This is a genomic window from Thiothrix sp. UBA5583, assembly GCA_002425225.1.
Classification (GTDB): Bacteria; Pseudomonadota; Gammaproteobacteria; order Thiotrichales; family Thiotrichaceae; genus Thiothrix; species Thiothrix moscowensis.
The window spans coordinates 57,672-143,540 of sequence record DILV01000030.1 but is presented as its reverse complement, the minus strand read 5'-3'; the positions used below and the strand labels follow the sequence as shown (position 1 = coordinate 143,540).

Below are 85,869 nucleotides of genomic sequence, written 5' to 3'. Positions count from 1 at the left end.
GAGCATCACTTCCGGTCACACCCCGAATCAAACAATCAATTGAACCAATTTATAGTGGTGATATACTATAAGGAGTAATAATTATAAAAATCATACTGGGCTAAAAAAGAAATGCCGAATAATCATAATGATAACGGAACAATAGTGATGAATACGCTTAAAACAGGGATTCTGCCCATTCTTTACATCCTGTCATTTATTTTAATCGTCATTTCTGCTCGTCTAAAAAAATGGACAAATTCCGTATTCATTCTACTTGCGCTCGTGTTTGGCCTGAGTATGAGCTTTGCCGCACAAGCCGATCCTGTCTGGCAAACCGGTACAGGCAACCAGACCAGCAACTCAGGAACCAGCGGTAATACCCAAACGGTCAGCAAACCCGCCAACATACAGGCAGGCGACCTGATCATTGTCACGCTCCATTACGAACGAACCAACCTTACCATCAACAGCAGCAATGGTTTTACCCTGATCAGACGCGAGGCTTTAGCCACCACTGACGGAACCGCCAGCCGCGCCACTGTTGCCGCTTTCTACAAAATTGCCACGGCATCCGAACCAGCCACGTACACCTTTACATCATCAGGCAACGCCACCTCCCCAGCCAACTGGCGGATCATGGCTAACCGTGTTACAGGGCACAACCCGATCCAGCCCATTGGCAACCAAAGTGGCAATAACGCCGGGACGGCAACGACAGGCACATCCAGAGCCATAACCGGCATCAATACCACTTCGCATAACGCTTTGCTGGTTTCAGCCATGTCGATGGCGTCGGGTGACATTTCCACACTCAACGTGCCTACCGGCATGACCCAGGCTTTCTCCAGCATCACCCGCACAGCAGCAGGTGTAGCTTATCAAACCATTGCCACACCGGGCGCGACCGGTAATAAAACCTGGAGCTGGACAACCGGGCGTAACAATGCTGGCCTGCTGTTTGCCATCAACAATAACCTGGACTATGGTGATGCCCCTGATACCGCAACGGGCACTGCCAGCGGCAACTATCAGACTCTTGCCACTGACAACGGCCCCCGCCACGCCATCATCCCCAATCTGATGATCGGCTCTCAGGTGGATGCCGACAATGGTACGTTGCAAAACAGTACTGCCACGAGTGATGACACGACCAATAGCCCGGATGATGAAGATGGCTTAGTCAATCCACCCATCATGCCAACAACCGCAGGCCAGACTTATTCCCTGCCGGTTTACGTCAAAAATGAAACCAATATAAAGTCTTACCTAACAGCCTATATCGACTTTAACCGTGATGGCGACTTTGTGGATGCGGGGGAGAAAGCTGATACCCAGTACGTTTACTGGAATGGCTATTTTTACCCGACCTTTACCCTGCCATCCGGCCTGACGGCAGGGACACTTTATACACGTTTGCGTCTGAGCCAAACCCTTAGCGAAGCTGATGTTCCTACGGGTGCAGCCACCAGTGGTGAAGTGGAAGACCACACACTGACAGTTTCCAGCGGAACCCTGTATGACTTTGGTGATGCACCTGCCTCGTATGGCAACGCCCGCCATACCATCAACAACAGTATCCATTTGGGTATCAACCGCCCGGATGCCGAAGCAGCCAGCCAGTATAGCTACAACGCCAGATTCGGTGATGGCGCAGACGAGGACGGTGTGCCCAGTCAGAGTGGAAACACCTCCATTCCGCTGTTCCCGATCCTGAAAATGACCGCCAGCAGCTACAGTGTCGACCTCAATGTGACCAATACCACAGCTTCGCCAGCCAACCTGCGTGGTTGGATCGACTTCGACCAGAATGGTCTGTTCGATACCGATGAAGCAGCCACCGTCAGTGTTCCCACCAGTACCAGCAACGGCACTGCCACCCTGACCTGGAACAGCATTCCCACCGACATCAAGCTGGGTACAACCTTCATCCGTCTGCGCCTGACGACCGATGCAACTGTCACTGCCAGCACCCCCAGCAACAATGCCAGCAACGGTGAAGTGGAAGACTACCCGATTGCGGTTGCCATCGACGTTCCCCCTGACAGTGCAGATGTCACCCTTGTCAAGGGCGAAACACCTGCGTGCAGCAGCACCGTGTTTACCGATAACTTCAATGATGTACCGGCAGACCAGTATTTCGGAGCCAACACCTCCGCCACCCCGTATGTCATTCGTGACTGGACGGCAACTGGCGGCGGCAGTGACAGCTATGCTCGTACCCTGACCACGGCTCTGTTTCCCACCCAAGGCACATCCATCTATTTTGGCAATGGTTTCATCCGGCGTTTTTACCCGGATGTTGGTATCGCCCCGCAATTTGACGGCAATGGCAGAATGCTGTCCCCCCCCGATGCAATTGAATTGCGTGACAATGTTGATGACACCACTCCCGGCATTAATACTAATCAAGCTGACTGGGGGCCAGAACCGGTCAAGCTGTCGCGCACCTTTGCCACAACTGCTGGGCAAAGATACCGGCTGTATTTCTCTGCCATCCCGGAAGATGCCGGTAACGATTATTATGCTTCCGGGCTAATGCGGGTCGATACGCCGAGTGGCTCGGTACACTTCAAGGCGCCGGGCGGCATGGAGGGTATCCAGAAATACCGGATCGAATTTACGGCAACAGGTACCAGTTCGACCATCAGTTTCATCAACTATGGGCATCTGGGTACGGATGGCGGCTATTGCGACCCTAACTCCGTCATTTCTGGCCCTTGGTGCAGTGTCGGTGGCATTCCGATCGACAAGAAGGGCAATGAACTGATTATTGATGATGTAACGGTGGCGCTGGCTTCCGCCTGCCCGACCAGTGCCATTGCCGGTACGGTTTATACGGACAAAAACGGCAACAATACCTTTGACAGTGCCACGGAAAACGGCCTCGGCAATATCAGCGTCAGCCTGTATGACAACAACGGCACAACCACGACCACTACCGATGACCTCAAGGTAGCCACGGTCGCCACGGCTGCCAATGGTTCCTACAGTTTCGCCAATATCAGCGCTGTACCCCGTTACCGCATCGAGGTGGATACCCGCGATACCGACCTGCCTACCAGTGCAGTTATTGGCACGACCAACCCGCTGGCAGACGTTGCGGTGACAGCAGGAAATACCCTTGCCAACCAAAACTTTGGATTTGATCTGGGCTGTGATGCCAGTGCTGGGGAGTTTGGCGGGATTGTTTTCCGCGATTACAACCAAAACGGTATCCGTGAAAGTCAGGAAGAAGGTATTGCAGGCGTGACTGTCACCGCCTATGACACTGCCAATACTGCTGTTGCCACCACCACGACCGATGCACGCGGCTGGTACAGGTTCAGCGGTCAAACCAACGGTGCGCAATACCGGCTGGAATTCACGGGCTTGCCAGCCAGTTTGTCTTCCGGTGCGCAAGGTACTGACAGTGCCACCAATGTGCGCTTTGTGACAGCCAGCAGCAGTTGTTCCACTCATTACGGAGTCAGCGACCCGGTGGAATACTGTCAGGCAACCCCTTATGTGTCTGCCAACGTGTTTGTAGGCGGCGACCCGACCGCTGCGGATGTGGGTGTTTATACCAGCGTCCACACCTTCCCGTATAACGCCACTGGCCCGGCCTATGCGGAAACACCACCCGCTTCCAGCAAGGCCAGCATCGCCCAGACCGGGGCAATCTGGGGTATGGCTTACCAGAAAAGCAGTAAAACCCTGTATGCCTCGGCGGTGATGCGCCGTTTCTCCGGGCTTGGCTCTCTGGGCACTGGCGGCATTTACAAAATCAACATGAATGACCCAACCACCAATACCGGCGCATCAGCCTATCTGGATGTCAAAACCATCGGGATCGACACCGGGGCGGATGTACGCCTGACTGACTCATGTTCCCCCAAACTGTCCACCAACCCATGGGTTGCCGCCCATGACGTGGCAGCCTGGGATGCGGTTGGCAAGGTAGGGATTGGTGACATCGACCATGATGATGCCAACAACCGTTTGTGGCTGGTCAACCTCAATGACCGTAAGCTGTATGGCATCAACAATATCAGCCCGACCACTACGCCAACCGCCGCCAATGTGCTGGGCGGTTACAGCATCAACCTGCCTTCACCGCATAGTTGCACCTCCGGCACATTCCGCCCCTGGGCTGTCAAATACCATCGTGGTTATGTATATGTCGGTGGTGTGTGTGATGCCAGCAGTGCCCCTTACACCCTGAGCAATGTCAGGGGATATGTCCTGCGCTTTGATCCTGCCAATACAGCGGCTGGTTTCAGCTACGTGAAAGATTTCCCGATTGACCAGCAACGGAACTTGTACAGCCATGATTATCCGGCGCAGTGGAACGGCTGGATTCCGCAAGCAGATGCAGTTGGCTGGCCTTACTTCCACTCCCCGATTGTCAGCAACCTCGAATTTGATACGGATGGTTCCATCATCATCGGTATCGCTGACCGTGCCGGGATGCAAAACGGCAACAACTCCTATGATGAGCCTTCCTGTGCGGATTTGGGTGTTGATTACACCAGCTCCACCGGCGATGTGCTGCGCCTGTGCAAGACTAACAGCGGCTATGCGACTGACTCAGAACCTGGCTGTACCACCGACATCCCCAGCAACAGCAAGACAATCAATGAATATTATTGGGGAGACATGGGGCCTACCGACAACTCCTGGCAAGGCATGAATGAAATCGCCTCCGGCGGCCTTGCAATGGCTCCCGGTAGCGCCACGGTACTGATGTCATCTTATGACGTCAACACATGGGGAACCAACGGGGTTGCCTGGCTCAATAACCGGACGGGGAGCGCAGACAACCGCTATTACGTCTCTGCCACAACCATGGGCAAGGCAACCGGCATGGGTGAACTGGAAATCCTGTGTGACCAAGCACCCAATGAAATCGGCAACAGGGTATGGCTGGATACTGACAAAGATGGTATTCAGGATGCAGGCGAAGCCGGTATCAACAATGTCAATGTCACCCTGACCTGCGGCACGGATTCCGCCAGCACTACCACCAATACCAGTGGCGAATACTATTTCAGCAATGTTTCCGGCGGAAATGCTACCTTCATGGGCAGCGGGGAAAGTTGCAGCCTGAGCATCAGCAGTTCCCAAGCCAGCCTGAGCGGGCATACCCTGACCACCCAGAATGCCGACAGCAAGACCGACAACAACTACCAGACTGACATCCGCGATTCGGATGCCGCCGTCAGTGGCGCAAATGCCGTGATCAGTTTCACGGTCGGCAGCGCAGGGCAAAACAACCACTCGCTCGACTTTGGCTATCAGACCAATATCAGCATGGGCAGCATTAGTGGCACGGTCTACCGTGACAGCAACCAGAACAACAGTTTTGATTCCGGCAGCGAAAGCGGTATTGCCAGCATTAGTGTCAGCCTCTATGACGAAAACTTTACCGCCAGCAACACGGCTGATGACACCCTGCTGAGCACGGTCAGTAGCGGAGCGGATGGCTCTTACAGCTTCAGCAACCTGAATCCGGCACGTTCCTACAGGATTCAGACCGATTCCACCGACAGCGATTTGCCAGCCGGAGCCAGCATCGGCACTGCCAACCCGCTGACGGGCGTTTCGGTCGCAGCGGGTGCGACCACCGGCAACCAGAACTTCGGTTTTGACCTGCTCTCCGCTGGCAGTTGCGCTGCGCCTGCCCCATCCGGCACAAATGCCTACATCAATACCGCTGTCGGCTGGACTCATGATGAAAACGACCCAGCAGGTCAGGCCGCCAACCATGCCTTGCCCGCCATCAACAAGCCGGACGAAATTGCTGCCGCCAGCAACCAGACGGCTACCGGGCTGACCACGGGTCGAATCGACTGGGGTCTGTATGCCACTACCGCCTCCGTACCAGCTACTCTTGCCGATGCCATCAGCAACAACAAATACCTGCAATACAGCTTCACCACCCAGTCCAGCCTGAGCAATACCCACATCCTGTACGGCCTTGGTCTGGTCACGCAAGGCACAACCATTGGCAGCAACCATTCGGGCAAATACAAGATCCAGGTGCAGGTTGATGACAATGCCGCCTTCAGCTCGCCACAAGTAGTCAAAACCCTGATCCAGATTGATGAAGCCAACCCGACTACCGGAGCCTCCATCAGCGAAGGGCCCTACGATTACGGGGTAGCCTATTACTACAACCACTACGACTTTGACAGCCCGCTGGAACTGGCAAGCAACACCACCTATTACGTGCGCTTTTATCTGTATGATGACACTGTATCAGGTTTCTTCGGTGGTTCTGCCAACCGGGTGGTTTTCGATAACCTGAAACTGAAAACCCACGAATGTGCTACCAGCACCAGTAACGATTTTGGCGACGCACCGGCTACCTATGGTGATGCCAGCCACACCATCGTTGCTGGTATCCATCTGGGTGACAATGCCCCCGACGGTGAAACCGCCAGCAAATACAGTTTCAATGCCCGCACTGACAATCATGATGACGGCGCACCCAGCCAGAATGCACCGGGGGCTTACATCCCACTGTTCCCGGTACTGCAACTGACTGATACCAGCTACAGCAGCAGTTTCAAAGTGACCAACAACACCGGCACAGCAGGCAAGCTGTACGGCTGGATCGACTTTGACAAGAGCGGCACGTTTGAAGAAGACGAAGCGGCTTCGGTGGATGTGCCCACTGGCTCCAGCAATGCCAGCGTCACCCTCAACTGGGCGAGCATCCCGTTTGATGTGCAACTGGGCACAACTGCCATCCGTCTGCGTCTGACCACCGATAGCAGCATTACCACCAGTACCCCGACAGGTGCTGCCAGCAATGGTGAGGTGGAAGACTATCCGATTGCCATTGCGATGGATATTCCGCCCAACAGCCCCAGCCTTGCCATTATCAGCGGTGCGACTCCGGCTGCCTGTGAAACCGTGGTGTTCCAGGACAATTTCGATGACCTGACCCCAACCGTATTCTGGGGAACCAACCGCCCCGGCAGTCAGGCCATCCGCGACTGGACGCGCTCCGGTGGCGGCAATGATACCTATGCCCATATCACCACCCCGGTCGGGCAAGGCAGCAGCGTGTACTTTGGTAACGGCGGAATCCGCCAGATCAGCCCTGCCACCCCTAGCGGTTACACCTTTGATGCCAATGGCAAACTGCTGACTACCATTGATGCCATTGCCCTGCGTGATGACATGGATGATTTCATTACCCCCGGAACCACTGCCAACGAATACGGCAGCAAGGCTGACTGGGGGCCGGAACCCGTCAGGCTGGCCAGAACATTTGCCACCACACCGGGCAAAACTTACCGGCTGTATTTCAAGGCTATCCCGGAAAATCCAGCAGGTACTTATGCTTCAGGCATCATGCGGCTGGACATGCCGGGTGGCTCCATTCACTTCAAGGCGCCTGGCAGTGCAGAAGGCACGCAAACCTACGCGGTCGAATTCACTGCATTTGATTACAACTCGACCATCACTTTTGTGAACTATGGGCATACCGAAGGTAGCAACAATGGCTACTGCGACCCGAATAGCGTTTTCAATGCCAACCCCTGGTGTACCGTCGGTGGGCGTGATGACGTCAAGGTAGGTAACGAGCTGATCATTGATGATGTGGTGCTGACTCAAGCTGCCTGTGCCACTGGCACTATCCACGGCACGGTGTATCACGATGCCAACCTGAATAACAGCCATGATGCAGGTATTGAAACGGGCATCACTGCCATCAGCGTTAAGCTGTATGACGAAAACGGTACGACCGGCAATACTGCCGACGACCGTCTGGTTTATACTGCCAGCACCTATGTACAGGGCGGTTATTACTTTACAGATGTGGATACCTCCAACACCTACCGGATTGAAGTGAATACGGCAGACCCTGACCTGCCTGCCCACATGCTATTGGGTACTGCCAACCCACTGACCGGTGTTACCGTCACTGCCAACACCATACTGTACAATCAGGATTTCGGTTTCGACCTGCTCACCCCCAGCAATATCGCTGGTACGGTTTACCTCGACAACAACACCAACGATGTATTCGACACCGGAGTTGACTACGGCCTCGGCAGTATCAAGGTATCCCTCTACAACGATAACGGTACTGCCGGAAATACCGCCGATGACACCTTGTTGGGCAATACCAGTACTGCCATCAACGGTGCATACCGTTTTGACAGCCTCGACCACACCCTCACTTACCGGGTTGCCGTCGACACCACCGATACGGATATTCCAGCGGGCGCAACCATTGGCACAACCAACCCAGTTACCGGGGTTGCCGTGCCTGCCAATACCACCGTCACCAAAAACTTTGGTTTTGACCAGGCCAGTAACGGTATTACCGGCAAGGTGTTCCTTGACTACAACCTCAACGGGCAACTAGACAGCAATAGTGCCATGAGCAACTTTGCCAACAATACCAGCATCAAACTGGCGTTTGACAAAGGCATTGCCGGAGCACAGATCAAGGCGGAATGCGTGGGAGCCAGTGGCAAGCTCAGCTTCGGCCCTGTCACCAGCGACGTAAACGGGCAATATTATCTGGCAACACCGGGAGCAGTGGCTGGCAATTACAACTGCGTGCTGCAAATGAGCAGTATTCCGGCAGGCTATAGCGTGGCTACCCAGTCCGGCTCCGGCAATCAGGTACTGACACAGGTTGTCAGCCCAACCGCCGTCAATACTTATTTCGCCTTGCAGGAAGAAACCAGCTATTGCCAAAACAACCCGGACATGGCAACCAACCGCTTTGCCTACGGGCAACAGACACCCAATCCGCCGTTTGCGGGCAACAATGATGTACCCAACATTTTTGCATTCCCCTATAACAGCGGTACAACGGGCTTGCCCAACACTAACCCACCGGGATACAACCAGCCACTGGAAACTGATGCTGCTTTCAGGGATTTAGCACTCGCCAATCAGGTAGGCAGCGTGTTCGGCCTTGGCTGGCATCCGGCTTCCGACAGTCTGTTTGCATCCGCTTACATGAAGGCATGGACAGGCTTCGGCTCCGGCGGAACGGGTGGCATTTACCGGGTCGACATGAGCAATCCAGCCAGCCCGACCACCAGTCTGTACGCCAACCTGAACCAGATCTTCCCGGCTACACCACCTACAGCAGGCTCTGACCCTTACCTGACAGGCGTATTCTCGGCTGGCAACCCCGGTTATGTACAGATTGCTGATGGTAGCGGCAGTGACCCGGACGGTTCCTATGTCGCTTCCGGCAACGCCACCCGCGACAATCAGGATGGGCAAATAAACGATGCCGTTGGCAAGACAGCGTTCGGCGACCTGGATGTATCGGCTGACGGCAAATCCCTGTTCGCGGTCAACATGGCGAACAACAAACTGTATATCCTGCCCATCAGGACTGCCCCGCTAAGCGCTGCGGATGCCGGTCTGATCAGCAGCTACAACATTCCGTTTGCCAGCAATTGCAAAACAGGCGGAACCAAACGTACCTTTGGTTTGGGTGAATACCAGGGCGGTTTGTATGTTGCCACCCAGTGTGGTGCTGAATATGGCTTGCCGTGGGAAGTGCCGGAACATTCTGTTTTCCGCTTTGATCTGGGCAGCAAGACGTTCTCAACAACGCCTAGCCTGGTGTATTCACGCCCCAGTGAAGACACTTACAGCATCAACTTTTCAACGATTACTGACCTTGTATTTGATCCGGCCGGAAACATGACACTGACTTTCCGTGAAACCCTGCCGTCACCTTATGGGCCGTCGGTTGATGGTGGCAAGGGAACTGGCTATAGCGTCATTCGTCGTGCTTGTGTGCTGAATAAGGCAACATTTACCTGGGAACGGGAAAACAATGGTTCCTGCGGCGGTGTCACCACGGCAGGCAAAGACAACGGCTATGGTACTGGACCCAGCTACGGCACATTCTTCCATCAGGAATACCCGGCAGACCACGGGCCATCCCTGCGTTCTGCCAGCTACGGTGGTGCGGCACAAATTCCGGGTTTCATGGAAGCGGCTTATACCATTGCCGAGCCATTCGAGTTCTACAGCGTAGGGATTTCCTGGGTAGATACCGGTCTTGGCAACCCGGCAACGGCTGGGCAGCGTAACCGTGCCTACAGTTTCTACAAGGGAACTGGCGCGTTTGAATACCCGGACAACCGCCCGGTCAATGGCAAGAATGCCGCAATTGGTGATCTTGAAATCCTGTGTGACACACCGTCCCTCGAAATCGGCAACCGCGTTTGGCAGGACAGCGATAGTGATGGAGTACAGGATGCAGGTGAGCCTCCTGTAGCAGGTGTCAAGGTGGAACTGTTTGCGAACGGGGCAAATCTGGCTTCTGCCACCCCACTGGCAACTGCCCTTACCGATGCCAACGGTTATTATGCCTTCTCCAGCGACATGCGCGGTTATCCAGCCACGGGCAACAATGCGCCTAACGATACGGCTGGGGCAAACGGTGGATTTAATGCTGCTGATATTCAGGGCGGTCGAGCTAGCACTGCCAGCCACAAATATGGCTTGCTGTCACTGACACCGAATACCCAGTATCAGGTTGTGATCCGCAATGTAGGCGGTGCAAGCAAGCAGGCGGCACTTGGCAGCATGACCCTGACTACCGCAGCACAAGGAACCGACCCAGAACTCGACTCGGATGCAGGTGTTGTGGGTGATCATGCGGTTGCCAATGTTTCCATGCTGGGCTACGGCAACCATTACCATGCAGTGGATTTTGGGTTTAAAGCGGGAGCTATCCTTCCTGATTACGGTGATGCGCCAGCAACCTATGGCACACCTTCCCATACCATAGTCTCCGGCATCCGCCTGGGAGCAACTGCGCCTGATGGCGAAGCGGCGGCACAACCCAGTACTGGTGCAAATCTCGACGACACCACCGGCACGGATGACGAAGACGGCATTACCCTACCCACACTGACCGCAGGGCAAACAGCTACCATCACCGCTACCGTAGCGGGTGCAGGCGGCTACCTGCAAGGCTGGATGGACTGGAACGGTGACGGCGACTTTGCCGATACCGGGGAACAGGTTGCTACCAACATCCAAGACAATGCGGGTAGCGACACCAACACCACGGCTGGAACAATCGCCTTCAATGTGGCAGTTCCAGCAGGTGCAGTAACGACCCAAACCTATGCCCGCTTCCGCTGGTCAAGCACTAGCGGGTTGAACAGTACTGCTGCTGCCAGTGATGGTGAGGTAGAAGACTATGCGCTAAGCATTGCAGCAGCAACCTGTCTGGCATTGCCCGTGACGACGGTCGGCCATGCCACTGTGTTGGCAAACAATGAATTCCAGCTAACCCCTGCTGTCAATTCACAAATCGGTGCCATCTGGGGAACAAAACGGGTCAATCTTGCCCAGCCTTTTGATTACACTGCGAGAGCCTTTTTAGGATCAAAAGACGGTGCAGATGGCATGACATTCACCCTGCAAAATACCAGTGCCACTGCCCTAGGTTCATCAGGCCGTGGTTTGGCATCTGGAGATGGCTCGGGTGGCGGTGGCATATCTCCTTCACTGGTGGTTGAACTGGATACCCACTACAACTATGACGACGGCTGGAATGATCCCCTCGATGATCACATGGCGATTTACCTGCATGGGAATGGGCGGCACAACGGCGCAGCTACCAGCTTGATCAGCCCTGTTGTTCTGGGTGAGCTGGAAGACAATGCTTATCATCTGTTCCGTGTCGTTTGGAATCCGGCTACCACAACCCTTCAGGTTTACGTTGACGGAATACTGCGAGCTACCAAAGTCGTGAATCTGGTCAGTGAATTAGGTACATCAACACCTTACTGGGGTTATACAGCTTCAACCGGTGGCCTGAACAACCGCCATGCCATCTGTAACCTGAGTGATCCAAGCATATCTTCGGCTTCGTATGATCAGTCGGACGCCCCGGCAACCTATGGCACACCATCCCACCAGATTTTAACGGGCTTTCGTCTGGGGGCCGCAGTCGATGCCGATACGGCAGCCATGCCGAATGTTAGCGCAACAGGTGATGACACCACCGGCGTGGACGATGAGGACGGTGTGACATTGCCTACTCTGACTCAGGGGCAAACCGCTAGCATCACGGCTACCGTAGCGGGTGCAGGCGGCTACCTGCAAGGCTGGATCGACTGGAATGGAGATGGCGACTTTGCCGATGCAGGGGAACAGGTTGCGACCAATATCCAAGACAATCTGGTGGGTGACACCAACAATACGGCTGGAACAATCGCCTTCAATGTGGCAGTTCCAGCAGGTGCAGTAACGACCCAAACCTATGCCCGCTTCCGCTGGTCAAGCACTAGCGGGTTGAACAGTACGGCTGCTGCCAATGATGGAGAGGTGGAAGATTACGCATTGACCATTGCTTCTTCGATGGCTTATGGCCTGTCAGGCAAGGTATTTGAAGACGTTAACTACGGCGGCGGTGCAGGTCGACCACTCAGCACTGCGGGTGCTGCCGGTGTTCTGGGCGTGCGGGTCGAACTCTACAACTCGACCGGCAGTTTTGTCAGCAGCACCACAACGGCTGATGGCGGCCCTTACAGCTTTGCCAACCTTGCCAATGGCACTTACTACGTGCGGGTGGTCAACGACACCATCCGTTCGACCCGTGCCGGTTCCGATGCAAGCGAGCGCAGCATCCAGACCTTCCGCAGTGACGGCACAAGCGCTGTCACCAATGAAGTCGGTGGACGCAAACCTGCATTGGTCGATGCAGCCGCCAATACCACTAACCAGACCCTCAACACCAGCACTTTCGTTCTGTCTGGCGGTGGTCAGGCACAGTCGGTACAGCCGGTTACGGTGTCCGGCAGCAATATCACGGGCGCTGATTTCGGCTTCAACTTCAGCACCGTCATCAACATCAATGACAGTGGGCAAGGCTCCTTGCGTCAGGCCATCCTCAACGCCAACCTGCTGGCTAACAGCATGACGCAGCCAGGCAGCAATTACGGCGTGAATACAGCACTGAACAAGGAAGTGCTGGTCTTCAATATCCCTGCCAGCGGCGACCCACAAGGGCGAGCGGATATTTGCAGCGGTACAACCTGTAACATTACCGTCAACAGTAAACTGCCGGACATTACTGCCCCGCTGATCATCGACGGTGCAACCCAGCCCGGCTACACCGCAGGCACGCCGGGTATGCCCCGTATCCGCATTGCCCCGACAACGGGTCTGGATGCCATCGGCATTTCCATCGCCTACACCGCCACTGACAGCACGGTACGCGGCTTGTCCATCACCGGTTTCCGTACCAGCAACATGAACCGTGCCATCAACGTGGCGGCTGCCCGCACCGTAGTGGAATCCAACTACCTTGGGGTGAAACCGGATGGTACTGCCGATGCCAACAGTCAGGGCATCATGCTGGAGTATGCTGATACCGCCACTACCGTTATCGGTGGCAGCACCGCCGCAAAACGCAACATCATTTCCGGCAATCTGCGCTGGGGTATTGCCTACGACACAGGGGCAACGGCGGGCACAATCCAGAACAACTTCATCGGTACGAATGTTGCCGGTACGGCGGCACTAGGCAACCAGTTTGGCGGTATCGACCTGGAGGGAGCCAACGACACCCTCGTACTGGATAACGTCATTGCAGGCAACGCAGGCGATGGCCTCCAGATTGGCTACACCAATGGCACAATACTTACCAGCGGCTACACCATCCGGGGCAACCGTATTGGGGTCGGCATCAACGGCGAAGCTATTGGCAATACCGGCCCCGGCATCATGAACTATGGCGGCTCCAGCAACCACCAGATGGGTGGCACTGCCGCCGGTCAGGCCAACATCATTGCCAACAACATCGGCGGAGGCATCAAACTGGCGGCCAACAGTGCTGGCGTAAACAACGTCATCAGTGGCAACAGTTTCTACGCCAACGGCAATCTGGGGATTGACCTCGGCAACAATGGCGTTACCGTCAACGATGCCAATGATGCTGATGCGGGTGCAAACAACCTGCTCAACTTCCCGCTGATTGCCGACCTCAGTATTGCCAGCGGCAACCTGACCGTGAAAGGTTGCGCCCCCAGCGGTGCGACGGTGGAACTGTTCGAGGCGGATGTCAGCGCAGGTGGCAAAGCCGCACCGGGTGACAACAAGGTTGGCAAGAGCAAGGATTACGGCGAAGGTCAAACTTACCTTGCCAGCTTCGTGGAAGGCGGGGCATCCGACACTGATACCGCCAACTGCACACTGGCAACCGATGCTGACGGCAACAACCAGACCGGCATGAAAGCCTTCAGTGTAACCATCCCTGCCCCTGTTGCCTTCGTTGCCGGTGATACCATGACCGCAACCGCAACGTTGGCAGGCACTGGTACATCGGAATTCTCACCCGTATTCCTCTACGATGCGACCTGCAAACTGATTGTCACCACCACGGCTGACACAGACAGTGCCGCCAATAATTCCGGCTCGCTGCGTGACGCCATCGAATGTGCCAACAGCACACCGGGAGTGGATAGCATCACCTTCAACATGCCCAATACCGAAACCGGTTTCATCAACCCTGACGGCGTGGCAAACAATGGTAACGAATACTGGCGCATTAGCCTCAACAGCCAGTTGCCCAGTATCACCGAAGGTGTGAGCATCGACGGACGTACCCAGACCAGCAACAAGGGCAACACCAACAGCGGCAACGTTGCGGCGGCGGCTACAGTTGGGACAGACAATATTGCCCTGGCGGTGGTGACAGCTCCCGAAATTGAAATTGTCGGGCAATGGTTCGGGGCTGGTTTCGACATCAAGGCCAGCAACGTCAGTATCTATGGGCTGGGAATGCGCCTGTTTGATACCGACATCCGCATGGATCAGGCCAATACCACCGGCATCCTGCTGAACGAGCTGGCACTTGGGGTCAACCCCGTCAACGGTGGCGATCCTGGTGCAGGCCAGCGCTCCAACCAGCACATTGCGGTAAATGCTTCCGGGGTCGGTTTTGTGCTGACCAACAGTCTGCTTGGTTTCAATGACAACAAGCGGGGTATTGTCACGGGTCAGTACAACAATGTATCCGATGTCAGTGCCACCATCAGCGGCAACCACTTCATCGGCGTGGGCATGACCGGCAACACCGAAAATGCTGCGATTGAAATCCTGCGCACCCAGAACCCCAGTGTGACCATTTCCGGCAACCGGTTTGTCGGGCGCGGTAGTGCGACTGCTACTGACCTTGCGGTGGAATTCAATGATTATGGTGGCGGCAACACCACCTGCGTCACCTGTCGGGTGGAAAACAATACCATCAGTGGCTTCCATGATGGGGTTGGCTACTTCACCGATGCCAGCCTGACCGGACTGGTGGTTAGCAAAAACCGTATTTACAGCAATACCGAATTCGCCGTATTCCTCGGTAATGTCCAGAATGCCAGCGTAACGCAGAACTACCTGCACGATAACGGCAAGAGCGGCGTGCTGATCAACAAAGACCCTGCGAAAGGCAACGTCATTAGCCAGAACAGCATCTACCATAACGGTGAAGTGGGTATCAATCTGGCAGGAGGCAATCAGGTCGATCCAGGCGGTGTGACCCTGAACGATGCCAATGACGCGGACAGCGGGCCAAATGGCTTGCTCAACATGCCAGTCATCAACCAGGTGATTGTCGGTGCAAGCAACCTGACTGTGCGTGGCTGTGCCCCAGCCGCAGCGGTGGTGGAACTGTTTGAAGCCGATGTCAGCCCCGGTGGTGCAGCAACAGCCGGTGACAACACCTTTGCCCTCAGTCGTGATTACGGTGAGGGCCAGCGCTATCTGACCAGTGTGGCGGAAAACAGTGCCGCCGACATTGATGCAGGCAACTGTGCCCTGCCAGCATTCGACGGCATGAACAACACTGGCATGAAAGCCTTCCAGTTCACCCTACCACTGCCTTCCGGCATTGTGGTGGGTGACAAGCTGACTGCCACTGCCACCGTGGCAGCCAGTGGTACATCGGAATTTGGCCCGGTGATGACCAGCGAAGGCCCTCCGCCCAATATTGGCGGTGGTAGCTGTACTGCCTCGGGTGGTACTGACATCCTGTTCATCGTCGACAACTCCGGCTCAATCACACCTGCGGAATACGCCGACTTTGCCAGCACCATCCAGACAGTTGGGACACAATTGCTGACTGACAACCCGCAGAACCGGATTGGTATTGCCCATTTCGGTGGACCAACCGACTCACTGGTGAGTGGCGGGCAGTACGTTTACTTTGAGCGCGATTTCTCCAGTGTCGCCATGACCGCACCGGTACGCCAGTTTGGTACAGGTGGCGCTTACAATGTCGACTGGTGGGCGGATCATCTGGCTGGCGCAGTGCAGCAAATCCGTTATGCGCTTGATAGCAATGCCAGCACCAGTTCCACCTATATCGTCAGCCCTGTCAGGGAAATGAGCCGCAATGCTTCCACACCGTTGCAAATCGTGTTGATGACTGACGCTGTTCGCTACGGCGACTGGGTTCCCAGCGACATTTCCATGCTGATTGACCCGGCTGGATCAGGTGCAGAACCGGATGATGGCTCGGATTTCACCATTTACAACCAGTTGAAGTCTGCGGGCATCTCTTTCTCCGTAGTCAGCTTCAACCCAACCCCGGCAGATATTGCGGCATCGGCTGCGATTGCCTCCACCGGAGGCACGTACAACGGCAGTATTGATGCCAACCCGCAAGATCCGCAGGGTTCTCAAACCACACCACGCCGTTTCATCTCGGTCACTTCCGGCTTCCAGTTGACAGCCGCCCAGGTCAATGAACTGGTGGAAGGAACTGCCATTTGTACCAGCAGCATTTCCGGGCTGGTGTTTGAAGACCCGAACTATGGCGGCTTGCGTGATGCGGGTGGCGTATTGATACCGCGCCCTGCCAGCAGTGCCGGAACCAAAGGTATTGCCAATGCCACCGTCGAGATTTACGCCAGCAATGGCAGCTTCGTCGACAGTACCAGTACGGATACCAACGGCATCTACAAACTGCCTAGCCTCACCGATGGCAAATATTATGTGCGGGTCGTGAGTGATTCCGTCAGCTCCAGCCGTGCAGGTGGTAATGGCAGTGAACTGCCGGTACAGACCTACCCAACCGTGGGTGGCGTCAAACCATCGGTCGCGGATGCGGGCATCAATGCTGGTGGTGCATCCAGCCTGACCGTTTCACCCAGCAAGACGTTTGTGTTCACTGGCGGCACGCTGACTGGTCAACAAGCACAGTCCGTACAGGAAATTACCCTGAGCGGCAGCAGCATCAACAATGTCGACTTTGGCTTCAATTTCAGTAGTGTGGTCAACACCAACGACAACGGGCAAGGCTCCTTGCGCCAGTTCCTGCTCAATGCCAACCTGCTGGGGGATGATAATGCCCTGACACAGGAAGGCCGCAGCCTAGGCAAGGAACACGCTATCCTGATACTGCCAACCAGTGACCCGCGTTATGCCAGTGGTGTGTGGACAATCCTGCTGAATACTTCCTTGCCCAACATCGACAAACCAATGATTCTGGACGGCAGCACCCAATCCGGCTTCAACCCCGCAACCGGTGTGCCCGTGGTCAAGCTGGATGGCAACAACCTTGCCGGTAATGGCCTGAGCCTGGTAGCTGGCAGCACGGGCAGCAGCATCCGCAGCCTTGCCATTACCCGTTTTGGCGGCGATGGCATCAACCTGCAAGGCAATACCACTGGCAATGCCATCCTTGGCAATAGCATCCATACCAACGGTGGTCTGGGGATTGATCTGGTGGGTGGCACAGAAAATGTCCACGGTGTCACTGCCAACGCCAGTAATGACACAGGCCCCAACAACCTGCTGAACTACCCTGAGTTCAAGACCATGGGTATCACTGACGGCACCAAAATCATTACGTATGACTTTGATCTGGATGTACCTGTAGGCACTTACCGGCTGGAATTCTTCAAGAATGACAGTGCAGATGCCAGTGGTCACGGCGAGGGCCAGATTTATCTGGGTGGGCGCGATATTGAAGTCAGTGCTACCGGCAAACAGAACTACAAGGGTTCTTTCAATGCCAACCAGTTACTGGCGGGCAATGACAAGGTTTCAGCAACCCTGACCCGCAAAGTGGGCGCTGACTTCACCGATACCTCCGAATTTGCAGGTACGGCAACCGGCACAACCACCACAGTATGTAAGGACTGGATCACCAATCCGAGTCTGGCTCCGGCTGATTTCAACATTGCTGAAAACAGCAGTATTGTGGCGTTCATTACCGCCAAGGATGCCAGTGGCAATACCATCAACTATGCCCTCAAGGGAGCTGATGGCAAATACTTCGCCATTACTGCCAGCAGCCCAACCACACCGGAATGCAAAACCGTCAAGATGATTGATCCGAATGTCATTATCACCAAGTCTGCCAGTGCCGATGGGGAAGCAGGAGTGCGGGCTGTACCGCCGGGCTACTTGCCGCCGCCGGGCAACTTTGAATCACCCGCAGATGCGAATAAAGATAATGTCTACGAAGTACAGGTGGTGGCAACCTATGCAGACGGCACGCAAGTAACCCGTGACCTGACAGTCCGGGTACTGAATGAAAATGAAGCGCCCGTCATTATTTCTGCCCCGGCGGTTTCCTTCGTGGAAGATAGTGTTGCCAATGTGCTGGATATTACATCACAGGATCAGGATGCCGGGACAAGTGAAGGCAATGGCTTGAGTTACCGTATCAGTGGCGGTACAGATGCCTCTTTCTTTGCGGTGACATCCACAGCGGGCATCCTGACTTTCCGTGCTATCCCTGACTACGATGCACCGATGGACAGTAATCGTGACAATATCTATGAAGTAGAAGTCACCGTGACAGACACGGGCGGCCTCAGCAACAGCAAACTGTTTACAGTTACTGTCACCAATAACACAGCAGATGACGGCATCCTGCTGCAAACCCGTGCCTTCCTGCAAGGTGCGTATGATGGCGGCAGCCAGATGATGGCGGCTGACCTGAATGCCCTAGGCTTATTACCTGCCAAACAGCCCTATGGTCTTGCGCCGTTCAAATATACAGGTACGGAAACGTTCAGTGACATGCTCAAGGAAACCACGGGTAACAATGCCCCGGTTGACTGGATGCTGGTCGAGTTACGTAGCAGCCTGAGCCAGGTTGTTGCCAGCCGCGCCGTCATTGTCCAGCGTGACGGTGATCTGGTGGATGCTCAAACTGGCTCGCCAGACCTGCATTTTGCCAAGGTCGCCGCAGGTAATTATTATGTGGTTATCCGTCACCGCAACCATCTGGATGTGATCACCGCCAGCCCGGTCAGTCTGGTAAACACTGCCAGAATGGTGGACTTCACCCTGTCTGCAACAGCAGTCAAGGCGGAACATGCACGGGTGACGGCAGGCAAGCTGGCACTGATGTGGGCAGGCGACATCAATGGTAGCCAGACCCTGACAGCCAGCGGCCCTGGCAATGATGCCAATACATTGTTGAGTACCATCCTCTCGGCAGCAGAAAATCCGCAAGCCCATACCAACTATGTGCTGCACGGTTATCTACCTACTGACATCAACATGGATGGCAAGACCCTGTTTAGTGGCCCAAACAACGATGCAAGCCTGCTGGTTGGCAATATCCTGCTACATCCCCTGAATACCGGGTATGCATCCAACTATATTGTCAAAGGTGGTTTGTCCCCCTGAGGGGCACTCCACTTCAGGCGGATTGCAGGAAAAACGCCGCCAGCGCCAGATCAGCCGGGCGGGTAATCTTGATGTTGCGAGCATCCCCTTCCACCAGCAGGGGATGCAGCCCTGCCAGTTCCAGTGCGGACGCTTCGTCGGTAACGCTGGCTCCCGTCAGCAAGGCACGCGACAACGCATCCCGCAAGATACCCAGTGGCGCCATTTGTGGGGTCAGGGCGTGCCAAAGACCATTGCGGTCTTCGGTATGGGCAACACGGCATGAACCCGGCAGAGTGCGTTTCATGGTGTCACGTACTGGTATTGCCAGCAAAGCACCGTTGGCAGCCCTATCTGCACGCACTGCCAGCAAACGCTCCAGATCAGTACGGCTCAGGCACGGGCGGGCAGCGTCATGAACCAGCACCCAACTTTCCGGGGGGACATGTAGGGTATCTGCAAGATAATCCAGCGCATTGAGCACGGAATCTGCCCTTTCTTTGCCACCCGGCGCGGTAAATACCCATGACTCATCCCGGACAATGGCAGGCCAGAACGGGTCGCCCGTGCTAATAGCAACGACAATACCCGCCACTGCCGGATGTCCGGTAAAACAGGTCAGGGTGTGTTCAATAACGGTTTTACCAGCCAGGGACAGATACTGTTTAGGACGGTCTGCCTGCATACGCGCCCCCACCCCGGCGGCGGGGATGACAATCCAGACCTTATTCGACATGAGCAGGTGCTTTGGCAGGCACATCCTGTACGGTTGGCGGCGCTTTGGGATCAGATTGCAGGATCACCTGATAAAAGGTTTCATCTTTTTTTACCATCCCCAGTTCACTGCGGGCATTGGCTTCAACGGCATTTACATCTTTTGACAGATTGCCAACATCGACATCCAACCTGCGCTTTTGCTCAGCCTGCTCATCGTTACGCACTTGCTGGGCGGCAATCCGTTCCTGCAACTGCCAAATGTCAGGGTAACTGCCGGAGCCAACCCACAGTCGGACAAACAAACCAACTGCCAGCAAACCCAGCAATACAAATAATATGCGTGTCATGTTCATGTCTGTTTCAATTCATTAATGGCGGTGAAAAACACCCGTGCTGCAAGGATAGCAAATAATGACGATCCCCTGACAGGCAACCTTACCTGAATTCATGCTGGGCATTAAGCCATCATCACCACCGCTCATCAGGCATTTGCCAACGCTGGGACTACATCTACCCAGTAGGCAGCCCCACACCATTACTATCAGGGACACAGGTGGAAAGGTTGTTCTTGCCACCTGTCATTCAATGACAAGGAGATTTAGTCATGACATTTATCAGTAGTGGATTCGGTCTTAACAATTCCAGCCTGCTTGGCAGTCTGGGTTCCAGCGGCGCAGACAAAACCAACGCTTGCCGTTCCTGTGGCAGCAATTCGCAGTTTGGCAATAATATCAGCTCAGACAAGCAGAACCTTATCGAACAACTGGTTCAACGCTTACTGTCCGCTTTTGAAAACCTCAAAAACAGCGGTGCAAGTGGTAATCAAGCCGATCAGGATCAAGGGAGTTGTGGTAACGCAGAAGGTGCTGGTGGCAGCAAATGTGGTCGTGGCAAGGGTGGTGAAACCGGTGGTCAGGAAGAAACTGGTGACTCCGGCAGAAGCCACGGTAGCAACGGTAGCAACGGTAGCCAGGAAAGCAACCGTACTGGTCGACATGGCAACACGGAGGGCAGCCAAAAAGGCGACAACCGTGACAACAAACAGAATAACGGCTGCGGCTGTTCCTGATTGTTGATCCATTCCGTGGATAAAAAAATGGCGAGCCTTGCTCGCCATTTTCATTTTCAGCCGATGGCTTGTAGTCAGGCAAACTGCTTGAATGCTGACTTGCCTGCGTAAATGCCCTTGTCACCCAGGATTTCGGCAATGCGCAGCAACTGGTTGTATTTGGCAATCCGGTCAGAACGTGACAGTGAGCCAGTCTTGATCTGACCCGCACTGGTGGCAACCGCCAGATCCGCAATGGTGGAATCTTCGGTTTCGCCGGAACGGTGGGAAACCACTGCGGTGTAACCGGCGGCGTGCGCCATGCTGATGGCTTCCAGCGTCTCGGTCAGCGTACCAATCTGGTTGACCTTGATCAGGATAGAGTTGGCAATGTTCTTGTCGATGCCCTCTTTGAGGATTTTGGTATTGGTCACGAACAGGTCGTCACCCACCAGTTGCACACGCTTGCCCAGCACATTGGTCAGATGCGCCCAACCCGCCCAGTCGCCTTCAGCCATTGCGTCTTCGATGGTCAGGATCGGGTACTGGTTGACCCAGTTTTCGAGGTAGGACGTGAAACCTTCCGCGCTGAAGCTCTTGCCTTCGGATTCCAGCACGTATTTGCCGTCATGGTAGAATTCGGAGCTGGCTACGTCCAGACCCAGCCAGATGTCCTGACCGACCTTGAAACCGGCCTTGTCGATGGCCTCCAGAATCACTTCGATCGCTTGTTCGTTGGAAGACAGGTCAGGAGCAAAACCACCTTCGTCACCAACTGCCGTGTTCAGACCACGCTTTTTCAGCACGGATTTGAGGCTGTGGAACACTTCTGCGCCGTAACGGATCGCATCCGCCATATTCGGGGCAGTGACCGGCAGGATCATGAATTCCTGCATGTCTACGCTGTTGTCGGCGTGTGCGCCACCGTTGATGATGTTCATCATCGGCACGGGCAGCTTGTAAGAATCAGCCTTGCCTAGGTATTGGTACAACGGCAGACCCTGTTCCTTGGCAGCGGCGTGGGCAGTTGCCATGGATACCGCCAGCAGTGCATTTGCACCCAGGCGGGCTTTATTGTCCGTGCTATCCAGTTCAATCATGGTGCGGTCGATGCCCGCCTGGTCGGTGACATCCTTGCCGATGATGGCTTTGGCGATTTCGCCATTGACGTTGGCAACTGCATTCAGTACGCCTTTGCCCAGATAACGTGCACCACCATCACGCAGTTCGATGGCTTCGCGGGAACCAGTGGAAGCACCGGAAGGTACGGCAGCACGACCCATCACACCACTGGCGAGGATGACATCGGCTTCGACGGTTGGGTTGCCGCGTGAATCAACGATTTCACGGGCTTTGACAGCTTTGATTTCAGACATGTGATTACTTCCCAATAATTCAAAAACTTTTACCCCTCACCCCCCAGCCCCCTCTCCCTCAAGGGGCGAGGGGGAGCAAGAAAGACTGCCTCTTAGCCCCTCGCCCCTTGAGGGAGAGGGGTTGGGGTGAGGGGATTCTATAAACTATTCTCTAACAACGGTTGTGACTTGACGACCTGATCCAGAGCCAGCAGGGTTTTGAGTAATTCTTCCATGCGATCCAGCGGCCAGGAATTTGGCCCATCGCTCAAGGCGTTGGCAGGATCGGGGTGTGACTCCATAAACAGACCAGCAATGCCAACAGCAACGGCAGCGCGTGCCAGTACTGGCACATGTTCACGCTGTCCGCCGGAACAGCTACCCTGTCCACCCGGCAACTGCACGGAATGGGTAGCGTCAAACACCACCGGACAGCCGGTTTCCCGCATAATGGCAAGGCCACGCATATCGGAAACCAGATTGTTGTAACCAAAGGTATAACCGCGCTCGCACACCATGATCTGGTCGTTGCCGGTAGCACGGGCTTTTTCCACCACGTTCCCCATATCCCACGGAGCGAGGAATTGGCCTTTCTTGATATTGACCGGCTTGCCGGTACGCGCCACGTTCTGGATGAAATTGGTCTGGCGGCACAGGAACGCTGGTGTTTGCAATACATCCACCACGCTGGCAACTTCATCCAGCGGGGTATCTTCGTGTACATCAGTCAGTATTGGCACACCCAGCTCGGTCTTGACCTTTTCCAGAATACGCAAACCGGTTTCCAGCCCCACACCACGGGCGCTGGTGTGCGAAGAGCGGTTGGCCTTGTCGAACGAGGATTTGTAGATGAACGGAATACCCAGACGGGCGGTCATGTCTTGCAGTTTTGCCGCCGTTTCCAGCGCCAGTTTTTCCGTTTCAATCGCGCACGGCCCAGAAATCAGGAAAAATGGCTGCTCCAGCCCAACCTCAAATCCACACAGTTTCATGCGCGACCTCCTGCTTTGGCTTCATGGTGGCGACGCGCGGCACGGATGAAGCCACTGAACAGCGGATGCCCCTGACGTGGACGTGAGGTGAATTCCGGGTGGAACTGGCAAGCCAGGAACCACGGGTGATCCTTCAGTTCGACCATTTCGACCAGATTGCCGTCAATGGATTTGCCGGACAGCACCAAACCACTCTTTTCCAGCGTTTCACGGTACTGGTTGTTGAATTCGTAGCGGTGGCGGTGACGCTCGATGATTTGTTCCGTACCATAGGTTTCCCGCGCCAGTGAACCGGTCTGCAAGACACACGGTTGCCCACCCAGGCGCATGGTTCCGCCCAGATCAGAATCTTGGGAACGTTTTTCAATCGTGCCGTGTTCGGTTTGCCATTCTGTGATCAGACCAATGACCGGGTGCGGGGAATCGGGGACGAATTCGGTGCTGTGCGCCCCTTCCAGGCTCGCGCAATGGCGGGCAAACTCGATGACCGCGACCTGCATCCCCAAACAAATGCCGAGGTAAGGAACCTTGTTTTCACGGGCATACTGTACTGCGCGGATTTTGCCTTCCACCCCACGCTTGCCGAAACCACCCGGTACGAGAATAGCGTCAGCTTTCTTCAATACTTCCAGCACCTGCTCATCATCAGATTCCAGTTTTTCCGAGTCAATGTAATGGATTTTGACCTTGGTGTGAGTCTGGATGCCAGCGTGGGTCAGGGCTTCATTCAACGACTTGTAGGATTCAGTCAGATCAACGTATTTGCCAACCATTACCACGGTAATTTCCGCTTCGGGGAATTCCATCGAGCTGACCACGTTTTTCCAATCGCTGAGGTCAGCTTCCGGCGCATCATTCAGGCCAAGCTTTTCTGCTACGATGCGGTCAAGTTTCTGCGCGTGCAGCCACAACGGCACTTTGTAGATGTTGTCCACGTCAATCACGGAAATGACAGCGCGTTCTTCCACGTTGGTGAACAGGGAAATTTTCTTGCGCTCATTTTCCGGTAGCGGGCGCTCGCTGCGGCACAACAGCACATCCGGTTGGATACCGATGGAACGCAGTTCCTTGACGGAATGCTGGGTTGGTTTGGTTTTCAGCTCGCCCGCAACTGCCACATACGGCAACAGGGTGAGGTGAATGAACAGGGCATTCTGCCTGCCCTCTTCCACCCCCATCTGACGGATGGCTTCCAGAAATGGCATGGCTTCAATGTCGCCGACCGTACCGCCGATTTCGACCATGGCAACATCGGCATCTGCCGCACCAGCCCGCACGCAACGCTTGATTTCGTCGGTAATGTGCGGAATCACCTGTACGGTTGCCCCCAGATACTCGCCACGCCGTTCCTTGCGGATGACGTTTTCGTAAATGCGCCCAGTGGTAAAGTTGTTGAGTCTGGTAGCCTTGAAGCCAACAAAGCGTTCGTAATGACCCAGGTCAAGGTCGGTTTCAGCACCATCTTCCGTGACAAATACTTCGCCATGCTGGAAAGGGCTCATCGTGCCTGGATCAACGTTGATATAGGGGTCAAGTTTCATCATCGTGACCTTGAGGCCACGTGCTTCTAAAATTGCACCCAGTGAAGCGGAAGCAATGCCCTTCCCCAAGGAAGAAACCACACCGCCTGTGATAAAAATGTATCGTGCCATAATGGAAAATACGCACCCGTGTGTCACCAATATGCGGGCGCATCCTACCACAGACGGGTGGCTGCTTAAAGCAAATGAATACCTGCGGTCGTGAGATTAACGGACGCTACAGCATCCTGACACAACCTTCCGTTTGTTCAGCACCGCTGTCACCGCATAGGGATAACGGGTATCCGACATGCCGTCGCTACAAGCCGACACTTTTTGCAGGAAGGTTTGGGTTTCATTCGGGCCATCTGTCCCGGCAATCACCGCGATGGTGGCATTGTTGGCTGAAGTCTGGCGGAACGTGACAGGCACGTTGTATTTGGGGCCATCCATCATGTCAACGCTCATTTGTGTTTCGGTAATGGTGACGCCCCAGAAAGGCTCCGTGCCGCTGCATTTCATGGTGATGCCACCACCGGAGGCTGGGGGAGTACCGCCAGCAGGCGGTTTCAGATTGGCTAGCGTCAGGTAGGACTTGTTGACCCAGCCGCCCTTGCCTGCCCAATAGACTTTTGCCCAGGTTGAAGTACCCACCTTGCGCTCTTCACCTGTTGCCACCACCCCAGTACTGTTGGGGGGGATTTTGGTAACAATACTGTTGTTGGTTCCGGGGCCGGAACGCATGTTCAGGTTAATTCCATCAGTTCCGGTTACAGAATACACTTTAAGCTCAGCAGCCTGGGCTGACTGGATACCGACAGGAGATACTGTCAATGCCAGAAACAACGCAGAAACAGCCATCAATACAGGTTTTTTCATACTACCTCCGCAATCTAAACCTGATTTTTACACAATAGATATAACGTTTTTCCTAGTGTAGACCTATTTTCCCAAAACTGACTACCCAGCAGCACACGAACTGCGAATAACCTTAACATTTGTCAGTTGTGTGCCTGCTACAGAGCAAGGATAATAGCGCGTTTCAACGCTGATCACGACGGACACGATGCCAGGCAAAATCTTTATCGAAACCCACGGATGCCAGATGAACGAGTACGATTCCGCCAAAATGCTGGACGTACTCCACCACGCACAAGGTCTGGAACTGACTGACGACCCGGAACAAGCGGATGTACTGCTGATGAACACCTGCTCAATCCGCGAAAAAGCCCAGGAAAAGGTTTTCTCGCAACTGGGACGCTGGAAACAGATCAAGGAACGCCGCCCCCATATCGTGATTGGGGTTGGCGGCTGCGTAGCCAGTCAAGAAGGTGAAGCCCTGCGTGAACGCGCTCCGGTAGTGGATGTGGTGTTCGGCCCACAAACCCTGCACCGCCTGCCTGACATGATCCGCAAAGTCAGCAGCGAACACACGCCTGTCGTGGATGTTTCCTTCCCTGAAATCGAAAAGTTCGACAACCTGCCGGAACCGCGTGCCGAAGGTCCAACCGCGTTCGTGTCGGTGATGGAAGGATGCAGCAAATATTGTACCTTCTGTGTGGTTCCTTACACCCGTGGCGAAGAAATATCCCGCCCCTTTGATGATGTGATTACCGAAGTGGTACAACTGGCAGTCCAAGGTGTGCGTGAAGTCAACTTGTTGGGGCAAAACGTGAATGCTTACCGGGGCAAAATGCATGACGGCTCGATTGCCGACCTTGCCCTGCTAATCACTTACATTGCCGCCATTGATGGCATCGACCGCATCCGCTACACCACCTCGCACCCCAACGAATTCAGCGATAGTCTGATTCAGGCTTACGCCGACGTGCCGGAACTGGTCAACCACCTGCATCTGCCGGTACAAAGCGGTTCCGACCGCATCCTTGCTGCCATGAAGCGCAATCACATGGCACTGGAATACAAAGCAAAAATCCGCAGACTGCGTGCCATCCGCCCCGGCATCAGCCTGTCATCCGACTTCATTATTGGCTTCCCAGGTGAAACCGAACAGGATTTCGCCGACACCATGAAACTGATTGATGATATAGGTTTCGATCACAGTTTCAGCTTTGTTTACAGCGCCCGCCCCGGCACTCCGGCTGCCAGCCTGCCAGATGATGTATCACTGGACGTAAAAAAAGCCCGCCTGCAACACCTGCAAGCCCGTATTCTCGCCCAAGCTAATGCCATCAGCCGCGCCATGATCGGCACGGTACAACGGGTACTGGTGGAACGCCTCTCCAAAAAAGACCCAAAACAACTGGCGGGTCGCACAGAAAACAACCGGGTGGTGAATTTTGACGGGCATCCGCGCCTGATCGGCAAGTTTGTAGATATTCGGATCAGCGAAGCCTTGCCTAACTCACTACGTGGCACAGTGGTGGCAGTGGAAAGTGATGATGAACGAATGAAAATGCTGCCAGTGTAACAACCGGCAAATGAACTGGTGGTGGGGACACGGGCACTGCGCCCCACCGTCAGCAAACAGAATCAGACCGAAGCAATCCGCCCCAGCGCGTTCTCCAGATTTGCCATGCTGGTGGCAAATGAAATACGGAAATGCCCATCCAGCCCGAATGCTGAACCCGGCACAACCGCCACCCCTACCTTGTCCAGCAAGTAGCTTGCCAGCTCCGTATCATTCGCCAACCCCAACCGTTTGATCATGCCTTCCACATTCGGGAAGCTGTAGAACGTACCGTCAGCAGGCAGGCATTCCACCCCATCCATCGCATTAAACGCCTTCAGCACAAAGGCATGACGCTGTTCAAAGGCATCCACCATTGTCTGAATGAAACTCTGGTCGCCATCCAATGCCACGGCGGCGGCATACTGCGAAATCGAGGTCGGGTTGGAGGTACTTTGTGACTGCACCATGCTCATGGCCTGGATCAGTTTTTCCGGGCCACCTGCATAACCGATACGCCAGCCGGTCATGGAATAGGCCTTGGAAACCCCGTTCAGCACGATGGTACGCTCATACAAATCCGGGCAGGCGTTCAAAATATTGACGAATTTGCGTCCTTCAAACAGCACATGTTCATACATGTCGTCGGTCGCAATCAGTACCTGCGGATGGCGGCGCAACACTTCGCCCAAAGCTGCCAGTTCCTCCAGCGTGTACGCCACGCCAGTAGGGTTGGATGGGCTGTTGATCACAAACAGTCTGGTCTTCGGGGTAATCGCTGCTTCCAGCTTTTCTGGTGACAGTTTGAAATGTTCCGCTTGACCCGCTGCTACAATTACCGGCACACCATCTGCCAGCAGCACCATGTCAGGGTAAGACACCCAATAAGGCGCAGGAATAATGACTTCATCGCCCGCACTCAGCAAAGCCTGGCACAAATTGTAAAAACTTTGCTTGCCACCGCACGATACCAGAATCTGTTTTGCACCAAACTCAAAACCGTTTTCGCGCTTGAACTTGTTGATAATGGCTTGCTTCAGTTTAGGCGTACCATCAACGGCGGTATAACGGGTTTCGCCTTTCTGAATGGCTTCGATACCTGCCTGCTTGATGTGTTCTGGTGTATCGAAATCGGGTTCACCCGCGCCTAGGCCAATAATGTCACGACCCGACGCCTTGAGTTGGGCTGCCAAAGCCGTAATAGCCAGTGTCGGAGAGGGTTTGACGCGCCCGATGCGCTGCGCAAGTTGTATATCCACTGAAGAACCAACCGTGTCCAATTTTTCAAGGGCTGTCATGTTACTGCATTACAAACGTGCCAGCAATTCACTATCGGGGTAGCCATCGGCTGGCAAACCAAGTTTTTGCTGTACCTGGCGTACCGCGTGACGGGTTTCCTCACCAATAAAACCGTCGACCTTGGTAATCGGGTAGCCTTGCGCCTGCAATTTGGCTTGCAACTGTCTGGTTTCACTCATGCTAAGCCCGCGCACGGGTGCATTACCGGAACGCAAGGCGGGCGCACCTGCCAAACGGCTGGCAAAATACGCGGCTGTCAGGGAATAAACCGTCGACTCATTCCACGCCAAAAACGCATCGAAATTGGGATATGCCAGAAATGCCGGGCCATTTCTGCCCATTGGCAATAACAGAGCCGCCGAACCACTGCCGCTGAGCGGGCTACCATCAGCATCAGTCACACCTTGTGCAGCCCAGTCTTCCAATGGAAGCTTGTTGTCCAGCCGTGCCTGCATCCAGTCCATTTTTGCCGGAACCTTGACCTCTTTTAGCCAGGGTTCACCGGCTTGCCAGCCTGCATCACGCAACATCCGTGCACCGGAAGCCAGCGCATCCGCACTGGAATGGATCAGGTCGCGGTGTCCGTCACCGTCAAAATCCACGGCGAATTGATCGTAGCGCGACACCAGAAACTGCAATTGCCCGATTTCCCCAGCCCATGCACCCCGCATTTTTGCCGGGGTCAAATCACCTTTCTGCACCAGACTCAAGGCTGCCAACAGTTCCTTGCGGAACATGTCGGGGCGGCGGCAATCGTGTGCCAATGTCAGCAGTGAGCGGATCGTGGAAAAATCACCCGTTACCACACCGAAATCACTTTCCAGCCCCCACAAAGCGGTCAACGCTTCGGCAGGCACACCGTATTCGCGCTCAATCTTGCCCAGCAAGGCGGCTTGTTTTTTGATTTGCGCCTTGCCCTGCCCCAAGCGCCCGGCATTGACCTTTTTAGCGGCGAACGTGAGGAAATCCAGCGCGAAGGTCTGTTGGGAACGATCACGATTGACCACAGTAGAATCGGGGGTTAGACCTGCCAGTGCCTTGTCCAGCACCGCAGGCTTGATGCCGCCAGCCACGGCTTCCGCCTTGAAATCTGCCAGCCAGCCTGCAAAAGCAGGCGAGGCGCAACCAGCCTGTACCGTGGTAGTGAACATTGCCCCGCCAAGGCATAGCAGGATCAGCGCTTTGTGCATAACATTCCTTCTTGAATAGCCATTTCCGACCTGCTGAGTATAGGTCTACAATCTGCGGCATGACGACAGAAAACCACTTCCAGCTTCATGCCAGCTATCAGCCTGCCGGTGATCAACCAGAAGCCATCCACTCACTGGTGGGCGGCTTGCATGACGGGCTGTTACATCAGACTTTGCTCGGCGTAACCGGTTCGGGCAAGACCTTCACGATGGCAAACATCATCCAGCAGACCCAACGCCCGGCGATTATCCTTGCCCACAACAAGACGTTAGCAGCGCAACTGTATGGCGAAATGAAAGAGTTCTTCCCGCAGAACGCGGTGGAATACTTCGTTTCCTATTACGACTATTACCAGCCGGAAGCCTATGTACCATCCAAGGATGTGTACATCGAAAAGGATGCTTCCATCAACGACCACATCGAGCAAATGCGCCTGTCAGCCACCCGCAACCTGTTCGAGCGCAAGGATGTCATCATCATCGCCACGGTGTCGTCCATCTACGGCTTGGGCGACCCTGAATCCTATTTGAAAATGTTGCTGATCCTAGGGCGCGGCGACCGCATTGACCAGCGTACCGTGCTGCGGCGGCTGGCGGAAATGCAGTACGAACGCAACGACCTTGATCTCAAGCGCGGCACATTCCGGGTACGTGGTGAAATCATCGACATCCACCCGGCGGAATCCGACAAGGAAGCCATCCGCATTGAATTGTTTGACGACGAAATCGAAAATCTCAGCTATTTCGACCCACTAACTGGCGAAGTACTGCGGCGCGTGCCACGCTTGACGGTTTACCCCAAAACCCACTACGTTACCCCGCGCGAAGTGCTGCTGGAAGCGGTCGAGCATATCAAGGCTGAACTCAAGGAACGCCTCCAGACCTTGCGTGACAACGACCGACTGGTAGAAGCCCAACGTCTTGAACAGCGTACCCAGTACGACATCGAAATGATTGTCGAAACCGGCTACTGCTCCGGCATTGAAAACTACTCGCGCTACCTGTCGAAACGCCCGGCAGGAGCGCCACCACCATGCCTGTTCGATTATCTGCCGCGCAATGCCATTGTGTTTGTGGATGAAGCCCACGTCACCATCCCACAATTCGGCGGCATGTACAAAGGCGACCGTTCGCGCAAGACCACGCTGGTCGATTATGGCTTCCGCCTGCCCTCTGCCCTCGACAACCGCCCGCTGCGCTTTGACGAATTCGAGCGCCTGATTCCGCAAGCCATTCACGTTTCTGCCACACCCGGCACTTACGAACTGGAACATTCCGACAATATCGCCGAACAGGTGGTACGCCCCACCGGGCTGGTTGACCCAGAAGTCGAAGTGCGCCCGGTGCTTTCCCAAGTCGATAATGTCATGTCGGAAATCACCGAGCGTGCCAAACGCAACGAGCGTGTGCTGGTCACAACCCTAACCAAACGCATGGCGGAAGACCTGACCGATTACCTGATGGAACACGACATCAAGGTACGTTACCTGCATTCCGACATCGACACGGTAGAACGGGTGGAAATTATCCGCGACCTGCGCAAGGGCGAATTCGATGTGCTGGTTGGCATCAATCTGTTGCGTGAAGGTCTGGATATACCGGAAGTGTCATTGGTAGCAATCCTGGATGCTGACAAAGAAGGATTTCTGCGTTCCGAACGTTCGCTGATTCAAACCATTGGGCGGGCAGCACGTAACGCCGAGGGCAAAGCGATCCTCTACGCCGACAAGATCACCGATTCCATGCGCAAGGCAATGGATGAAACACACCGTCGCCGCGAAAAGCAGACAACCTATAACGAGACCCATGGAATTACGCCACAAACCATCCGCAAGCGTATTGCCGACGTAATGGAAGGCGCGTATGCCAATGTTGCCAAAGGCAAGGGCAAAACCCGTGGCGAAAAGAAAGTGGCGGAAGAGGCCGCTGAATACCGCACACTGACACCGGATCAGGCGCTCAAACAGATCAAGAAGCTGGAAGAAAAAATGTTCCAGCACGCCAGAAATCTGGAGTTTGAGCAGGCAGCAGCAACACGGGATCAGATTGCCCACATCCGGGCGCGGGTGTTTGGGCTGGAGTAGCTTCTTGTTCCTCCCTGACAATGGGGAAGCTAGAAGGGGTTTCTTTCCTCGAAATTGGCTTTCAACTCCAGGTAGTGACGCTCGAACATGGCTTCCAGCTCGTCGATGACAGCAGATGCGGTCTTGCCGTGGATAACATGCGCGGTCATCAGGCTGGAAGTTTCGTTGAGCAGGCGGTCACGCTCAATCATGGGATAAGTGGCTGTCAGGCGCTTGATAGCCTTGACCACACTTTCCTGTTGCGGACGCTCAATCGCTTCCGGCTCAGGAAATACCGTCATGGGTTCAACAGGGTTGCTGGACGAAGCTGCAAGGAACTCGGCAAACCGTAGCAGGCTTGCCTGATCCTGCGGGTTTAGTTCCCGGTAGAGTTTTCGCAGACGTTTTTCTTCGGCAGAGCCTGATTGTGGTGGCAGACCGGGTAACATACTGGCTCCCTGATAACGTGTAAAAGGGGAATGATGCAGTCAGGGAACCAGCTTGGCAAACAAAATCAGTCGTTGGCGTGTCTTTCGCAATAACTGCGGGCAAACTCCAGCAGTTCTTCCATCGCCCGCACCTTGAATTTCTGACGCTGGCGGACAAACGAGAAGTCACGCGACAGTGGCGGGTCTAGCGGAATCGCAACCAGCGACCCCAGCTTGAGTTCCTTGGTGATACTGGCTCGTGAGACAATAGTGACCCCCATGCCTGCTTCTACTGCACCCTTGACCGCTTCAGGGCTACCCAGCTCCAGACAGGCATTCATGGCGTGCTTGTCCATACCCAGGGCATACATGTAGTCGAGAATGACTTCACGGGTTCCTGAACCCTCTTCACGGCAGATGAAGGGGTAGCTCATCACATCCTTGAGTTTGACATTGGTATTGCCAACTAGCGCATGATGGGGAGGAACAATCAATACCAGCTCATCCTTGCGACATACCTCGACCAACAGGTTTTTATTGTTGACGAGTCCCTCTACCACGCCAAGGTCAATGACGTTGTTTTCCACCATCGACACGATGCCTTCGGTGTTGGAAACACGCAAACGCAAACGTACATCGGGGTTTCTGGAATTGAACTCGCCCAGCAAGGCAGGCAGCATGTATTCGGAGATGGTGGTACTGGCACCAATGGTCAGAGAACCGCTGATGTCATTGGTCATCTCGCGGATGGCATTTTCCATTTCACCGTACAGCTCAAATATCTTTTCTGCATATTCAAACACAACCCTGCCTGCTTCCGTCAGGGAAACACGGTTGTGGGTACGGTCAAACAGACGGGTATCAAACTGATCCTCCAACTGACGAATCTGAAAGGTTACGGCAGGTTGCGTCATGTGCAACACTTCCGCAGCTTTAGTAAAACTTAACAATCTGGCGACTGCGTGAAAGACCTGTAATCTTCTGTCTGACATATAACTACCTATTCTCCTTGATCAATCGTCATACAGCCGAAGGATCCCGCATAGAAACATAATTTTAATATACGTCCAGCTTCCCCACCGGTCATCCGTTACCGGATACTCCCGCCTGATTTACCGATAAAAAAGACAAATCAGTTGGCTATTTATCTATTTAAGCATTGCGTTTGCAATTTAGAATAGAACACTTTCAGCATTGTGCAGCAAAAATATTCATAATTTTGTTGCACTCTGGATGAACGGTATAAATAGGCTTGCAAGCGTTATTTAATCATTACTTAATCAATCACAATCAATCACTACCTGATATTTTCTTATCCTGCTTTTCCTTATGGCCTGGAATACGGGGGTCGTCATCGTCCATCAGAATGCGGTGTGCAGGGCCTTCCAGGTCATCGTACTGCCCACTTTTGACCGTATAGATAAACGCGACGACGACGACGATCATGACCACAACCGCAATCGGAATCAGCAGATAAAGAGCATCCATAAATTAAAATCCCCAATGAAAGGAACACCCTGATTATAGGAGGAAAAACTCAGTGTTTAAGGCGTAATGAATTCAAGACCACCACCAGTGAGCTGGCTGACATGCCAATAGCCGCCATCCACGGTGCAATCATGCCGGTTGCTGCCAGCGGAACAGCTAGCAGGTTATAAGCGATAGTCCAGACAAAGTTTTGCTTGATGATCGCCTGCATTCGCCGTGCAGTATGGATAGCGAACGGTAACTGGTGCAGGTTTTCTGATAGCAACACCATATCGGCACTGGCCTGCGCCAGTTGCGAACCGCTACCCATCGCAATCGAAACCGGCGCACCAGCCAGAACCGGCGCATCATTGACCCCATCACCGACCATCGCCGCTGTCATGCCGCGTTGCTGTAACCCGCGCAGATAAGCCAGTTTGTCGTCAGGCAACTGCCCCCCCAAGGCATGGGGAATCTTCAGTTGCGCAGCCACGGCATTGGCAACAGTCGGGGTATCGCCGCTCAGCAAGGTGACATCTACACCGAGGGCTTGCAGTTCCGCAATAGCTTGCCCTGCTTCCGCACGTAGCTGGTCAGCCAGTGCCATGACCGCCAGCCAGCCATCGCTGCTGCCCAAAAAGACTTGGGAGCGTCCATCTGCCTGCATCAGCGTCGTCGGCAGTTCTGCACCGACCAGTTCCTGCACGAATGCAGCCGTGCCAATACGGTATTGCTTGTCCTGATAGGCGCCTTTCACCCCACGCCCGGATTCTGCCGTCAGTGCCGACAGACTGAGCGGGGCATCGCTCAGACGCAGGATGGCATGGGCAACCGGGTGTTCCGATGCCATTTCCAACCCTGCTGCCAGTTGCTGGCAGAAAGCCTTGTCAGCCGCCCCCAATACCTGGAACTCAACTACTTCCAGATGACCGTGGGAAAGTGTGCCGGTTTTGTCCAGCACCACATGATTGACCCGCGCCAGGGTTTCCAGCGCATGACCACGTGTGGTCAGCACCCCTTTGGAGGTGAGCAAGCCGGTGGCTGCTGTCAATGCAGTAGGTGTTGCCAGCGAGAAGGCACACGGGCAAGTAATGACCAATACGGAGAGTGCAATCCAGAAGGCTTCGGAGGGTTGATGCTGATGCCACCAGAGAAACACGGCAGCGGCAGTCAACAGGATCAGCGGCACAAAACGTGAGGCAACTTTTTCAGCCAGACGAGCCAGTTCGGGTTTTTCAGCCTGGGCACGTTCCAGCAAACGGATAATCGCCGCCAGCACCGTGTTATCACCCACTTTTGCCACTTGCATGGTCAGCGGGCTTTCGATATTGACCGTGCCGCCTACCAGATTGTCACCTAAGTGTTTGTGGCAGGGCAGGCTTTCGCCCGTCAGTAAGGATTCGTTGGTGCTACTCGCCCCTTCGATCACCACACCATCTGCCGGTACAACTTCACCGGGTTTGATCAACACGACATCACCGGGTTCAAGCTGGCTAACAGGGATAACTTCCTGTTCACCATTGCGTAAGCGGGTAGCGGTAGCAGGCATTAGCCGTACCAGTTCTTCGGCAACCTGCCCGGCTTTGTGCCGCGCGGTCATTTCCAGATAGCGTCCGGTCAACAGAAAGAAAGTGAACATGGTGACGGAATCGAAGTAGACTTCACCACCACCCATCAGGGTTGCCCAAACGCTTGCACAGAAAGCAATCGCAATCCCAATTGACACTGGCACATCCATGCCGAAACGCCCGCGCCGCACATCACGCCACGCAGAGGTAAAAAATACCCGTGCCGAATAGAACACCACTGGGGTGGTCATCACCAGACTGATCCAACGCAGGAAGTCGCGCATCCCGGTCTCCATATCGGAAACAGCGCCGATATACATGGCAACCGCAATCATCATCACCTGCATCATCCCCAAACCGGCAACAGCAATACGGCGGAGGGCAGCGGATTTTTCCTTTTTTTGCAGGGATTCAAGACGACCGGGGTCAAACGGATGGGCGTGATAACCAATCTCGGAAATGGATTTCAGCACATCGCTGAGGCGGATACGGCTGTTATCCCATTTCAGGGTAGCGCGATGAGTGGAATAGTTGATGCGAAAATCCAGCACCCCATCAAGTTGCTTGACGTGATGCTCGTTCAGCCACACACAGGCGGCGCAGACAATGCCTTCAAGAATCAGCGAGGCTTCGCGGCTATTGCCATCAGCATCGCGCACAAAGGATTTCTGCAATTCCGGCGCGTCGTAGACCTGCAACTTGCGCAAGGCTTCCGGTACCAAATCTTCCGGCTTGTCACCAATGGTGGTACGGAAGCGGTAATAATCGGTAAGGTTGTTGTCAACAATCGCAGTGGCAACAGCATGACAGCCGGTGCAACACATCTCACGAGGCTGACCGTCCACCACCAGCGGATAATGAGCACCCGCCGGAATCGGCTGACCACAATGGAAACAATCTGTTGGGGCTGGCTGTACGGGCGCTGCTGTACTCATGCTGGTTACTGCTTACCTTCCACCCAGGTTTCGCCTTTCACCTCATGCACTTCATCACCACGGGCAACGGTAATCACCATATCCCACTGACCGGGAGCTGGCAATTGCAGTGGCATACCGTAGAAACCGGGGGCGACTTCCGGCAACACTACCCGCTGATCCAACTGCTTGTTGGAGGGGCGCATAAACTCAACCTCTGCCTGAGCACCTGCCACCACCTGCCCGGCTTTATCCGTCACATGGATGCGAAACTGGCTGGGCTTGCCCAACTGTGGTTTCTCCAGCCAGCCGTCTGCCAGCTTCCAGCCGCGCTCACGCTGGGTTTGCAGTTGCGTCATGTAATTGTTGTAAAGGTCGTATTTCTTCTGGTAGTCGTAAGCCACCGTGCCAGGAAACGCGGAGGTGATATTGGTCGCACTTTCACGTTGTGGTTCAGGCAAAAAACGCCGCACGAAATCAGCACTAGCCCCGCTATTCGCAAGGGTAATAATTGTCGCATCCACCATCGCCAGAATCAGGAAAAAGCCGATGATAATTCCCAACCCCCAGTGAAAGCGTCCACCACGTTCGTCGCGGTGGGTGATCAGTATCCCGAGGATGACGGCGGTCATGGTGTAAAAACCGAAATGGATGGCAAATACATCCAGACCTGCCCAGTTCATCGCTGCCAAGGGGATGTAAATCGCTTGAACCACCAGAATGGTCAGCAAGGCAGACAACTTGCCGGGGCGTTTCAAACCTTTATAGAACAAAAAGAACAGGGCGGCTGAAACCAGCACACCCACGGTCAGCGTCAACGCAATATTCTGGTTTTCCATGTCACCTTCGTGGCATTACCTTACGGCATAATAAAATGGGATGGAATGATGACCGGCTCTGTCACCTTGCCTTCCAGCGGCGTGAGCTTGAACTGGAATTCACGGTTTTTCAGGGTATCACCGGGTTGCACAGTATAACGGATTTTTGCCAAAACGCGCATACTGGAATCCGGCTTCAGGCTTAACTCATTGATTTGCCCAAGATCCAACTCGGCATTAGGCAAGTTTTCTAGGGTTAACGTATAACGCGCAGCCTCCATGCTTTTATTATTGATTTTGAACTCATAGCTATTCTGGATGCGCCCATCAGACAGGGTGACATACAAAGGGCTGCGGATCTGCACTGCATTGGCTTCCAACAATTTGCTGCTAGCGATGCTCCACACCAGATAAATGGTTGCCAGCAAGGTAGCCAAGCCATAACCGACTGTACGCAGCTTGAGGATTTTGGTCTTTTTGCCTTCCAACCCGTGTTCGGAGGTGTAACGGATCAGCCCACGCTTCCAGCCCTGCTTGTCCATAATGCCATCACAAGCATCAATGCACAGCGCACAGTGGATACAACCGATTTGCAAACCGTCACGGATGTCGATCCCGGTCGGGCATACCTGCACACACAAACCACAATCCACACAATCCCCATGACCGGCAGCCTGACGGTTGGTCTGGTCTCGCATCTCCTTGACCGGCTTGACCCGCCCGGCAGTGCCTTCGCCCCGGTTCATGTCGTAAGATACGATCATTGTATCCTGATCAAACATGACGCTTTGGAAACGTGAATACGGGCACATGTGCAAACACACGTATTCTTTCGCCCAACCAGCGGTCAGGTAAGTGGTCAAGGTCAGGATGATGACCGTGCCATACATCGCAGCCGGAGCAGTCCCTGTGAAGAAACTCCATGTCAGCTCGTAAGCATCCCCCCAGTAAATGGCGAAGCTGATCCCTGTCCACATCGCCAACCCCAACCATGCCAGATGAGTTAAACCGATTTTGCGGATTTTTTCGGGATTCCACGGCTGTTTTTCCAGACGTAAACGCGCCACCCGATCACCCTGAATCGCACGTTCAATAAAGCGAAACGCATCTGTCCACAAAGTCTGGAAACAGAAATACCCGCAGAACACCCGCCCAAGCAAGGTAGTAACAAAGAACAGCAACACCGCTGCCAGGAACAGCAAGGCTGTCAGCCAGAAAATATCCTGCGCGTGCATCACCAGATCAAAAATGTAATAGCGTCGCCCCGGAATATCGAACAACACCGACTGGTCAGGCCCTACCGCACGCTCCCAGCGTAGCCAGGGCAACAGGAAAAATACCGCGTAAGCCAACACCAGAATGCCGGTTTTAAGATTGCGGAAACGCCCTTCCACCGAACGGGGGTGAAGGGAAGACTTCGGTTGAATGACGTGTTCAGTACTCATGTATGGATTATCCAATCATTCCAGTAGGCAGGTATCTGCACGTAATACCTGATGAACGCCACATCATACGTATAACGGTCTGACATGCCTTGCGCTTCATCAAATTTCAGGAGCGAACTTTAACACCTTCTAATAAAGCCCACACAGCTAAATATGCCCATAATGCAAAAAGGCCGGGGGATCTCCCCGGCCTTTTCAGCATGTCAGGCAAAGATCTGCTTATTTTGCAGCAACACCAGCCGACATCTGTTGCAGGTAAGCGGTCAATACCTTGATTTCGGTATCAGACAGGTTACGACCCTCTTTACCGAAAACCGGCATTTTACGATTCACACCGTTGTGGATCACCGCTTTAACTGCTTCCAGCTTAGCTTCAGGGGTTGTTGCCGCATCAACGTTGGCAATTGTCCATACCTTGTCAGTCAGGTTGGCTGCACCTTGTGCGTGCATACCCTTGCCTTCCTTGGTGTGGCACATGTAGCAACCGCCAGTTTCGCCCTGGAAGATTTTCTGACCTTCCGCTGCTGCCGCTGCATCCGCTGGTTGACCAGAGAGTGTCAGTACGTAGTTGGCAACCTGATTCAACTGATCAGGACTAAAGGTTTTGCTGTAAGCTGGCATATAACCCATACGACCGCCACGAATAGTGGTTTCAATCGCAGTGGTATCACCACCCCACAACCAGTCGTCATCGACCAGGTTAGGAAACTGACCAACCACACCCTGACCACCAGCCTGATGGCAGGCAGCGCAGTTATCACCGAACATCCCTACGCCATAAGAACGCACGAATGCAGACATATCCGGGTCAGCGGCGATCTGCTCATAGGAGGCAGCACCTACCTTGTCCAGATACGCTTTCTGCTTCAATGCAGGCTCACCGGTCTGCATCTCATTAGCCAGCAATGCACGCATGTTCCAATGTGTACTTTTCTCTTCACCCGCATCCGTCTTGTAGGTAATGTTGTTACCGATACCTTTGGTATAGGAATCAAACATCGGCCATGCCGGATACATGATCCAGTAAACAATCGCGAAAATGATCGTGCCGTAGAAAGTCCACAACCACCAGCGTGGCAACGGGTTGTTGAACTCTTGCAGCGTGTCATCCCAAACGTGGCCGGTGGTTTCCGCTCCGGTCAGCGGGTCTTTTACAGGAGTAGCCATACTTTATTTCTCACCTTTAGCTTGGGCAGCTTCAGCAGCCTTGACCCGGCGGTCAGCGTCATCTTCGTCCATCAACGGCATGTAGCGGTAGGATTCCAGCCGCTCACTACGCTTGCGGCTGGAATAGACGTAAATAACGATCCCGACAAAAGTCGTAAAGAAAATCAGCAATGCAACCGTTTTGCTGTTACCCAGATCCAGAATCCATGTCCAGAAATCAGCTAGCATTTTGTTTTCCTCACTTGGCTCAAAGCTACATCCAGCGAATTAACGGAACTGGATGAAGTGGTCTTCATCAAACTTCTTGAAATCAACCATCGTGCCCAGCACTTGCAGGTAGGCAACCAGGGCATCCATTTCGGTCAACTTGTTAGGGTTGCCGTCATAGTTGCCTTTCTGTGCTTGTGCCATCAGATTGTTTTCAGCCGTATTGATGTCCAGCTTTTTGGCAACATCTTCACCAAATCGCTTTACATTGGACTCATATTCCACCTTGGTCAACGAGTAAGGAACACCTACCCGCTTCAAAGCGATCATGCGGTCTTTAATGTCAGCATACTGCAAGTTGTTTTCCAGCAACCACGGATAGTTGGGCATGATTGACTCAGGAACAACTGAACGTGGTGCAACCAGATGCGCTACCTGCCATTCGTTGGAGTACTTGCCACCAACACGTGCCAGATCAGGACCAGTCCGCTTGGAACCCCATTGGAACGGGTGGTCAAACTTGGATTCTGCCGCCAGTGAATAGTGACCATAACGCAGGTCTTCATCACGGAACGGGCGAATCATCTGGGAGTGGCAAGTGTAGCAACCTTCACGGATGTAAATGTCGCGACCACGCTGTTCCAGTGGTGTATAAGGACGTACCAGTTCCACCCCTGTTACAGGGTCTTTAACGTCTTCAACCGTTTCATTGATGTAATGCAACGGTACGATTTCAACCAGACCACCGATACTGATAGCGACCAGCGTCAAGACAATCAGCAAACCAGAGTTGGTTTCGATACTTTCGTGTTTAAACATATCTCGGTTCTCCCTGATTACGCTTGAGCAGCGGCAGTAGCAGAAACAGGCTCTTCCTGCTTAGCCCGCGTGATAGTCATGTAAATGTTGTATGCCATGACGAACATGCCGGACAGGAAGAACAGACCACCTACCGCACGAGCTACCAATGGACCATGCATGAATGCAACGGTTTCAACGAAGGTGTACGCCAGGTTGCCGTACTCGTCAAATGCACGCAGCATCAAGCCTTGACCGATACCGGATACCCACAGTGCGGTGATGTACAGGATAGTCCCGATGGTTGCCAGGAAGAAGTGGGTGTAAACCAGTTGTGTGCTGTACAGCGTGGTGTTCCACAGACGCGGAATCATGTGGTAGAAGGAAGCAATCGAGATCATTGCCACCCAGCCCAGTGCGCCGGAGTGAACGTGACCAACCGTCCAGTCAGTGTAGTGTGACAGGGCGTTGACGCTCTTCAGGGACATCATCGGGCCTTCAAAGGTAGACATACCGTAGAATGACAGCGCCGTGATCATGAACATCATGATCGGGTCAGTACGCAGTTTGTCCCATGCGCCGGAAAGCGTCATGATACCGTTGATCATACCACCCCAGGATGGCATCAGCAGCAGGATGGAGAAAGTCGCTGCCAGTGTGGAAGTCCAGTCAGGAATCGCTGTCCAGTGCAGGTGGTGAGTACCTACCCACATGTACATGAAGCTCAGCGCCCAGAAGTGGATGATGGACAGGCGATAGGAGTAAACCGGACGACCAGCCTGCTTCGGAACGAAGTAGTACATCATCCCCAGGAACGCCGCTGTCAGGAAGAAACCGACCGCGTTGTGACCATACCACCACTGGGTCATCGCATCCTGTGCACCAGAGAACAAGCTGTAGGACTCAAGCGAGGTAAAGCTGACCGGCACTGCCAGATTGTTGAAAATGTGCAGCAGCGCAGTCGCCAGAATGAACGACATGTAGAACCAGTTGGCAACATAGATATGTGGCTGGTTACGCTTGATCAGGGTAATGGTAAAGATCAGGAAGTAAACAACCCACACAACAGTAATAGCGATGTCGATGAACCATACCGGCTCAGCGTACTCACGACCTTGGGTATAGCCGAACAGATACAGGACACCCGCGATCAGGACTGACAGGTTCCAACCCCAGAAAGTAAAGTTAGGCCAGAAAGTGCCACCTGCCAAACGAGCTTGACAAGTACGCTGCACAACATAGTAAGAAGTGGCAAACAGTGCGTTACCGCCGAAGCCGAAGATAACACCACTGGTGTGGAGCGGACGCAAACGTCCGAACGTAATCTGGGCAATATCGAAGTTCAGGAATGGCCAAGCCAGCTCTGACGCGATATACACCCCGGCACTCATGCCGAGGATACCCCAGAAGATTGAAGCAATCGCGAATTTCTTCACGATTTCATAGTTGTATTGCTCCGAAGAGAGTGCAGCACTATGAGCCATCGTATGCCCTCTGGTTAAAACAAGTTAAAAAATCGGGTCGTTAGTCTTTAAACCGCGCAAGCATAGCGCAAAAGGATATTTAAGAAAACGTTAATACTGAGGAAAAAACACATTGGACTGTGTTTTTTCACACACCACTTCAGCAATTTGACTTAGGTCAAGAAAGCATAAAAAACCATACTAATACCACATTGATGATGGCAAGCAATACCGCAGCGGAACCCATATCCTTGGCTCGCCCAGACAACTTGTGCGGCTCCAGCCCGGTACGGTCAACTACCGCTTCCACTGCTGAATTCAGCAACTCCACAATCAGCAATAGTAACACACTACCGATCATCAGGGTCTTCTCCAGCGCATTTTCTCCCAGCCACAGCGCCAGCGGCACTGCAATCACCAACACCCAGACCTCCTGCCGGAAAGCCTCTTCGTGTTTGTAAGCCGCCCGAAAACCCTGCCAAGAATATTGCCCGGCCTTGATGATGCGAGTCAGCCCGGTATTACCGCTGTATGCCATAAACGTTCCCTTATAAAGACCCCTCCCAACCTCCCCTTGTCAGGGGAGGGGCAAGGGGATTGTTACGCCAAAAGATTATCCAGTTGTTGGTAAACATCCCTGCCCTGCCGGTCTTGTGCCAGCGCCATCAGAAACAGGTTGCCACTTTTCGCCGCCCACACCTTGCCGACGACTGCCTTTTCACGGGCATCATCAGCCGTTTCCAGATATGCGCCCTTGTACTCCACCACCAGGCTGCGCCCATCCTGCAATTCCGCCACAAAGTCGGGGTAAAAATAGCCATGTGCCAGCGGTAAACGGAAAGAAGCCGCTTCACGGTTAACCAGATTGCGTACCCAGTACTTGACTTTGGGATGCTGGTCGAGCGCCTGGGCGCAGGTGAACTCTTCACCACTGGCACTCAGGTCTTCAACCACCGGGTAATAGTGTTTGCTGAAGGTGTATTTGCCCCGGTAATACGGCAGCCGTGCCGGGTACAAACCAGGCTGGAACTGGTAGCGGCAAGTGTCTGATACGCCCAGCAAACGGTCATCGTCGAAAAGCCAGTGTTGGAAACCCTGCTGTGCGGCTTTGTGGCGGCAGAAGACAATACGTTCCTTGATAGCACGCGCCAGCAGAAACTTGCTGCGCACCAGTGCGGTGAGGGAAAAACCACGTTCCGCCGTCAAATGCCCGACCAGTTGCACCAGCCAGCGGATCATTTCGGCGGGGCTAACATCGGCTTGCCGTACTTCCCGATCCAGCCAGCGCACCAACACGGTCTGGTCAATGTCGAGTTCGATCAGGTTGAGGTTGGGTGTATCGCCCTGCTCCGCCAGTTTGTAACTAACATGCCCGCCTTGCAGGAATACCTCAAAGGTACGCCCGGACTCACGGATGGCGAATTGTGGCAGTTCCAACGGGAGATCCAGCAGCGACCAACCGCCTTGGGTATAGAGGAAAGATTCTGGCTCCAGCAGGTGAAGCTGGTTGGCTTCGCGCACACACAGCAAGGGCAATGGGACAAAGGTTTCGCCGCGTTCAGCCGGAGCCAGCCGCGCCCTAACGCGCAGGTTGTGCTGCTCCACCTGTTGCTGCACTTCCACCTTTTGCTTGCCAGTGAAGCCTTGCAGGATCAGCTTTTCAGTCGGCGCATCAATCAGGCCGGTTGCGGTGAAAGTTTCGCCGTTGCCGAGGGTGAATTCGCTGCGTTCTTCCGCTACCGTCGGTTTGGGCTGGTCGGGATTGCCATCAAACAGGCTGTACTGATTGCCATGCTGCAAATGCTGCGGAATTTCCAGCGGGTCGAAACCCATGCCCTGCACCATCTTGTCGGTCAGCATGGCAGCAGCCTTGGCAAAATTGGGTGAAACCAGATGCGCATAGGCACGGTTGAGCGCTTCGTTGCTGCGGCGTTGCGCATACGGCATCCGCAGCACGCGCCCCAACAACTGTTCGGCATCCTTGGCGGATTTCACATCCTTGACTGAGCAGAATACGTAGGCGAACGAGCAATCCCAGCCCTCTTTCAGCGCTTCCACGGTAATGATGTATTCGATTGGGCAAGCCGGGTCGAACAGGTTGATGCCGTCCAGTTCACGCTGGTTGCCGGTGACAACCGCGATTTGTTGCGGCTCCACCCCAAGCTGTTCGGTCAGGAAGGTTTTCAGCACCTCATGAGTGACTTCGCCGCTTTTGTTGTCGGCCTGCAACAGCACCAGCGGGCGGATGGCATCGCCGGATTTGATGGCTTCCTGCGCCAGTTGCTTGCGGGTCAGCACCGCGTCACGCACCGCACCCTCCCATTCGTTGTGTTCGCTGAGCATGATCGGCAACTTGATCATGTTGGCGGCTTTCAGTTGCGAGGCGGAAACGTGGTGTAGGACGTTGGAGGCGGATTCGCGGCTGGTATCCGGGGTCGCTGTGAATTCGACCACGCAGGCGGGGTGAATGCGTTTGAGGGTGTCGAAAGTCAGTTTGGTACGGGCGTTGTGCGCTTCGTCCATAATCACCAGCGGCTGCTTGAGCGCCAGCAGGTTGGCGAAGGAATACTTGATCTTGCCCAGTGTCGCGGCGGTCAGGCCGTTGGGCTTGAGGTCGGCCTCGGTGACTTTTTCCAGCCGTTCGTCGTGCGGGTTGACCCCGGCGAAATGTGGCTCGAAATCTTCATGGTAGGCGTAGACCTTGCGCCCGCTGGTGTCTTCGACGCGCAGGGTGGCGAGTGTGCCGACCACCACGATGGCTTTCGCACCGATGTCCTGCTTGCGGATGCGGGTCACATCGCCGATGTCCAGCACCAGCAGGCGGTCGACACCAAATTCATCCTCCAGCGCAGCGCGGTAGGGGTGGCTGGGCTTTTGCAAGGCTTCCAGCGTCTGTTCGCGGATGGTGTTGGTGGGAACCAGCCACAACACGATGGGGAAATCCTGCTCCAGATAGGCGCGTTTCGCCACGCCGACGGTGTAGGAAGCCAGCACAGTTTTGCCGCCCCCGGTCGGCAGGCGCAGGCACACATACGGAACCTGCCCGAAAGCGTGGTGCAGGTAGGGCAGCGGCTGGCGGTTCTGGCGTTGCTGGGCGCGGGTGAAAGCCTCCTCGACCGGCATCAGGCGGGCTTCTTCGAGGAACTCACGCAGGCTTTGCAGCGTTTCTTTCTGGTAGTTTTTCAGCTCGAACATCAGGCGGCTTGTCGTTCCACAGATTCACCCGTGGCAAAGCCGGTATAAGGCCGTTTGTAAGGCGCGTGGAAGGCCAAAACAATATCTTCCTTCGGCACACCCAGTTCTACAAACTCACCGGCAATACCACCCTCTGTGCCATCGTGCTGAATCCAGATCTGCCCATTCTTGATGTCAACATGTAACACAGAACCATGAAAACGCTGATAGCCATTCCAGCCAACTGTCATCAACTGGTAGTGGTCGCGCTCATTATCAAACAGCAATTCCATGTCCACATTGTCGATGGCAGGCTTGAATTGTGCATATTTTTCCAGAATTTGCCGCACATACTGGCGATAAGTGTTCAGTTTATCCATGTGGCAATCTCCTCCTGATCAGGCTTGAAAACGATCAGCTTCAACTGGTTGCGTTGCACCGCCAACTGAGTGAAGGGCAAGCTGAAAAAGGTTTTGTGAATATCGAAGGGAATCGCCAGATAAAGCAAGCGGCTTGGCTCGTTTTCCTCTAACACCAGACGGTAATTCAGAAACTGCCCCAGCGCATTATGAAAGTCCGAAACTGGCGACTGGCTGAGAAAAGATTTGATCTCAACAGCGATTTGCTCGTTGCCACGCTCAGCCGCCAGCATCCGCTCTGCACCCAGATCGACATACAATTCTACACCGCCGAACGGAATGAAAAACGGGTCGTGAGTGATCATCCACCCCTCTTTCTGCAAAGCATGTTTCACCGCATTGTGAAATAAATCATAAGCTGGCATTGGCATATTCCTTAATCAGTAACTCAAGTATACCAAACTCCATCACCCCACCCGCACATCATACGGTATCTGCTTGAACACGATCCCCTCTGCTGCCAGCCGCCCGACTCCGAAGCGGCTGGTTTCGCCGTAGATGACGCGCTTGCCTGCGTGTGCGGGTAATCCGTCCAGCACGTTTTGGGTGAGGACATTGCCACCTTGCAGGCGGCGGTCGCCGAGGATGCCGTTGTACAGCAGGTAATAGGCTGTGCCGTCGTGGATGCCAAGCAGCGGGGAAAGCGTGTCAGGCTGCTGCCACGGGGTGCGCGTTTCCAGATACCAAATGTAGGCGGCGAGCGTGGGGAAACGGATGACCTTGTCAATCATGCCGAATTCATCGAACACGGTTGCGCCGAGGCGGTAGAAGGTGAATCCGCCGCCGCCCTGCCAGTTGACGGCTTTGGAAATGCCGCCCTGTTCGCCGTCCACCACCTTGCGCAGGCGTGGCTGGCAATGGGTCACGGCATGGTCGCCCATTTCCACGCCGATGTACTGCCGCCCCATCTTGTGCGCCACTGCCGCAGTCGTACCCGACCCCAGGAACGAATCCAGCACCCAATCTCCCGGATTCGTCGCAATATGCAATATCCGCTCAATCAACCGCTCCGGCTTCGGCGTACCAAAAATCTCCTCGTCATTAAATTTGACAACTTCACGTTTGGATTCTTGGTTGTCTCCCACCTCACTACGCAACCAGACAGTTTTCGCCACAAGCCCATCTTGAACTTCTGACAAAAACTTCTTGATTCTTGGAACATTATTACCGCTTTCACCAAACCAAATACGATTATCAGCTACCAACTCTAAAAATCTTTCTTGTCGTGCCCCCCAACATCTACCCTTTGGAGGCAATAATTTCCTCCCATTGGGCGTAGTAAGCTCATAGATGTTGTCACTCACCCCAGTTTTAGCGTATTGCTCCCCACGCTGCCCACCTGTCAGGCTAATGGTGAAATCGCTTGATGCCCAAACACCACGAGAATCATTGTCAGGATTACTGTAACGAGCATCTGTATTTTCACTTCTTGGAAGCAAATTAGGTCGCCAAACTTGTTTGTTGTTTGCATACACCATTACGTGGTCATGACTATCAGATAACCAAATCGCATTTGCCTGCGGGGACGATTTTTTCTCCCAAACAACGTTGGCGATGAAGTTTTTGCGCCCGAAGATTTCGTCGAGCATGACTTTGAGGTAGTGGCCTTCGTTGTCGTCGATGGACACCCACAAGCTGCCGTCTTCGGCGAGCAGTTCGCGCAGGAGTTCAAGGCGCGGATACATCATCGACAGCCATTGGCTGTGCTCCAGATTGTCGTCGTAATGCTCAAAGGCGGAGCGCGTGTTGTACGGCGGGTCGATGTAGATGCATTTCACCCGCCCCGCATACAAGGGCAGCAAGGCTTTGAGCGCATCCAGATTATCGCCCTGGATCAGCAGGTTGTGGTTGGGCGTTACGCCATGCCCGAGTTCCGGCACGCTTTCGAGCAAGCGGTACGGCACGCGGTTAGCAATCTGGAGGGAGGCAGGCTTGTTCAGCCAGTCAAGCAGGGGCATGGGTTTCCTTTATGGCATACAACATTTCTTGTACTTCTTGCCGCTGCCACACGGGCAGGGGTCATTGCGCCCGATTTTGGGTTCGGTACGGATCACTTGCTCTACCAACGGCTCAGAGTCATCATCCTCCTCAAACCCGTCATCCTCTGCCCCAACCAGCATCTGCTGATAATTGGGGCGCGGCGTATCCCGCTCCGTGCGCAGCCCCATCCCCAGTTCCACATCTTCCAGATCGCCGCACACGCTCCAGTCCACCTGTTCGCTGGCAAAAGCAGCCCGGATGGCAGGCATTGCCTCCACCGCCCGCAATACAATCAGATCCGCCACGATCAGCCCTTTCAAGCCATGATCCTGTGCAAAGGTGTTTTGCAAGCAATACACCAGGCGTTCAATGACAGGTTTACGCAACTTGCCATGCCGCGTGCCAATTTCCACCAGTGATTGCAACGCCAGCGGAATGGCAAATTCATCATTACGCGCATCCAGCACATACGCCACCAATGGCTCAATCGCAACCTGCCCGGCAGCCGCAATCACCGCCGGAATTTCATCATGTGCCCAATCGTCTTCCGCCAACAGGTCAAAAATATCTATCAGCTCATGCAAACCCGCTGGCATCAGATGCTGCAACGCCCGCCATGAATGCAGGGGAACCCAGTAATCCGTATCCTCACTTTCCAGAAAACGGCTATCAGCCACCAGCCCCACCAAACTGATCGCATCCCCGGCGGTAAAACCATAGGCTGAATAATCAAGCCACGGTCGGTTGTCCTGCGGCTCCCCCAAAGGAGCCAAAATGTTGATGATGCTTTGCGTATTCATGGTTACTCCAGTGTCGTTGGGGCGAGCATAGCAAAACAGCGCAGGAATCGCGCCCCTACTTGCCCCGCCAGTTGCTGATAACCAGCCCACCCACCACCAGTAGCGCCCCCAGCGCATGGTAGGTATGCAACTGTTCCCCCAGCAACAGCACCGCCAGCAGAATCCCGAAGACCGGCATCAGGTAACTGAACTGCCCGGTACGCCCCGCCCCCAGCCGCCGGGTAGCATCATTCCAGAACAGGTAGGACAGCAACGACGGAAACACCGCCACATACAGCACACTGCCCACACTGACCGGCGTCAGCGGCATCGCCTGTGCGGTCAGGGTTTCATGCAGGTAAAACGGCAAGATCACCAGCGCCCCGAGTGTCACGCTAAACCCAAGGATCGGCAAACCCTGCAACCCCGGCGGCAACTTGCGCAACAGAATGGTGTAAACCGCCCAGTCGAGTGCCGCAACCAGCATCCACACATCGCCACGGGTAAACGCCAGATGCTGCAAAACAGCCACATCCGCCCGCGTAATAATCACCAATACCCCGAAGATCGACACCAGCAACCCCAACCACTGACGCAAACTGGCAGGCTCACGCAACAACAACCCCGCCAGCAGGATGGTGAAAACCGGCGTCACCGCCTGCAACAGCACCCCATTGGTCACGGTCGTGGTTTGCAGGCCGAGATAAGCCAAGCTATTGAAAGCCGCCACCCCCAGCACGGACAACGCCAGTACCAGCCGCCAGTGCTCACGCGCCAGCGGCAAAGCCACCCGCATGGATTGATACGCAAACGGCAACAGAATCAGCGCCGCCACACACCAGCGCCAGAACGACAACGCCAAAGGCGGAATGTCGGCATGAAAAGCACGCGCCAGATTGAAATTACCCGCCCAGAACAGGGTCGCCAGCACCAGTAGCAGATAGGGAGAAACACGATTGAGCAAGCAGTGCCTCGGAGTGGTCAATGTCGTTTGGAAGCATTAGACCAGAACATCCGGGGATGGTCGAGTTGCCACGCAGGCCAGCAACTGACGAATAACACTGACAGCATCACCGCTGGCTTCCCCACTTAATGAAACTAATTGCACTGGCTGCTGTGCATTGCCCATCACTCCGGTCAAGGCTGGGGCTGTTACGGGATACAGGGCAATGCCGGGTTTATCCAGCGCCGCTGCGATGTGCATCAGGCCAGTATCCATGCCGATTACCCCGCTTGCAGCTTGCAGGACACCGGCCAGTTCTGCCAGTCGGCAGCTCGGCAATACCTGCGCAAACGGGCTGGTTTGCGCCAGACGGCTGGCACGTTCCTGTTCACGCTGATTACCCCACGGCAACAGGGTGTGGATGCCCTGTTGTGCCAGAGTAGCGATGAGTTGCCGCCAGTGTTCTTCCGCCCATTCCTTGTCCACCCGACTGGTTCCATGCAAGGCAACCACATAGGGGGATGGCAAGACAACAGGCGGTAACGGGAAAGCACTAGCCGCAATCCCGAAATCCACTGGCAAACTGTCAATGCGGTAGCCCAACATGTTGGCAGTCAGCAAACGATTGCGGGTCACGGCATGTTGCTGACGGGATACGGCAGCACGTTGCTGGTAGGCGAGACTGGCAAGCGGTTCACGGATGCTGTGCCAGTCATAACCACAACGTTGCCCGCGAGCCATGCGACTGAGCAAGGCACTTTTCAGCAAGCCCTGCGAATCCAGCACCCAGTCGTACTGTTCCTGCCGCAAGGTTTGCACAAACCGGCGGATTTCATGGCGTGTTTGTGGCTGCAAAAGCTGTTTGCGCCAACGCCGCAGGGCTACCGGCACAACCCGCCTGACACCAGGGTGCCAGCGCGGTACTTCGGCAAAACTTTCTTCCACCACCCAGTCAATCTGGATACCGGGTAGCATCGCGCAGGCATCACTGACCGCAGGCAGCATGTGGACGACATCCCCCAACGAGGAAGTCTTAACAACCAGCAGTCTGGGCGTCTGGCTCATGGCTGGCAATACGTTGGTCGAGGTGGAAGCGGGCTTGCCGCAGGATCAGTTCCAGTGCGCCCTGCTGGCTGGTAAAAAAGGCTTGCGCCTGTTGCCCGGCCTGCTGGCGGGCGGCAACATCCTGTAACCAGTGCAGGGCTTGCGCACACAGGGCATTTTCATCCTGCACCTGCACGGCTCCACCAGCAGCACACAACGGCGGGAACATGTCATTGAAATTGTGGGTATGTACCCCGCTGATCACGGGCACGGCAAACACGGCAGCTTCCAGCGGGTTATGTCCGCCGTGGGCAAGCAGGCTACCACCCACAAAAGCCAGATCGGCACAGGCATACCACAGCAGCAATTCCCCCAGCGTATCCCCCAGCAGGATGTCCGTTTCAGGCATTACCGGCTGGGCAAGACTGCGACGGGCAGTTACCCAACCTGCGGTTTCACACAAGGCTTTGACACTGGCGAAACGCTCCGGGTGGCGCGGCACAAGAATCAGCAACAAATCAGGCACTTGATGGCGCAACTGCTCAAACACCCGTAACAGGCTGGCTTCTTCCCCCGCATGGGTACTGCCTGCCACCCATACCGGACGCTTGCTCCATTGGCTACGCAAGACTTTGGCTCTGGCTGGTAAGTCAGCAGGAACCTGCAACTCGAACTTGAGGTTGCCACTTACCCCCAGTTGACCAGGCCATGCCCCCAATTGAAGGAAGTGATCCGCATCCGTCTGACTGCGAGTCCCGATCCAGCTTGCACAGCGCAAGGTCTCACGCACCAGACCGCCCAAACGGGCATAGCCTTGGGCAGAACGCGGCGACAAGCGGGCATTTACCATTAACAGTGGAATCTGCCGGTTGGCACACGCCTTGTACAGGTTAGGCCAGATTTCGGTTTCCACCACCAGCAACAGATCAGGGCGCAGCCGCCGCAGGAAACGGCGCAAACCATCCGGCAGGTCGTAGGGGCAATAACTGTGCCCTACCCTGTCACCAAACAACTGTTGCACCATAGCCGAGCCGGTCGGGGTTGTGGTTGTCACCCACACACGGGTAGCGGGAAAATCCTGCAACAGGCGCTTAACCAGTGGGCGGGCAGCAATCACCTCCCCCACCGACACGGCATGAACCCACACGCAACGCTCACCACCCTGACGCGCCGGAACATAGCCGAAACGCTCATCAATGCGCTGGCGATAAGCCGGATTTTTACGGCTGCGCCACCACAGGTTCAATACCAATAGGGGAACCAACAGATTGAAAACCACCGTATACAGATAACGCTTGAACATGCATGAAAGCCCGTAATGCCAAGGTATGCAGACATTCAAGCAGAAACCTGTTTCAACTCCATGACAGAGCGGTAAAACTCCACCAGTTTTTCAGCTTGTGCGGTATGCGACCAAGTAGCAGCATAGGCCAGTGCCTCCCTGGTTTTCTGTGCGTGCAAGGTTTTCCCCGTCAGCAAACGCTTGACCTGGGCGGCAAACAGCTCCGGGCTTTCCGGGGCAACCAGCCCACCGACACCTGTACCGATAATGTCTTTCGTACCCAGCACCGCCGTGGAAACCACAGGCGTGCCGCAAGCCATCGCTTCCAGCAACACCAGCCCCTGCGTTTCCGTGCGGGAGGCAAATACAAAGACATCCGCAGCCTTGTAACATGCCTGTAATTCACCATCCCGCCGCAAATAACCGACAAACAGCACCTGTTCCGCCAGCCCTGCCCGCTGTACCTGTTGGTGTAACGTCTTTTCCGCCGGGCCTTCACCCGCAATGACCAGTAATACATCCGGCAGTTGCTCGCGCAGATGCAGCATCATGTCCAGCAGGAAACCGATGTTTTTCTCGAACGCCACCCGCCCTACGAACAACAAGACCGGGCGTTCCGGGGCAATAGCGTGTTGCGCCCGAAAAGCAGCACCGTTACCCGGCTCAAACGTCCGCATGTCCAGACCTGTTGGCAGGATCGTCATCGGCGTTTGCACCCCGTAATCGAGCAGTACTTGCTGCATGGCGGTGGAAGGCACGATCAAGCCATCCAACTCAGCACACTGGGTACGCGAAAAGCGCCGTGCCACGTAACGCAGCCATTCCTTTGGCAACCACGGAATGTAGTTGTAGAGGTATTCCTCGAAAAAGGTATGGTAAGTAGCCACCACCGGCAGCTTGAGCTTGCGAGCCAGTTTCAAGCCCGCATAGTGCGCCACAAACGGGGTATGGATGTGGATGATGTCGTAATGCTCCGCCTGCAACTCGTCGGCAAGGCGGTGGATATGGCGGATGCGCATCATCCGGTCTTCCGGGTCAACGATGACACCGCGCGAACTGATGCGGATGATACCGTCTTCATCCGTCGCAGCTTGCCCGTAGTCGGGAGCAATCAGCGTGACGCTGTGCCCTGCTGCCTGCAATGCTTGCCGGAATGCCTGGATCGACGTGGAAACACCGTTGACGCGCGGGAAATACACGTCGGAAACCATCAGGATATGCATGGATGCGTTTACACCCCTACCTTGCCGCCATCATTACGGGTAATCACCACTGTTGCCGAGCGCGGGCGGGCATTGCCGCCATCCGGCCAGTGGCTGGTGATGTTGCCGTCACTTGCCCAGCTTTCGCTGCTGCGTTCGCCGGGGTGCTGGATGTTGACAAGCAGGGCCTTGCCATCCGGGGTTTCGGTGATGCCGGTAATTTCGCAATCCTTGGGGCCAACAAGGAAGCGGCGCAAGGCGGTTGCTTGCGGCTTTGAGCCGACGGGGCAACCAATCGCCTGATCCGCGTTGTCATGGGTTGGAACGGCCTTGTTAACCACCTGCACCGTGTTACCATCGCCGACGACACCGGGAATTGCCGCCAGCATCATGCAATTGGTCACGTCGGTGTAATAGGCATCGTCGGTTTGTACCCACAGCAAGCCGGGGGTGGACTGGCTGAACCACAAGCCATCTGGCCCGGAAAAGTCGTTGTCAGCGGTCAAGCCCGACAGGTTGATGTCAGCCCCTGCCTCAGCAGGCGCACCGAACAGGTACACATCCCACTGAAAGCGGGTAGCAGCGTGGTCATCACCCGCTTCGCGCCAGCGGATGATATGCCCGTTGACATTACCTGCCACGCGCTTGCCGTCTTTTTCATCCACGTAATAACGCTGGTTGGCAGCATCCAGCGGCATGGCTACCCCGCGCCCGTTTTTTTCGGAAACGTTATTGGTCAGGGTGATGTAAACCTCGCCATTTAACGGGTTGACCGCTGCCCATTCCGGGCGATCCATTTTAGTGGCTCCCACTGCATCAGCCGCCAACCGGGTATGGATGGCAACATCAGCGGTATCGGCGAAAGCGTATTTGTCGTATTGAGCAACGGCGGTATTGTCCAGCGTCAACGGCAACCATTCACCCGAACCATCCGCATTGAAACGGGCAGCATACAACTTGCCTGCATTCAGGTATTTGTCACCGGCTGCCAGCCCACCATTGGCATCGGCGGCATCCCACTTGGCATCCGTGACGAATTTGTAAATGTATTCGTTGCGCGAATCATCGCCCATGTAGAACACCAGCGGCTTGCCTGCCTCGGCTTTGGCCGGAACACAACCTTCGTGGGCAAAACGCCCTAATGCGGTACGCTTTTTCGGGGTGGCTTGCGGGTTGAACGGGTCGATTTCCACCACCCAACCAAACGTATTGGCAACGTTGCGAAAATCGTCGGTAGCGGTTGCGCCTGTTATCCCGGCATTCCAGCGGCGGTACAAGTCGGTGCTATCGCTTGCACCGGGACGTGACCAGTTGTAACGCCCGGAGGTGTCGCCCTTCATGCCATAACGTTTGAATGCCACCAACTCTTGCGGGGTGCGGGCACTGTCTGCTTCACGCCGATGGAAGTATTCCGCCCAGTTTTCCTCGCAAGTCAGGTAAGTGCCCCACGGGGTATAGCCATTGGAGCAGTTGTTGAGCGTGCCACGGGTTTGCAAGCCGTCTTTGGAAAAGGCGGTTTTCATCAACTCGCTGCCTGCCGCAACGCCACTGAGTTCCATCACGGTCGCAGCCGTAATGCGGCGGTTGAGCGGGTTGGTCAGGCTGGTTTGATAACCGTTGCCAGAGCGGGCAATTTCCACGATGGAAACGCCGTGTGCCGCCACTTCCTTGTCGATTTCGAGAACAGGACGCGCATTGACGTTGCCAGTTCCCAGATCGGTCGCACCTGCCGGGTGCATGAAACCGAGGTCTTCCGCCACTTCATGATTCAGACACAACAGGCCGCGCTGGGCATTGCTGGCATCCCAACCAGTGCCTGCTGCATTCAGGCCGAAATAGAACATGCCATCGTGGTGGTCGCCTGCCCGCACCTCGAAATCGTTATCCGTACCGTCATTTTTATAAGCAGAAACCCCCGCCTTGAGCGGGTCGCCCGTCGCCAGCAATACGGTAGCGGTATAGCCTTCCGGGACGCTCAGTACATCAGCCACGCTTTTGGCAACCGGCTTGAAACTGAGGGCAAGACCGCTGGCAGGCACGGGGGGCGGGGTTTTGGCTGCCGGGGCAAGCGCTGCTTTGCTGGGCTGTTTGTTTTCCCCACACCCTGCCAAAGCACTGCCGAAAACGGAAGCCACCATCAGGTAGAAACCACCCTTGAACAGGGTACGCCGATCCATGCGGCTGGCCAGCACTTCGGCAAATGTCGGGTTGCAGGAATCGTTGTGCCCGAAATCACCGGGGTCGGTAGTGGAAGTGCTGCTGCGCTGCTTGCTCATCAGGGGATCCTTTGCTGATGCCGGGAAAACTCATGGTGTACCAGCCTAACGCGCAAATTTGAATATTCTGTGGCAGATACGTTAAGAAATTGTGTCAGGGATGAGGAATGCACGCCTCCCCACCCAGCAGCAAACAACCCGACCACCTCCGCAGGCTAATATCAATCCTGCTTGTCTTTTTTCTTTTTAGCCTTTTTTGCGGCTTTCTTGGCAGCTTTTTTAGCCTTTTTCTCAATTTTGCGGGCAGCTTTCTTGGCTTCTTTTTCCTGCTTGCGGGCTTTCTTGAGCGCTTTTTTCTCAGCCTTTTTGGCTTGCTTTTTCGCTTTTTTCTGCTTCTTGTCAGACTTGCCCTCGTCATCTGCTTCCGTATCAGCGACTTCCTCAGCAACCACAACCGCAGCGTCAACAGCAAGCTGGTCATCTGCTGCGTCTTGCACCGCTTCATTCTCAACGGCAGCTTCGGCAGCAGCTTCCACCACAACGTCCATTTCCTGTTCGGAAGCAACGCTGGCAACAGCTTCAGCCTGTTCTGGCTGCGGATTCAGCAGTTCCTGCGCACTAGCAAGCATAGCTGGGGCATTTTTCGCCCCGATACCCGGTACAGCCGCCAGCTCTTCTGCTGACAGTGCTGCAAGTTGCTCGACAGTGGTAATACCTGCATCAGCCAGTTTGGTGAGGGTGGTAGGGCCAACATATTTCACATCAGCAAGATTGTGTTCCATCAAAAGGACTCCTTCTGTTTTTGTTAAATGATCTTCATGATTTAACAAAATCGTAACATTGCAACCTTACGAATTTGATGAAAAATTCGATCATATTTTAAGCAAGCCACAACCGTTCAGCGCCCCGTGCAGTAAAAGTTTTCCAGCCTGCGAGTAAATTTGCCGCTGGTCAGATGGTAGTGAAACACGTCGTAGCACAGATTCACCCCACCGAAACTGGTGCTTGCCAATACCGCAACTTCACTCAACCCGTCACGGTCAAGGTCATGCGTCCTGAAAAAAACACTGCTGTAGTCTTGATATAACATCGGGTTGATCCCGGTCAGAATCTGCTCAGACTGTTCACCGACTCGAACCATTGCGCTTTCCCCTGCGACATAAACAGCAGCGCGAAGATTGCGCTGGTTACTTATGACTACCGGCTTGGGTTCGCTACTGGCAAATGTGCTGGTTAATTCGTTTGTCGCACTACTCTTAACTGAATTACAGGCGGATAATAAAATGGCAATCGCAATAGTCATAAACGGAATTTTCATGGATACTCCTTGTCCAAATTATTAGTCATTAACAAGCCATCCTTCTCTCAGTCATGGAGCGCATCATGCAGACATCATTTTGTCCATCAGGAATTTCAGTCGTGCTCAGACTTTTGACATGGCTTTCCACCAATAACGGTCTTATCCTGAAAACAGCTTACCTGAAATATGGGGTCGTGGCTGCCGGTTTGATTGCCCTGACTGCTTGTGGAGGCGGCGGTGGTGGAGGTGGCGGCGGCGATACCGGCGGTGGTGGTAATGGTGGCTCTATCACCGCAGGCCGCGTGGTGTTTCTTGACCCTACCAACAACAATGTCCAGGTTTCACTTGCCGGGCTGGATTACTCCACACCAACCATTAGCATGAGAGAGACAGCAGCCAACGGTGACATTTCTTATACATCCGGTGAAAACATCACCTTGTTCATCGGCAACACCCAAGTCAGCATTCCTGCCAAAACCACCATTACACAGGCGGATATTGCTGCCGGTTTTTGCACCTCGTCGGCTGACCCTGCCGCCTGCCAATACAACGTGAAAAAAAATCTGGAAGCCTTGTTGTTAACCCTGGACGATGGTCGCAACAGCAGCGATGGTATCCAGTTGTTACCACTGACTGACACCCTAACCCTCTCATTCACAAGCTCGACCGACCAGTTCCAAAGCAGTCTGGCACAGCAGCTTTCTGCTTCCGGTATTACGCTCAAACCGCTGTTTAGCTCTTCGCTAGGTATCAATACCGAAGCACCGCAGGCGGAGCAGGATGAGGTTGTACAAGCAGTACCTTTTGCGGATATTTTCAGAGTTGCTCGCCCCTTCCGCGAACTGTCGTCATGCACGGACAATTCACAAATCAGTTTTGACAGCAATGGCTGGCCAACCTCTGCACCCGGCACTACTTGCACCATCAGAACCATCCTGTTGAACAATGCCACAGCAGAGACTGTTCCCGCAGGTATATACACCGTGTTGTACGAGGGGGAAGGTACAATCACGTATGGCAACTATGCCCAACTGGTTTCAAGAGATACAGCCAACAAAAAGGACACCATCAATATCCAGTTCAGCGGCTCCGCCGTCAAAGTCAGTCGCATGGATTTGTCAATCTCTGCCAACAACCCAGCCAATCCCATCCGCAACATCCGCGTCATCATGCCCGGAGGCATTTGTGAGGGAAACCCGTTTGTGCGCGTATCAGGCTCTGCTGACTGCCCCGGAACCTACAAAAGTTTTGAGGCATCCCTGATGGGTTCCAGCCGCAACAACAACGCCATCGTCTTCAACCCTGATTACCTGAATTTCATGAAGGATTTCCGGGTAATTCGCATGATGAACCTGATGGAAGCAAGCCCCAGCAAGTCTGCCTGCAATGGCAAAACAGGCGCTGACTACACCAACTGCCTGTTGCAGGATTTCACATGGGATCAGCGGGCGAAACTGGATACAGCAACATGGGGAGGCTCAGCCCGTATCCCATTGCTAGACCGTTATGCACGTGGCGCACCACTGGAAGTTGCCGTTGCACTTGCCAACCAGTTAAATGCCCATCCCTGGTTCACCATCCCTCACAATGCCACCGATGATTATGTAACCAATTATGCCAACTATGTGCGTGATAACCTCAAATCAGGTTTGAAAGCCCATGTCGAATACAGCAATGAAACCTGGAATGATTCGTTTTGGGGGGCTTTGTATGCCCGTGAAAAAGGCAAAGGCTTGTATACACCTTCTGCCAATCCCTTCTGGGATGGGGCGTACTACACTGCCAAACGTTCCGTGGAAATTTTCCGGCTATGGGAAACAGCCTTTGGCGGGCGTACCCGACTGGTTAATATCCTTGGCACTTATCAGGCCAACAAGGACTTATCAAACGGTATGCTGAAATACCTGAAAGACAAAAATGATGGTTCACTTGGCTATATTGATGGACTGGCGATGGGTGCCTATTTTTATGGTTGCTGGAACCGTAGCAGCCATTCCACCTGTCAGGACACAACCAGTGTCCCGCTGGTACTGACGGAGGCAACATCCATTGATGATGTTTTCAACATTATTGACAATACCAAATCACCGTATGGCATAGCTGCTCTGCAAACCCAAATGACACAACAAAAAACCGTTGCCAACACTTACGGAAAGCAGTTGTTTGTGTATGAGGGTGGACAGCACCTGATTATCCAGTGGGCAGACTCGACCATTGACGACACCCGCAAAACCAACCTGCGCAACCTGTTTGAAGCTGCCAACCGTGACCCACGCATGGCTGAACGCTATACAACCATGCTGAACAACTGGAAAACAGCAGGTGGAGCACAGTTCATGCTGTACACTCAACCACAGTCATTCCACAAATACGGCATGTTCGGCATCAAGGAACGTCTGTTGCAACCCCGCACCAGCGCCCCCAAATACGACGCATCCCTGAAATTCCAGGAAGCGCAGGGCAAATGCTGGTGGAACGGTTGCTGATCCTGCCATCCGCCTGATTTCTATGATGGATGTCGGGTTATTCGCCGACATCCTGCGGAACCGGTAAGTTTGGTGATACCACCATCATCAACAGGGTCGCGCCGCATGGAAAAAACCCAATGCGCCTCTTTTGAATTTGCCCTCAGTTGGCAAAGTGAAGTTGCCCATCACCATGACCGTTATTTTATCAATTCAGTAGACATCGGGCGGAATACCCTCCCCGACCGCATAATGCCTGACCTCTGCCAACTGGATGTGGGCAAAAGCTGTACGACCTCATTTGCTGCCGGAGAACTGGTCTCACCTCATGATACAAACCGCATCAGGACATTTCCTGACCGGCTGTTTGAGGGCAGGCAACGTTTAATGAGTATTGAACCCCGTATTGGCAGGTTTTACCCGCAAGGCTTTGCCAGCGAAGCCCTCTGCTGTCACAAAAACAATTTCACACCCTTCCGCCTCATTGGCAAAGCAGCCGGGCAACTGACCGGCGACCTCAACCACCCGCTGGCACGCTACCCACTGACCCTGACAGCCCATTATCTGGAAGCAAAACCCATCCAAACAGGCAGCCACAGCACCATTACCGACATGCTGTTAGCTAAAGGCTCCGGCTTGCAGGTTCCTTACCCCGGTACGCGCAGCGATTTTTACAGCAGTTACCCCTTCATCCGCATGGATAACCGCGCTGACAACCAGTTTTACAGCAATCCACGCATGGTCAACCATCTGGACAAAACCGCCCTGGCGGAAGTCAGCCGCCTCTACGCTCGCCTACTGTATTCCGGCATGAAAATTCTCGACCTGATGAGTAGTTGGACATCACACCTGCCAGCCTCTCTGACAGACTTGCACGTCACCGGACTGGGCATGAATCAGGCAGAACTGGAGGCCAACCCGCGCCTGCAAACCAGACTGGTACAGAATCTGAACCAGCAGCCGCAACTGCCTTTTGCCGACCGGCAATTTGATGCGGTCATCTGTACCGTGTCGGTGGAATACCTGACCCAGCCCTTGGCAGTGATGCGCGAAATTGCCCGCGTTACCCGTCTGGGTGGCATCGTGGTCATGACATTTTCTGACCGCTGGTTTCCCACCAAAGTCGTCGACATCTGGACGGAAATGCACCCGTTTGAACGCCAAGGGCTGGTACTGGATTACTTCTTGCGTACCGGCTGTTTCAGTCATTTGCATACGGAATCCATCCAAGGCTTGCCGCGCCCCAAAGATGACCCACATATCCGTGAAAAAAACCTGTCTGATCCTGTATTTGCTGTATGGGGAAGGGTATCAGGCTGATGCCTGCAAGCGTTCCTGCAAACGTGAAGAAGGTGGCGTGACCTGCTGTAAGGCTCGGCGCAAGGTAGCCCGGCTGGCTAGTACATGAATGCCCGTTTTGGCACGGGTGACAGCGGTATACAGCAATTCCCTGCCCAGCAGCGGTAGATCATCCAGTTCCGGCAAAACCAGTAATACATGATTAAATTCCGAACCCTGGCTTTTATGAATGGTCATTGCCCAAGCCGTCTCATGCGCAGGCAAGCGAATGGGGGCGATGGCACGGAATTTTCCGGCTTCCCCGGTCGGAAACCAGACGCGCAATTCACCGTTACTGGCAGGCAAGGCAATGCCGATGTCGCCATTGAACAGGTTCTGGCGGTAATCATTCTGCGTCACCATCACCGGCCTACCTACATACCACGGCTTGCTGGCAGCTCCATGCGCAGGCAAGTGTTTTTGCATTACGCCATCAACCCATACATTGAGCGTTTCTACTCCCAAACGCCCTTTGCGCAAGGGGGTCAGGATACGCAAGGTATTGAACGCAGCAAAGATAGCCGCGTGATCCCCAACCTGCACCGCCTGTAGGTAGGCTTGCCAGCCAGCTCGTAGCTGTGCAGCATCCAGTCCGTCAGCACCATCATCCAGCACCACTTCGGGGTAAGCAGGGGAAGTCAGCACTTCCAACATCCGCTCCTCGTCAGCAATACGGATAGCCTGCGCCAGTTGCCCGATACCATCTTCGGCAGCAAAGCGATGGCTTTTTTGCAAGACCACCTTGTTGCCCGCCAATGCCTCACCAGCACACAGATCCCGGAAAATCGAGCCGGTTTCCACCGAAGCAAGCTGATCCTTGTCTCCCAGCAAAATGAGCTTCGCCTGTGGTGCTACCGCCTCAAACAGGTGGGTCATCAACGAAATGTCGATCATGGAGGCTTCATCCACAATCACCACATCGGCGGGCAAAGGATTTTCTGGTGTATGCCGGAAACCCACCCGGTTGGGGATATAACCCAGCAGACGGTGCAAGGTGCTGGCCTGCTCGGGAATACTTGCAGCTATTTCAGCAGGTAATGCCAAGCGCTGCTTGGTATCTCTGATGGACTCCTGCATCCGCATCGCTGCCTTGCCGGTCGGAGCTGCCAGCAAGATACGTTCAGGACGGATTCCCTGCTCTAGCAAATGCGCAAGGATACGAGTCACAGTGGTGGTTTTGCCGGTTCCGGGGCCACCGGAAATGATCAGGAAACGCTGGCGCAAAGCCATCTCGACCGCGATCTGTTGCAGGTCGGCTACCTCTGCCGATGTCTCTCCTGCCACCCTCCTTGCCCGGATGCACTGTGCCAGCCGCTGCTCATATAGCCAGTAACGGTAAAGCCAGGCATGGGAACCTTCCACAATCAGCGGCTTATATTCACCCGGTTCCCCCACCACCCCGCTAGCCAGCAGACTTGCCACATCCACCGGCACATCGACCAGCGGTGCAGCAATAATCCCTTCACGGGTACTGGCACTGACATGCCGAACCAGCTTGCCCAAACCCGCTGTATCCGCAGCCGTACCTGCCAGCCGGTACATCAGGCTGGCAAGCTGTTCATCCAGTGGGTGGTAAGTGGGTTGGCTCAAAGGGTTTTCACGTAGTCTTTCAGGAAGGCATTGAAACGGGAGCCAATTTCCGGGTGACGGGAAGCATATTCGATATTGGCTCGCATATAACCCATTTTGGAACCACAGTCATGGCTTTTGCCCGTCAGGTGGAATGCGTTGACCTGATATTCACGCATCAGCAAACCAATGGTATCAGTCAACTGGATTTCATCACCCGCTCCCAGCGGGGTGCGCTTCAGCCAGCCCCAGGTATGAGGTGACAGCACATAGCGTCCAACCACCGCAAGGTTGGAAGGTGCTTCTTCAACCGGTGGTTTTTCCACAATGGCCGTCATCGGGATGGATTCCCCAGGCTCCAGCGTGTTGCCATTAATATCTACCACACCGTAGGAAGAAACTTTTTCCCTCGGCACAGGCTCCACCATGATCTGGCTGAAGCCGGTTTCGTCATACAAATCCAGCATGGTGGCAAGATTGTCTTTTTTCGGGTCACTGGCAGCGTCGTCAATGATTACATCCGGCAATACCACCGCAAACGGCTCGTTGCCCACGATCGGATGGGCGCACATGATGGCGTGCCCCAAACCTTTGGCCTGCCCCTGACGCACGTGCATGATGGTCACGTCACTCGGGCAAATGGAACGCACTTCCCCCAGCAACTGGCGTTTAACGCGCTTTTCCAGCATGGTTTCCAGCTCGAAACTGGTATCAAAATGGTTTTCGATGGAATTTTTACTGGAATGAGTCACCAGGACGATTTCCTTGATACCTGCCGCTACGCACTCGTTGACCACGTACTGGATCAGCGGCTTGTCAACGATAGGCAGCATTTCCTTGGGGATGGCCTTGGTGGCAGGCAACATGCGTGTGCCCAGACCTGCAACCGGAATGACTGCCTTGCGTACTTTATGGTTATGATGCATTGATTGAGATCCTCTGTACTTTCTGAAATGAATTCAAAATGGGAATGGGTAAAACTGTAACCGATTTCAGCCTGTTTATCAGCATTGCCTCATGCTATCCTATCGCGCCTGTATGTCCATAGTATGACCCGATGAAACCTGTTCTTGCCTTGATTGGTCGCCCGAATGTGGGCAAATCCACCCTTTTCAACCGTCTGACCCGCTCGCGTGATGCGCTGGTAGCCGATTTCCCCGGTTTGACCCGTGACCGCAAATACGGTTCCGGCGATCATAACGGGCGTGGCTACATGCTGATTGATACGGGCGGCCTGAGCGGTGAGGAGTCCGGTATTGACGAATACATGGCGAAACAGACCCGTGCTGCCATCTCTGAGGCCAATGCCATCCTGTTTCTGGTGGATGGTCGGCAAGGCATGACCGCTGCGGATGAGCAAATTGCTGGCGACATCCGTCAGACCGGCAAGCCCGTATTCCTGCTGGTCAACAAGATTGACGGGGTGGATGCAGATCAGGCATCCGCAGAATTTTTCGCCCTCGGCTTTACCCAAGTCTACACCATTGCTGCCTCACAAGGGCGCGGTGTGACCTCAATGATTGACGAGATTCTCGATCATGTGGGGGCAGAATTTCAGGATGAAGACGAGCAGCCCGATGACGACAGCATCCGCATTGCGTTCATCGGTCGTCCCAATGTCGGCAAGTCAACCCTGATCAACCGTATCTTGGGTGAAGAACGGGTTATCGCCTTCGACCAACCCGGCACAACCCGCGACAGTATTTTCATTCCGTTTGAACGGGACGGCAAACGCTACACCCTGATTGACACAGCCGGGGTACGCCGCCGCAGCCGGGTCGATGAAACCATTGAAAAATTCAGCATCATCAAAACCCTGGAAGCCATCGAACGCGCCCATGTGGTGGTCATGCTGGTGGATGCGCATGATGCCATTACCGATCAGGATGCCCACTTGCTGGGTCTGGCACTGGAAGCAGGCCGCGCCCTGATCGTTGCCGTCAACAAATGGGATGGGCTGGAATCCGACCAACGCGACTGGATCAAACAGCAACTTGAAGTCAAATTGCCGTTTGTGCTGGATTTCGCTGAAGTTTTCTTCATTTCCGCCTTGCATGGCTCCAACGTCGGTCTGCTGTATGCTGCTGTGCAACGTGCCTACGCATCCGCCATGCTGAAAGTGCCAACCTCACGTCTGACCCGGATTCTGGAAATGGCCGTGCAACAGCACCAGCCGCCCCTGACCCGTGGCCACCGCATCAAGTTGCGCTACGCCCATCAGGGGGGCAGCAACCCGTTCCGCCTCATCATTCACGGCAACCGTACCGAATATGTGCCGGATAGTTACACCCGCTACCTGACCAACTATTTCCGCCAGACCCTCAAACTGACAGGCACGCAGGTACGTATCGAATACAAGACCGGCGAAAACCCCTTTGAAGGCAAACGCAATACCCTGACCCCACGTCAGGAGTACAAACGCCAGCGTATGATGGAACATGTCAAGAAACTGAAACACAAAGCCAAAAAGAAATAATTCGGTTAACATATTCCCCACAACCACATAGCAAAGGGGAAACTTCATGCCGAATGCAGCCGAACTCGACATCCCGTTGCCAGACGACACGTCGCTGGATACGGAAGCTGCCCAACCACGCATGATTCCCCTGCGCGGCAACCTGCCGGTGGATACCGGGCTGACCTTGGCGGAAAAACGTTTGTTGCTGGGGCAAGCCCGTCTATTGCTGGAACAGGTTTATGTGCATTTGCACCTGAAACGCTCCCTGTATGGCACCGACCCGATCCAGCACCTGACGTTACTGCAATACCGTCTGGAAAACCCGCAAGATGAAATTGTTACCAGTGAACTGGCCTTCCACCGGGAACTACTTGGTATTTTCAACAGCGTGCATGACCTGCATACCAACTACATTCTGCCCCTGCCTTACCGGGGCATAACCGCATTCCTACCCTTCCTGCTGGAAGAGTATTTCGACGAACAGCGGCAACCTCATTACATTGTCAGCAAGCTGCTGGGTGATTTCAGTCATACCAGTTTCAAACCGGGGGTAGAAGTCACCCTGTGGAATGGCTTGCCGATTCAGGAAGCCATCCGCATCAATGGTGAACGTGAAGCTGGCAGCAACCATGCCGCCCGCTATTCCGTGGGGCTGGGTTCCCTGACCATCCGCCCGCTGGCGACCAGCCTGCCACCCAATGAAGTACTGGTACGCCTGACCTACCTCAGCGATCATGCCGACCACAGTACCATTGAATTCGAGTGGATGACATTTGCCCTGCCCCCGGCTGGCAGTAGTGGTGAAATGGGTTTGCTGGCAGAATCCTGCGCAGATGCTGACCTTGCCCATCTGTTGCCACGTCTGGCGCAAATGGGTTGCCACCTGCAAACCGAACAGGTTAACCATTACCGCAAACTATTGTATGCGGCGAATGCCAACCAGCCAGCGTCCATCATTCGCGCCAAATCCGTACAAACACCGGATGGCGAATTTGCCTATATCCGCATTTTCAGCTTTGTTGCACCGGATGCCGAAGTTTTCATGCAGGAAATCATCCGCCTGCTGCGCGAACTGCCACAAAATGGCCTGATCCTGGACGTGCGCGGCAACTCCGGCGGGCTGATCAGTATGGCAGAACGGCTGTTGCAATTGCTGACACCCCGGCAGATTGAACCGGAAAAAGCCCAGTTTCGTGCCAATGCTTTCAGCCGTGAATTGTGCAAACACAATGCGCCTTCACCGATTGCGCCCAGCATCGACCTATCACCGTGGATTCCGTCGCTGGATCAGGCACATGCCAATGGCGCACAGTATTCGACCGCCCACAGTCTGACCAGCCATGCAGAAGCCAACGACACAGGTCAGGTCTATACCGGGCCGGTCGTGCTGATTACGGATGCCCAGTGTTATAGTGCCACCGACATGTTTGCCGCCGGATTCAAGGATCACGCTGTCGGCAAAATCCTCGGGGTGGATGACAATACCGGTGCAGGTGGAGCGAATGTCTGGACACACTTGCTGTTGCGCATTCTCACCGCCCCGGCGGAAGTCTCTGCCAATTCCGGCACAATCCGCATGGAAGAACTGCCGCGCCATGCCGATTTCCGCGTGTCGGTGCGCCGCATGTTACGGGCGCTGGACAATGCCGGGATGCCGCTGGAAGATTTCGGGGTACGCCCGGATGAACGCCATTACCTGACGCGGACTGACCTGCTGGAAGGCAACACCGACCTGATCAACCATGCAGGCCGCTTGCTGGCTGCACAAACGGCTTACCACATCAGTACAACCCTGTACAAGGATGACAAACACTGCAAGCTGCGCGTCACCACCCACAATATCGACCGGCTGGACTGGTATATTGCAGGACGACCGGCTGGGTCAAAAAATGTACGGGATGGAGATAACGCTATTACCATCCTCAAGGCTGCCATCGGCAAAACCGCCTACCTCGAAGGGTTCGCCAATGGTAACAAGGTTGCCAGCCACAGCGTGTTACTGGTTTGCCCGGCGGCTTAAGCCAGCAGCAATTTCAGCGACATCAGCAGTGAAACCGTCACCAATACCGGGCGGATCAGGCGTGTGCCGTGTCTGACCGCCATATGTGAGCCAATGTAGCTGCCGATCATCTGCCCTGCCCCCATGACCAGCCCTGCCAGCCAGACAATGTGCCCGGAGAGTGCAAAAAATAGTAAAGACGCAATATTGCTGGTGAAATTCAGCAACTTGGTATTGCCGGTTGCCTTGGGCAAACCATAACCCAGCAAGGCAACATAACCCATCGTGTAGAATGCGCCCGCACCCGGCCCGAAAAAGCCATCGTAAAAGCCAACCCCAAAACCAATGCTGCTCGCAAACACCTTGGGAGAAACAAGCTGATGTCGGTCTGTATCACTGATTGTCGATGAAAACAGGAAATACAGGGCAAACAGGATCAACAATACTGGAATGGCGGTTGCCAACAGGCTGGAATCCACCTGCTGCACCAGCAAAGTACCACAGACAGCCCCCAGGAACGTCAACGCGATAGCCAGCTTTTGCCCTTTCACATCCACCAGTCCATGCCGGGTATAGTTCACTGCGGCGGTGGAGGAACCGAAACTGGCCTGCAACTTGTTGGTTGCCAGCGTTTCCAGGGGAGAAAAACCTGCCCACAACAAGGCAGGAATACAAATCAAACCACCGCCGCCACCGATGGAATCCACCCAACCGGCAATCACCGCCACCACAAACAGGGCTAACAACAGTTCCATTATTGGCTCTGGCTGGTTTGCTGCTTACGCAGTGCGGTCAGTTTCTCGCGGATTTTTAGCTCCAACCCCCGATCCACCGGCTCATAATAACGTCGCCCCAAGAGTTCTTCCGGGAAATAATTTTCACCCACCGCATACGCATCCTTCTCATCGTGTGCGTAACGGTAGCCTTTACCGTAATCCAGCGCTTTCATCAGCTTGGTGGGAGCATTGCGCAAGTGCATGGGGACTTCCAGCGAACCGGACTGTTGCGCATCGGCACGTGCAGCCTTGTATGCAGTGTAAACAGCATTACTTTTAGGGGCACAAGCCAGATACACCACCGCCTGAGCGATCATCAGCTCGCCTTCCGGGCTACCCAGCCGTTCGTAGGCATCCCAGGCATTCAAGGCAAGCTGCAAACCACGCGGGTCAGCATTGCCGATGTCTTCGCTCGCCATCCGCACCACCCGACGGGCTATATAGAGCGGGTCACAACCACCATCCAGCATCCGGCATAGCCAATACAGGGCTGCGTCCGGGTCAGTGCCCCGTACCGATTTGTGCAAGGCTGAAATCTGCTCGTAAAACAGGTCGCCACCCTTGTCAAAACGGCGTAACGATTCCGCCACCACTTCCCTGATGGTTGCTTCGGTAATCTGTAAGCCAGCATCGGTTTCTTCGGCAAGATCAGCCGCAATTTCCAGCCAGTTAAGAGCGCGGCGGGCATCACCGTCTGCGGCTGTTGCCAGCGCATCCAGCACCCCATCACTGACCTGCACCTGCCGATTGCCCAGACCTTTCACCCTGTCTTGCAAGGCACGTTGTAAAACATGGCGGATGTCAGCCTGTGTCAGCGAGCGCAGCACATAGGTGCGCACCCGTGACAACAGCGCATTGTTCAATTCAAACGAAGGGTTTTCGGTGGTTGCACCGATAAACAGCAGCGTGCCATCTTCAATATGTGGCAGAAATGCATCCTGCTGCGCCTTGTTGAAACGGTGGACTTCATCCACAAACAGCACAGTATTACGCCCAAACTGTTCACGATTCTGCCGGGCAACATCCACGGCAGCACGGATTTCCTTCACCCCCGCCAATACGGCTGACAAGGTAATGAATTCAGCATTCCAGTAATGCGTAATCAGGCGAGCCAAGGTGGTTTTGCCGGTTCCGGGAGGCCCCCAGAACAGCATGGAGTGCGGGTGGGATTCTTCAATCGCCCGGCGCAACGGTTTGCCGGGTGCAAGCAGGTGCAACTGCCCGGCGTACTCATCCAGAGTCGCCGGGCGCATCTGTTCCGCAAGTGGAATCAAGACGCCTTGCCAATCACATCCACACCTTTGGGTGGTGTAAACGTGAAGTTGCCGGTATCAATGTCAACGTTGGTACGCAAACCCTGGAACTTGATGTAAGTCATTTGCCCAAACTTGTCGTTCAGGATCATTTCTTCCACCCCAGAGGCACTCACGCCCAAATCCATGCTGGTAAAGTCGGAATCCTTCTTGTGCGGGGTCAGGCGAAACCATTCCAGATTGCTGCCATCCGCATCCATGTCTTCCACGTTGAACTGCTGTTCAACCTTTTGTTTCTGGGTCAGCAAACCAACCGGCGCCGCAGACAGTGCCTGCTTCATCGGTTTGACCGTCACCTGATCCAGCTCCACGTCATAGACCCATACGTTTTTACCATCCGCCACAATCTGGTGCTTGTCAGGTGCTGCGTATTCCCAACGGAACTTGCCGGGGCGGGACAGATAGACATTGCCACTGGATGACTGGCGTACCTTGCCCTTGTCGTCAATCACTTGCTGGGTAAAAGCAGATTGCATGGTATCCACACCCGCAAAAAACTCATCCAGCTTCTGACGCCCCCCTTCCGCCCAAACCGGGCTAATCAGTGCAGTCGCACACAGCGTCAACAGAACCTTGGCAAACATTGTTTTCATAGTAACCTCAAATTGTATGTCAGTCCCTTACAGGCCCTGGAGCGAGTACGTCACGGGATCCGTTACTCAATACTGCGCTGACCACACCTGCACTTTCCATGTCTTCTATCATGCGAGCCGCCCGGTTGTATCCCACTTTCAGGCGGCGTTGCAGATAAGAGATCGAAGCGCGGCGGGATTCGGTCACGACAGCCACTGCCTCATCGTACAGTGGGTCGGCTTCTCCTTCCCGTTCCGCCAGCGGCTCCAGCCCCGGTATTGCATCGGATGGAGACGTTGTATCCGCTAAGACCTCAGCAATGTAATCCGGTTCCCCTTGCAGTTTGAGGTAGTTGGCAACATCTTCCACTTCACGGTCTGTGACCAGCGCACCATGTACCCGCAATGGCAAGGAAGTACCCGGTGGCATGTATAGCATGTCCCCATAACCGAGCAACTGCTCAGCCCCTCCCTGATCCAGAATGGTGCGCGAGTCTATCTTGGTGGAAACCTGGAAGGCAATTCGTGTAGGAATATTGGCCTTGATCAGGCCGGTAATGACATCCACGGATGGACGCTGGGTCGCAAGGATCAGGTGAATCCCGGAAGCCCGCGCCTTTTGCGCCAGCCGCGCAATCAGCTCCTCAACCTTCTTGCCAACTACCATCATCATGTCGGCAAATTCGTCCACAATCACCACGATGTAAGGCAGTGGCTTGAGCGGCAAGGGATGCCCGTCGACTGCGGTCAGCGGGTCAAACAGCGGATCCATGATTTCCTCGCCCTTGTCCTGCGCTTCACGGATTTTTTCGTTGAAACCGGAAATATTGCGCACCTTGAGCTTGGACATCAACAGGTAACGGCGCTCCATTTCCGCCACACACCAGCGCAGCGCATTGGCAGCGTGCTTCATGTCGGTCACGACAGGTGCCAGCAGATGTGGAATATCTTCGTAACTGCTCAGTTCCAACATTTTCGGGTCGATCATGATCATGCGCACTTCGTCAGGCGTGGCCTTGAACAACAGGCTCATCAGTATCGAGTTGACAAAGACGGATTTGCCGGAACCGGTTGTACCCGCCACCAGCAAGTGCGGCATCCGTGCAAGGTCAGCGATGATGGGCTGACCGGCAATGTCCTTGCCCAGCACCAGCGTCAAGGGCGAAGCATTTTTCTTGTAGACACCGGCAGACAGCATTTCACTGATCGTGACCACATCACGGCGATCATTCGGTACTTCAATACCAATGGTAGGACGCCCCGGAATAACCTCAACCACCCGTACACTTTGCACACACATATTACGTGCCAAATCTGAAGCCAGACCGGAAATTTTCGATGCCTTGGTTCCTTCCGGCAATTCCAGTTCAAAGCGGGTAATAACCGGTCCTGGTTCTGTCCTGACAACTTTCGGCAAGCCTTTGGATTCATCCTTGACGCCATAATGCCCCAGGGCTTCAATCAGCTTGACCGACAACTCGTTCAGACGCTCTTTAGGCTGGGTAACACGTTCGCTGGGTGGTGGATTCAGCAAGGTTAGGCGTGGCAATACCAGCATTCCGCCTTTACCTGCTGGAGGCAAGTCGTCCACCACATTGCGCAAGAAATCATCCTCGATAGCAGCCGTTTCCGGGACTTTTTCATCCTTGCTTCTGGTTTTTTTCGGCTTGCTGCCTGGATCAGCAACCGGGTTGTTGCCCGCGACAAAATCGGGTACGCCCAGCTCAGGATCGCGCCGCCCACCGGGTGCATTCAAATCTGACAGGTCGATACCATCTTGCAATGGATCACCTTTGGTTTTGTCCCCATCATTGGCAAACGGGGTACGGTTTAACCATTGGGATGCCTTGTCCAGCGAACCTTTGCCAGCTTTCAGGTATTCCTTGCCGGATCCCAATACGGTAGAAACCTTACCCAGCAAATCCGGCGTGCCTTCAGCAGCCTTCTGCTCCTTGATGTCCTGTGCCTTATCAAACAGGAGTAACACCCAGTCCCCCACTTTTTCTGCCAGTGCAGGCCAAGAAACATCTGTCACCAGCGTAACCCCGCCAAGAAACAGGGAAGTCAGCAGCAAAACAGCTCCATACGAACCCAGAAACGAATGTGCCACGGTGTTGCCAATCGCCCTTCCCAGCAACCCGCCGCCGCCATAGGGGCCACTGCCATCGAACAGCAGATGCGCCAGACCACTGCCAGCAACCAGCAGGATGACTGCTCCCACCGCACTGATCACATCATTGACTCCACCAATCGGATTATTGGGGTTTTTCATGTAAGGGCCGATCCTGAACGACACCAGCCCCAGCACCACCAGCACCACAGGCAAACCATAAGCAAAGTAGCCCAACAAGCCAATCAGGAAATCCGCCAGCATCGCCCCGGGCCTGCGTGCCAAGTTGTGAATGACGGTTGCGTTGTTGTTCTGGCTGAATACGCCCGGATCCCGTGGGTCGTAACTCAGCAAGGCCAACATGATAACTGCGGCAATACCCAGAAAAATGATAACTGACGCCTGCTGCAAAGCCATGCGCTTCTGCGGATTAAGAATAACTTTAGCCAAACCAATATCCCTGTTCGTTTTGTTTGTAGCGTTTATACCGTAATATTAGCCGATTCAGAATGGGCGGCAGTCCTAACAACGCCCGATAATCAGGAGAATTATACATGATCACAACGAAACATTGCCGTTTACTTATTCTCGGTTCCGGCCCTGCTGGCTACACAGCGGCTGTTTACGCAGCTCGCGCCAACCTCCAGCCTGTACTCGTCACTGGCCTGCAACAGGGCGGGCAACTCATGACCACCACAGAAGTCGACAACTGGCCAGGAGATACCGACGGAGTGATGGGGCCAAACCTGATGGAGCGGATGCAAAAGCACGCGGAACGTTTCGATACTGAAATCATTTTCGACCATATTCATACTGTCGATGTGCAAAACCGCCCATTTACCCTGACCGGTGACAGCGGTGTGTACACCTGTGACGCCCTGATTATAGCCACCGGCGCATCAGCCATGTATCTGGGGCTGGAATCCGAAGAAAAATTCCAAGGCAAGGGGGTTTCCGCCTGTGCGACCTGTGACGGTTTCTTCTACCGAAACCAGAAAGTTGCCGTGATTGGCGGTGGCAATACCGCCGTCGAAGAAGCCCTGTATCTCGCCAATATCGCCTCCGAAGTGGTGCTGGTACACCGCCGTGACAGCCTGCGTGCCGAAAAGATCTTGCAAAACCACCTGTTCGAGAAGGAAAAAGAAGGCAAAGTAAAAATCCTGTGGAACCATAACCTGGACGAAGTGCTGGGCGACAAATCCGGCGTTACCGGAATGCGCGTCAAACACACCCAAACTGGCGAAACCCAAGACCTCGACCTGATGGGCATTTTCATCGCCATTGGTCATAAACCGAATACTGACATCTTCGCAGGCCAACTGGATATGGAAGGTGGCTACCTCAAAGTGCAAAGCGGTACTCGCGGCAACGCGACCCAAACCAGCGTGGAGGGCGTCTTTGCGGCAGGTGATGTCATGGATCACGTTTACCGTCAGGCCATTACCTCTGCCGGAACCGGCTGCATGGCAGCACTGGATGCCGAAAAATATCTCGACCAACTGGCAAAACAGGGCGCGTAATTTTTGGCGCACCCCTTCAGTCTCACCTTGCTCAATGCCAACTGGCAGGAAGAACCCTTCCCGCCAGTTGAGCTTGCCTGGGAAGAACCCAACGGTTTGCTGGCAGTCGGCGGAGATTTGAGTATTCCGCGTCTGCTGAATGCTTACCGCTTGGGAATATTCCCCTGGTTTGGGCCACGCGAACCCATTTACTGGTGGTCGCCAGACCCGCGTGCGGTACTGTTTCCCCACAAGATCAGGATGACCCGTAGCCTGCGCAAATCCCTGCGCAACAAGGGCTACCGTATCACCTTTGACACCTGTTTTGCTGATGTGGTGGATGCTTGTGCCGCCCCACGCAGCTACACCAGCGGTACGTGGATTACCCATGAAATGCACACAGCCTACTGCCGTCTGCACGCGGCTGATCTGGCACATTCCGTGGAAGTCTGGAACCCACAAGGTGAGCTGGTCGGCGGTTTGTATGGCGTTGCAACAGGTGGCGTTTTCAGCGGCGAATCCATGTTCAGCCGGGAAGCCGATACCTCCAAGATTGCGCTGGTGGCACTGGCTTACCACATGCAGAAGTGGGGCTTTGCCCTGATCGACTGCCAGATTGAAAATCCGCACCTGCTGAGCATGGGGGCGGAAAATATTCCCCGCCAGCAATACCTGAACATACTGAAAGCCAACCAGCACGTCGCACCACCCCGCGCGTGGCAAGCAGACAGTCATATCGACCTGTCACATTGGAATCCCGATCCAGACACATAATCCAAACAAGGCTATCCACATGCAAACCGAAGAAACCGACAAACCACCCTTCAGCGCCGAAGAAATCCGCATTCTCGGTAGCCTGATGGAAAAGCACCTGACTACCCCCAACAACTACCCGTTGACCTTCAACTCGCTGATGCTGGCCTGCAACCAGAAAAGCAGCCGCGAGCCCGTGATGAACCTGACCGAGGGCAAAGTCGGCCACATCGCCAAAAATCTGGTGGAATCCGGCTGGGCCATCATCCAAAACACCGAACGCGCTCAGCGGGTAGAACACAAAGTCAGCCGTCGCCTCAAACTCAACCAGAAACAGCAAGCCATCCTGTGTGTTCTGATGCTGCGCCACCCACAAACCCTCAACGAAATCAAAACCCGCACCGAACGCATGGCAGACTTTGCCAGCGTTGATGAAATCCGCGATATTCTGGAAAGCTGGCTGACCGATGCACAGCCGCTGGTCATGCGCCTGCCTGCGGGTGGTGGACGCCGGGAAGACCGTTACTACCATACCCTAGGCACAGAAACAGCGGAGGATTTACAGGAAGATGCCGCAACACCCACCGGCAACAGCAGCACCACGCCCAGAAGCTATTGCTGCGAAGAACTGGCAGCACGCATAACCGAACTGGAAAACCGGCTAGCAGCACTGGAACAACAATACAGCAACTCAAATCAGGATTAAGGAACAACCATGCAAACCACCCAACCCGTCATCGGCTGGATTGGCCCCGGCATCATGGGCAAACCCATGTGCAAAAACCTGTTGAAAGCCGGTTTCCCTCTCGTCGTTTACGCCCGTCGCCCCGAATCCACGCAGGAACTCACCGAGTTGGGCGCAGTCTTCTACCCCACTCCAGCAGCACTCGCAGCCAACGCCGACATCGTAATTTCGATGGTATCTGACACACCGGATGTGGAAGCTGTGTTGCTGGGCAAGGATGGCGTCAGCGAGGGTGCAAAACCCGGCACGCTGGTTATCGACATGAGCACGATTTCCCCGGTCACAACCCGCGTAATCGCAGCACAACTGGCGGAAAAAGGTATCCGTTTCCTGGATGCACCCGTCTCTGGTGGTGATGTAGGCGCCATTGCCGGAACCCTCACCATCATGGTGGGTGGCAATGCGGACGATCTGGAAGACGCCCGATCAGTCCTCGCAGCAGTAGGTACAACCATCACCCACATTGGCGCTCACGGAGCCGGACAACTGGCTAAAGCCTGCAACCAGTTGATCGCAGCCCAAACGGTGATTGCCGTCACCGAAGCATTTGAGCTAGCCAAAGCCGCCGGAGTCGACCCGACAAAAGTCCGCGCAGCACTACTGGGTGGTTTCGCTTATTCCCGCGTGCTGGAGTTGCACGGGCAACGTATTCTGGGTGAAAACTATCAGCCTGGTTTCATGGCAAAACTGCACAACAAGGACATGCACATCGTCACGGATACGCTGGCAGCCCTCGGCATCAGCCTACCTGCTACCGAACGTGCTGCCGACTACATGCAGGCACTGGTCGATCAGGGTCATGGCAACCTCGATTCGTCAGCACTGGCGAAAATTGTGCAACAGCAGACTTGCCCTACAAACTTGCCCGAATAATTGCGGCTATCTGCTCATCCGTCAGCACCACCGGATTGGTCTTCATGCTGGAACCCCGTGAATGGGCGACCAGCCGGGGGATGTCCGCCTCGGTTACGCCGAAATCCAGCAAGCGCGGCAAGTTGAGCTTGCGGCTCCAGCTTTGCAGGGTATACACCACGAATACCCGTGCTTCTATTGGGTCAACATGCTTGCGCCCCCGGAACAGTTTGCCGATAGTGGCGTATTTTTCCAGCACTGGATTATCAGGCTGCTGGGCTTCCAGTAAGTCGATATTCATACGGGTAGCTTCCGTAACCAGCATCCCGCAGCCAACCCCGTGCCCAATCGGGTGAAACGCCCCCAGCGGAGCCACAATGCCATGCACCGACCCCAAGCCGGTTTGCGCCAGACACATGCCGGAAAGCAAGGAAGCGTATGCCATATGTGCTTGTGCCGCCGCATCCTGCGGATTTTCATACAATGCCAGCAGGCCATCACGCACCGCTTCCATCCCTGACAAGGCCAGTGCATCAGTCAGCGGATTGGCGCGGGTCGACACGTAAGATTCCATCAACTGGGTGAAAGTATCCATGCCATTGGCAGCAATCTGTGCTGCTGGGCAGGTAGACAGCAACTCGGGGTCAACGATGGCGTATTCCGCCATCAGTTGTTCATCACGAAAGGATTTTTTGAATTGCCCGGAAACTGACAGCACCGCATTTTTGGTGGCTTCCGAGCCGGTTCCTGCGGTAGTCGGCACGGCAATGAAAGGGGTCGTTGGCCCTTGATATGGCAGTTCCGGCCCTACGCTTTCCAGATGATCCAGCACCGAGTTGCCGGGTTTGAGCAAACCGGCAACAGCCTTGGCAGCATCCAGCGGGCTACCGCCGCCAATACCAATTACCAGATCAAACGGAACGCCCTGCAACTCTGCCACAGTAGCATCCACCCATTGCGGGGAAGGCTCTGTCGTAACCCGACGGATTTCCCAGTGAAAACCTGCGACCTGTAATGCGTGCAACAGGTTTTTTCCAGCGTCAGACTGCGTAAAAGAAGCAGCGCCCGTCACAATCAGCAGGCGCTTGCCATAGCGGGCGGCAATGACAGGCAACTGCCGAATACTGCCTGCGCCGAATTCGATCCGAGGCAGGCGAGCAATGGCGAACCCGCCCAGCATCAGTCTTGCCCTACCAACCCTGACAAGCCAGCACCCCGGTCTGCCGATACATCGGTAATGCCACGGATTGCACGACTGTTGGCAATCAGGTCATGAATGATCGGCATCAGGATCATTTCAATCGCCATCCCCATCTTGCTGCCTGGGGCAACCAAGGTATTGCGGCGCGACATGAAAGCACCAGGAATATCAGCCAGTAATGGCTTGAAATCAGGAATGAATTGCTTGGCAAAACGCATTACCAGATAACATTCCTGCACGGTTGGCACTTCTTCGCCACCAAACGGGTCAGCAGTATCCACCACCGGAATCATCTGGAAGTTGATATGGGTACGCGAGAACTGCGGGGTGATGTAATGCACATAATCGTGCAAACGCTCCAGGATGGATTCCCGCACTTCCTCACGGCTATAGCCCCGTATACTGGAATCACGTTGGATTTTGCGCATCCACTCCAGATTGGCATTGGGAGCCATGCCGATGCTTAGGTCGGGATACTGGGCAATATTGATGTCATCAATGACCGCTGCACCATGCAAGCCCCGGTACAACAGCAAGTCAGTATCAGGATCCATCTGCGCCCACGGAGTAAAAGTGCCAGGTTCCTGCTGATAACATTCCGCTTGCTCGCTGGTATGCAGGTAATGGCGGTACTCACCCGTGCCTGTAGCTGCATAATGGGCAAACAGCGATTCCAGCTTGTCCAAGCAGTTGCCTTCCGGGCTGAAATGGCTCAGAACCCGCCCGTTTTCCTGCGCCTGACGCACCTTTTCCCGCATGGTTTTGCGGTCATAAAGATGAAATGCACTACCGTCAATATAGGCAGCCTTAATCCGTTCACGGTAGAAAATACGCTCCAGTGCCTGGATGGCTGCATTTGAACCCGCCCCGGAAGCACCTATGATAGCCACAATAGGATGTTCTGCCGACATTCTGCACCCTCTCTCCTGTCAATCTCTGAAGCCGTTAGCATAAACCATCAAGTGGGCAGGAACGAGGGCAATACCTCTTTTGCGCTATCTGGCTAACGTTTTGTATGTGCCTCTTACAACTTGCCCAGAATGCTGTTGGCAAACAACACCTGCCCGACATACTTTGCCCCGGCTGGTGTCAAATGCCCACCATCATACGTGATGAGTTGCACGTCGTCGGTAAACAGGCGGCAACCCTCAGTACCACACAACAATGACTGCGGGTCGATGAAAACGGCATCTCCCAAGCGCTCACGCAATAACTGGTTAACCTGGGTAACACCAGCATCCGGCTGGTTACGCAGTGCCAGTAATGCCTCATCCGTCAGTTTCAGATAATGCCGCAATGACAGCCTGCCGAAATCCTTTGCCCCCAACACCAGCACACGCTGCTCCGGGCGCAATTCCAATGCTTTAATAGTGTCAGGCAACAACTTCGCTGACCATTCCTTCCAGCGTGCTGCCAGTATCACCACATCAGCGATAGCAAGCTGGTCTTTGGCCTGGACAAGGCTATCCGCTTCTGCACACACCGCCGCATCTTTCGGCTCGATAAAGGTTTCTGCCTGCGCTGGCAGCACAATCTGGCAAGGGGTGGGGATATGTCGGGTGCGAATTTGGTAGCCTGCCAGATAACCGTTTTCTACCACACTATTGAGAAAATCCTGCGCATGGCTATCCCCGACCAGCAGCAGCTTGCGGCGACTATCAGCAGTATCAAACGGCTTGCGCTGCACTTCCACAAAACGCTGGCGGGTGTAGGCACCGTTAGCTTCAGTATCGGCTGCTTTCAACAAGGCATCACGCGCATTGTCAGCGGAGACAGTCAAGGCAGCACCTGCCAACCACAGTCCCCCCAGCACTATTGCAAACCCTTTTATCATGAAAAATTCTCCTGTTTCGTCAAAACCGCTCCGGCAAACCTTCTGCTGCCACCAGCCACACACCTGTGACAACCAACAACACACTGCCCAAGGCAGCCATCGCAAAAATCTGCTGGCGGGTAAAGCGACTACGTTCACGGAAGGGTTGTTCCACCCACCGCCAACTGGCATAAGCCAATAGCAGCGTCAACACAATCAAGCCAGCCATGAAAACCGCGCTAGGTTCCTCTGTTACCTGCATCCGTGCAAACACGAACAGTGGCTGATGCCATAAATAGGCACTGTAAGAAATCAAGCCAATGCCCACCAATACACGTTTACCCAACCACTGCCCCACCCAGGTGGCAGGTGTGGCAAACATAATCAGCAACACAGCCCCTAGGGTCGGCAACAAAGCATACAGACTCGGGAACGGAATACCCTCATGCAAACCAAAGATTGCCACCAACAGCAAGCCTAACCCCAACAGACTGGCAATTTGCGCCAGCGTTCCCTGCTCCACCCGATTTTTCTGGAGGTAAAATGCCGCCAATGCCCCCAACATCAATTCCCATGCACGGCTCGGCAACAGGTAGAAATTGGCTTCCACCGATTGCCGCCACAGCCATTCCGCCCAGACAAAACTGAGCAAGGCAATCAGAACCAACAACCACAGCAACCAGCGTTTCCCCAAATCCCAAGTCAGCAACAGCAACAACGGAAACAGCAGGTAATACTGTTCTTCGACCGCCAGACTCCAGGTATGCAGCAACGGGATTTGTTCGGCAGTGGCGGCAAAATAATCGGTTTGCAACCAAAACAGGATATTGGAAACAAAACCTGCCACGGCTATCAGACTTTTACCAAAATCCATCAGTTCCGCAGGCAACAGCAACCACCAAGCCATCGGCAAGCACACCAACAACACGAAAAACAGCGCGGGCAGGATGCGGCGGGCGCGACGTTCGTAGAAACCCACCAGCGTGAAACGCCCCGCTTCCAGTTCATCCAGAATAATGGATGTGATCAGGTAGCCGCTGATGACAAAAAAGACATCCACCCCCACGAAACCGCCCGGAACCCAGCCAAACCCGGCATGAAACAGAATCACTGGCAATACAGCAAGGGCGCGTAGCCCATCAATTTCCTTTCTGTAAATCACGGCACTCCGTCCGCTTGTTGTGTAAAATAGGTTGAATCTTAGCCCAAATACCTGCGGATACAAAACATGAAGCTGTTTGACGCCCACTTTCATATTATCGACGCTCGCTTTCCCCTGACCACCAATAACGGTTATTTACCACCCGAATTTACCTGTAGCGACTATGTGCAGCGGATGCAGGGCTACACATTGGCAGGCGGTGCGGTGGTTTCTGGCTCCTTCCAAGCGTTTGACCAAAGCTACCTGCTGGCAGCACTGCAACAGCTTGGTGCAGGCTTTGTCGGTGTAACCCAGTTGCCCGCCAATGTCAGCGACGCAGAATTGGTGAAACTGGATGCAGCGGGTATCCGCGCAGTGCGTTTCAACCTCAAGCGTGGTGGTTCGGAAGACATCCGCCACCTGCAAGATTTTGCCTGCCGCGTGCATGAACTGGCAGGCTGGCACGTGGAACTGTATGTGGATTCGCGCGAACTGCCTGAACTCTACCCTACCCTGATCAAACTGCCTGCGGTCAGCATCGACCATTTGGGGCTGTCACAGGCAGGTTTGCCGACCCTGCTGAAACTGCTGGAACAGGGTGTGTGGGTGAAAGCGACCGGCTTTGGGCGGGTGGATTTCGATGTGCGCAAGGTCTTACCGACCCTGTTTGCGGCTAACCCGGCAGCGCTGATGTTCGGCACGGATTTGCCCTCTACCCGTGCGCCACGACCTTATCAGGACAGTGATTTTGAGCTGGTGACGGAGGTGCTGGGCAGTGAAAATGCCCGCAAAGTCCTGTATGAAAATGCACTGCAACTGTATCGCCCACCATGGGGCTAGCTCGCCTTATTGGGGGACGAGTTCCCATTCAAACCCGACGAGATTCCTCACCTGCGCACTAAACTCCATGCCAATCAGGAAAATGCGGTGCTGCCCATCCCGGTACGGGGCAGCGTAATCTTTCGCTTTGATCTGCGCCATTGCGCTGCCATCACCTGCTATACCATCCACCATCTTGAACTCAAAGATATACACTTGCTTTTGCCCATCGGGTAAGGTAAAGCGCAAGGCAATATCCACCCGCCCCTTATTGCTGCTTTCTTCCGCCCGTGTATCAAGGCTGAGTGAACACAGGAAAGCGTACACCACCGAGGCGTAATAGCCTTCATGCTCCGCCATACTGTTCTTGGTGTAATTTTGGTGGGCAATGCCGTCAAACAAGGTACGGAAACGCCGTTCCAGTGCCGCAAAATCGTTAGCAAGGAACGCATCATAAACCGAGCCACGTTCTTGCCGGTCGTCTGTCAGGTAGTTTTCGAGCAAGTAACTCATCAGGCTGTAGCGCACTTCGTTGTTGGGATAGCTCAAAATATATTCTGGCAAACCACCCGCAAACGGCAGCCGTTCTTCCTTAATGGTCAAATAGCCAGTCTGGAACAACAGCGTTTCCAGATGAATCCTGTCCACATCAAAATCCCCCAAGGCTTTGTAATCCATACGCAGCGCTTCGAGATCGGGCAGGTAGAACTGGCGTTTACGCAAAATATCTACCAGAAATGACGGGGTAGCCGTTTCAAACCAATATGGCAGGAATCGCTTGCCTTTGGAAATAAACAGCAGCACATCAAACGGGTTGTAGACGCTTTCCCCTCCCCAGCTGTAACCGTTGTACCACGCCTGTACCAGTGGCATATCTGCCCCTTGCAGGTGTTCAGCAAAGTGCTGTTCCAACTCGGCTTGGGTGTAGCCGCACAAGGCGCTGTAGCGCGGGTCGAGGGTAATATCCTCCAGATTATTCAAGCCGCTGAACAGTGATACCTTGGAAAACTTGCTCACCCCCGTGAGGAAGGCAAAGCGGATATGGGCATCGTTATCCTTGATCACCGAATACAGGTTACGCAAGCCGTCACGCATTTCAGCGGCAACGTCCGGTTTGGTGATGTTATCGAGGATCGGTTTGTCGTATTCATCTACCAGCACCACCACATTGCGCCCGTACTTGGCTTGGGTATGGCGGATCAGGTCGCTAAAACAACTGGTGACATCTTCATGATCTTCGCACTGGACACCCAATCGTTCCTGATTGACGCGGAGAATATGGCGGATGCGCCGCTCCAGTTCTGCACGGTTGGCAAGCTGCCCTGAGCCAAAACTGAGGGAAATTACCGGGTATTGCACCGCCCAATCCCAATGCGGGTGAATGTGCAAGCCACGAAACAGCCGCTCATTTCCGGCAAACAACTGGTACAGCGTATCCACCAACAAAGATTTACCAAAACGGCGCGGGCGCGAGAGGAAGTAATAGTCGCCATTTTTCATAAGCTCTTGTATATATGGCGTTTTATCTACATAAACACTGTCATCTTCAATAATTTTTTGCAGGGTGCTGATGCCGATGGGGAGTTTTTTCATGGGTTGCTGTGTTTTCCAAGAATACAAGCCAAGTATAGCGGAAGTAGGGGGAGGAATGTTCTCCCAAGCAGATTCTGGTACGATACGCACCTTATTTGAACTGCCGATGACATAACCATGAACCGCACAGCCCAACTCAGCCAAGCCCTTGCCGACCGTATCCTGATCCTCGACGGTGCGATGGGGACGATGATCCAGCGTTACAAGCTGCAAGAAGCCGATTATCGCGGCACGCGCTTTGCCGACTGGCACAAGGACATCAAGGGCAACAACGACCTGCTGGTGCTGACCAAACCGGACGTGATCCGCGAAATCCACGCGCAATACATGGCAGTGGGGGCGGACATCCTCGAAACCTGCACCTTCAATGCCACCACCATTTCCATGCACGACTACGACATGGCGGAACTGGCGTATGAAATCAACGTGGCAGCGGCGAAATTGGCGCGTTCTGTAGCCGACGAATACAGCACCCCCGACAAACCGCGTTTCGTGGCGGGGGTATTGGGGCCGACCAGCCGCACCTGTAGCATTTCCCCCGATGTCAACGACCCCGGTTTCCGCAATGTTACCTTCGACGAACTGGTAACGGCGTACATGGATTCCACTCGTGGCCTGATCGAAGGCGGGGCGGACATCATCCTGATCGAAACCATTTTCGACACGCTCAATGCCAAGGCTGCGGTGTTCGCGGTCAAGCAGGTGTTCGACGAAGACAATATCGAACTGCCGATCATGATTTCCGGCACGATCACCGACGCCTCCGGGCGTACCCTATCCGGGCAGACCACCGAGGCGTTCTACAACTCACTGGCACACGCCGATGCGATTTCCTTCGGGCTGAACTGCGCACTGGGGCCGGATTTGCTGCGCCAGTATGTGGAAGAAATGTCCCGCGTGTGCGCCAGCGGCGTTTCTGCCCACCCGAATGCCGGTTTGCCCAACGAAATGGGCGAATACGACATGGATGGCGCGGCAATGGCAGTGCATATCCGCGAATGGGCGCAAAGCGGTTTCCTGAACATCGTCGGTGGTTGCTGTGGCACATCGCCTGCGCACATCAAGGCGATTGCCGATGCAGTGACAGGCATTGCCCCACGCCAACTGCCGACCCTCGCCAAAGAATGCCGCCTTTCCGGGCTGGAGCCGTTCAATATCGGCAAGAACAGCCTGTTTGTGAATGTGGGCGAACGTACCAACGTCACCGGCTCGCTCAAATTCAAACGTCTGATTAAAGAAGGCAATTACAGCGAAGCCCTTGAAGTTGCTTTGGAACAGGTGGAAGGCGGCGCACAGGTCATCGACGTAAACATGGACGAAGGATTGCTGGATGCGGAAAAGGAAATGACCCGCTTCCTCAACTTGATTGCCTCCGAACCCGACATTGCGCGTGTGCCGGTGATGGTCGATTCCTCCAAATGGGAAGTCATCGAAGCGGGTTTGAAGTGCATCCAGGGCAAGGGCATCGTCAACTCGATTTCGATGAAGGAAGGCGAGGAAAAATTCATCCAGCAAGCCAAACTGGTGCGCCGTTACGGGGCAGCGGTGATCGTGATGGCGTTTGACGAGCAGGGACAAGCGGATACCGAAGCGCGGAAAATCGAAATCTGTTCACGCGCTTACAAGATTTTGACCGAACAGGTCGGCTTCCCGCCTGAAGACATCATTTTCGACCCGAACATTTTCGCGGTGGCGACGGGGATCGACGAACACAATAATTACGCGGTGGATTTCATCGAAGCTACGCGCTGGATTCGCCAGAACCTACCGCACGCGCACATTTCCGGCGGGGTTTCCAACGTGTCATTCTCGTTCCGGGGAAATAATCCGGTGCGTGAAGCCATCCACAGCGTGTTCCTCTACCACGCCATCAAGGCGGGCATGGACATGGGGATTGTGAATGCCTCGCAAATGGCGGTGTACGACGATATTCCGACGGAATTGCGCGATGCGGTTGAGGACGTGATCCAGAACAAGGATGCAGGGGCAACTGAACGCTTGCTGGATATTGCGCCAAAATACAAAGGCGATGGCTCCGCTGAAGTGAAGAAGGAAGACCTTGAATGGCGTTCATGGGCGGTGGAAAAACGGCTGGAACACGCACTGGTCAAAGGCATTGATGCCTTCGTTGACCAAGACACCGAAGAAGCACGGGTGAAACTTGGTCGCCCTTTGCTGGTGATCGAAGGCCCGTTGATGGACGGCATGAACGTGGTCGGCGACCTGTTCGGTGCGGGCAAAATGTTCCTGCCGCAAGTGGTCAAATCTGCCCGCGTGATGAAAAAAGCCGTGGCTTGGCTCGACCCGTTCATGGCAGCGGAAAAGGAAGGCTGCGAAGCGCAATCCAACGGCAAAATCCTGATGGCAACCGTCAAAGGCGACGTGCATGACATCGGCAAGAACATCGTCGGCGTGGTGCTGCAATGCAACAGCTACGAAGTCGTGGATCTGGGCGTGATGGTTTCCGCCGAGAAAATCCTGCAAGTGGCGCGGGATGAGCAGGTGGACATTATCGGCTTGTCCGGTTTGATTACGCCATCGCTGGATGAAATGGTACACGTTGCCAAGGAAATGCAGCGGCAGGATTTCCATGTGCCGTTGCTGATTGGCGGGGCTACCACCTCCAAAATCCATACGGCGGTGAAGATTGAGCCGCAGTACCAGAACGACATCGTGGTGTATGTGCCGGATGCGTCGCGGGCGGTGGGCGTGGCGAGTGCGTTGCTGTCGAAGGAGCAGAAGCCGGATTATGTGGCGAGCATTCGGGCGGAATATGAGCAGGTGCGGGTCAAGCGGGCGGCGAACCAGACTGAGCGCAAGCTGGTGAGTATTACGGATGCGCGGGCGAATGCGTTCAAGACCGATTGGGTGAGTTATACGCCACCGAAACCGAAGATTTTGGAAGAACCCCTCACCCCTAACCCCTCTCCCTCAAGGGGCGAGGGGAACAAGAATCAGATTGTATTTACTGATTATCCGTTGGATGAATTGGTGGAGCGCATTGACTGGACACCGTTTTTCCGTAGCTGGGAATTGGCCGGGCGTTTCCCTGACATCCTCACTGACGAAGTGGTGGGCACAGAAGCCACCAAGCTGTATGCCGATGCCCAGGCCATGCTGAAAAAGGTGGTGGATGAGAAGTGGGTACAAGCCAAGGCCGTGGTTGGTTTCTTCCCGGCGAATGCGCAAGGCGATGACATTGTGCTGTATACCGATGACAGCCGTAGCCAGACCCTGACCACCCTGCACAATTTGCGGATGCAGATGGAGCGTAACGGGCAGCAGCCGAATTACTGTCTGGCGGATTTTGTTGCCCCGGTGGATTCCGGTAAACCTGACTGGATGGGCGTGTTTGCCGTGAGTGCCGGTTTTGGCATTGAGCAACACCTGCAAGCCTTCCGTGCCAATCATGATGATTTCAGCGCGATCATGCTGGAAGCCTTGTGTGACCGTTTCGCCGAAGCCTTGGCAGAGCGGATGCACGAGCGGGTGCGCAAGGAATTCTGGGGCTATGCGGCGGATGAAACGCTGGATAATGACGCGATGATTGCCGAAAAGTACCAGGGCATCCGCCCTGCCCCCGGCTACCCCGCCTGCCCTGACCATACCGAAAAAGGCACGTTGTGGACACTACTGGATGTGGAGGCGAATACCGGGATGGTGATTACCGAATCGTTTGCGATGTATCCGGCGGCGTCGGTGTCAGGTTGGTATTTCAGCCACCCGGATTCGCGGTATTTCGGGATTGGGCGGATTGCGCGGGATCAGGTGGAGGATTATGCCAAGCGCAAGGGGATGACGGTGGAAGAGGCTGAGCGGTGGTTGGCTCCAGTGTTGGGGTATGAAAATTGAAAAAATACCCGGCGTGAAGCCGGGCTTTGGAGTCAGGAGCTAGATAAACAATCCGTGTTTTATGATTGGATGGATTTAAACGGCGATTTTGCCGCCGTCATTACGGGTAATGACAACCGTCGCTGAACGTGGGCGGGCATTGCCACCGTCCGGCCAGTGACTGGTAAACTGGTTCGGGTCAGTAACGGAAGTACTGT

General features: G+C 54.5%; 56 protein-coding genes and 1 pseudogene (1 of these 57 cut by a window edge). 14 read left to right on the top strand and 43 right to left on the bottom strand.

Annotated features, from left to right (window positions below):
- Window positions 1-147: 147 nt before the first annotated feature.
- The gene (locus tag B2U47_RS12715; RefSeq protein ID WP_296683891.1) at window positions 148-19,617 is read left to right on the top strand and encodes an SdrD B-like domain-containing protein; all 19,470 of its coding nucleotides are present in this window, start codon (window positions 148-150) and stop codon (window positions 19,615-19,617) included.
- Between the two features lie 13 nt (window positions 19,618-19,630).
- On the opposite strand, the gene ispD is transcribed toward B2U47_RS12715, so the two are convergent.
- Together ispD and B2U47_RS12705 are read right to left on the bottom strand one after the other, a co-directional pair.
- Window positions 19,631-20,332, bottom strand: a complete 702-nt coding sequence (gene ispD / locus B2U47_RS12710) for a 2-C-methyl-D-erythritol 4-phosphate cytidylyltransferase (protein ID WP_296683887.1) — start codon at window positions 20,330-20,332, stop codon at window positions 19,631-19,633.
- Window positions 20,322-20,660, bottom strand: a complete 339-nt coding sequence (locus tag B2U47_RS12705; protein ID WP_296683883.1) for an FtsB family cell division protein — start codon at window positions 20,658-20,660, stop codon at window positions 20,322-20,324. The genes ispD and B2U47_RS12705 overlap by 11 nt, the downstream gene beginning before the upstream one ends.
- Before the next feature lie 257 nt (window positions 20,661-20,917).
- Between B2U47_RS12705 and B2U47_RS12700 the strand changes: the two genes are divergently transcribed.
- A complete protein-coding gene (locus tag B2U47_RS12700) occupies window positions 20,918-21,382 on the top strand; it encodes a hypothetical protein (RefSeq protein ID WP_296683880.1) in 465 nt (154 codons plus the stop codon).
- 74 nt (window positions 21,383-21,456) lie between these two features.
- On the opposite strand, the gene eno is transcribed toward B2U47_RS12700, so the two are convergent.
- The 4 genes from eno to B2U47_RS12680 all read right to left on the bottom strand — a co-directional run bounded on the left by eno (window position 21,457) and on the right by B2U47_RS12680 (window position 26,107).
- Complete coding sequence (gene eno / locus B2U47_RS12695; RefSeq protein ID WP_296683878.1) at window positions 21,457-22,737, bottom strand: phosphopyruvate hydratase; 1,281 nt, start codon at window positions 22,735-22,737, stop codon at window positions 21,457-21,459.
- 137 nt (window positions 22,738-22,874) lie between these two features.
- Window positions 22,875-23,708 carry a 3-deoxy-8-phosphooctulonate synthase gene (gene kdsA, locus B2U47_RS12690; RefSeq protein ID WP_296680387.1) on the bottom strand — a complete coding sequence of 278 codons (834 nt, stop codon included), beginning with the start codon at window positions 23,706-23,708 and terminating at the stop codon, window positions 22,875-22,877.
- A complete protein-coding gene (locus B2U47_RS12685; RefSeq protein ID WP_296680385.1) occupies window positions 23,705-25,360 on the bottom strand; it encodes a CTP synthase in 1,656 nt (551 codons plus the stop codon). Before B2U47_RS12685 ends, kdsA begins: the two co-directional genes overlap by 4 nt.
- Before the next feature lie 96 nt (window positions 25,361-25,456).
- Window positions 25,457-26,107 carry an SH3 domain-containing protein gene (locus tag B2U47_RS12680; protein ID WP_296680382.1) on the bottom strand — a complete coding sequence of 217 codons (651 nt, stop codon included), beginning with the start codon at window positions 26,105-26,107 and terminating at the stop codon, window positions 25,457-25,459.
- Between the two features lie 187 nt (window positions 26,108-26,294).
- Here B2U47_RS12680 and miaB point away from each other — a divergent pair, with 187 nt between their 5' ends.
- The gene (gene miaB / locus B2U47_RS12675) at window positions 26,295-27,659 is read left to right on the top strand and encodes a tRNA (N6-isopentenyl adenosine(37)-C2)-methylthiotransferase MiaB (RefSeq protein ID WP_296680379.1); all 1,365 of its coding nucleotides are present in this window, start codon (window positions 26,295-26,297) and stop codon (window positions 27,657-27,659) included.
- 62 nt (window positions 27,660-27,721) lie between these two features.
- Here the strand turns inward: miaB and B2U47_RS12670 are convergent, their stop codons facing one another.
- Window positions 27,722-28,897, bottom strand: a complete 1,176-nt coding sequence (locus B2U47_RS12670) for a pyridoxal phosphate-dependent aminotransferase (RefSeq protein WP_296680374.1) — start codon at window positions 28,895-28,897, stop codon at window positions 27,722-27,724.
- A gap of 48 nt (window positions 28,898-28,945) precedes the next feature.
- Window positions 28,946-30,127 carry a lytic murein transglycosylase gene (locus B2U47_RS12665; RefSeq protein WP_296680372.1) on the bottom strand — a complete coding sequence of 394 codons (1,182 nt, stop codon included), beginning with the start codon at window positions 30,125-30,127 and terminating at the stop codon, window positions 28,946-28,948.
- 59 nt (window positions 30,128-30,186) lie between these two features.
- On the opposite strand from B2U47_RS12665, the gene uvrB reads away from it, so the two are divergent.
- Entirely contained in the window at window positions 30,187-32,211 is a 2,025-nt protein-coding gene (gene uvrB, locus B2U47_RS12660) for an excinuclease ABC subunit UvrB (protein WP_296680369.1), read from the top strand.
- Between the two features lie 29 nt (window positions 32,212-32,240).
- Here the strand turns inward: uvrB and B2U47_RS12655 are convergent, their stop codons facing one another.
- The 23 genes and pseudogenes from B2U47_RS12655 to B2U47_RS12545 all read right to left on the bottom strand — a co-directional run bounded on the left by B2U47_RS12655 (window position 32,241) and on the right by B2U47_RS12545 (window position 56,822).
- On the bottom strand, window positions 32,241-32,639 hold the full coding sequence (locus B2U47_RS12655) for a hypothetical protein (protein ID WP_296680366.1): 399 nt from the start codon (window positions 32,637-32,639) through the stop codon (window positions 32,241-32,243).
- A 65-nt stretch (window positions 32,640-32,704) separates the two neighbouring features.
- Entirely contained in the window at window positions 32,705-33,610 is a 906-nt protein-coding gene (locus B2U47_RS12650) for a selenium metabolism-associated LysR family transcriptional regulator (protein ID WP_296680364.1), read from the bottom strand.
- A gap of 298 nt (window positions 33,611-33,908) precedes the next feature.
- The gene (gene ccoS / locus B2U47_RS12645) at window positions 33,909-34,106 is read right to left on the bottom strand and encodes a cbb3-type cytochrome oxidase assembly protein CcoS (protein WP_296680361.1); all 198 of its coding nucleotides are present in this window, start codon (window positions 34,104-34,106) and stop codon (window positions 33,909-33,911) included.
- Between the two features lie 49 nt (window positions 34,107-34,155).
- Window positions 34,156-36,588: a heavy metal translocating P-type ATPase gene (locus tag B2U47_RS12640; RefSeq protein ID WP_296680359.1), complete on the bottom strand. Its 2,433-nt coding sequence runs from the start codon at window positions 36,586-36,588 to the stop codon at window positions 34,156-34,158.
- Between the two features lie 5 nt (window positions 36,589-36,593).
- Entirely contained in the window at window positions 36,594-37,406 is an 813-nt protein-coding gene (locus B2U47_RS12635; protein WP_296680354.1) for a FixH family protein, read from the bottom strand.
- A 20-nt stretch (window positions 37,407-37,426) separates the two neighbouring features.
- Entirely contained in the window at window positions 37,427-38,830 is a 1,404-nt protein-coding gene (gene ccoG / locus B2U47_RS12630) for a cytochrome c oxidase accessory protein CcoG (protein ID WP_296680351.1), read from the bottom strand.
- 219 nt (window positions 38,831-39,049) lie between these two features.
- Entirely contained in the window at window positions 39,050-39,997 is a 948-nt protein-coding gene (ccoP, locus tag B2U47_RS12625; RefSeq protein WP_296680349.1) for a cytochrome-c oxidase, cbb3-type subunit III, read from the bottom strand.
- Between the two features lie 3 nt (window positions 39,998-40,000).
- Window positions 40,001-40,225: a cbb3-type cytochrome oxidase subunit 3 gene (locus B2U47_RS12620; protein WP_296680347.1), complete on the bottom strand. Its 225-nt coding sequence runs from the start codon at window positions 40,223-40,225 to the stop codon at window positions 40,001-40,003.
- A 39-nt stretch (window positions 40,226-40,264) separates the two neighbouring features.
- Window positions 40,265-41,023 (bottom strand): cytochrome-c oxidase, cbb3-type subunit II, encoded by a 759-nt coding sequence (gene ccoO, locus B2U47_RS12615; protein ID WP_296680344.1) that lies wholly within the window; start codon window positions 41,021-41,023, stop codon window positions 40,265-40,267.
- A 17-nt stretch (window positions 41,024-41,040) separates the two neighbouring features.
- A complete protein-coding gene (gene ccoN, locus B2U47_RS12610; protein ID WP_296683874.1) occupies window positions 41,041-42,486 on the bottom strand; it encodes a cytochrome-c oxidase, cbb3-type subunit I in 1,446 nt (481 codons plus the stop codon).
- Between the two features lie 157 nt (window positions 42,487-42,643).
- Window positions 42,644-43,003: a diacylglycerol kinase gene (locus B2U47_RS12605; RefSeq protein WP_296680331.1), complete on the bottom strand. Its 360-nt coding sequence runs from the start codon at window positions 43,001-43,003 to the stop codon at window positions 42,644-42,646.
- A gap of 62 nt (window positions 43,004-43,065) precedes the next feature.
- Window positions 43,066-45,660, bottom strand: coding sequence for a DEAD/DEAH box helicase (locus B2U47_RS12600; protein ID WP_296680330.1), 2,595 nt, complete (start codon window positions 45,658-45,660; stop codon window positions 43,066-43,068).
- Window positions 45,660-46,019 carry a XisI protein gene (locus B2U47_RS12595; RefSeq protein ID WP_296680328.1) on the bottom strand — a complete coding sequence of 120 codons (360 nt, stop codon included), beginning with the start codon at window positions 46,017-46,019 and terminating at the stop codon, window positions 45,660-45,662. Before B2U47_RS12595 ends, B2U47_RS12600 begins: the two co-directional genes overlap by 1 nt.
- Entirely contained in the window at window positions 46,007-46,423 is a 417-nt protein-coding gene (locus B2U47_RS12590) for a XisH family protein (RefSeq protein WP_296680326.1), read from the bottom strand. Before B2U47_RS12590 ends, B2U47_RS12595 begins: the two co-directional genes overlap by 13 nt.
- Before the next feature lie 42 nt (window positions 46,424-46,465).
- On the bottom strand, window positions 46,466-48,016 hold the full coding sequence (locus tag B2U47_RS12585) for a site-specific DNA-methyltransferase (protein WP_296680323.1): 1,551 nt from the start codon (window positions 48,014-48,016) through the stop codon (window positions 46,466-46,468).
- 9 nt (window positions 48,017-48,025) lie between these two features.
- Window positions 48,026-48,127, bottom strand: a pseudogene (locus B2U47_RS17280) (SEC-C metal-binding domain-containing protein); the annotation flags it as partial.
- A 766-nt stretch (window positions 48,128-48,893) separates the two neighbouring features.
- Entirely contained in the window at window positions 48,894-49,781 is an 888-nt protein-coding gene (locus tag B2U47_RS12575) for a DMT family transporter (RefSeq protein WP_296680316.1), read from the bottom strand.
- A gap of 36 nt (window positions 49,782-49,817) precedes the next feature.
- Window positions 49,818-50,825 carry a lipopolysaccharide heptosyltransferase I gene (gene waaC, locus B2U47_RS12570; RefSeq protein WP_296680310.1) on the bottom strand — a complete coding sequence of 336 codons (1,008 nt, stop codon included), beginning with the start codon at window positions 50,823-50,825 and terminating at the stop codon, window positions 49,818-49,820.
- Entirely contained in the window at window positions 50,794-52,107 is a 1,314-nt protein-coding gene (gene waaA, locus B2U47_RS12565; protein WP_296680308.1) for a lipid IV(A) 3-deoxy-D-manno-octulosonic acid transferase, read from the bottom strand. The genes waaC and waaA overlap by 32 nt, the downstream gene beginning before the upstream one ends.
- Window positions 52,108-52,142: 35 nt before the next feature.
- Window positions 52,143-53,309, bottom strand: a complete 1,167-nt coding sequence (locus B2U47_RS12560; RefSeq protein WP_296680306.1) for a glycosyltransferase — start codon at window positions 53,307-53,309, stop codon at window positions 52,143-52,145.
- A gap of 8 nt (window positions 53,310-53,317) precedes the next feature.
- Window positions 53,318-55,564, bottom strand: a complete 2,247-nt coding sequence (locus B2U47_RS12555) for a PhoX family protein (protein WP_296680303.1) — start codon at window positions 55,562-55,564, stop codon at window positions 53,318-53,320.
- A gap of 161 nt (window positions 55,565-55,725) precedes the next feature.
- Window positions 55,726-56,286 (bottom strand): helix-hairpin-helix domain-containing protein, encoded by a 561-nt coding sequence (locus B2U47_RS12550; RefSeq protein ID WP_296680300.1) that lies wholly within the window; start codon window positions 56,284-56,286, stop codon window positions 55,726-55,728.
- Window positions 56,287-56,402: 116 nt separating this feature from the next.
- Complete coding sequence (locus B2U47_RS12545) at window positions 56,403-56,822, bottom strand: hypothetical protein (RefSeq protein ID WP_296680294.1); 420 nt, start codon at window positions 56,820-56,822, stop codon at window positions 56,403-56,405.
- Between the two features lie 101 nt (window positions 56,823-56,923).
- Here B2U47_RS12545 and B2U47_RS12540 point away from each other — a divergent pair, with 101 nt between their 5' ends.
- A complete protein-coding gene (locus B2U47_RS12540) occupies window positions 56,924-59,290 on the top strand; it encodes a glycine-rich domain-containing protein (RefSeq protein ID WP_296680292.1) in 2,367 nt (788 codons plus the stop codon).
- A gap of 105 nt (window positions 59,291-59,395) precedes the next feature.
- Window positions 59,396-60,589 (top strand): class I SAM-dependent methyltransferase, encoded by a 1,194-nt coding sequence (locus tag B2U47_RS12535; protein WP_296680289.1) that lies wholly within the window; start codon window positions 59,396-59,398, stop codon window positions 60,587-60,589.
- Here B2U47_RS12535 and recD read toward each other — a convergent pair.
- Both recD and galU read right to left on the bottom strand, forming a co-directional pair.
- Window positions 60,581-62,197, bottom strand: a complete 1,617-nt coding sequence (gene recD, locus B2U47_RS12530; protein WP_296680286.1) for an exodeoxyribonuclease V subunit alpha — start codon at window positions 62,195-62,197, stop codon at window positions 60,581-60,583. The genes B2U47_RS12535 and recD overlap by 9 nt on opposite strands.
- Window positions 62,194-63,102: a UTP--glucose-1-phosphate uridylyltransferase GalU gene (gene galU / locus B2U47_RS12525; RefSeq protein WP_296680284.1), complete on the bottom strand. Its 909-nt coding sequence runs from the start codon at window positions 63,100-63,102 to the stop codon at window positions 62,194-62,196. Before galU ends, recD begins: the two co-directional genes overlap by 4 nt.
- Window positions 63,103-63,233: 131 nt before the next feature.
- On the opposite strand from galU, the gene der reads away from it, so the two are divergent.
- Together der and B2U47_RS12515 are read left to right on the top strand one after the other, a co-directional pair.
- Window positions 63,234-64,652 carry a ribosome biogenesis GTPase Der gene (der, locus tag B2U47_RS12520; RefSeq protein WP_296680281.1) on the top strand — a complete coding sequence of 473 codons (1,419 nt, stop codon included), beginning with the start codon at window positions 63,234-63,236 and terminating at the stop codon, window positions 64,650-64,652.
- 46 nt (window positions 64,653-64,698) lie between these two features.
- Window positions 64,699-66,654 carry a S41 family peptidase gene (locus B2U47_RS12515; RefSeq protein WP_296680279.1) on the top strand — a complete coding sequence of 652 codons (1,956 nt, stop codon included), beginning with the start codon at window positions 64,699-64,701 and terminating at the stop codon, window positions 66,652-66,654.
- Here the strand turns inward: B2U47_RS12515 and B2U47_RS12510 are convergent.
- The 4 genes from B2U47_RS12510 to B2U47_RS12495 are packed head-to-tail and all read right to left on the bottom strand — an operon-like array spanning window position 66,651 to window position 71,854.
- Window positions 66,651-67,388: a TSUP family transporter gene (locus tag B2U47_RS12510; RefSeq protein WP_296680276.1), complete on the bottom strand. Its 738-nt coding sequence runs from the start codon at window positions 67,386-67,388 to the stop codon at window positions 66,651-66,653. The two genes, B2U47_RS12515 and B2U47_RS12510, sit on opposite strands and share 4 nt — an antisense overlap.
- Window positions 67,388-68,662, bottom strand: coding sequence for a replication-associated recombination protein A (locus B2U47_RS12505; protein ID WP_296680337.1), 1,275 nt, complete (start codon window positions 68,660-68,662; stop codon window positions 67,388-67,390). Before B2U47_RS12505 ends, B2U47_RS12510 begins: the two co-directional genes overlap by 1 nt.
- Before the next feature lie 17 nt (window positions 68,663-68,679).
- The gene (gene lolA / locus B2U47_RS12500; RefSeq protein WP_296680273.1) at window positions 68,680-69,315 is read right to left on the bottom strand and encodes an outer membrane lipoprotein chaperone LolA; all 636 of its coding nucleotides are present in this window, start codon (window positions 69,313-69,315) and stop codon (window positions 68,680-68,682) included.
- A 19-nt stretch (window positions 69,316-69,334) separates the two neighbouring features.
- On the bottom strand, window positions 69,335-71,854 hold the full coding sequence (locus B2U47_RS12495; RefSeq protein WP_296680270.1) for a DNA translocase FtsK: 2,520 nt from the start codon (window positions 71,852-71,854) through the stop codon (window positions 69,335-69,337).
- Window positions 71,855-71,958: 104 nt separating this feature from the next.
- Between B2U47_RS12495 and trxB the strand changes: the two genes are divergently transcribed.
- Genes trxB through B2U47_RS12475 form a run of 4 tightly spaced genes read left to right on the top strand, consistent with a single transcriptional unit; the run spans window position 71,959 to window position 75,274 of the window.
- Window positions 71,959-72,924, top strand: a complete 966-nt coding sequence (trxB, locus tag B2U47_RS12490) for a thioredoxin-disulfide reductase (RefSeq protein WP_296680267.1) — start codon at window positions 71,959-71,961, stop codon at window positions 72,922-72,924.
- Between the two features lie 3 nt (window positions 72,925-72,927).
- Window positions 72,928-73,677: a leucyl/phenylalanyl-tRNA--protein transferase gene (gene aat / locus B2U47_RS12485; protein WP_296680264.1), complete on the top strand. Its 750-nt coding sequence runs from the start codon at window positions 72,928-72,930 to the stop codon at window positions 73,675-73,677.
- Window positions 73,678-73,696: 19 nt separating this feature from the next.
- On the top strand, window positions 73,697-74,362 hold the full coding sequence (locus B2U47_RS12480; protein WP_296680261.1) for a YceH family protein: 666 nt from the start codon (window positions 73,697-73,699) through the stop codon (window positions 74,360-74,362).
- A gap of 9 nt (window positions 74,363-74,371) precedes the next feature.
- Complete coding sequence (locus tag B2U47_RS12475; protein ID WP_296680258.1) at window positions 74,372-75,274, top strand: NAD(P)-dependent oxidoreductase; 903 nt, start codon at window positions 74,372-74,374, stop codon at window positions 75,272-75,274.
- Here B2U47_RS12475 and B2U47_RS12470 read toward each other — a convergent pair.
- From B2U47_RS12470 to B2U47_RS12455, 4 genes are all read right to left on the bottom strand, one after another.
- The gene (locus tag B2U47_RS12470) at window positions 75,255-76,433 is read right to left on the bottom strand and encodes an iron-containing alcohol dehydrogenase (protein WP_296680257.1); all 1,179 of its coding nucleotides are present in this window, start codon (window positions 76,431-76,433) and stop codon (window positions 75,255-75,257) included. The genes B2U47_RS12475 and B2U47_RS12470 overlap by 20 nt on opposite strands.
- Window positions 76,433-77,365: a phosphoribulokinase gene (locus B2U47_RS12465; RefSeq protein ID WP_296680254.1), complete on the bottom strand. Its 933-nt coding sequence runs from the start codon at window positions 77,363-77,365 to the stop codon at window positions 76,433-76,435. Before B2U47_RS12465 ends, B2U47_RS12470 begins: the two co-directional genes overlap by 1 nt.
- Before the next feature lie 113 nt (window positions 77,366-77,478).
- Window positions 77,479-78,288, bottom strand: coding sequence for an SGNH hydrolase domain-containing protein (locus tag B2U47_RS12460; RefSeq protein WP_296680251.1), 810 nt, complete (start codon window positions 78,286-78,288; stop codon window positions 77,479-77,481).
- Window positions 78,289-78,307: 19 nt separating this feature from the next.
- Window positions 78,308-79,429, bottom strand: coding sequence for an acyltransferase family protein (locus tag B2U47_RS12455; protein WP_296680248.1), 1,122 nt, complete (start codon window positions 79,427-79,429; stop codon window positions 78,308-78,310).
- 66 nt (window positions 79,430-79,495) lie between these two features.
- Here B2U47_RS12455 and B2U47_RS12450 point away from each other — a divergent pair, with 66 nt between their 5' ends.
- Complete coding sequence (locus B2U47_RS12450; protein WP_296680244.1) at window positions 79,496-80,248, top strand: amidohydrolase family protein; 753 nt, start codon at window positions 79,496-79,498, stop codon at window positions 80,246-80,248.
- Between the two features lie 6 nt (window positions 80,249-80,254).
- On the opposite strand, the gene B2U47_RS12445 is transcribed toward B2U47_RS12450, so the two are convergent.
- On the bottom strand, window positions 80,255-81,820 hold the full coding sequence (locus tag B2U47_RS12445) for an ATP-binding protein (RefSeq protein ID WP_296680242.1): 1,566 nt from the start codon (window positions 81,818-81,820) through the stop codon (window positions 80,255-80,257).
- A 117-nt stretch (window positions 81,821-81,937) separates the two neighbouring features.
- Here B2U47_RS12445 and metH point away from each other — a divergent pair, with 117 nt between their 5' ends.
- Window positions 81,938-85,672: a methionine synthase gene (metH, locus tag B2U47_RS12440; RefSeq protein WP_296680240.1), complete on the top strand. Its 3,735-nt coding sequence runs from the start codon at window positions 81,938-81,940 to the stop codon at window positions 85,670-85,672.
- A 75-nt stretch (window positions 85,673-85,747) separates the two neighbouring features.
- Here the strand turns inward: metH and B2U47_RS12435 are convergent, their stop codons facing one another.
- Window positions 85,748-85,869: the 3' end of a PhoX family protein gene (locus B2U47_RS12435; RefSeq protein ID WP_296680237.1), read on the bottom strand. Its footprint extends 2,092 nt past the window's final position; the window shows 122 of its 2,214 coding nt (coding positions 2,093-2,214); its start codon lies off the right edge, out of view; its stop codon occupies window positions 85,748-85,750.

What these genes read in the sequence shown, in the direction of transcription:
- B2U47_RS12590 (WP_296680326.1), bottom strand. Translation starts at nt 46,423, where the DNA reads ATGCCAGCTTATGATTTATTTCACAATGCGGTGAAACATGCTTTGCAG.
- B2U47_RS12620 (WP_296680347.1), bottom strand. Translation starts at nt 40,225, where the DNA reads ATGCTAGCTGATTTCTGGACATGGATTCTGGATCTGGGTAACAGCAAA.
- B2U47_RS12560 (WP_296680306.1), bottom strand. Translation starts at nt 53,309, where the DNA reads ATGCATATCCTGATGGTTTCCGACGTGTATTTCCCGCGCGTCAACGGT.
- B2U47_RS12635 (WP_296680354.1), bottom strand. Translation starts at nt 37,406, where the DNA reads ATGGAAAACCAGAATATTGCGTTGACGCTGACCGTGGGTGTGCTGGTT.
- der (WP_296680281.1), top strand. Translation starts at nt 63,234, where the DNA reads ATGAAACCTGTTCTTGCCTTGATTGGTCGCCCGAATGTGGGCAAATCC.
- B2U47_RS12655 (WP_296680366.1), bottom strand. Translation starts at nt 32,639, where the DNA reads ATGTTACCCGGTCTGCCACCACAATCAGGCTCTGCCGAAGAAAAACGT.
- ccoO (WP_296680344.1), bottom strand. Translation starts at nt 41,023, where the DNA reads ATGTTTAAACACGAAAGTATCGAAACCAACTCTGGTTTGCTGATTGTC.
- B2U47_RS12470 (WP_296680257.1), bottom strand. Translation starts at nt 76,433, where the DNA reads ATGCTGGGCGGGTTCGCCATTGCTCGCCTGCCTCGGATCGAATTCGGC.
- ccoG (WP_296680351.1), bottom strand. Translation starts at nt 38,830, where the DNA reads ATGAGTACTGAACACGTCATTCAACCGAAGTCTTCCCTTCACCCCCGT.
- B2U47_RS12505 (WP_296680337.1), bottom strand. Translation starts at nt 68,662, where the DNA reads ATGCGCCCGGCGACTCTGGATGAGTACGCCGGGCAGTTGCACCTGCTT.
- B2U47_RS12705 (WP_296683883.1), bottom strand. Translation starts at nt 20,660, where the DNA reads ATGACACGCATATTATTTGTATTGCTGGGTTTGCTGGCAGTTGGTTTG.
- B2U47_RS12465 (WP_296680254.1), bottom strand. Translation starts at nt 77,365, where the DNA reads ATGTCGGCAGAACATCCTATTGTGGCTATCATAGGTGCTTCCGGGGCG.
- B2U47_RS12680 (WP_296680382.1), bottom strand. Translation starts at nt 26,107, where the DNA reads ATGAAAAAACCTGTATTGATGGCTGTTTCTGCGTTGTTTCTGGCATTG.
- eno (WP_296683878.1), bottom strand. Translation starts at nt 22,737, where the DNA reads ATGTCTGAAATCAAAGCTGTCAAAGCCCGTGAAATCGTTGATTCACGC.
- trxB (WP_296680267.1), top strand. Translation starts at nt 71,959, where the DNA reads ATGATCACAACGAAACATTGCCGTTTACTTATTCTCGGTTCCGGCCCT.
- B2U47_RS12715 (WP_296683891.1), top strand. Translation starts at nt 148, where the DNA reads ATGAATACGCTTAAAACAGGGATTCTGCCCATTCTTTACATCCTGTCA.
- B2U47_RS12450 (WP_296680244.1), top strand. Translation starts at nt 79,496, where the DNA reads ATGAAGCTGTTTGACGCCCACTTTCATATTATCGACGCTCGCTTTCCC.
- ccoS (WP_296680361.1), bottom strand. Translation starts at nt 34,106, where the DNA reads ATGGATGCTCTTTATCTGCTGATTCCGATTGCGGTTGTGGTCATGATC.
- B2U47_RS12475 (WP_296680258.1), top strand. Translation starts at nt 74,372, where the DNA reads ATGCAAACCACCCAACCCGTCATCGGCTGGATTGGCCCCGGCATCATG.
- B2U47_RS12460 (WP_296680251.1), bottom strand. Translation starts at nt 78,288, where the DNA reads ATGATAAAAGGGTTTGCAATAGTGCTGGGGGGACTGTGGTTGGCAGGT.
- B2U47_RS12515 (WP_296680279.1), top strand. Translation starts at nt 64,699, where the DNA reads ATGCCGAATGCAGCCGAACTCGACATCCCGTTGCCAGACGACACGTCG.
- B2U47_RS12650 (WP_296680364.1), bottom strand. Translation starts at nt 33,610, where the DNA reads ATGTCAGACAGAAGATTACAGGTCTTTCACGCAGTCGCCAGATTGTTA.
- miaB (WP_296680379.1), top strand. Translation starts at nt 26,295, where the DNA reads ATGCCAGGCAAAATCTTTATCGAAACCCACGGATGCCAGATGAACGAG.
- B2U47_RS12545 (WP_296680294.1), bottom strand. Translation starts at nt 56,822, where the DNA reads ATGAAAATTCCGTTTATGACTATTGCGATTGCCATTTTATTATCCGCC.
- B2U47_RS12550 (WP_296680300.1), bottom strand. Translation starts at nt 56,286, where the DNA reads ATGGAACACAATCTTGCTGATGTGAAATATGTTGGCCCTACCACCCTC.
- uvrB (WP_296680369.1), top strand. Translation starts at nt 30,187, where the DNA reads ATGACGACAGAAAACCACTTCCAGCTTCATGCCAGCTATCAGCCTGCC.
- B2U47_RS12605 (WP_296680331.1), bottom strand. Translation starts at nt 43,003, where the DNA reads ATGGCATACAGCGGTAATACCGGGCTGACTCGCATCATCAAGGCCGGG.
- ccoN (WP_296683874.1), bottom strand. Translation starts at nt 42,486, where the DNA reads ATGGCTCATAGTGCTGCACTCTCTTCGGAGCAATACAACTATGAAATC.
- B2U47_RS12555 (WP_296680303.1), bottom strand. Translation starts at nt 55,564, where the DNA reads ATGAGCAAGCAGCGCAGCAGCACTTCCACTACCGACCCCGGTGATTTC.
- B2U47_RS12600 (WP_296680330.1), bottom strand. Translation starts at nt 45,660, where the DNA reads ATGTTCGAGCTGAAAAACTACCAGAAAGAAACGCTGCAAAGCCTGCGT.
- lolA (WP_296680273.1), bottom strand. Translation starts at nt 69,315, where the DNA reads ATGAAAACAATGTTTGCCAAGGTTCTGTTGACGCTGTGTGCGACTGCA.
- waaC (WP_296680310.1), bottom strand. Translation starts at nt 50,825, where the DNA reads ATGAGCCAGACGCCCAGACTGCTGGTTGTTAAGACTTCCTCGTTGGGG.
- B2U47_RS12480 (WP_296680261.1), top strand. Translation starts at nt 73,697, where the DNA reads ATGCAAACCGAAGAAACCGACAAACCACCCTTCAGCGCCGAAGAAATC.
- kdsA (WP_296680387.1), bottom strand. Translation starts at nt 23,708, where the DNA reads ATGAAACTGTGTGGATTTGAGGTTGGGCTGGAGCAGCCATTTTTCCTG.
- B2U47_RS12700 (WP_296683880.1), top strand. Translation starts at nt 20,918, where the DNA reads ATGACATTTATCAGTAGTGGATTCGGTCTTAACAATTCCAGCCTGCTT.
- B2U47_RS12585 (WP_296680323.1), bottom strand. Translation starts at nt 48,016, where the DNA reads ATGCCCCTGCTTGACTGGCTGAACAAGCCTGCCTCCCTCCAGATTGCT.
- B2U47_RS12445 (WP_296680242.1), bottom strand. Translation starts at nt 81,820, where the DNA reads ATGAAAAAACTCCCCATCGGCATCAGCACCCTGCAAAAAATTATTGAA.
- B2U47_RS12510 (WP_296680276.1), bottom strand. Translation starts at nt 67,388, where the DNA reads ATGGAACTGTTGTTAGCCCTGTTTGTGGTGGCGGTGATTGCCGGTTGG.
- waaA (WP_296680308.1), bottom strand. Translation starts at nt 52,107, where the DNA reads ATGTTCAAGCGTTATCTGTATACGGTGGTTTTCAATCTGTTGGTTCCC.
- ccoP (WP_296680349.1), bottom strand. Translation starts at nt 39,997, where the DNA reads ATGGCTACTCCTGTAAAAGACCCGCTGACCGGAGCGGAAACCACCGGC.
- B2U47_RS12640 (WP_296680359.1), bottom strand. Translation starts at nt 36,588, where the DNA reads ATGAGTACAGCAGCGCCCGTACAGCCAGCCCCAACAGATTGTTTCCAT.
- B2U47_RS12685 (WP_296680385.1), bottom strand. Translation starts at nt 25,360, where the DNA reads ATGGCACGATACATTTTTATCACAGGCGGTGTGGTTTCTTCCTTGGGG.
- B2U47_RS12665 (WP_296680372.1), bottom strand. Translation starts at nt 30,127, where the DNA reads ATGCACAAAGCGCTGATCCTGCTATGCCTTGGCGGGGCAATGTTCACT.
- ispD (WP_296683887.1), bottom strand. Translation starts at nt 20,332, where the DNA reads ATGTCGAATAAGGTCTGGATTGTCATCCCCGCCGCCGGGGTGGGGGCG.
- metH (WP_296680240.1), top strand. Translation starts at nt 81,938, where the DNA reads ATGAACCGCACAGCCCAACTCAGCCAAGCCCTTGCCGACCGTATCCTG.
- B2U47_RS12535 (WP_296680289.1), top strand. Translation starts at nt 59,396, where the DNA reads ATGGAAAAAACCCAATGCGCCTCTTTTGAATTTGCCCTCAGTTGGCAA.
- galU (WP_296680284.1), bottom strand. Translation starts at nt 63,102, where the DNA reads ATGCATCATAACCATAAAGTACGCAAGGCAGTCATTCCGGTTGCAGGT.
- B2U47_RS12595 (WP_296680328.1), bottom strand. Translation starts at nt 46,019, where the DNA reads ATGGATAAACTGAACACTTATCGCCAGTATGTGCGGCAAATTCTGGAA.